We start from the raw sequence: 115,343 nt of genomic DNA on the forward strand, positions 1-115,343 counted from the left end.
TAACCTGGCTTGGGAACTGGCATGTGCCTCTGACAAAGACGCGCCGACCGTGTGTCTGATCGATCTGGACCTGCAATACGGGACTGTTTCCACCTATCTGGATCTGCCGCGACGCGAGACCGTGTTTGAAATGCTGTCGGACACCGATGCGATGGACAGCGAAGTATTCTCGCAAGCCCTTCAAACATATGAAGAAAAGCTTCAGGTTTTAACCGCACCCTCCGATATGGTGCCACTGGACTTGATCACTCCGGAAGACATTCAGCGCGTGATCGACATGGCGCGCGCGCATTTCGACTATGTCATTGTCGACATGCCAAAAACGCTGGTCCTGTGGTCGGAAACAGTTTTGCAGGCCGCCCATGTGTATTTCGCCCTGATCGAGTTGGACATGCGGTCCGCCCAGAATGCCCTGCGCCTGAAACGTGCATTGCAGGCTGAGGAACTGCCATTCAACAAGCTGCGTTTTGCGTTGAACCGAGCGCCGAAATTTACCGATCTGAACGGGAAAAGCCGCGTGAAACGCATGGGGGAAAGTCTTGGAATCTCCATCGACCTGCTGCTGCCTGATGGTGGCAAACCGGTCATGCAAAGTGGGGATCATGGTCTGCCTCTGGCAAATGCGGCCGCCAAGAACCCGTTGCGCCGCGAAATCGCAAAGCTGGCGAAATCGCTCCACAGCCTCGGCAGCAGTGCCGAAGAAGCTGCGTAACATCATCCCAAAGGGGGGATAAGCCGTGTTTTCAAGATACAAAAAGCAACCCGCAGCGCAGCCCGTCAAAACGCCGGCACAACCGGCTGAAACAGAGGCGTCTTCTGCACAGGCGACACCTGTCGCGACCGCGGTGGCACGCAAACCCGTGAAAAAGATTACAGGTGAGGTCACAAGTTCAGACAAAGACCGAAAACGCAAGGAGCGGCTGGGTGAGATCAAGATCGAACTGCACCGCGAACTGCTGGAGAACCTGAACCTGGCCGCGCTAGAAAACGCAGGCGAAGCCGAGTTGCGCACTGAAATCAGTGCTATCGCCAGCGAAGTTCTGGAAACAAGAAACATTGTTCTGAACCGCGAAGACCGGTCCCAACTGAACAAGGAACTGTATGACGAGGTAACGGGTCTCGGCCCGCTCGAGGCGCTGCTTCAGGACGATTCGGTCAACGATATTCTGGTGAATGGTCCACAACAGATTTTTGTGGAACGTGCCGGCAAGCTGGAACTCAGCGACATTACCTTTAAAGATGAAAAGCACCTGATGCGGATCATCGACAAGATCGTGTCCGCCGTGGGCCGCCGCGTCGATGAATCCAACCCGTATGTTGACGCCCGTCTGGCCGATGGATCGCGTTTCAATGCCATGGTGCCTCCGATCGCGGTGGACGGATCGCTTGTTTCCATTCGTAAATTCAAGAAAGACAAGCTGGGCATTGATGATCTGGTCAATTTCGGTGCGTTCACCGAAGAAATGGCCGCGTATTTGCAGGCCGCCGTGTCCACCCGACTGAATATCATCGTTTCCGGGGGTACGGGTTCGGGTAAAACAACCACGCTCAACGCCTTGTCCAGCTTCATCGACGATGCCGAGCGGATCCTGACCATCGAGGACACGGCGGAACTTCAACTGCAACAGACGCATGTGGGTCGGATGGAAAGCCGCCCGCCCAACGTGGAAGGCAAAGGTGAAGTCAGCCCGCGCGACTGTCTGAAAAACGCCCTGCGTATGCGTCCTGACCGCATCATCGTGGGTGAGACACGCGGCGCCGAGGTCATCGACATGTTGCAGGCCATGAACACCGGTCACGACGGATCGATGACCACGATTCACGCCAACTCGGCCCGTGACGGCATTTCACGTCTGGAAAACATGATCGCGATGGCCGGGATCGAAATGCCGATCAAGGCGGTCCGCAGTCAGATCGCCTCGGCTGTGAACCTGATCGTGCAGGCCAGCCGCCTACAGGACGGTTCACGCCGGATGACCTCGATCACCGAGATCACCGGGATGGAAGGAGACGTGATTTCCATGCAGGAAATCTTTCGTTTTCAACGCGTTGGCCTGACACCAGACAACAAGATCATCGGGCATTTCACCGCCACTGGCGTCCGCAGCCACTATTCGGAACGGTTCCGTCTGTGGGGCTTTGACTTGCCAGCGTCCATCTACGACCCAACCACAATGTAGGAGAACCGGGTATGCAATTGCCTATGGAGGCGATCATTTATGTCGCCATCTTTGTGGGGGTTCTTGCCTTGGTCGAGGGCATCTATCTTGTCGCCTTCGGCAAGTCCATCAGCCTGAACAGCCGGGTCAACCGACGCCTGGATATGCTGGAAAAGGGTGCCGGACGCGAACAGGTGCTGGAGCAGCTGCGCAAAGAGATGCAGCAGCATATGAAATCGCAGAGCATTCCTCTGTACTCACTTCTTGCTGACAAGGCGCAAAAGGCTGCAATCGCGTTCTCTCCACGTCAATTGATTATGATCATGGGTCTGGTATCAGCCATGGCCTTTGTCGGTTTGAGCATTGGCACCGCTACGGACACGGCACTTCGTATCGTTGTTTCCATCGCAATCGGCATCGGCGGCGTTTACGCCTGGGTCAACCACAAGGCCAAGAAACGCATGGGTATGATTGAAGAACAACTGCCCGATGCGGTTGAGCTGATGGTTCGATCTCTGCGTGTTGGCAATCCATTTGTGTCGACGATTCAGGTGGTTGCAAACGAAGTTCAGGATCCGCTGGGAACCGAATTTGGCGTTATCGCTGATGAATGTGCCTATGGTCGCGATGTGGGCGAGGCGCTGAAGGACATGGCTGAACGATTGGACATGCAGGATATGCGCTTTCTTGCCGTAGCCGTGGGTATTCAGCAGCAATCCGGCGGCAACCTTGCCGAAATTCTGGCCGGATTGGCAAAGGTGATCCGCGCTCGTTTTCGCCTGTTCCGTCGCGTCAAGGCGATTACGGCCGAGGCACAATGGTCCGGCAAGTTCCTGTCCGGGTTTCCCGTTGCCTGTCTGATTTTCATCCTGGTCAAAGACCCGGGCTATTACGACGAGGTGCTGGATCACCCATGGTTTATTCCCGCGTGTTTTGTTGTCGCCATCTTGCTGACATTGAACCTGATCGTCATGAAAATCATCACCAACATCAAGGTCTGAGGGCAGCACAATGGAATTCCTGACCAGCATCAATGACCTGTTAACCCAGCACCTGGGCGAATTCGGCCCTCTTATCATTGTCGGCGTACTTGGCCTGCTTATGGTTCTGGTCGCTGTCACGCTGATGATGAAGCAGCCGGAAGACCCGCTGAAGAAACTGCAAAGATCGAATGCGGCTCCTCCCAAGCAGAAAAAAGGGAAGAAAGAGCAGCTTCGAAACTCAAGCCGAAACGAGCAGCTTGAGAAGTTTGCTACATTCCTTGAGCCCAAAAACGAAGAAGAATACTCGGCCGTCGAGCTGAAGCTGCGCCAAGCGGGCTACAGGTCGAAGGATTCGGTTCGGTTCTTCCACTTTGCGCAGTTTTCCTTGGGTATCCTTGGTATTTTCATTGGTGTTCTGCTGGTCACGGTCTTTTCCGGCGGCCAGGAATTTACCGGAACACAGATGATGATCCGAGTGCTTGTCCCCGGTGCGATTGGCTATTTCGCTCCAAAATACTGGATCACGCGCAGGGTTGAAGAACGGAAGGAAGCAATTACCGCTGGCTTTCCTGATACGCTCGATTTGATGCTGGTCTGTGTCGAGGCCGGCCAATCGCTTGATCAGGCCATCGTTCGCGTTGCCAGCGAAATGAGTGCGTCGTATCCGGATATCGCGCAGGAATTCGAAACTGTCGCGCACGAAATGAAGGCTGGTAAGGACAAGGACACCGTCCTGCGTGATTTCGGCGTGCGATGTGGTGTGCAGGATGTGAACTCTTTTGTCACCGTTATGATCCAATCGGCGACATTTGGTACATCGATTGCCGAGGCATTGCGGGTTTACGCCGGCGAGATGCGCGACAAACGCGTGATGCGCGCCGAGGAGGCCGCGAACAAGTTGCCGACCAAGATGACTCTTGTCACAATGATGCTGACGGTCCCACCGCTGCTGATTATTCTGGTTGGCCCGTCGGCGAATGTTATTTCGAGTTTTGGACGCTAGGTCGGATAGAACCATATGAAAGCTGAATTCAGGTGCTTCCCTTCCGGGTTTCGCCGAATGCTCCGGGCCACCATGGTTTTTGCCATGGTGGCTTCTTGCACAGAAGGCCTGTCATCCAACGGATTGGATGCACCGGGAATTGACGCCAAGGGTCAGGCAGAGGACAACATCGAGGTCGGAAACAGATTGATGGCCGCCGGAGAATACGAACTGGCGCTTGATACCTTTACCCGGGCCGCGCTTGAACAGGGTATGACGCCCCAGGTCCTAACCTCTCTGGGTACCGCAAATGTGGGGCTACGCCGCTTGGGACAGGCCGAAAAACTGCTGCGCAGAGCCGTCGAAGACGACACGGACTGGCCGGTGGCCTGGAACAATCTCGGTGTCCTACTGATGGAAAAACAGGAATACCCCGAGGCCGCGCAAGTGTTTCAGCGGGCCTATGCGCTGGACAATGGCGAAAGTGACGCAATCCGGGACAATCTGCGCTTAGCGCTCGCAAAAATGGAAAATCCTGTTAATAATACCCCACAAGAACAACAAGAATACACACTGGAGCAGCTTGGCGACGGGCAATTCACGCTACGCAAGATCCAGTAATTGAGGCGAGAGCAGTAAAGGACGCAAAAAATGCGCCAGCAATTCTTGATTCCGACTGTTGTTATCAGTGGTCTGATCCTTTCGGCCTGTGCAAAGGAAACCGAAGAGGAAAAGGTTGAACGAACGTTTCAGGAAGTGAACGTCATTGACGAAACAAACCTGAACGATGTGCTTCTGAGCGCCGCAGATCCAAACGAGGCGGTGACCTATTTCCATGGTGCGGCACTCAAGAACCCGGACCGGATCGATCTTCAGCGCGGACTGGCAATTTCTTTGGGCCGCGCCAAACGCACGACCGAGGCCGTGACCGCATGGAAGCGCGTCACAACGATGAAGGGCACGAACGCCGCGGACAAGGTTGAATACGCGGACGCCTTGGTCCGAAACGGCGACTGGTCGCAGGCCAAAACGGTTCTGGATTCGGTTCCCCCCACCTTTGAAACCTTCAAACGGTATCGCCTCGAGGCAGTCGTCGCGGATTCCCGGAAAGAGTGGAAACGCGCGGATCATTTCTATGAAACCGCTGTCGGGCTGACGACACGTCCGGGCAGTGTGATGAACAACTGGGGATATTCCAAACTGACCCGCGGCGAATATGCCGAAGCCGAGCGGTTGTTCTCGGAAGCGATCCGTCAGGACAATTCGCTGTTTACCGCCAAGAACAACCTGGTTTTGGCCCGATCGGCGCAAGGCAACTACAGCCTGCCAGTCGTGCCGATGACTCAGGTCGAGCGGGCGCGTCTGCTCAACACGATGGGTATTTCGGCAGTCAAACAGGGCGACATAACCACCGCCAAGAACCTGTTCCGCGAAGCCATTTCAACCCACCCGCAGCATTTCGACGAGGCGGTCCGCTCGCTTCGGGCGCTTGAAGGGGCCTGACACATGCAAATACCCGCAGTGGCAGCGGCCTGGTTTCTGCCGTTTGTGCTGCCGATCTGCTTTTACGTGGCCTTCACGGATATGCGTGAGATGCGGATCAAGAACCATGCAGTCCTTGCGCTGACGCTGGTTTACATCGTGATAGGTCTGATCGCCATTCCACCCTGGTCTACAGGCAGCCTCGGCGGCAATCTGGGGCCGGTCACCGTGTCTATGCCGATCTATTTCTGGCAATTGCTGCATATTGTCGTGGTTTTGGTTATTGGCATCTTCCTGAATGCCGCAGGCACCATGGGCGCTGGCGATGCCAAATTTCTGGCCGCCGCTTCGGCGTTTGTCTGGCTGGGCGATCTGAGAATTATGCTGATGATCCTGACCGCCTGTGTTCTGGCTGCCGTGGTCACTCATCGTTTGGCCAAAATCACAAGGCTGCGCACGATCGCGCCGCATTGGGAAAGCTGGAGCCGGGGCAAGCAGTTTCCGATGGGTTTCGCCTTGGGCGGATCATTGGCCATGTACCTGATTTTGGGTACTGTTCTCGGATCGTAAACTATCATCAGCGCGCCTTGTCGCTGCCTTTGTCCCGCCACAAAGCTGGTTCATTTTTCTTCAAGACGCCCTTTTTCGGGTTCTTGGCGTGACAAATTGATGGATGAGCACCGCGCATGAATATGCAGAATTCCTCTGTTATGGCCCCCCCTGCCCCCAAGGGTTTGGGCGAAATGAAGCTTCCGCTTGTAATGATGCGGGACATCCTTCTGAAGACGGTTTTTCGCAAAAACGCGAGCACGGTATCAGAAGTGGCCGAAGCGATCTGTCTGCCTGGTTCGGTAACTCAGGAACTGGTCGATATCGCGCGCGATCAGAAACTGCTTGAAGCGACCGGGACACTGAACGCCAATAGCGGCAATGAGATGGGGTATCAGCTGACCGATGCAGGCAAGGCCCGTGCGCTGGATGCGCTGAGCCAATCCGAATACTTCGGCGCAATGCCGGTGCCGCTGGATGTCTATCGCGAGCAGGTCAAACGCCAGTCGATCCGAAATATTCAAGTCACGCGAGAGCAACTGGTTGGCGCAATGGGTCATCTCGTTCTGCCCGACAGCCTGCTGGACCATCTGGGCCCGGCGGTTAGCGCGGGCCGGTCGATTCTGATGTACGGTCCTCCGGGCAACGGTAAATCCTCGATCTCGAACGGCATCCGGGATGCGTTGGGTGATAACGTCTATGTGCCCTACGCTATCGAATATGCGGGTCAGGTGATCACGGTCTATGACCCGATCGTGCACACGGCCATCGAACAGGAGCCGGACGACCCCAACAGCCTGCGCCGTCGCAAGCGGTTCGATTCTCGCTATGTTCAGTGTGAACGCCCCACCGTCGTAACCGGTGGCGAGCTCTCGCTCAGCATGTTGGATCTGGTCTACAACCCGACCGCACGAACCTATCAGGCCCCGTTGCAGCTGAAATCCACCGGAGGCATCTTCATCGTGGACGACCTTGGCCGTCAGGCCGAACCGCCGCAGGCGCTGGTCAACCGATGGATCGTCCCGCTTGAAGAAAACAAGGATATCCTCGGCCTTCAATCGGGTGAAAAGTTCGAAGTTCCGTTTGACACGCTGGTCATCTTCTCGACCAACTTCCACCCGAACGAGATCTTCGACCAGGCCGCCTTGCGTCGGATCTTCTTCAAGATCAAAATCGACGGTCCGAACCAGGAGAACTTCCTGAAAATCTTTGCCATGGTGGCCCGCAAACGTGGAATGCCGCTGGACGAGGCGGCACTGGTGCACCTGTTGAAGGTCAAGTACCCGACCATCAACAATATTTATGCCAACTACCAACCGATCTTCCTGATCGACCAGATGATCTCGATCTGCGAGTTCGAAGGCATCCCTTATCAGATGAGCCCGGAGCTGATTGACCGTGCCTGGGCCAACATGTTCGTAAAAGACGAGAAAATCGTTAAATAACGCCGTGCCAATCCCTCCTCCGGGCGGGTAATCTGCAACCATGACGCAGATTCCCGCTCGGATTGGTACGTGGTTCTCCTCCAAAGGCTGGTCCATCCACCCACATCAGAAAGAGATGTTCGACCGGGCGAAGCAGCCGGCAACCTTGCTGATCGCCCCAACGGGTGGCGGCAAGACCATGGCCGGATTTCTGCCTTCCCTGTCCGAGCTGGCCGACGGTGGCCACAACGGTTTGCATACGCTCTATGTCTCGCCGCTCAAGGCGCTGGCGGCGGATATCAAACGTAACCTGCGCACCCCGGTGGATGAGATCGGCCTGCCCATCCGGATCGAAGATCGCACCGGTGACACCTCGGCCACGCAGAAAAAACGCCAAAGGGCCGATCCGCCCCATATCCTGCTGACCACACCGGAAAGTCTGGCACTGCTGACCTCGTACGAAGATGCGCCGCGCATGTTCGATGGGGTACAGCGGATCATCGTCGACGAAGTCCACGCGTTGGCGGAAAGCAAGCGCGGCGATCAGCTGATGCTGGCCCTGGCACGCCTTCAGCGCCTCAACCCGGGTCTACGTCGTGTAGGCCTGTCAGCCACAGTCGAAGACCCCGCGGCAATTGCCGGCTTTCTGGCGCGCCACCCGGACCCCTGCCGGATTGTGCAGGCCGATCCCGGCCCGGACCCAGACATCCAGATGTTGGAAACAACGGAAATGCCGCCCTGGTCCGGCGGAGGCGCGGCCTATTCGATTCCGGCTGTGCTGGACCAGATCCGGCGGCACAAGACCACGCTGATCTTTCACAACACCCGCGCGCAGGCCGAGATCTACTTTCACAATCTGTGGCTGGCGAATGACGACGGCCTGCCCATCGGTATCCATCACGGCAGCCTCGACCGGCAGCAACGCGAGCGGGTCGAGGCCGCGATGGTGCGTGGCGAATTGCGCGCCATCGTCTGCACCGGCAGCCTCGATCTGGGCATTGATTGGGGCGATGTCGATTTGGTGATTCAGATCGGTGCGCCCAAGAACGTCAAGCGGCTGGTGCAAAGGATTGGTCGGGCCAACCACCGCTACAACGCGCCTTCCAAGGCGCTGCTGGTTCCTGCGAACCGTTTTGAGGTTGTCGAATGCGTCGCTGCGCTCGAGGCTGCCAAAGCCCATGAACTGGACGGAGAACCCCGAGGCCCCGGCCCCCGCGATGTGTTGTGCCAGCACATTCTGATTGCGGCCTGTGCCGGGCCCTTTGACGCTGATGATCTATATGCCGAGATGACATCCGCCGGACCTTACGCACAGTTGACCCGACCGGAATTTGACGCCTGTCTGGATTTCTGTGCCACCGGCGGCTACGCCTTGCGCGCCTATGATCGATGGCAAAGGTTGCAGAAGCGTGCCGACGGGCAATGGCAATTGCGCGATCCTCGCGCAGCGTCGCGTATTCGCATGAATCTGGGCACGATTCAGGACACGGATACACTCAAAGTTCGCCTTAAACGCAGCCGTGGCGGTAAACCGTTGGGCGAAGTCGAGGAAGCCTTTGCTGCTTCGCTGACCCCCGGCGATACCTTCCTGATCGGCGGACAGATCGTACGGTATGAAGGTCTGCGCGAAATGGTGGTCGAAGTCAGCCGTCGCGCCGATCGCAAACCAAAGATCGCGACCTTCTCGGGCACGAAATTTGCGACCTCAACGCGACTCAGCGACCGCATTCTGCGCATGTTCGCCCAAACTGACTGGCCGCACCTGCCTTCCCATACGGCTGATTGGCTGGACTTGCAGCGCCAAATGTCCCGCCTGCCTCAACGCGATCGTCTGCTGATCGAAAGCTTTCCAAGCGACGGGCGAGAGCATCTGTGCGTGTACGGATTCGCCGGCCGCAACGCGCAACAAACACTTGGGCTGCTGTTGACCAAGCGGATGGAGGATACCGGTTTGGCGCCGCTGGGGTTTGTCGCCACAGACTATGCCACGCTGATTTGGGGTTTGGATGCGGTCACTGACCCACGCCCTTTGTTTCAACCCGAAGCGCTGCGTGACGGGCTGGACACATGGCTGGCAGGCAACGCAGTCATGAAGCGTACCTTTCGCGCGTCGGCCACGATTGCCGGTCTGATCGAACGCAACATGGCCGGGCAACGGAAAACCGGGCGGCAAGCCACGTTTTCGTCGGATATTCTCTATGACACTTTGCTGAAATATGATCCCGATCATCTGTTGATGCAGATCACCCGCGAAGAAGCCATGCGCGGGTTGGTTGACTTCGGTCGGATCGAGGCAATGCTGGCGCGCATCGGCGACCGCGTCGACCTGCTGCGTCTAGACCGCGTTTCCCCACTGGCCGCGCCGCTGTTTCTTGAGGTCGGAAAGGTGCCTGTCAAAGGGGCCGCCGAAGAAAGGCTGCTTGCAGAAGAAAGCGCACGCCTGCTGGAAGCCGCCGGGTTGGACCAGCTTTGAGCCCCTTGCGCAAGATGTGGAATCAGGTCAAGAACGTATCATGAACGTGTGCAAGTTTTCCTTTGCAGGCCAGCAACTCGATGCGTTGCCGTCTGGCGCATTATGGTGGCCGGCGCGGCGACTGCTCTGTGTTTCGGACCTGCATCTGGGAAAATCCGAACGTATGGCCCGTCGGCGCGGGGCTACGCTGCCGCCTTATGACAGTCGCGAAACGCTTGACCGGCTGGCCCGCGATCTGGAACACACCAACGCCGAAACCGTCATCTGCCTAGGTGACAGCTTTGACGATCTCGAAGCGGCCCAAGCCTTGCCCGACGCAGAAGGGTTGAGGATTGCGACTTTGCAGGCCGGGCGCCAATGGATATGGATCGAAGGCAATCACGATCCCGGCCCGATCGAGATGGGGGGCTCTCATCTGGTCGAATGGCAGTGCGGCCCTCTCGTCTTTCGTCACATCGCCCAGGATCGGCCGCAAGGTGAAATTTCAGGCCATTTTCATCCGAAAGCACAGATTCGGACGAAAGGCAGGCACATTTCACGACCTGCCTTTCTGCTGGACAGAAATCGGCTGATCCTGCCTGCCTACGGAACTTACACCGGGGGGTTGCGCAGTTCGGATCGGGCACTTTCCGATCTTTTGGGCGCGGACGCCATGGCCATTCTGACCGGCCAGCAACCGCAGATGATCCCAATGCCGCGTTGAGTTCAGATCAACCCGTCTTCTTCCAACTTCGGTTTGTACTTGCGGCTTACTGGAACCAGATCGCCGTTCATCAAGCGCAAAAAAGTTTTGCCCCCCGATTTTTCAACCCCAACGATTGATGCGTCCACCACCCAATGTGAACGGTGCGAACAGTGTCCGGGAACCGGCTCCATCTCGGCAATTGCGTCCGTAAAGCGCGAGCGGACCGTGAACGTGCCTTCCGAAGTGACAATATCCACATTGTGATCCCTGACCGTCAAACGATGGATTTGACCATGGAAGTCAGGCGGCAGACGCCTGATCAGACGCGGCCTCTCGGTTTCAGGTGTCGAGGCCATCAATGGGTTCAGATCATTGCGTTGCACAAGAACCAAACCCGTTGCAAACAGGACCCCATATACCGCGACGGTCTGGGCGCCTGGTGCCATGTGACCTCCGCAGGTGAACAGGATCCATGCCAACATCCAAAGGGACGGCGTGAACAGAACCAGGATCAGTGCCGCGAATGCCAGATCACGGACGGGAACATTCAACAGAACGGGGTTTTTTTGCATCAAGTTGCGCGCCAACCCGGTGACTGTCAGGGCAAGAACCATCACCCCGGTCCAGAAAAGAAGACGCAAACCGAAGCTCAGATCCGCGACCAGAAACGGAGGAAACGCGTAAGCAAGCAATGGAAGAAAGACAAGGCCCGCCGTCACTCGCTGTGGGGTACAAGCATTCCGAACAGTGTTAATCCCAGACGTCATACCGCTTTTGCGCATGACTTAATTAAATTCAACCTTAGCACGACAAGCACTGAAGCACCTTACCTGTAACCAACTGGGAATACAGGGATATCACGATTTTCTAAGCTGTCAAACCCATTCAGGGCAAATTGACTGGAGCGTCCGATGATTGTCCCGCGGGGTCATGCACAACCGAGGAGTGTGCCGGGCCGACATGATCGACCCGACCAGATTACCTTACGCCGTCAAACCTTCTGGTTCCGGCAGAGCGTTGGCGCGGCAGCACGCAGTCAAAGTGTTGGCCAACAGGCATGCAATGGTCATCGGACCTACCCCCCCCGGAACCGGAGTGATGGCGCCAGCACGCTGGGACGCGCTGGCATAGTCCACGTCACCGACCAGCTTGTTCTTTCCGTCGCGTTCGATGCGGTTGATGCCTACGTCGATCACGGTCGCGCCTTCCTTGATCCAGTCCCCCGGAACCATCTCCGGACGCCCCACGGCAGCCACGACGATATCGGCACGGCGCACGACATCCGGCAGATCCTTGGTGCGCGAATGCGCGATGGTCACGGTGCAGCTATCGCCCAGCAGCAGCTGCGCCATCGGTTTGCCCACAATGTTCGAGCGACCGATCACAACGGCGTCCATGCCGGAAAGCGAGCCGTGGTGGTCACGCAGCATCATCAGGCAGCCCAGCGGGGTGCAGGGCACCATCGATTTCTGACCGGTGCCCAGCAGGCCCACGTTCGAAATGTGGAAACCATCCACATCTTTGGCCGGGTCGATCGAGTTGATCACCAGATCCTCGTTCAGGTGTTTGGGCAGCGGCAACTGGACCAGAATGCCATGCACGGCCGGGTCGTTGTTCAGCTTGTCGATCAGCGCCAACAGATCTTCTTCCGACGTCGCGGCGTCCAGTTTGTGCTCGTATGAATTCATGCCGACTTCAACGGTCATTTTGCCCTTCGACCGGACATAGACCTGGCTGGCTGGGTCTTCGCCCACAAGAACCACGGCCAGGCCGGGGGTGATGCCGCTTTCTTCTTTCAGCTTTGCGACCTGATCGGCAACTTGACCGCGCACTTTTGCGGCAAAGGCCTTACCGTCGATAACCTGAGCTACCATACTTCGATCCCTTCTTTCAAAAAACGGATCGGGCGCACAGAACGCCCGGTCAGTCAGTCGGTGCCAATCACGCGCTCTTCGCGTGCAATCGACCAGTCAATCAATATGCGCCACAGCTTCTCGGCCAGATCCGGGTCCATCCCCAGCGCGTCCGAGCTTGCACGCACGCGTTGCACCACCTCTTCGACGCGTTCCGGGATACGGGCCGGAAGGCCCTCGCCCGGCTTCAGCTGCGATGCGCGGTCAATATACGTCGCGCGCGTCACCAACATTTCGATCAGTTGGCGATCCAGCTTGTCGATCTCAGCCCGCAGCTCCTGCATCGTGTTGCAGTTCTGAGGCGGTGTCAGAGTGGGCATCGTCATCTCCTCATGGCCCGGGAATGAATCCCCGGACCACGAGATGTCCTATTCGGCGGCTTAGAACAAGCCCTCGATCTCACCTGCGTCATTGAGGCAGATGGTTTCGGCAGCCGGTTTGCGCGGCAGGCCCGGCATGGTCATGATCTCACCGCAGACGACCACGATGAAGCCCGCGCCCGCGCTCAGGCGTACCTCGCGCACCGGAACCGAATGGCCCGTGGGTGCACCGCGCAGCGATGGGTCGGTCGAGAAGGAATACTGCGTCTTGGCCATGCAGACCGGCAGGTTGCCATATCCGGCTTCTTCCCATTCACGCAGCTGGTTGCGGATCTTGTTGTCAGCCAGAACCTCGTCAGCGCGGTAGATGCGCTTGGCGATGGTTTCGATCTTCTCGAACAGAGGCATATCGTCGGGGTAGATCGGTGCGAAGTTCGCGGTGCCACCTTCGACGATTTCGACGACTTTCTCGGCCAAAGGCGCAGACCCTTCGGAACCCAGCTCCCAGTGACGCGACAGAACCGCCTCGACGCCGTGCTCGCCGCAATAGTCTTTCACGGCCTGAACTTCGGCATCGGTATCGGTGACAAAGTGGTTGATGGCGACGACAACCGGCACGCCAAACGACTTCACGTTCTCGATGTGACGGCCCAGGTTGGCACAGCCTGATTTGACGGCCTCAACGTTTTCCGCACCCAGATCGGCTTTGGCAACGCCGCCGTTCATCTTCATCGCGCGCACGGTCGCAACCAGAACAACCGCCGACGGGGCAATGCCCGCCTTGCGGCATTTGATGTTCATGAACTTCTCGGCACCCAGATCCGCACCGAAACCGGCTTCGGTCACGACATAGTCAGCGACTTTCAGAGCGGTCTTGGTCGCGATGACCGAGTTACAGCCATGCGCGATGTTCGCGAACGGGCCGCCGTGGACGAAGGCCGGGTTGTTTTCCAGCGTTTGCACCAGGTTCGGCTGCATCGCGTCCTTCAGCAGAACTGTCATTGCGCCTTCGGCCTTGATGTCACGGCAGTAGACCGGTGTCTTGTCGCGGCGATAAGCAACGATGATGTCGCCCAGACGCTTTTCCAGGTCCTTCAGGTCGTTTGCCAGACAGAGGATCGCCATAACCTCGGACGCCACGGTGATGTCAAAACCTGCTTCACGCGGGAAGCCGTTCGATACACCACCCAGGCTGGCGGTGATCTGACGCAGGGCACGGTCGTTCATGTCGACCACACGGCGCCATGCGACGCGGCGGGTGTCGATTTCCTGCTCGTTGCCCCAATAGATGTGGTTGTCGATCATCGCCGACAGCAGCGAGTGGGCCGAAGTGATGGCGTGGAAGTCACCGGTGAAGTGCAGGTTCATCTCTTCCATCGGAACGACCTGCGCATAACCGCCACCCGCGGCGCCGCCCTTCATGCCGAAGTTCGGGCCAAGCGAGGCTTCGCGGATACAGATCATCGCGTTTTTGCCGATGCGGTTGAGGCCGTCACCCAGACCCACTGTGGTCGTGGTCTTGCCCTCACCTGCCGGGGTCGGGTTGATTGCAGTCACCAGGATCAGCTTGCCGTCTTCGCGGTCCTGAACCGAGTTGATGAAGTTCTGGCTGACCTTCGCCTTGTCATGGCCGTAAGGCAGCAGATCCGCAGAGTCGATGCCGATCTTGGCACCGATTTCCTGAATCGGCTTTTTGTTCGCTTCGCGGGCGATTTCGATATCGGATTTGTAGCTCATTGGCCGGGGTCCTTGATTGAATACCGTGCAAAACCGACGCGGGGCGTCGGCGCTGTGCATTCCATACCCTTGTGTACAATCCCGATAGCCATGGATTCCGACATTCTGGCGTCGCGAAGCGTCGTAAGTTCGTTTCAGGGGTTTCTAATCGGAAACAAGCCCGTTTTCACAAGCCCAGGCAGGTTGATCAGGAACAAACAGTTTCAGCCGGTCCCCCAGTTGAATGCGCCCCGGACGTTCGACCCATCCGGTGATGCCCCGACGCCCGGCCGCCGCAGGTTTGAAAGTTGCGCCATGCCCCGGTTGATCCGCTTCGATCTCGCGCCCCGGCAGAACACAAGGGGCGTTTTCCATGTCCACCGTTATTGTCGCCCCCCTCGTTGCCTGAAGACGTGAAGACGGGGGGATATGTGAGAAATCCGGGATTCCGCGCAGCACAATGGAAGCCCCAAGATAGGACGGATCAAGCTGATCCAACCCTATGTCCTGCGCAATTTGCTGCAACTCCTCCTCGGACAAAATTGAAAGCTGACGCACGTTGCGAATTTCAGTGCCTTTCGGGTAAAGGTTCGAGACCCTGACACAGGACGCCCGATTGAGGCCTTCGTGGCGCTCACCCTTCACGCCGTCAAAACCCAGATCCAGCGTGTCAACAGCCTTGGCCCGCAAGGAGGTTCCCGCAGGGACATGGCCAAGCCAGACTGCTTCGGCGGCAAACTCGGTTTCACGCAAAAATGGCATAGCCTTCCCTTTTCGCTCTTTTTCTTGCGTGCATATTGCCCGGCAAAACACCGATGAAAAGAAAAAAGACCCGGACTATGCGCCGGGTCTTTTTTGACTATGCGGTGGGTTCAGGCTCCATCCCGCCATCGGGCGGAGATTTCTTGGCCTTTGTCTTGGGAATGGCCGTGACACTGGGCGCGCTGCCTTCATCCGGCTTGTCGCCTTCATCATCATCCTCGCTGGGTGATTCACCATTCATGACACGCTTGATCTCATCACCCGTCAGGGTTTCGTATTCAAGCAGGCCCTGCGCTAGGCGTTCCCATTCTTCGCGCTGTTCGGTCAGAATCTGGTGCGCGCGCTCATAACCCTGCTGGATAAGGCGTTTCACCTCTTCTTCGATCAGCTCTTTCGTATGGGCCGACACCGAGAACCCTGCGGTGTTGCCCTGATAGCCTTCGTGCGCCTCGGCATAGTCGATGTTACCGACCTTGTCCGACATGCCCCAGCGCATCACCATGGCACGCGCCAACTGGCTGGCCTGCATGATGTCCCCGGCCGGGCCGTTCGAAACATGGTCTTCACCGTATTTGATAACCTCAGCGGCTTTGCCGGCCATGGTCATGGCCAGCTTTTGCTCACACTCATCACGGTGGTAGTTCAGGCGATCCATTTCAGGCAGCGAAACCACCATACCCAGCGCACCACCGCGCGGAATGATCGTGGCTTTGTAGACAGGATCGCACAACGGCAGGGTCAGGCCGACAACGGCATGGCCCGCCTCGTGATAGGCGGTTTTTTCCTTCTGGTCCTGGGTCAGCACCATCGAGCGGCGCTCAGCCCCCATCATCACCTTATCCTTGGCGTTCTCAAAATCTTCCATAGTGACAAAGCGGCGACCCACGCGGGCGGCCATCAGCGCAGCTTCGTTCACGAGGTTTGCCAGATCAGCCCCCGAGAAGCCCGGCGTGCCGCGTGCAATGATGCGCAGATCGACATCGGGGCCCAGAGGCGTCTTGCGCGCGTGCACGCCCAGAATTTTCTCACGGCCTTTGATGTCGGGGTTACCAACGGTCACGTTGCGGTCAAAACGGCCCGGACGCAGCAGCGCGGGATCCAGAACATCTTTGCGGTTGGTGGCCGCCAGAATGATCACGCCTTCGTTGGCCTCAAACCCGTCCATCTCAACCAGCAACTGGTTGAGGGTCTGTTCGCGTTCGTCGTTACCACCGCCGTAACCGGCGCCACGATGGCGGCCCACGGCGTCGATCTCGTCGATGAACACGATGCAAGGCGCGTTCTTCTTGGCCTGTTCAAACATGTCGCGGACACGGGATGCACCGACGCCGACGAACATCTCGACGAAGTCGGACCCCGAAATGGTGAAGAACGGAACGCCTGCCTCACCCGCGATGGCGCGGGCCAGCAATGTTTTACCAGTACCCGGAGGACCGACCAGCAGCGCGCCTTTCGGGATCTTGCCGCCAAGGCGGCTGAACTTCTGTGGATTTCGCAGGAATTCAACGATCTCTTCCAGTTCTTCCTTGGCCTCGTCGATGCCCGCCACGTCGTCAAATGTGACGCGGCCATGCTTTTCGGTCAGCATCTTGGCCTTCGACTTGCCAAAGCCCATAGCACCGCCTTTGCCGCCGCCCTGCATCCGGTTCATGAAATAGACCCAGACACCGATCAACAGCAGGAACGGCAAGAGCGTGATCAGGAAAGACTGGAAGCCCGATTGCTGTTGCTTGACCGCCTGAACCGGGATGTTCTCATCGATCAACAGCTTGGTGACCTCGGCGTCGCCGGGTTTGATCGTGACGTAAGTCGCACCGCTTTCGGTCGTATAGCGGATCTGTTCGCCGTCCAGCGTTACGTTCTTGACTTCACCGCTTTGCACGGCGCCGACGAAATCGGAATAAGTTCTTTCATTGCTCTGAAGCGTTCCGCCCGGTCCACTGAACAGATTGAACAGTGCAAGGATCAGCAGGAACAGAACGACCCAAAACGCGATATTGCGAGCGTTGCCCAAGGAAATTCTCCCAAAAGTTCCGGCAGGTGAGGAGCTGCCAAGTTACCTCTTAAAATAGAGAGGATTGTGGTATGTTCAATGCGATAAAAAAGATGCGTGGAACTCGGGCCATTCCGGCGTCGTGTCCGCGCGCCATCCATTCGCGAATCCCGCAAGCGGAGCGGCCAGCACCGCGCCCCCCTTCCAGACCGCGGGCGTCGCGCTCAAGGCCAACCTGGGCCGGCCTGTTTCGCGCCACTCGGGCACCTGTCGCAGCCCGTCTTCACCCAGAGCGCGGATCTCGGCACCGGAAATTTCGGGACCGGTCAAGACCCATTTGCCATCCCAAACTTCGTCAGGTGCTGAAACCCGAGCCTCCACGGCCTTGAATTCCCTGCAAATCCAAACACTCATCCCGTCCGGGACCAACAGGCAACCGCTGAGCGACCCTGCCCGCCCGTCGGTTATGGCCTTCATGGCCTGCTCGACCGCCGCCTGACGCGGGGGATATCCCTGCCCTGCGATCCAGCCAAGGCATCCAAGCAACACGCGGCGTCGGATTTCCTTGGGCAATGCGGCGAAACCGGCCCTGTCCACCTTCACGTCGCTTTGTTCGACCTGGGCGACATTCCGTGCGGATTCCTGCGCAAACACACCCAGGGCTGCATGGGCCTGCGCCAGATTTTCGGCCACTCGCGACAATGAAAGCGCGTCAATTCCCAGTGGTGCGAGGCCGGACATGGCCTCTCGTGCCTTGATCCGGTCGAAACGAGGGTCCTGATTCGACGGGTCTTCGACCCATGTTGCGCCGATACCGGTCAGGTAGGTTCTCAGATCCTTGCGTGTGATCCCCAGCATTGGCCGCAGCAATGTCACACCTTCCCGTTGCCGGTTTGCCGACATGCCGGACAGTCCCGTGACACCTGATGAACGACCCAGTCGCATCAGCAACGTTTCCGCCTGATCATCCGCCGTATGCCCCAACACGATGGCGTCGATTCCGCGCTGTTGCGCCCAATCGGCAAGCAGGCTGTAACGCGCCTTGCGCGCCTCGTCCTGAACATTGCCCGATCCGTCCCAACCCGCCCAATGCAAAATGTCATGCGGCAGCCCCAAAGCAGCGGCCTGGCGCGACACTGTCACGGCCTCCTGCGCTGCGTCGGGGCGCAAGCCGTGATCGACCGTGGCCACAAAAAGGGCAATCTCTTCGTTTTGGGCGACTTGATGCAATAGATGCATCAACGCGACGGAATCCCCACCGCCCGAGACCGCCACGCCCAGTTTAGGCGGAATCCTTTGGGGAAGCCGGGCGCGAAGCTCTGCAAGCAGGTTTTCGCTGTGACGGTTCAAGAACACCCCAGCGCAGACATCTCTTGCGTCGCATCCGCAAACGCCGGTGCGGATGGAAAGCGCACGCCAACTTCATTGAGCGTGATGCAGGCCTGATCGGTCTGCCCCAGACGCCCCAGCGCCGCGCCCAGCTCGAACAGGGCCTCGGGGGCAAATGCTCCTTCGGAATCTCCGGTAAAGCTTGCCAAGAACGCCCGTGCCGCTTCGCGGGTGTCGCCAAGGCCTTCAAGCGCATGACCCCGTTTCAGATTCGCTTCGGGCGCCAAAGGGCTGCCGGGATAGTTCGTATCAAACTGCGCAAACAAATCAGCCGCAGTCTGGTAATCCCCATCGGCCAGTGCTTGCGATGCCGCGTCGAAATCCGCCCGCTCGCCCACGGCCAGTTCACCCTGATCGGTTTGGGATGGCGTGGCAGGCGTGATGACGGCCGTACCTACATCTGTGCCCTCTCCGCCCAGTGTGCTGGTCGGTTCGCCTGAAATCTCGCAGTTTGCCTCAAGCTCGCACAGGCGGAACTCCAGATCTCCGATGCGATTGGTGCCGTCCGAGACAATGTTCTGCACACGCTGGTTCAGCTGCTCGGTCTGTCGGGTCAGGCGTTGCAGTTCCGCTTCAATGGCATCAACCCGTTCGAGGACCGAACTGCCGGACAAGTTTGGAGCTGGCGATCCTGTGGTGGAAAACTCGCGCTTCAGACGCTGAATTTCCACATGCAGCACCGTCAGCTCCTGACGTATGTCGGCCAGGGTTTGCTGATCCTGTGCCTGTGCAACACCGGCTGTCGCCATGACCGCCGCCAATACCCATCCTGCCATACGCATTGTCTTACCCCAGTGTTGATCCGGTCAGCACAGTCACTGCGCGGCGGTTCTTGGAATAGCATTCCTCAACGCTGCAAATCTCGATTGGGCGCTCCTTGCCGTAGCTGACGGTTTTGAGACGGTTGCCAGCAACACCACGCGAAATCAGATACTCACGAGCGGCATTTGCGCGACGCGCACCCAGCGCAAGGTTATACTCGCGCGTACCCTGCTCGTCCGCGTGCCCTTCGATCGTGGCAACAAAATCCGGATTGGCCAGAAGCCAGTCCGCTTGCCCTTGCAAAACGGTCTGCGCCTGTGGTGTCAGGGTGGACTGGTCCACGGCGAACAGAACACGATCCCCGACGGTCTGCTGGAAATACGCAGGCGAACGCGGGTCACTGGGCGAGCCCGGTACGATTGCGCCTGTGCCGCCGGCACCGCTGCCGCCCAAGGCGGATGGGTCATTGTTCGTACAGGCGGCGATCACACTCAGCGCGCCCAACGCCAGGACTTTGCTCAATACATTCATTTCAAGTGCCTCGTGTTTTGATTGTTGCCGCCTGTCTACCACAGGGACGATTCGTTGTGAACTTTGCTGCGATCAATTCTGTAGTGGGCCCCATGACGGATCACTGCCGCCATCCGGTGTTCGCACCGGGCGCAAGTTGCGGCCCGAGATGTCCACCGAATACAGCGAGGCCCGGCCGCTGGCACCCTGCGTTTCACGGGTGAACATGATGACGCGGCCATTGGGCGACCAGGTTGGGCCTTCATCCAGAAACGAGGCGGTCAACAAGCGTTCCTCTGATCCGTCCGTGCGCATCACCCCGATGTGGAAGCGGCCCTGGTTTTGCTTGGTAAAGGCAATCAGATCGCCGCGCGGCGACCATACCGGCGTGCCATAACGACCCGAGCCAAAGCTGATCCGCGTGGCCTCTCCGCCATTCGCGGGCATCACGTAAAGCTGCGGTGTACCCGAACGGTCGCTTTCAAACACGATCCGGCTGCCATCCGGCGAATAGCTGGGGGCTGTTTCTATCGCCGGCGTGTTGGTCAGACGAGTGCTTTGCCCCGACGCTAGATCCATTTTCCACAGGTCCGTGTTTCCGCCCTGAATCAAGGAATACACGATCGACCGGCCATCCGGCGAAAAGCGGGGCGAAAAGCTCATGGTTCCGTCCTGCGTCTTCAGTTCCTGCCGTTTGACGCGGCCCACATCCAGAACATAGATGCGCGGGCTTCCGCTTTCATAGCTGGTGTACAGCAACCGATCGCCATTGGGTGAAAAGCGCGGCGCCAGAACGATTGCGGCACTGTCGGTCATGTACTGCACGTTCGCGCCATCATAATCCATGATCGCCAGACGTTTCAGGCGTTGGTTTTTCGGTCCACTTTCCGAAACAAAGGCCACGCGGCTGTCAAAGTATCCGCCCTCGCCTGTAATCCGGCTGTACACCTGATCGGCCACTTTGTGGGCCATACGCCGCCAGCCCTCGGTGGTGCCTGCCAATTGCAGCCCATTGCCCAATTCCTGACCCGAAAACACATCCCAGACCCGGAATCGAACCGTGAGGTTCTTGCCCGAAACATTGACTGCACCCGTGATCAGCGCATCAGCATTGATCGCTTTCCAATCGGCGAACTGAACCGGAGCCTCAAAGCTGCTGACCCGACTGATGAAGGCATCTGATGATATCTCGCGGAACAACCCGGTTCCTGTCAGATCAGCCGCCACCACGCGCGAGATGTCCTGTGCATATTGCGCCGCTGACGGGCCATCGGGGACAAAGTTCGGCACCGCAAAGGGCAAGGGTTCGATAATGCCCTGGTCCAACTCCAATCGCAGGGGACCGTTCTGTGCAAGAACCGGCGTAGACATCAGCGTCAGGCCGACAAAGAGGCTGGTCAGAAGTTTCATCATTTGATCCGCATCCTCTCGGGATTGAATGTAATCTCAACATCCTGCCAATGAGCGTATTTGTCAGCAGGCAAGTCATATCCTCTGGCCCCGCAGCGCAAAATCGCGCGCCGGGCGGCTTGATAGGCCTGATTGGCCGCGCCAGCAGACCCGCCAGAACTGTCCAGCATCCGAATGCTGCCATCCACAACCGTACCATCACGGTTTAGCGAAAAAGCCACAACGACCACAGTACTCAGTGCATCCGTAGACAAAGAGCCCACATTCCAGCACTTGGACACGGCCAATCGCATCGCGTCCTTCTCGCCGCTGGTCAGCGGTGGGCCGGATGGCTGGGTTCCACTGCCCAAGGCTTCGGCCAGAGCGTCATTGATCGCGGCCTCGTCGGCTTGCGCGTCAGGTTCAGGTGCCGCCTCGGGCGTCTCTGCCACAACGGGTTCGGGCGGTGGGCTTGGGCGGTTCGGACGCACCCGCGGTCGCGGTGACGTAAGCGGAGACTGCTCTTTGGTTTCCTCTGCCTCGGTCACGATCTCGGGGGCCGCTTCTTCCGGCGCGGTCTGATCCTGTTGTTCCTGCTGAACCTCGGCTCCTTCGTCCAAAGACACCGGCGGCGTTTCGAAATCATCGGGTTTTGCCTCGGGCGGTGGCGGCGCTATGGCCTCGGGGGCAACACGATCGGACGGGCGCGGCTGCGCCTCGGGTCCCGGAGGCACCGGCTGTGCGACAGGTTCGACCTCGGGCTCTGTCAGTACCGGCAGCTCATCCGGCACGTCCGGTTCCGGCGGTGCTTCGACGATAACAGGAGCAGGCTCGGGTTCGGGTTCGGCAGGCACGACGGGTTCAGGGCGAGACTGTTCCTCGACCACAGGTTCTGGCGGCGTGCTATCAGCCTGTGGTTCGGGCGGTTGTTGCAATGCCACCGGCACCTCTGGGATCTCAGGCGCATCCCGCTGGGCCGTCATGGCCGCGAATTGTTCAGCGGTGATCACGGACACATCCTGTACGGCCATCGGCAAAGGCTCGGACCGGAAGGTACCGCCGAAAAGCGCCACTCCGATCAGGCTGACATGCGCAATCGCCGAAATCTTGGTGCCGGTATCCACCGTGCGCCCTCACTCTCCACCTTCGTCCAGCGTCGGCCCGCCCGTATCGGTCACAAGCCCAACGTTGGAAAACCCGCCCGCGTTCAGCGCGCCCATGACCTGCATGACCTGCGCGTAAGGAATCGCGCCATCGGCGCGCAGGAAAACCCGGTCACTGCTCCGCTCTGCGGCGATGGCCCGCAGCTTGCCGATCAGTTCCTCGCGCAACACGTCTGTTGTCTGGATCTGCACACGTCCATCTGCCGTCAGGGTCACGGTCAAAGGTTCTTCATTGTCACCGGGCAAAGCACTGGCGGCGGTCTTGGGCAGATCTACCGGAACACCGACGGTCAGCAATGGCGCGGCCACCATGAAGATGATCAGCAAAACCAGCATGACATCCACAAACGGGGTCACGTTGATCTCGGCCATGGGTTGCGCGCGTCCGCGACGCCGACCGCGTCTGCGCCCGTTTCCACCCGAGGATTGCTGAACCGCCGCGCCCATTGTCAGCTGTCCAACTGACGCGACAGGATGGTCGCGAACTCGTCGGCAAAGGCCTCATAGCCGCCCACGATGCGGTCACAGTCTGCACTGAGCTTGTTGTAGAAAATAACCGCCGGGATCGCGGCCAGAAGGCCCAGCCCCGTTGCCAATAGTGCCTCGGCAATACCCGGGGCCACGACCGCCAGATTGGTATTCTGTTGTTCGGCGATTTCGATAAAGGCATTCATGATGCCCCAGACGGTACCAAACAGGCCGATGAACGGCGCAGTCGATCCAACCGTGGCCAGGATGGGCAGACCTTTCTGCAAGGTCTCGGCCTCTTTCGCTATGGCCACATCCATGGACCTGTCTATCCGCGCGGTCGCTCCGGCAATCAATCCGCCATCATTTCGGTGCGACCTGCGCCATTCGATCATTCCGGCAGCAAAAATCTTTTCAGAACTGCCATCCGGCTGGGTTCCGATCTGCTCGAACAGCTCGTCCAAAGGGTTGCCGGACCAGAAGCTCTCGTCAAATGCCTGCGCCTCGCGACGAGCCGCGCGATAATTGATCAGCTTCTGAATGATGATGCCCCAGGACCAGATGGATGCACCGATCAGCATCAACATCACCAATTTGACGATAAAGGTCGCGCGGGCATACAGCCCCCACATGGAGAAATCGATCTCCTGCGCCAGCGCCAGCGTTTCAGCTTCCATGAACCTGCTCTTTGTTTTTGCCTGACGGCCGTTTGTTTGGCCTTGTTTTGCCAAACGCTAACGCAGTTGGGGCTGAAATGCCAACATAACCACCCCTGACCCGCAAATTGTTACATCAATGCGCGAATCTCTGCCGGAAGCCGGATCGGCCTGCCGTCCTTGTTGATACACACCGCAGTGACCGAGGCGCGAAAAATCTCGGTCTCGCCGCGCCGGACCAGCTGCGCCATGGTCAGCCGCACACCCGAGATTTCCGTGACTTCGGTTTCGACGATCAGTTCGTCATCGAACCTGGCAGGCGAAAGGTAATCGGCCTCGACCCGCCGCACGACCCAAACAATGCCCTCTTCCCGCATCGCGTTTTGGTCATTGCCCAGATTGCGCACCCAATCCGAACGCGCACGTTCGATATACCGCAGATAGTTCGCGTGATAGACAACGCCGCCCATGTCGGTGTCTTCATAATATACGCGAACCGGATAGGTATGCTTCATTGCAGCGGCTCCAACCGGGCAAACAACCTGAGCGCATGAGACGCATCCTGCGCCGAACCCGGCAAAACCGGATCGTAAGCAGCCCGAATCAACGCAGCAATATCGGGGCGCAGGATCGTCGTTTCGCCCGCCACGGCCAGCGGAGATTGCGTCCGAAACGCAGTATCGGACCAAAGCAGGATGGTCTGCACCACCTGGCTCAGCGCCAGCGTTTCCGCCGGTACCTTAGACAACTGCTTGTCCATGCGCAGAAAAACAAAAGCCGCACGGATCGCGCCATCTTCCTCGAACCGGAAAATGCGATACTGGTTTGCATCCGCTTCAACCAAGCGCCCGACCAATGGTGCCAGATCGGGGATCAGACGATCAAGATCCGGCACGTCCAGCAGCTCTTGCCAATCCCGGAAGAAGAAGACCATGAAGTTGGCACCAAGTTCGGGGTCGGTTTCGGCCATTTTGTGACCGGCCAAGGTGACAACCGCCTCGAAGGCGCCCTTCACAGTGGACAGCGTTTCATCTTCAACACCAAACACAATCGGCACGATGGGTCGTCCCCAGCGGGCAAACAGAAACTCACCGCTTTCGCGCGTGAACAGCGCCTCAATCTCTTCCGGTGTCACGATCAGGCCTTCATCTTTTCGAAAATACTCTCGCCGAAGGCATAAAATCTCCAAGCGCAAGCTTCAACCGAACAGATCGCTCTGCGGTTTGGGTGCAGCCATGCCCAGATGCGTCCAGGCCTTTTGCGCCAACATCCGCCCACGCGGTGTTCGCTGGATCAACCCCTGCTGCAACAGAAAGGGCTCGATCACTTCTTCCAGCGAGTCCCGGCTTTCAGACAGGGCGGCTGACATCGTTTCGATCCCGACAGGACCACCACCGTAATTCTCGGCGATCAGTTTCAGATACCGGCGGTCCGCACCATCCAGCCCCAAATGGTCCACACCCAGCCGCGTCAAGGCTCCGTCAGCCAGTTCGCGGGTGATCCGCCCATCTCCTTCGACAATGGCGAAATCCACCACCCGCCGCAGCAGACGTCCGGCGATGCGCGGTGTTCCGCGCGACCTGCGCGCAATCTCGCGCGCGCCCTCATCATCCGCCGGAGCGCCGAGTTTCCGCGCATTTCGGGTGACGATCTCATGCAATTCGTCCACGGTGTAGAACTGCAACCGGGTCGGAATACCAAACCGGTCGCGCAAAGGTGTGGTCAGCAAACCCATGCGCGTCGTGGCCCCAACAAGCGTGAAGGGTTGCAACTCGATCCGAACCGTTCGCGCGGCGGGCCCCTCGCCGATCACCAGATCAAGCTCGAAATCCTCCATCGCGGGATAAAGCACCTCTTCCACCGCCGGGTTCAGGCGGTGGATTTCGTCGATGAACAAGACATCACGCGCTTCGAGATTGGTCAGGATCGCAGCCAGATCACCCGCTTTCGCCAGAACCGGCCCGGACGTCATGCGAAAATTCACCCCCAGTTCACGCGCCATGATCTGCGCCAGCGTCGTCTTGCCCAACCCCGGAGGGCCATGGAACAACGTGTGATCCATCGCCTCGCCCCGCTGGCGGGCGGATTGGATGAAGATGCGCAGATTGGCGCGTGCCTCGGCCTGACCGATGAACTCATCCAAGCCCTGCGGGCGCAATGCACGGTCGTTGTCCTCGGGCAATGGATCGGGGCGCACGGTGGGATCAGCGTCTACCATTCATTCAGCCTTTCGGAGCCAGCAATTGCAGGGCGGCACGGATCAAACCCGCTTCGTCTGCATCCGGGTTGTTGGCGGCCGCCTCGGCAACCGCGGCTGCTGCATCCGACGGCCCATAACCCAGATTGGACAAGGCAGACAGCGCACCCGCTGATGCCGCAGCGACCCCAGAGGCTGGTTTTGGCGTCCGCTTCGGAGCAGGTGCTGCCTCGACAGGCTCTACAACTTCGATCGAAGGGCCATCCATCGCATCAATCACCGTGCCACCCATGGCCATCACGCCCGGCGCCTTGTCCTTGAGGTCCAGGACGATCCGCTGCGCCGTTTTCGGCCCCACACCTTTCGCCGCCTTGACCGCCGCCCAATCTCCCAGTGCGATTGCGCGGCTGACACCGTCCGGCCCCAGCGCGCTGAGGATCGCCAGAGAGACTTTCGCTCCGACCCCCTGAACCGAGCACAAAAGCCGGTGCCATTCCTTCTCGACCAGCGAAAGAAAGCCATAAAGCTGCATCAGGTCTTCGCGCACGACCATGTCCGTGTAGATCGAAACCGCCTCGCCCACGCCCGGCAGTGCCGCCATGGTCCGGTCAGAGCAATAGACGATGTATCCCACACCCCGCACATCGATCAGCACGTGATCTGCTGCGCGATAGTCCAGCCTTCCGGTGAGTTTTCCGATCATGCCCGTACCTCTTTCACACGCGCCTGTTGGGTCTTGCCGTAATAGGCATGGCAAATCGCAATCGCCAGAGCATCTGCTGCATCCGCGCCCTTGGGCTGACATCCGGGCAATTGCAGTTTGACCATGTGCAGCACCTGCTCCTTTTCCGCGTGCCCGACACCCACGACCGTTTTCTTGACCCGGTTCGGGGCGTATTCCCCCACCGGCAATCCGGCCTGTGCCAGCGTCAGCAACGCCACGCCTCGCGCCTGACCCAGTTTGAGCGTGCCGGCACCATCCTTGTTCACAAAGGTCTGTTCGATGGCCGCCTGGTCCGGTTGGTGATCGGCGATGACTTCGACAATCTGGTTGTGGAGAGACAACAGCCGCTCACCCAGATCATCCCCATCCGACTTGCACAAACCGTTGGCCACGTGGCTCAGGCGGCTGCCATTTGATTCGATGACGCCCCACCCCAGGGTTCTAAGCCCCGGATCAATGCCCAGAATTCGCATGTTTTGCCTCGGCCTGCTCGGGTTCTGTGATCTTTTTTCAACGCCTAGCACGAAGCGTGAACATTTTCCAAGCGAATTGACCCAAGGCCTGAAAACGACACACTTGTCCTATAGGCGACTCAACACGCCATTTGCGACTTCAAAAAGTCCGAATTCGACACTTTTGTGAACGCGTTTTCACCAATTATTTAAGGGGATTACAGCCTTTTCAAGCATTGCATGAAACGCATAGGACACATGCAAAAACTGAACTTGTGCGGGCGATTTGGCGGCACTAGATGCCGGGCAGATCGCAAGACTGCAAAGTGAACACCAACCAGAAGGAAACAGGATATGGCTGCACTGGACACCACCCGCTTCGCCTCCACTGGCTCGTTCGGCCTCGTTGGCCGTATCGGCGCATTTTTCGTATCGGCCGTGAACGCCGCCGTCGAATGGAATGACGCCCGCGTTACCCGCAACGCGCTGACCGGTCTAAGCGATCGTGAACTGGAAGATATCGGCCTGTGCCGTGGCGACATCGACGCCATCGCCCAAGGTCGCCGGTAATACCGACCACCACTCGCATACGCCCCTTCCTCCTCCCTAGAGGGGCAAACAGAAACACCGCGCGCCCTGGGCACGCGGTGTTTTTTTTCGAAAACTGACTCAGAACTGAGATTCAGTATAAAATCTTGTTGAGTTGCACGGCAATCGCCTGCGACACCGGGTCGATCTGCATCACCCAAGCACCTGCTTTTTCGACCGATGTGCCTTCGTTCAAACTGTCGATCCGATATTGGTATCCGGTCGGGCCAAGGCTGGACAGAAGAAACGCCTTGAACGCCACAACACTCAGAAGCGTAAGCAACAGCACCCTGGCCGGCACTGCCGAGCTTACCCGCTGCGGCTTCATGACGACCAGGCCATCCTTGCGCATCGTCGCGCGATAGCCACGGCTCATCTTTTGATGTTTTTTGTTCAGGCGATTAACGCGCTGAGTGAACTCCAGTTGTTTACCCGTCATGGCAGCCTCCAAAAACCGCCCCCCTCGACTTCAGTCAGAAAACGGTAAAAAGAGATTACGACAAAAACGTGGCAAAATTCCACAAAACTCCTGCAAATGGCCTAGTTTGCGCCCTGTTTCATTAAGATTAGGGTCGTCCATTCACCAATCTCATCCCTATGGGTAAGATTGAATTCATTTTGAGAATAAACGGACACCACATCATCGGCCTGTTCGTTGAGGATCCCCGACAGGATTGCATACCCTCCGGGACGCAGATTCGCCGCGATTTCCGGCGAGAGGGCGACCAGAGGACCTTTGAGAATATTGGCAAAGATCAAGTCATAGGGCGCGTGCGCCCTGAGATCGGGATGGTCGAAACCCGCGGCTTCCACGCACCGTACGGCACCGGACATCCCGTTCGCCTTGAGGTTGGCTTCGGCCACGTCAATAGCCACTTCATCAATGTCGCTGGCAATAATGTCGCCGTCCCAAATCCGGGCTGCGGCCATGGCCAGAACGGCGGTGCCGCAGCCGATATCCGCCACTTTCGTCGCGGTGAACCCCTCGTCCAGCAATCTGTCAAAGGCCTTGAGGCACCCCAACGTCGTACCATGGTGGCCGGTGCCAAAGGCCATTGCGGCCTCGATCAGCAATGGAATGCGGCCCTCGGGCAGCTTGTCGGCATCATGGCTTCCATAGACAAAGAAACGGCCCGCCTCGACGGGCGCAAGCTCGCGCCGGACATGCGCAACCCAGTCGGTTTCCGGCAGCTCTGAAACAACAAACGGTTTGGCCTCGAACGCCGCTGCCAGAACCGCCAGCGCGGTCTCGTCGGGGGCTTCGGTGAAATATCCGCCGACCTCCCACAGGCCGGATCCGTCTTCGACTTCGAACACACCAACGCCGGTTGGCTCTGGCTCCAGACGTTCCATCGCCTCGCCCAGACCTTCGGCGGCCTTCTTACCTGTCAGCGTCGTCAGTGCGGTGAATGTGGGCATTGGGGCCTCCTGTCTCGATTGACACCGCGCCTAGGACGCCGCGCCGTCAAGGTCAAGCGCCGAGACCTATTCCGCAGGGGCCGGAGCGTATTTGGTCAGGATGGTCTCGTTGCCGGGCTCGGGGTGACGCGGGATCAACAGGGACAACAGCAGCGAAACGATCGCCATCGCCGCGGCCAGGCCAAACACAGCGCCTGGCGACACGACCCAAAGCAGGCCAAGCAAAGCGGGCAAAAACACCGCCGCAATATGATTTATAGTAAAGGCCACCGCAGCGGTCGGCGCGATATCAGCAGGGTCGGCGATTTTCTGGAAATAGGTTTTCAACGCCAATGCCAGCGCAAACAGCACGTGGTCGATCACATAAAGGATTGCCGCAAGCAGAACGCCCCAGCCGAACCAATAGATGCCGCCATAGGCTGCGAACACGATGGCCAGGCCGGTATATTCGAATATCAGCGTGCGCCGCTCTCCGAACTTTGCCACTGCCCTTCCCAGCAATGGGGCGGCCATCATGTTGATCATCAGATTGATCAGATAAAGGCTGGTGAGCTCATGCACTTCAAAGCCGAATTTCTCGACCATCATGAACCCGGCAAAGACGACAAATATCTGCCGCCGCGCGCCTGCCATGAACTGCAATGCATAATACAACCAATACCGGCGACGCAGGATCAGCTTCTTGGTCTGCGGCGTGGGCGCATCGAATTGCGGATAGGCGAACAGACAGAACAGTGCCAACGCAGCCGTAACTCCACCCGACGCCATAAATACAAAGTTGTAGGACAGATCAAAGCGATCCCAGGTCAGTACGATCAGCCCATACACCACCATGGTCGCCGCCGATCCCATCGCAACCAGCCATCCCAGCACCTGCGGAGCACGATCCTTGGGCAGCCACTGCAATTGAAGCGACTGGTTCACGGTCTCGTAGTAATGGAACCCGATCGAGCTGAACAAGGTCACAAACAGCAACCCGCCCAGGCTGGGGAACCACGCGGTCACCGCCGTTGCGACGCCAAGCATCATCAGAGAGATCATCGCCAGCACCTGCTCGCGAATGAAAATGATGACGGCAATCACGCCAACCGCCAGAAACCCCGGAATCTCGCGCACTGTATGCAGCAGACCGATATCCGCGCCATCAAAATTCGCCACCTCAATAACAAAGTTGTTCAGCAGCGCGCTCCATGCGTTGAACGCAATGGGCATGGTCAGCGCCATCATGAACAACAGCGTGGTGGGGCGGCGCCAGAACGGCAGGCTCTGCGCCTCGGTAAGGGGCATGGGTTTCAGCATGAGAGTCCTCTACGCCCATTTCACCGCTTTGGCGAGAGGGAAGCGGTCTGCGCACATTCACCCTGCACGGATGCAGAGGTCAATAAAAACTTTGTGGGTCGATATCGACGGTCAGGCGGATATCGCCCTTCAGGCGCAACGGGGCGATCCAGCGGGCAATGGCATCTTGAATCGGCGCCCCTTTGGGGGCTTTCACCAACAAGCGCACTCTGTGGCGGCCGCGTATACGCGCTATGGGTGCCGGCGCGGGGCCAAAGACCTGAGCACCGATGGCGCGCAGGGGCGCATCGTTGCGGGCCATTGCATTGCCGATATCGAAGACCGGCCCGACCTCAGGGCCCGACAACACGATCCCGGCCATGCGACCATAGGGCGGCACGCCTGCCGCCTGTCGACCCGCTGCCTCGGCTTTCCAGAACCCTTCCTCATCACCCGACAGGATGGCACGGATCACCGGGTGTTCCGGTTGAAAGGTCTGCAAAAGCGCCTGCCCCGGCTTGTCCGCCCGTCCCGCGCGCCCAGCCACTTGGCGCATCAATTGAAACGTACGCTCGGCCGCGCGCAGATCCGCACCGTGCAGGGAAAGATCAGCGTCAATCACACCGACCAATGTAAGCTTGGGAAAGTTGTGCCCTTTGGCCACCAACTGCGTACCGATGATGATGTCGGCATCCCCGGCGGCGATCTCTTCTATCTTGGCTTTCAATGCCCGGGCTGAACCAAAAAGATCGGAACTCAGCATCGCGATTTTCGCCTCGGGGAAAGTCGCCTCGGCTTCTTCCGCCAGCCGTTCGATCCCCGGCCCGACCGGGGCCAGCTTGCCCTCTACGCCGCAGGAGGGGCAGGCTTCGGGCATCGGCTTGGTTTCGCCGCATTGGTGGCACATCAATCGCTTGAGAAACCGGTGCTCGACCATGCGTGCGTCGCACTGATCACAGGCGATCTGCTCGCCACAGGCCCGGCACAACGTGACCGGCGCATAGCCACGGCGGTTGATGAACAACAGCGATTGTTCACCTTTTTCGATCCGCTGCTGTACCGCTTGCCGCAAAGACGGAGAAACCCACGTTCCGGGCGGCATCTGCTCGACCCGCATGTCGATGGGCTTCATCTCGGGCAATACCGCCGCTCCGAAGCGCGAGGTCAGGTCAAGCCTTTCGTACTTGCCCGCCTCGGCATTGGCCCAACTTTCCAGCGAAGGTGTCGCACTGGCCAGAATCACCCGCGCGCCACAGATCGCCGAGCGCAGAACCGCCATGTCGCGAGCGCTGTAGTGCACGCCGTCTTCCTGTTTGTAGGACGTGTCGTGTTCTTCATCGACCACAACAAGCCCCAGATCGCGAAATGGCAGAAACAGCGCCGACCGGGCGCCCACGACCAGTTGCGCATTGCCCTGCCCAACCATCCGCCAGACCCGCCGCCGTTCCGTCATGGTTGCGCCGGAATGCCATTCCGCCGGGCGCGCACCGAACCGCGCCTCGACCCGGGTCAGAAACTCTGCGGTCAGGGCAATCTCGGGCAGCAGGACCAAGGCCTGCCGCCCCATGCGCAACGCCTCGGCCACAGCCTCCAAATAGACCTCGGTCTTACCGGAACCGGTAACGCCTTTCAGCAGCGTGGTGCCGTAATCGCCGGTCCGCTGCCCGGCCTGAAGCCGTTCGACCGCCGCTGCCTGATCCGCTGTCAGGTCTTTCCCGGGAAGGTCCGGATCAAGATGAGGATAAGGCAAGTCGCGCGGGCTGTCTTCTTCGCGCACGGCGCCTTGTTGGACCAACCCTTTGACAACGGATGACGTTACACCCGCCTGCTCGGCGAGTTCCTTCAAGGTAAAAGCCAGCCCGCCATAGTCGCACAATACCCCCAGAACCCGGGCCCGGGCATCTGTCATTCGGTCTGGTTGACCTTCACCCAACCGATAGACCTTGCGCATCGAGGGCGGATCACCCAAGCCCGGTGCCCGCGTGGCCAGACGCAGCATCGCGGGCATGGGTGTCAGAGTGTAATCGGCGACCTTTTCCAGAAACACCCGCATCTCTTCACGCATCGGTGCAACGTCAAGAACCCGGATCACCGAGCGCGCCTTGCTCAGGTCAAAGCCGCCCTGCCCCGGCCCCCAAACCACTCCCAGCACCTTGCGCGGGCCCAAAGGAACCTCGACAAAAGCGCCCAGAACGCACCCACCTTCGGGCGCCTTGTAATCCAGCGTCCGGTCCAGCGGCTGCGTTGTAAGCACCGCAACCAGCTCTCCTTGGTCGAAAAATCCGTTAGCGCTCACGGCATATCCTTCGCAGGGGGTTCCAGCAGGGGTCTCTTTGAGGTAAAGCCATCCGCGACCAAGGCCAACCCATCAAAGGACTGCCCTCATGAAATTCTTCGTAGACACCGCCGAGATCGACGCCATTGCCGAACTGAACGATCTGGGCATGGTGGACGGCGTAACCACCAACCCTTCGCTGATCCTGAAATCAGGTCGCGACATTCTGGAAGTGACCAAAGAGATATGTGATCTGGTCGATGGCCCGGTATCGGCCGAGGTTGTCGCCACCGAAGCTGACGACATGATCGCCGAAGGCCGCAAACTGGCCAAGATCGCGCCGAATATCGCCGTCAAAGTGCCGCTGACATGGGCCGGCTTGAAAACCTGCAAGACGCTCAGCGACGAAGGCCAGATGGTCAACGTGACGCTCTGCTTCTCGACCAATCAGGCGATTCTGGCTGCAAAAGCCGGCGCGACATTCATCTCGCCTTTCATCGGACGGCTTGACGATATCAACCTCGACGGCATGGATCTGATCGCAGACATTCGTCAGGTCTATGACAACTACGGGTTCGAGACCGAAATCCTTGCCGCATCGATCCGTACCGTCAACCACGTGACCGACAGCGCCCGCATCGGGGCCGATGTGATCACCGCACCGCCTTCCGTGATCAAGAAACTGGCCGACCATCCGTTGACGGACAAAGGTCTGGAAACCTTCCTCGCGGACTGGGCCAAAACCGGTCAGAATATCCTCTGATCCCAGACCCGACCGCGCGGTGCCGAAAGGCGCCGCGCCCGGCCCAACGGCCAAATGCCTGATCTGTGATCAGGCATGGCGGGCGGGAGCCCCTTGCCACAGCATGCAAGGAAATCCACCCTTGCGTGCATTTTTTCCAAGGCAAATCCGGTCCGGCATGTTATAAGCCGCGACAACAAAAAAAGACCGGACGGGACATGAGCAGCACCCCCAAACTCGAGGATAACCTCCGCGCGGCGATTCTGGCCGAGCCGGATGTCGTACTGGACGACAAAGACCTGATGCAGGCGCTTGTCGCTGCCAACGAGCAAGCGCGCGGCGACAACGTGATTGACCTGCGCGGCATTGCGATGCAACGGCTCGAGGCCCGGCTGGATCGGCTGGAAGACACCCACCGTTCCGTCATCGCTGCGGCCTATGAAAACCTCGCGGGCACCAATCAGGTCCACCGCGCCATTCTGCGATTGCTGGAACCTGTCGAGTTCGAAGATTTCCTGCGCGCGCTGGGCGCCGATGTGGCGGACATCCTGCGCGTCGACAGCGTTACGCTGGTTCTGGAAACAACCGTGGTTCAGAACGATCCCGCAATCGACACGTTGGGCGGGGTCCTGACGATCGCGGAACCCGGTTTCATCGACCGGTACCTGACCATTGATCGCGGCGGTCCTGCGCGGGATGTGATCTTGCGGGAAATCCATCAGCCGAGTCGGCGTATTTTCGGGTCACAGGCCGATCAGCTTCGTTCCGAGGCCTGCCTGAAGCTGGACCTCGGGGCCGGTCGCCTGCCTGGCATGATCGTCATGGCCGCCCGCGACCCGCGGCATTTCACACCGCAGTTGGGCACCGATCTTCTGGCCTTTTTTGCCGGCGTGTTCGAACGCTCGATGCGCCACTGGTTGTCGTGAGCCTGATCTCGCCTGCCTGCCGCGACGCGCTTCAGCATTGGCTGGACGGCCTGAGCGCACTGGCCGGACGATCCGAGAATACGCTAAACGCCTATCGTGGCGACGTCGTCGAGTTTCTGACGTTCATGACCCTGCATCACGCCGAACGGCATGGCCTGAAGGCGCTGGAACGGATCACAGTGTCGGATATGCGCGCCTGGATGGCGGATCAGCGCGGCGCGGACGTCAGCGCGCGGTCTTTGGCGCGCAAACTGTCGGCGGTCAAAAGCTTCTACCGTTGGCTGGCAGAGCGTGAGGGGTTCGAGCCCACCGCCGTTCTGTCCACCCGCGCGCCGAAATTCACCAAGAAACTGCCCCGGCCACTGGCCGAAGATGCAGCCCGCGCCATGATCGATACGGTGGAACTGCAATCCACATCCGACTGGGTCGCGGCGCGCGACGTCGCGGTTGTGACGCTGCTGTACGGATGCGGCCTGCGCATATCCGAGGCGCTGTCCCTGACCGGAGCGGACGTGCCTTTGCCCGCCACGCTGCGCATCGTCGGGAAAGGCGACAAAGAACGGGTCGTACCGGTTCTTCCTGCCGCTCGCGAAGCGGTCGACAGATACCTGAAGTTATGCCCCCATCCACAAGCACAGGACAAAGCCCTATTTCGAGGTGTCCGTGGCGGGCCATTGAACCCACGTGCAATCCAAGGGGTTATGGCCAAGGCGCGTATGCAATTGGGGTTGCCCTCAACCGCAACACCCCACGCGATGCGGCACAGCTTTGCCACCCACCTGCTGTCAGCCGGAGGCGACCTGCGTGCCATCCAAGAGCTTCTTGGCCACGCCTCCTTGTCGACGACGCAGGCCTATACGGCAGTGGACACTGCGCGGTTGATGGAGGTCTACAACCGGGCGCATCCCAAAGCCTGACGTGCACATGACTCGAAAACCCGGGCTTTTGGTTTGCATCTCGGACGCGCATCAGTCATGACGCTCGCATGACACTCAGATTCAAAGCTCTTTCCGTTCATCTCTTTACAGCAACAGGCGCTGTTTTTGCCATGCTGGCCATGCTGGCTGCCGTTGAAGAGAAATGGAGCCTTATGTATCTTTGGCTTGTCGTGTCTTTCATTGTAGACGGTATAGATGGCCCGCTGGCGCGACATTATCACGTCAAGCACAACGCGCCCGAGTTCGACGGCGTTCTGCTGGATCTGATCATCGATTACCTGACCTATGTGTTCATTCCGGCTTTTGCCCTGTTCAAATCGGGGCTGATGGACGGCTGGACCGGATGGTTCGCGATCATCGTCATCACATTTGCCAGCGCGATGTATTTCGCGGATACACGCATGAAGACCAAGGACAATTCCTTTTCCGGTTTTCCCGGGTGCTGGAACATGTTCGTGATCGTGATCTTCGCACTGGAACCGAATTTCTGGATCATCCTGCTGCTGGTCACGCTGCTGTCGCTGGCCATGTTTCTGCCGCTGAAATTCGTTCATCCCGTGCGTACCGAGCGCTGGCGCAGCCTGACTTTGCCGATGGCGCTGGCATGGACGTTCTTCGCGGGTTGGGCCGCATGGGTCGATTTTCACCCGGAAAGCTGGGCCCATTGGGGGCTGGTCATCACCAGCCTGTACCTGACCTTCGCAGGCATCGCCCAACAGGTTGTTCCGCAGCGCCGCGCCTGACGCAGCGCTGCCCATCCCGTTTTACAGAACGTCCTGCACCTCGAATTCGGTGCCGTTATGGGTAAAGACGTCGCCCTTTTGCAGACCTGCCATCGCCAGATATATCGGGCTTTGGGTTGAAATGCCCATATAGGTCTTGCCATCCACTTCAAACCGCGTTGTTGAAACACACACAACAAATCTGCGGTTGTTGAACTTGATCACAGCTCCTGGCCTGACCGTGTCGGCAAGGCTGAAATCGGTATTTTCGATGACGTCAATCTTTGCATGATGCGCATGGACCGGGGCATCAAAGGCAGCCGCCAGATCGGCGTTTTCCCGCGATGCGGCAATGTCATCCTTGTCGTGACCTTCCCGGTCGTCCAACTGGGCATCTTTCAAAAACGCATCGTAATGCGCCTGCGCCGTTGCAAGCTCTTGCGCTTCAAGCGACATCAACCGGTCGATAATGGCCTTCTTGCGGGCTGCACGGTCTTGTTCAGTGGTCATGCAATGCGGTCCTTCAAATTCAGCAACTGTTACAAGTTGTGTCTGCAAAAAGCGGATTGCAACCGAATTTCGACGCTCAGATCAAAAGACCTGCCGCCCGCTCATGCCGCAACAGGGCAACTTTCGTCTCAACACCACCGTCGCCCGAAAAACCTCCCAGGCCATTTGCGGCCAGAACCCGGTGGCAGGGAATGATCACGGGAATGGGGTTTGATCCGCAGGCTTGGCCAACCGGCTGGGCGGGCTGCCCCAGTTCTTTGGCGATATCGCCATAGGTGCGCGTTTCTCCAAGCGGGATGGCATAGATCAGGTCACAGACCTGCTTTTGAAACTCTGATCCGTCAATGCGATACGGCAGATCGAAACGGTCAAGCCGCCCTTGATCATAGGCCCCCAACTGGGCGGCGGCTTCGCGCAGTAGCGTAGTCGGCTCACCCTCGTCCCTGCCGTTCCAGACAAGCCGTGTAAGGGCCCCGTCTGTTTCTTCAACACCAAGTCGTCCGAACTGAGTTTCAACGGAAATCATCGCCATGGACCGACGGTTTCAGATCAAAGCGCCAAGCACAAGCGCGGGAATGTGCAAGACCGCGCAAAACGTCATTTTTGGGCATTGGCGCCATTCGTGATACGCTCCTGCCGTTACTTAAAGAGATTTTGGAGAACGCAATGGGTCGACATTTGATCCTCACGGTACATGGAATCGGTGAACAAAAACCCGGCGAAACCGTCGATCAGGTCGTTGGCGCAGCAACAACTTGGCTGGATGGAAACCCCAGACCACCGATCGAAGTCGAACGCGGCATGATCGAACTGGCCGAATCCACCTTCGACGGAAATCCAAGAAATGCAGAGCTGTTCGAAGTCAATCTGCGCACGGTGACTGACCCGGCTGTTCCTCAGGACAAGGCCCTGTTTGCCGAGGTTTATTGGGCTGATCGCTCTCCGGCCCCGAAAGGAGCGATCAAAACCGTGCTGGACCTGATTTGGGTCGTTCTGGCGTTGGGATATCTGGCGATGGACAATGTCGAGCAAACCCACATCCGCAAAGGCGTTGCCTCGGACCAGCCCAATGGCAGGAATACACTGGCGGCACAGCTGGTACATCTTTTCACATGGATCTTCTTCGGTGCAGTTGCGACGCTGAACGTCTTTTTGTTGATCGGTGCCGCGGCGGTCATGACCGACCGGATACCTGCCTCGGTTTTCCAAAACCCTGCCCTGTTGTTCTGGCTTCTGTTCGGGCTGTACGCCGGCGGGGCCATTGTCGGGCTGGGGCAAAGCCGATCTGCGCCGACCTATCTCAGGCGGGTCTTCTGGCGTGGAATGCTCGCAATGGGAACAGCACTGACTCTGTGCTTGGTCATAGGACCACTGGGCCTGAAATTGTGGACATGCGTCCCTTCCGACACGGGAAATTGCCCGCCGGCCCTGGAGCAATTCGTGGCGTTTCAGGTTTTTCTGCTGTCCATTTTCTGGGCCACTCTTATCTTCCTGACACTCATTCTTTACGCGTTGTCCGCCTGGAGGTTGCAGATCAATGACACGCTTTCAGAGCACAGGCGGCTATACCCCAGCATCTGCGCAGGCATGCTGGTTTTCTGGATGTTCTTCATTTCCGGCCTCTGGTTGACCATAGAACAATTGCTGGAAACTGTTACAGGCCTGTCCGGCGGTCAGCTGCAACGTCTTTTTGAAAGCAATTTGAACGAGTCCATCGAAACACTCAGCGTGGCCTTTGTGGCCATCGTTCTGTTGGGGTTCGTTGGCGTCGGGCTTTTTGCAGGCCGCAAGACGTACAAGGCCAACCTTCACACCCGCAGCGGTCTGATCAGCCGGGCGATTGTAAACCGACTGGCGCAGGGGGTTTTTCTGTTTGGGACAATCGTGCTGGTTCTGGTCACGATCCGAGAGATCGCGGCCAACCAGAATTTCGAGGCCGCATGCAACGTGGGCATAGGTGAAACCAACCTGATCTCCTGGGCTTTGGACAGGTTGGCCTGTTCGCAGGGCGAAATCGGCCTGATCGTTCTTGGTGCAACTGCGTTGATGTACCGGTTTTCTGATTTTGTTTCCGCCGGGCTGGGCGTGGCACGGGATATCGTCACCTACGCCATTCGCGACAAGTGCTATCTGGGAAAAGACCTGGAAACGCGGCAACGCAACTATCCGGATCGCAAGGCGATAGACGAACGTTTCTATCGCACGTTGTACTATGTTCTCGATATCTTTCCAGCGGATCATATTACGGTGATATCCCATTCGCAGGGCACCGTGATTGCCACGCAGATGCTTGCTGACCCACGCGTCCAGAGACGCATCGGCGGGCGGACCCTGACACTCATCACGATGGGCTCTCCGGTCACCCATATCTATCAGCGCTATTTTCCCGAGATGTTCACCATCATGGCCAGTCAGTTGAACGCCGCGTGGTTCAACATCTTCCGGCAGGACGATTTTGTCGGAACCGAGATCGAGGGTGGGCTCATTTTTGCAAATCGAAACATCCCGGTCGATCCCGGCGGGCACACCGGTTACTTTACGGACTATCAGGTTTGGAAAGCCCTGTCAGATCCTGCCATTGGCTTTGATCTGTTCAATCCAACACCGCAATCTGTGCAGACATAGCCCAAAATGCCCCCCGACTGACTTCGGGGGGCGCGTTGATTTATCCCAGCGCCTCATTGCAGCGCCCGCAGACGCCCGCGTGGGTGTGGCGGCCCACATCAGGCAAGATTTTCCAGCAACGCTGACATTTCTCGCCTTCTGCTTTTTCGAACACGACGGCAACGCCTTCGATTTCCGGCACACGGAACGCCTCGGCCGGGGCGGGATCGCCGGTCACGGTCAGGCCCGATGTGATGCACATGTCGTCCACGTCGAACGTGGCCAGCAGATCGCGGGTATCGCCATCCTCGACATGCACGATCGGTGCCGCCTCGAGGCTGGAGCCGATCGCCTTGTCCTGACGCTGAACCTCCAGCGCGGCAGTCACGGCCCGGCGCACTCGGCGCACCTTGGCCATGTTGGCCTCAAGCTCGGCATCGCGCCAATCGGCGGGTGTGTCCGGAAAGTCCACCAGATGGACCGAACTGTCGTCGCCCGGGAACCGCTCCAGCCAGACCTCTTCCATGGTGAAGACCAGAACCGGGGCCAGCCAGGTGGTCAGGCGATGGAACAGGATGTCCAACACGGTGCGCGCAGAACGGCGACGCAGGTTGTCGCCGTCGCAGTACAGCGCATCCTTGCGGACGTCGAAATAGAAAGAAGACAGGTCAACTGTCGCAAAGTTGAACACTGCGCTGAATACACCCTGGAAGTCGAACGCAGCATAGCCCTTGCGGACCTGCTCATCCAGCTCCGCCAGACGGCTCAGCACCCAGCGTTCCAGACGCGGCATATCCGCAGGGTCCACCCGGTCGGCCTCGGTGAAGTCGGCCAATGAGCCCAGCATGAACCGCATGGTGTTGCGCAGACGGCGATAGCTGTCGGCGGTGCCTTTCAGAATCTCCGGCCCGATCCGCTGATCGGCGGTATAGTCGGTCTGCGCCACCCACAGGCGCAGGATATCGGCGCCGTATTGCTTGACGACCTCTTCCGGCACGATGGTGTTGCCCAGCGACTTGGACATCTTGTTGCCCTTGGCATCCAGCGTGAAACCATGGGTTACTACATTGCGATAGGGCGCGCGGCCCTTGGTGCCGCAAGCTTGCAGCATGGACGAATGGAACCAGCCGCGGTGCTGATCAGTGCCTTCCATGTAGACATCGGCGATGCCATCCTCGGTCCCGTCCTCGCGATCGCGCAGAACAAACGCGTGGGTTGAACCCGAGTCGAACCACACATCCAGTACGTCAAAGACCTGTTCGTAGTCGTCCGGGTTGGCGATTCCGTCGAGGATCTTTTCCTTGAAACCGTCGGTGTACCAAACATCCGCACCGTCCTTCTCGAACGCCGCCTTGATGCGGGCGTTGAGTTCGGCGTTGCGCAGCAGGTAATCCGCGTCGGTGGGCAGAGCGCCCTTCTTGGTGAAGCAGGTCAGCGGCACACCCCATGCACGCTGGCGCGACAGAACCCAATCCGGGCGCGCTTCGATCATCGAATACAGGCGGTTGCGGCCGGACTGCGGCGTCCACTTCACCAGCTCGTCAATCGACCGCAGGGCACGTTCGCGGATGGTGTCGCCCATCTCGCCCATACCGTCATCCAGCTTGCGGTCGACGGATGCGAACCACTGCGGCGTGTTGCGATAGATGATCGGCGCCTTCGAGCGCCACGAATGCGGATAGCTGTGCTTGATCTTGCCGCGCGCCAGCAGACCGCCGACCTCGGCCAGCTTGTCGATGACGGCCTTGTTTGCGTCACCCTCGCCGCCCTTGCGGGACAGGATGTATTTGCCGCCAAAGAACGGCAGATCGGCACGGAACGAGCCATCGTCCATCACGTTATAGGTGATGACCTGTTCCAGCATGCCCAGATCACGGTACAGCTCGAATTCCTCCATCCCGTGCGAGGGCGCGCAGTGGACGAAACCGGTGCCTTCGGTATCGGTCACGAAGTCAGCGGCGCGGAAATCGCGGATGTCGTCCCATTCGCCATTGCCGCCTTCGGCCCCGGCCAGCGGGTGAAGCAGCTGCACGCTCTCCAATTCGTCGGCGGTCACGTCGCGCACACGGGTCCATTGATCGTCGTTCAGACGGGCACGGCCCAGAACGTCAGCGGCCAGATTGTCGGCCAGCAGGAACTTGTCGCCTACCTTGGCCCAGCATTCCTCGGGCGTGCCGGTAACTTCGTAGAGACCGTAGGAAATGTCCTTGCCATAGACGACGGCCTTGTTCGACGGCATGGTCCACGGCGTCGTCGTCCAGATTACCACATAGGCATCATCAAGATCGCCCGCATTCACGACCTTGAACTTCACCCAGATGGTGAAGCTTTCCTTGTCGTGATACTCGACCTCGGCCTCGGCCAGGGCCGTCTTTTCGATGGGCGACCACATGACAGGCTTCGAGCCCTGATAGAGCGTGCCGTTCATCAGGAACTTCATGAATTCGTCCGCAATCACCGCCTCGGCGTGATAATCCATGGTGATGTAGGGATCGGCCCAGTTGCCGGTGATGCCCAGACGCTTGAACTCTTCGCGCTGGATGTCGATCCAGCCCTCGGCGAACTTGCGGCATTCCTGACGGAAGTCGACGATGTTCACCTCGTCCTTGTTCTTGCCCTTCTTGCGGTACTGTTCCTCGATCTTCCATTCGATCGGCAGGCCGTGGCAGTCCCAGCCGGGGACGTATCGCGCATCAAAGCCCATCATCTGATGGGATCGCACGATCATGTCTTTGATGGTCTTGTTAAGGGCGTGGCCGATATGCAGATGCCCATTTGCATAAGGAGGGCCATCGTGCAGGGTAAAGGGCGTGCGGCCCTCTTTCTCGCGCAGGCGGTCATAGACACCGATGGTCTCCCACCGTTCCAGCCATGCGGGTTCGCGCTTGGGCAGGCCGGCGCGCATGGGGAAATCGGTTTTGGGCAGGTTCAGCGTGTCTTTGTAATCAGGTGTCTGGATCGTGTCGGCGCACATTTGGGGCGTCCTTTGGATGATCTGGTCGTCTATTGGATCGAAGCGGTCGGTGCGAAGTCTCAAACACCTTTGCCCGGCGTCTCAGGAGGTCAGAGCGCCGGGGATATAATTCGAATAATGATGGCCATCCGGTCATGCATGGCGCGCTTATATGACGCCTGCACCTAATGGTCCAGAGGTTCTGCCCGCTGCGGCGAATGGCGCAGTTTTGCCCACCGGTTCAGCCACGCAAGACCGGCCAGCGCAAGGCCCAGCGCCAACAGCGAAAACACCCGGATCAGGCCGCCCAGACCGGCGATGTCGATCAGGAAGACCTTGGCCACCGCCAGCCCGATCACCGCCAGCCCTGCCTTGCGCATCAGGTCGGATCGGCGGGCAAGAGATTGATAGAACAGAGCGGCCCCGATCAGCAGCAGCACCAAAGTGTAGGTATACAGTTCCGGCTGGGTGACGCCGTTGCCTTCATACATCCCCGCCGCGCCCTGCCAGACGTGACGGATCGTCAAACCCAACCAAACTGCGGCCAACGTCCCTGCAACGGCAAAGCTTGCTTGCATGATCGGTTTCGGCATTTCCCGGATCCTCCAGGCCGATCCGCCGATGGCCAATGCGGGCAACAGATAGGCAACGGCCAGCGTATTCAAAACCGGCGGCCCAAGCACCGGATCGGCATTCGGATCAAACAAGGGGTTCTGGTCCGCCAATGCCAGCAACAGATAGAAAAGGCCATGACCCGCAAAGAACATAGCAAGCAGGTATCGCAGGTAGTTCAGTTTGCCACCCAGCCCGAACCTCTGCACCTGCGCGAACGCAAGCAAAAGCCAGATGACGGCCAACAGACCCAGGCCCCAATGGCTGTTGTCAGCGCCGCCCTCGCCGAAGCCTTCAAGCCAACGCAGAAGCAGCAAGGAAAGCAGGATACCCGATGTCGCCCAGGCCGCACTTTCCAGCAGCAGCGCCGCCAGTGGGCGCTTCAACGGACGCAAAAGCCACCAGCCCCCGACAAATCCCAATGTGGCCACGCCATAGACCATCGCCATCTCGGACACCGGAGCGGAATTGGCCCAGTCCAGCCCGGGATCAAGCACCAAACGCACCGTGACGGTAAAGACACCGGCCCAGATGAACCAGCTCATCGGCGGCAGGATGAACCTGCGGTCCAACGCGGCCGCAACAACAACGCTGGCGACCAAAGCAACCGTAAGCGCCGCCGAGCTGAGCACGATGACGCAGGCAAAGACCAGACACGACAGCATGGACAGGGTGGCCAGTGCCGCCCGCATCCGGTCATCGCCGTCAACGCGGGCAAAGCGTTCAGCCAGAACCACCATCAACACAGCCAGCGCAATCGCGTGGAGCGCCCAAGGATAAGCCCCGATCACCGAAGCCGGATGCCAGCCTATTTCCAGCGCGATGGCCAGCACAGGGGCAAAAAGCGCGGCTCCTCCGGCCCAGACGGCGCGATACTGGCTTGCCTTGAATGACCGCCACGCCATCAGGGCCGACATCAAACCTCCCAAAGCGACCAGCACAGTGACCACCATCGGATAATCGGCCTCGGGCGTTTCCGCGTAAGTGCCCGCAAACCTGTCCAGAACCGCGCCATTCTCAAGCCCGTGAGAGGCGACAAAGACCACCAAACCAGCCGCAGGCAGGACGGTCAGGTCCCGAAGGGCCGGTGCATCCTTGGCCCAGAGGAGCAGCGCCAGAACAAGGGCAGACAACAGGCTGGCGCCCAACCAGAATTCGGCTTCCGTATCCGCCCAATGCCAGGCCAGGATCACCGTACTTGCCGCGACGGCCCCGGCTGCCAGTCGAGTTGGGAATTCCGCCCAGGGGCGGGCCTTTGGGCGGCGGATCATCTCAGTCAGCATGGGGCCCGCGTGATTTGGCCAAATGCGCCGCACCGGAATGGCGGTTGCCAAAAGCGCCAGCACCGTTGCCGCGATCAGGTATCCCGATTCCGTACTCGGCGCGCCCATCACCAGAAGCAGGTTCGCCGCATAGGCCCCGAACAGCGTCAGGACCGAGATCCATGCCCAGCGCCGTACCGTGTCGATACCCAACCCCAAGACGGCGACCAGCAGGAAATACGCGTAAAGCCACGACGGATCATCGGACGCGCCCCCGACCAGGAAAGGCGCCGCGAAGGCACCGATCAGACCGACCGCAGCCAGCAGCGGACCGTGGAACCACCCCAGAACGAGGCCCACCAGCGCGACAACGACCATCCCTGCCAGTGCCGTTTCGGCACCGATCAGGTTGTACAGCTGGCGCGCGGACAGGATGGCCCCGAACAAAGTGACAAGCCCGGCACCGGAAAAGACCGAGGGCAGATAGGCGGTTGCCACCGCTTCGTCATCACCGAACTTGCGGAGCAGGATTTCTCCTCCGAGGATCAGAATCGTGCCGAATCCCAGGGCTGCGACAACACGGGCCGCCGGTGGCAGCAATCCGTTTTCGACGCCGTATTGCACAAGGAAAATACCGGCCAGCGCCAGAGACAGGGCCGAAACCACATAAAACCAGTTCTCGCGCAGCCACGCGCCCAAAGCCGCAAACCTGTCATGGCGAAACACGACAGCCGGAGAAGAAACCTCTGCATCCTGAGCGTCGGCACTGTTTTCTTCCTGCCGTTTTGGAGCCGACCAGGGTGCCGGCCTGCGCGGCTTTTCTTCGGCAGCAGGTTGCGGTGCAGGCGTTTCCTGTTCCGGTTGCGGCAGGACGGTCGCATCGCCTGAGGCCAAGGCGTCGATTTGCGCTTCCAGCTGCTCTACCCGGCGACGCAATCGGGAATGCCCGACCAAAAGAGCGATCAATGTCACAGGGATGGCCAGAACTATCAGGCCAACAAGAACAAGCAGCGATTCCAACCGAGTCTCCGATCCTTTTGGAATTCAGGCTATCTTGAGCCGTCCGAAAGTGACAGTCAGGAAAGCTGTGATCCGATCTAAAGCACCGAAATCGCCGGACGCGCGATCGTCGGCCTGAAAAGGTCCGGGGTCTGCGGTAAGACCTACCGCAACAACCGTCATCCCAGCGCCGCAAGATTCATGGGTGGAACAGGGACCCGACGAGATACGCGATCAGCGCGGCCAGCCCGCCGATCAAAAACGTCTCGATCCCCGACCGCCACCAGGGGGCCAGTGACCACCGGCTTTTGAGCGCGCCAATCGCAAAAAAGACAGCCATGGTCATCCAGGCCGAGATCGCAAACGCGTTCGGCACGGACGCCAGAAACGGCAGCAATGGGATCATCCCCGCCACCAGAAACGCGAAGAAGGTGGCCACAGCCGCTTTCATTGGATGCGGGTCGACACTGCCCAGACCATATTCACCTTCGATCATCAGGTTGATCCAGTTTTCGGTACTCGAGGTGATCTCTGCCGTGGCATCGATCAGAATGTCGCCAGACAGCCCTTTTTGCGCAAGGATCTCTCGCACTTCTTCGCGCTCACCATCCGGGTACAACGCAATGTGGCGTTCCTCGACCGCGCGGATGCGGCGAATGTTGTCCAGCTCGGCCTTGGTGCCCGAATAATTGCCCGCCGCCATCGAAAACCCGTCAGCCAGAACATTCGCCAGGCCAAGCGCCACGATAACGAAAGGGGAAAGACCTGCCCCTGCAACGCCTGCTACAATGGCAAATGTGGTGACGGACCCGTCGATGCCGCCATAGACGACATCGCGCAACACGCCGCGGCCGGGCGGCGCGTTGATCCGTTCGGCGATTTCCTGCGGGCTGTGACCGTGATCCGTCATGGCTGGCTCCTTTGACACATTCAGTGTGCCGAAGCGCAGGCCGGGGCGCCTTGCTTTGGATCAACCCTTGGAAAACAGGCCCTGCAAGGCGCGCTTGATGATGCCCCGCGTCGAAGGTTTGTGCCTGTCCGAGAAGGGCAACGGGCGGCACACCTCCATCGCGGCCACACCCACACGAGCGCTGAGGGCCCCGTTGACCAGACCCTCGCCGAACCGGCGTGACAGTTTGCTCAGAACGGAACCGCCCAGGACGGGCTCCAGCAGATCATCGCCGACTGCAACCGCCCCTGTCGCCACCAGATGCACAAATACACTGCGGGTCAGACGCCAGCCGCCCAACGTACCCGCGCGCCCGCCATAGATTTCGGCAACCCGGCGGATCATCCGCAATGACGCGGCCAGCGCGGTTATCACATCCGCAAGCGCCAATGGCACCAATGCGGTCACGGTTGCAACTTGCCGGGCCGCGGCCTCGACCTCGCGGCTGGCGGCTTCGTCCAGAGGCGCCAACAGCTCAACTTCGGCAAGTTCCAGCAAAGCTGACGCATCGAACTGATCCGTCATCCGCTCGGCCAATCGTTCGCGGCCCCAGCGCGTGTCTTCCCGGCCTTTGTAGAATGCGATGATACGATTGGTGACTGCGCGGGCCTGAGCCAGATCGTCCTCAGCCAACGCGGCATCTGCGGCCCGGCGCAGGCCATCCACACGGGACAATCGCCCCAATGCGGCCAGTTCACGGATTGCGATCATAAGCGCCACAAGAACCAGAGCGGCGATCAATCCGGTTACGATCCAACCCAAAAAAGGCGTTCGCGCCACCAGCGAAGTTGCAAAATCCCACGCGGCCACCGATACGGCCGCCCCGATCACCGCCAGAGCAAGCCCCCAGAACCAGCGTGCCAGAGCCGATGGTCTGCGCGCCGCCAGCCGCGCCGCGCCTTGCATCGCCTGCCCTTGTGGTTGCGCGATGTCCGGCACCGGCGGGGCCTTGGCGACATCGGCAGGGGGCTCATCCGTTTCAAGATCGATCAAAACCGGGCCTTTAGCCATTGATCACATCCTCGCTGCGCCAGACAAACCGTATGTCCGGCAGGTTTTCATCATTGTCCGCCCCATCGCTGCGGGCCACCTCGGCAAAGCCGTTACGTTCATAAAACCGGCACGCTCGGGCATTGTTCTGAAACGCGTACAAGCTCAGCTCTGAGCGGGCCGATTTGGCGTGATCCAGCAATTGCCGGCCAATCCCGCGGCCCCGAACCGAAGCATCCAGATAAAGCGAATGGATTTCACGACCGTCGAGCGCCAAAAAACCAATAACGCCGGCCTCGGTTTCGGCCACGGTCACCCATTCCAGATCAATCATTCGACCACAGAAAGCGATCGTCTCGGCGCAGCTGTGCAATTCAGGCATCCAGTCGTTTTCCAAGGCGAAACCGTGCAGAATCGACCCGATGGTGCCCGCATCCGTCGGGCGTGCGCGGCGCAGAATCGTCGTCACAACCGATCTCCGATCAAGAACTGTGCCGCCCTGTCCAGCCGGATATGCGGCGGGCCATCACCGGGTTTCAGCGACAGTTTCGCCGGGGCAAAGGCCATGAAACCGTAATCTTCGCCCAACCACGCATCGGCCCCGTTGCGGGCCGGACCCAACAGATGCGCTGGATCCTCGGGCAATTCTCCCGGGTAGAAGGCGGCCTGTTTGCCGCTCTCCAACAGGGTACCCCGAACGCATGGCAAGTCTGTCCCGTCGTGGTGGCGCAGTTCTTCGGTCGTGGCACGCAGCGAAGCCAGAGACAGGGCCTCGGTCCGGGCTCCGGCGAAATTCGCCCGATCACGCGCCTCGCGCGTCAACGCCCCGATAATCGCGGTCAGGCGGGGGTGCTGCATGTGGTGTAGGTGGTCCGCTTTTGTCGCCGCAAAAAGGATGCGTTCAACCTTTTTGCCCAGCAGCAATTGGCTGAGCCACGCGTTTCGGCCGGGGCGAAAGGCCGACAGGATATCAGCCATGGCGCGGCGCATATCCTCGACCGCCTGAGGACCTTTGTGAATAGCGCCCAGCGCATCGACCAAAACCACCTGCCGGTCGATGCGCGAGAAATGATCGCGAAAAAACGGTTTCACGACCTGGGCTTTATAGGCCTCGTATCGCCGTTCCATCTCGCGTTGAAGCGTTCTGCGCCGCGACGGGCCAGACACCACCAACGGCGCAAAGGTCAGAACCGGAGATCCGGCCAAGTCCCCCGGCAGCATGAACCGCCCGGGGGTACAGTCGTAATACCCCGCGTCACGCGCCTGATTGAGATAGGTCGTGAACGACGATGCCAGCGCCTGCGCGGTCGGCTCGTCATGCGCGCCGGACGGGTCTGCGGCATGGGCCTGCCCCAAATACTCGGCGGCCTCCGAGCGGGCCTCGATACGTTCCAGTGTTTCCCGAGACCAGTCTGCATAAGACCTGTCCAGCAGGGCCAGATCCAAAAGCCATTCGCCGGGGTAATCGACGATGTCCAGATGAACGGTGCGCGGCCCCTGCAAGCCGGCAAGCAAGCCGGCTGGGCGGGCTTTGAAGGACAGGCGCAGCTCTGACACCGCGCGCGTGCTGTCCGGCCAGTGCGGTGTCGGACCCGTTAGGGCGGACAGGTGCGTTTCATAATCGAACCGGGGCACGGTGTCATCCGGCTGCGGTTGCAGATAGGCGGCATTGATCCGACCTTCCTGCTGCGCAACCAGCCCGGTCATGCGCCCCCGATCCAGCAGGTTCGCCACCAGCGAGGTGATGAAAACCGTCTTGCCCGACCGCGCCAACCCGGTGACACCCAGGCGGATGACAGGCTCAAAAAACGTCTCGGAGACGCTGTCGCCGATGGTTTCGACGCCGCGCACAAGACTGTCTGCCAGTGATGAGATGACCAATCCGTCGCCCCGCAATTATCGTTTCACCCAAGATAGGTAGAGGGTACCGCACATACCAGCGCTTTCGCCCCCTTGCCCGTTCCCGCGCCGCGCTGTACCAGCGGCACATGCCCAGATACGCGTTGAAAGTCGAATACCAGGGGGAACCGTTTGCCGGATGGCAGCGGCAAAAGGATCAGCCGTCGGTACAAGGTGCCATCGAAGAGGCCCTGTCCCGTATCCAGCCGGGTGCGCATACGATTGCAGCCGCGGGGCGCACCGACGCCGGCGTTCACGCGTTGGGTCAGGTTGCTCATTGCGACATGGCCAAGGAATGGGACCCGTTCCGCCTGTCCGAGGCGCTGAACTATCACCTCAAACCGCAGCCGGTGGCGATCGTGGACGCCGTGCGCGTGACCGACGATTGGCACGCGCGGTTTTCGGCGGTCGAACGGCAATACCTGTTCCGCATCCTGATGAGGCGCGCGCCTGCAACCCATGACAAAGGGCAGGTTTGGCAGATCAATCATCCGCTGGATGTCGAGGCCATGCAGGAAGCGGCGAACATGCTGCTGGGTCGCCATGATTTCACGACCTTCAGGTCGTCGATTTGCCAGGCGGCCAGCCCGGTCAAAACTCTGGATGAGTTGCGGGTTGAACAGGTTCAGGGCTTTTCCGGCCCCGAAGTTCATTTCCACGTAAGGGCTCGGTCATTTCTGCACAATCAGGTGCGCAGTTTCGTCGGAACGCTGGAACGTGTGGGCGCCGGAGCGTGGACCCCGGAAGAGGTGCGCGAGGCGCTGGAAGCTGCCGACCGTGCGGCCTGCGGTCCAGTGTGCCCGCCGCAGGGGCTGTATCTGGCGCGGGTCGGGTATCCGGAACCGGTTTTCGACTGACCTAAATCGCACGCAGCAGCAAACCACTTGCGATCACGGCAATGATCAGCCCGGCCACCAGTTCGATGGTTGGGGCCAGCACCGACGCGAACCGCGTGGCTGAGGCAGAGGCCAGCAGACCTCCGCGAAGGCCAAAGGACGTCCATCCCACCAATGTCGTCACCAGCGCCGTGCCCAATGCCATGGCAAAAGCCCCGGCGATACCGACCATCGCGATGCCCATCTGCCACGTCAGAATCAGCACGAACAAAGCCCCTGTGCACGGTCGTGCCGCGATGCCCGCAATCAGTATCAAGGCCTCGCGCAGTGAACCCACATTTGCAACTTCCTGCGCGGTCGGGCCATGGCGGTGGCCGCAATCTGAACAGACTTCTCCATCGTGGTGAGGGTGATGCGAGTGATCATTTTCCTGATGATGGTGCTCATGGGGCGGCGCGGTTCGTCTCTTTGCAAAACTGCGCAAGGACCGGACCACCAGCCAAAGACCGATAAGCGCGATCGCTCCGTAGCTGATCGGAGCCATGACCTGTTCCGTCGTTCCAACAAGGCTTTCACGGGACATCTGGAACACCAGCACCCCGGCATAGACCAAGACGACGGCCGTCACTGCCTGCCCCAAGCTGGACAATACACTGATCGCCGACAACCGCCAGAAAGCGACGCGCCGACCCAAACCGTAACCCCCGATCAGGACCTTTCCGTGGCCGGGGCCGATGGCATGAAAGAACCCGTAGGCGAAACAGACTGTCAGCAGCGTTGCCACCGCCTCGGGTTGCTCGGCACGCGCGGCACGCAAGGATCGGGCGATCTGGTTCTGGAATTCTCGTTGCTCCCCCGCAGCCCAGGCCGCAAGACTGTCAAAGCCTCCGCTGCCCCAAAACCAGAGCAGCAATGCAATCGCCAGGCCGACAGGCAGGATCAGGTAGCGGGACATGAAACGCGGATCTCGGTGGCAAAACGTTCACCGACCAGAGGGATGTCATTTTCCTCGAGGTCATAGTCGGCGTCCAGGGTCAGCAGAAAGGCCTGCATCTGGGCCAGTTCGCCGTCGATATCCGGGTCAAACCGGTCAATCTGGCACGCGGCGGGGCCCGTCACGGTCACGGGCCGCGTCACCTCGTAGGCGGTATAAAACGTCTCATCAAACGCTTTCGCTGACAGCGCCGTGGCTGCGACGGAACCGGCCACCACCGCCCTGAGATGCGTGGTGACAACACGCCCGTCTTCAACTGTCGCCTGCGCCTCCATCGGGCCCGACAGCGCGACGGGGTTTCCGTCTGCGGTAACGACAAGATCGCCGTTATATCCTTCCACCCACTGCGTATCGAACCCGGTCAGGAACCGTTCTTCGCTTTCCGTCAGAACGCCGTCAGCATCCTGATCCAGCTTCATGTCTTCCAGAACCAGCAACGAGTAGAATTCGTCATACGCCCAGGTCACGCGAACATGGGTCAGTTGACCAGCGTCATCCACGATGAACTCCAGCCCGGTATCAATGAAGACATGCGGGTGGGCGTTGGCCTGCATCGGCAAACAAAGGATCATAGTGGTTATAAGGTAACGCATAGGCGCAAGATAGGTCTCCGTCCGCGTGGCGGCAACGACATTTTCAATCCCGATGCGAAATCCGGCCCACCATCAGGTCGGCGGAAACAGAACCAGTGTTTGCAGCGCTGTGCCCACCGGACCTTGTGTATCAAAGAGGACGGACTGAGACATGCCGATGCCGGAAGGCTGCCAATGCGAAATCGATTTTGAGGCCAGCCAATCCGAAACCGGTTCACGGTGGATATGCACGGTCAGGTCCGTATTCATGAACCCCATTTCCGTGGTCGGCGCATTCCATGAGATACCGTTTCCACAATCCGCCAACGGACACAGGGCCTGTATGGGCGATTGATCCTCGCCCTGCAAAAGCTGCGGAGTACGCATCCAAATCGTTTTGGGTCCGGCGCCCTGTTTTCCCCCTGCGGGATAGCGAATATCGCTGTAATGGGCAAAGCCTGGCAGGTCGTGGCGAATTTCACCTATCGGAAAAGGGCCATCGACAACGTCCTCTATTTTCGGCGCATCCATTTCGACATTCGGCACCTGCCCCAGATCGCGCCGCAACAGGTGCATGGTTGTGGCCGTGGCGCACAACGTATCGTCGAGATCGTGCACCGTGACCCGCGTAGTCCCGAGCGTCTTTGTGTGGCGCGTGGTTTCTGCCGCAACGCGAAGCCCGGCCAGCGGGAGCGGCCTCAGCAAATCGACAGTCAGTCGGGTCAGCATCTTCTCGGGGCCGATTTCGGTTTCAGCGGCCCGTACGATCAAGCCGCTGACCGGCCCCGCGTGGCAATGTGCGGCAGACCAAGGCCCGCGCGCGGCATCGTTGCCAACAAACGCCCCGTCCTTGCGCTGATGAAAATAGGTCGTGTTGGTAAAGTCGAGCGCTTCGGCCATGTGATCCTCAGGTCTGTTCTTGCGCAAATCGTTTCCGTTTGTCTGTGCCCGGGCGTTCAAACACTTTCCCCGTTCCGACTTTGGGGGCGAATTTGTTTGACACGCCGGCCTTGCGATCAGTTTCGCCATCACCGCCAGGGACACATGCGTCATCCATCCGAGTGACCTCGACCCCGGTCATATCAGCAACGTCTTGCAGATGATCATGAATTTGCACGGCCAGGCTGAATGTCATGTTTTCGGAAATGTCCCTCTGAAGCACCGGGTCCGGGCTATACTTTTGCCGCAAGGATGGCTTAACTGCCCGGGCCCTGTCCACCGCAGTGACGGGACGTCACCACATCAAACATATGCAGGAGCCGCACATGGCGTTGTTGATCGAAACCGGGCTGTCCAACTGGATAAGTGATGACGAAATTGCCCGCAGTTTACAGGCGGTGTTGCCGGATGCGGATATCCGCACTGCCGAAACGCTGGGCAATCCGGATGACATAACGATGCTGGCCGTGGTTGACATGCAACGTGACCACCCGACGCGACTGCCGAACCTGAAACTGGTTCAAAAGCTGGGCGCAGGGGTCGAGACCATTGTCAGCCATCCCGGTCTGCCCGGTCATGTTCGCATCGCCCGCCTGAAGCCTGACGCCCCGGCACAGGGCATTGCCGAGTGGTTTCTGGCCTATATCCTGCGCGCTCAGCGACACATGGCGTTTCACGAAGCGGCTCAAACCCGCGCCGAGTGGTCCCCGCGCGCACCGGTTTTTACGCCGGACACCGTGGTCGGTGTTCTGGGTCTTGGCCACATCGGCGCCCGCACCGCGCGGATGCTGCACGCCGTGGGTTTTCAGGTGATGGGCTGGAGCCGTACGCCAAAAGCCATTGAAGGCGTAACTTGCATCCATGGGCAGGACGCGTTGCCCGCGCTTCTTGGCCAATGTGACCACGTTTGCGCCATCCTGCCCTCGACCCCTCAGACCGCTGGCCTGTTTGATGCCCGGATGCTGGCGGCGATGAAACCCGGCAGTCAGTTGCTGAACGCCGGGCGCGGAAATCTGATTGATGAGGACGCCCTCATCGCGGCACTGGACGCAGGGGTTCCGGGGCATGCCGTTTTGGACGTCACCTCGCGGGAACCTTTGCCACAAGACAGCCCGCTATGGCGCCACCCCGGCGTAACGATCACACCACATGTTTCAGGCTGGCATCTGGGCGACGCGTTGTCGGATGTGGCCGAAAACTTCCGACGCCTCAGTTCCGGCGCGGCCTTGCTGCATGAAGTCGATCGTGATCAGGGCTACTGAATTCCGAGCTGATGATCAGGGCGTAAGGATCCAATTGCCGTTGCCGTCATTGCAGCGGCGGGTTCGGATTTCCCTGCTCTGATCACCGCCTTCCGGCTGAATCACATGCTGAAGACCAACGCAATTTCCCTGTACCGACCGCACCCGGATCGTCCCTTTGGAACCCGTGTCGTCATTCTTCCATGACCGTTCCTGGCCCACGGAAGGCGTACCGCTGGTCAAAAGCGCGTTCGAGGCTGCGTTGACCACTTCGAAATCTGCCGGAGATAACCCCATCTCGGCTATGATTCGGGACAGGGGCTTGGCCTCGACCACAGTGCTCATCAATAAAATGCCGCATGCGGCTATAGCGGTAAAAAATGGGGCATTCATGGCGGCCTCGCAGAGCTGAAATCATTTGTGGTCAAGGTTACACCCCTAACTCGGCAGGGCCAAGCCCCTGAGGCGAACCTTCGAAACACCCCGGACAGTCCTGTCTGCGAGACTTCTGTTCGCAAGCCCGCAACGCGGGCCCTCCGGGGTGGTTCAGGCATTGGCGGCACAGGGGCTGCAACCGACATTTGCCATTGCCCACAGCTCGCCGGTAACACCTGTCCGACGGGGTGGCGTCGCAAATTTCTGACCTTGGGGCTTCACAGGCGGGCCGGAATTTGCTGAAATCCAAGTAAATTCTGATTTTGAGCACTGGAGATTGTTCCATGAAACTACGCCCTGCCCTGCTGGCCGTCGCAGCACTCGCTTCATCCGCGGCCCTTTTTGCATCCCCCATCTCGGCCAAGGAAGAAACCAAATCCGTGTTCGTCATGAGCCGCACCTGGGCGGTGACGCAGGTTTCCGATGCGCCGGTTGTCTATCGCGCCACGCGTGACAACAACAACCTCAACCCGTTCGGTCCGCCACCGCGCCTGCGCACCGTTCAGGCCATTGCCGCGATTCAGCAGGCAACTGGGTGCAAGCCGATCGTGGCCAGCATGTATCAGAACATCTCGGGCCAGTTTTTCTCGCAGGTCAGCTGCAACTGACACAGCGTCAGATCAGGCATTGAGGTCGCCCGACCGGCCTGCCATAGCTTGCGCATGAAACTCGCAATAAACGGATTCGGCCGTATTGGCCGTACGATCCTGCGGCAGGTTCTGGCCCTGCCGGAAGGGTCAGATATCGAGCTGGTGCTGATCAATGACATCGCGCCGCTGGACACCTGTGCTTACCTGTTCAAATACGACAGCACGTTTGGTCCCTACTCCGGCGATGTGTCCGCAGGGAACGCCGCGCTGATCGTGGATGGGCACTCGATTCCCATGACCCACAGCGATGATCTGTCCCGCGTTGATCTGTCGGGCGTTGACGTCATGCTGGATTGCACGGGTATCGCCCGCAGTTCGGACGTTGCACGACGCGGTTTGTCTGCGGGCGCAGGCAAAGTGCTGATCTCGGGCCCCTCCCCCGCTGCTGATGTCACCATCGTTCTGGGTGCGAACGAAGACCAGTTGGGCAGCGCCCGGATTGTGTCAAACGCATCCTGCACCACCAATGGGCTAGTGCCACTGGTCAAGGTCATAGACGAGATCGGCGGCGTCGCATCGGGGCACATGACCACCATCCACTGCTATACCAACAGCCAACCCATGGTCGACGCGCCGCGTGGCGACCTTGCCCGTTCTCGGGCTGGGGCGCTGTCGATGGTTCCAACCACATCGAGCGCGATGCACCTTATCGATGTCGTCCTTCCGCATCTGGCCGGGCGTATCTCGGGCGCGGCTGTCCGCGTTCCAACGGCAAGTGTGTCAGCCGTGGACCTCGTGGTCACATTGCAGCGTTGCATGAGCGCAGAGATCTTCGATCGAGCCCTGAAGCAGGCCGTTGCTGTATCCCCTGTGCTTGGCTGGACGGATTTGCCGCTGGTCTCGTCCGACCTGCGATCCCGCCCTGAATCGCTGGTAGTTGCCGGGCCCGAGACCCGTATGGTGGGTGAAAACCAGATCAGGGTCTTTGGTTGGTACGACAACGAATGGGGCTTCTCGGCGCGAATGCTGGACGTCGCCCGCCTTATGGCAGCCGAATAGCCGGGCGGCAACCTCAACACAATTTGGCCGAAAAAATTCTCGTCTCATGTATAATTCCTTTCCCCATCCGCTTTCAGATGCTCTAACCTGAATTCAAAGGGCCGTGCACGACACGGACAAGAGAACTGGAATTGGGACAGTTGGGGCAATTCATGCAAAGGAGCAAACGGCAATGCCGTCTGGGGCGCTGGCTGATGGCAACAGTTGTGACTTTGGCCCCAAGCACGCTGGCGGCGCTGGAAACCTCACTTTCGGCCCCCGGCGCATCGAAAGAACTGGTTGAACGCCTTAAGCAGACATCCTCGGTAACCACTGCTGAGGAACGCGGCCTCGACACCCCGCTTGAAATCCTCTCGGCAGCTTTGTCGGATTACCGTACGATCGTGCAAATCCTGTACGACGAAGGGTATTTCAGCCCGGTCGTCAGCATCAAGCTTGATGGACAGGAGGCGGCCGAGTTGAGTTCTCTCACGGTGCCTTCACAAATAAACCGTGCTGCGATTACCGTTGAAACCGGGCCAAGCTTCAAATTCGGCACCGCCACTGTTCAGCCCCTGGCCCCTGAAACCGAACTGCCCGAGGATTTTGCCCCCGGGAAACTGGCGACGACCGGTGCCATTCAACAGGCCTCCTCGGCCGGTGTTCAGGGTTGGAGGGACGCGGGTCACGCAAAAGCCGGAATTGCGGGTCAGACAATCATCGCGCGCCACGCCCAAGCCCGTCTGGATGCCCAGATCGACCTTAATCCCGGGCGCAGGCTGACATTTGGCAAGATGTTCATCAAGGGCAATTCAGATGTGCGCCACAGATCCATCGAAAAGATCGCCGGGTTTCCAAGCGGAGAGGTCTATTCCCCTGAGAAAATCCAGAAGGTGGGAACACGGTTGCGCCGGACCGGCACGTTCAACGTGGTCTCGTTGCAGGAACGAGAGACCCCAAACCCCGATGGCACACTGGATTTCGACGCCACGTTCGAAGACCTGCCCAAACGTCGGTTGACCTTTGGTGTCGAACTGGCCTCTCGCGATGGTGTGGATGTGACCGCGACGTGGACCCATCGCAATATGTTCAGGCGCGCAGAACGTCTGCGCTTCGAAGTGGCGGTTCGAAATATTGGCGGTGCAGAGGATATTGATGGCCGGATCGGATTGCGTCTGGATCAACCTGACCGGCTTGGCCCTGATGACAACACCTTCTGGAGCGCCCTGCTGGAACGCCGCAACACGGAAAACTATAACGTAACGGTGGCTTCGCTGGCCTATGGTGCGCGCCGCACATTTTCCGACAACTTGTATGCCGAGGCATCCGCCGGGTTTCAGCTGTCAGACGCCGACGACGCATATGGCACTGGTCGCAAGTTCAGGTATTTCATCCTGCCCTTCCGATCTGAATGGGACCAACGCGACAGCAAAGTCAGCGCCACACGCGGATTCTATCTGGACTCGCAAGTCATGCCCTTTGTCGGAATATCCGGTACGGATACAGGCCTCCGCCTTTTCTTTGATGGGCGGGCCTATACAAGCCTGGGGACAGGGGGGCGGATCGTTTTGGCCGGTCGCGCGCAGCTGGGATCCGTGATTGGCCCACCTGCCGATGGCGTCACGCCTGACTTTCTGTTCTTCTCGGGCGGCGCAGGAACCGTTCGCGGGCAACCCTATGAAAGCCTTGGCATTCCGGTCGGGACCGGCATCGCGGGCGGCAAGTCATTCATTGGCTTGTCCGGCGAGATCCGTGGCAAGGTTACTGACAGCCTGTCGCTGGTCGGGTTTTATGACTACGGTGTCGTCGATACATCTTCCTTTGTCGGCAGCGGCGCGCAAGAAGATCACTCGGGCGCCGGTATTGGCGTAAGATATGATCTGGGCGGGTTTGGCCCCTTGCGTCTTGATCTGGCCTATCCTGTCAGCGGTCCCACCGGGGACGGGCTACAGTTCTATATCGGGATAGGACAGGCATTTTGAGACGGTACCTTTCATACCCTCTGCTGATCGGCGCGCTGGCAATCGTGCCTGTGGCCGGACATTCGCAGGAGGACGAAGGCGGCAGTATGATCGAGCGGTTCCTGCAGGATACCCTGTCGGGCGACGATCAGAACGTCACCGTCAAAGGTCTGCAAGGTGCACTGAGTTCACGTGCCACGATTGCCGAGATCACCGTTGCCGATGACGAAGGGGTCTGGCTGACCATAAAGGACGCCGAACTTGACTGGAACCGGCTGGCTTTGATCCGTGGGCGGTTCTCGGTCAATGCCCTGACGGCGCAAGAGATCGACGTTGCCCGCGCGCCTGGCACCACCACCAAAGACACGCCGCCGCCAACCGCAGAGGCAAAAGGCTTCCAACTGCCTGAACTGCCTGTTGCCATCGAAATCGGTGAAATTCGCATCGACGAGCTGGCTTTGGGCGAGCCCCTGATCGGAGTGGCCGCAGAACTGGCGGTTAGTGGCAACCTGTCACTGGCCGACGGGACGCTGGACACCAACCTTGATATCACCCGGCTGGACCGGGCAGGTGATGAAATCAAATTGACAGCGGGCTTTCAGAATTCAAACAGCCAGATCGATCTTGACCTTCAGGTGACAGAGGCAGCCGGCGGCCTGATCTCGACCGCTCTTAAAATGCCCAACACCCCGCCTATCGCGCTGACAGCGGAAGGATCCGGACCCGTGACCGATTTTACGGCCGATATCGGCCTCAGCAGCGATGGTCAGCCTCGGGTGACAGGGCAGGTTCGGTTACGCTCGGCCCCGACTGCCGCGGCCAGCGCAGAAGAGGGCATTGCGTTTACTGCCGATCTCGGTGGTGATTTGACACCTTTTGTCGCCGAAGAAATGGATACGTTTTTCGGCGCCAAAACACAGCTTTATGTGGATGGGCGAACCCAACCTGAAGGTGCGCTGGAAATTGACGAGCTTGAGTTTTCGTCACAAGCACTGAACCTGAAAGGCCAGTTACAGTTGGCGGCAGGTGGGCGATTGCAACTCGCGGCCCTGCAAGGACGCATAACGCCACCGGAGGGTGAAAGGGTAACTCTTCCAGCCTCGGGCGGTGACACGTCTGTTGGAGCAGCACAGATTTCGGCGCTGTACGACGAAAAAAACGGCAATCATTGGGACTTGAGTCTGACAGCAGATGCCGTGCAGGCCGAGCAGGTTGAATTGGAGCGCGCGCAAATTACTGCTCACGGGACCCTGGAACAGGGCGCAGTGCTAAAAATCAATGGCAACCTGCAGGCCGCGTTGGACGGTATTAGTCTGGCGGACGAGGCCCTGAGTGCAGCAATAGGCGACCTCGTCACACTGGATGGCACTTTCGAATATGGCGGTGACCAATCCCTGAACCTGACCGGTCTCGAACTGGTTGGTGCGGATTACGAATTGGGCGTCGACGCATTGGTCAGCGGCCTGTCCACCGGTCTGGCCGTCGACGGCACCGCTACTTTGGAAGCCACGGATCTGTCTCGGTTTTCAGAACTGGCCCAACTGGAGCTGGGAGGCCAGGTCTCGGCCCGTCTAAACGGTCAAGGCTCACCACTGGAAGGCAGTTTCGACGGCACACTGGAGGTCGAAGGAACAGACCTCTCGACCGGGCGTGATGACATCGATCCGGTGATAAAGGGCAATACAACAATAACGCTCGACGCCAGGCGCGGCGCAGATGGCGTAACCATCCGAGATTTCACCCTGATCGGTGATACCTTGCGCGCCCAGGCCGACGGCACGGTAACGACCCCTGATGGCAACGTGACGATTGATGGTCAGGCGACGGTCAATTCCCGGGACCTGTCCGTGTTTTCCGGCCTTGCCAAACGCGAACTCGGAGGTGCAGTGCAAGCGAAACTGAACGGAAAAGGAACTGTTCAGACGCTGGAGTTTGACGGCACGGCCAGCGTATCGGGCCGGGATATCAAAACCGGTCTGGCCGAGATCGACCCGCTTTTGGTCGGTCGCAACGAGATCACGTTCGACGGTGCGCTGAGTCAGGAACAGATTGTGATCCGCGACGCATCGGTGAACGGTTCAGCCCTGACCGCCAAGGCCTCTGTTACCATAGACGATCCAAGGAAAGCCCTTGCCATTGACGGGCAGGTCAATGTGAACATCCCGGACCTGTCACCGTTTTCCAGCCTTGCAAAACGCGATCTGGCAGGGGCGATCCGAGCGGATGTTGCCGGCAAGGGCGCAGTCGGCAGCAAAGCGTTCGACGTAAAAGGCAATTTGGCGGCGGACGATATCCAAACCGGGATCGACGCCGTTGACGACCTGATCCAGGGGCGAACGAACCTGACCGTGGACGCGATGAACAACGATGAAGGCCTGGATATCCGTACGTTCCAACTGATTGGAACCGCCCTTTCGGCGAATGCATCGGGCAAGCTGAACCGAGACGCCGGCGGTTTGGACTTTTCCGCCAAACTGGATGACCTTGCCCGTCTGTCGCAAACTTTGTCCGGACCGCTGAACCTGAGCGGGAACGTCGCTCCGACCGGCTCTGGACTGGAAGGCACTGCTCGCCTGGACGGGCCTGACAGCTCTTACGCCAGCCTTCAAGGAACGGTCGGCCAGAATGGCTCGGCTGATGTGGATTTTGACGCCAAACTGAACCGGATCGAGCGGTTCGTTCCCGAATTTCCCGGCACTGTGGCAGCAAAGGGAACGGCCAAACTCGATAACGGTGTCTGGACGATTGACGCCAAGGCGCAAGGGCCTGCCGACATAGACACCACGTTGGCCGGCACTTTTGATGAAACCAGCAGTCAGGCGGATCTGAAGGCACAGGGCGGCATCAACCTTGGGATCGCGAATGTCTTCATCACACCCAACAAGATCGACGGGTCGGCGCGCTTCGATCTGGCACTCAAAGGTGCTCCGGCGCTGGCGTCGCTGAGCGGTTCAGTCACCACTTCGGGCACATCCCTTGCAATTCCGGGTGCTGGTCAGACCATTACCGGGATCAGTGGTCAGGTGGATCTGGCGCAAAGTCGCGCAAACATTACACTGAATGGCGGAGTTCGGGCGGGCGGCAACTTTACCGTCAACGGGCCTGTTGACCTGACCCCTCCGTTCAACGCCCAGATTACCACCACCCTGAACAACCTAGTGCTGACAGACCGGTTGCTGTATGAAACCACCCTGAACGGTCAGATTGCCATGACCGGGGCGTTGGCCGGAAACAGTTCGTTGGCCGGTCAGATCACGTTTGACGAAACCAACATCAACCTTGCCGCCGCGTCCGGCGCGGTAGGCGCGGCACCTATCCCGGACATCCAGCACATCAACGAAAGTCGCGCCGGTTTCGTCACGCGAGAGCGGGCCGGATTGGTCGTGACCGAAGGATCGGAGAAAAGCGCATCCCGTATTGCGCTGGATATCAGCCTGCTTGCACCCAAGGCGGTTTTCGTCAGAGGGCGTGGTGTGAACGCAGAACTGGGGGGTCGAATTTTCATCGGCGGCACCACTGCCTCTGTCGTTCCGTCCGGTCAGATCGAACTGATCCGAGGGAATTTCGACATTCTGGGCCGCAGATTGGCACTGACCAAGGGGATCGTCACGTTGCAGGGCGATCTGACCCCGTATATCGAGTTCGAATCTTCAGCCAGTACGTCTGACGGCACCGCGACGATCGAAATTGCCGGCCCGCTGGATTCACCTGAGGTCAATGTGTTTTCCGACCCCGAACGTCCGGCCGAAGAAGCGCTGGCAATGTTGCTGTTCGGGAACCGGTTTTCAGAAATCTCGCCTTTCCTGATCGCGCAAATGGCAGCATCACTGGCGCAGCTTAGCGGTGCAGGAGGGGATGCAACCAAAGGTCTCCGCGACTCCACCGGAGTCGACACAGTCGACATCGGAGCTTCGGAAAGCGGCGCGGGCCGTTTGGGCGCGGGCGCGTACCTGGGTGAAAACCTCTATACGGACTTCACCGTGAACACCGAAGGTGACACCGAAGTGAACCTGAACCTCGATGTCACGGACAATTTCACGGTGCGCGGTACGGTCGATGGCCGAGGAGAGACGGGCGTGGGTGTGTTCTTCGAACGTGACTACTGACCAACTGTCAAAAAAGAAACCGAGTTGAGCCATCCGTTCATGTCGCCCAAGCAGGTGACGGGTGTTCAAATTGCTTTGTCGACGCCAGATTCCGATTTCTTTGGTGGTCGCGATGCAATCGCCAGCGCGGGAAATTGCGTGGTGCCGCGACCAAATGAAAACCCAGCGAATTGCCGGGGCAAGTCAGATGGGGCAATCGTTTGAACGACAGCGCGGCAAAGAAAAAAGCGGCCCCCTTCCAGAGGCCGCCTTTGTTCAGTCTGGCCGCGATCTTATTCCGCTGCCATCGCATCCTCGATCTTTTCGACACGAATGGCCGAGAATTTGAACTCGGGTATCTTGCCGTAGGGGTCGATGGCCGAGTTCGTCAGGATGTTCGCCGCCGCTTCGACATAGGCAAACGGGATGAACACCATGTCTTCGGCAATGGCCCGGTCGGCGCGCACCATGATTTCAATCGAACCACGACGCGTGGTCAGGCGGATCATTTCGCCCGGATCAATCCCCATCAGCTTCAGCGTGCGCGGGTTCATCGAGCAATTGGCCTCTGGCTCGACCGCGTCAAGAACCTTTGCCCGGCGGGTCATTGAACCGGTATGCCAATGTTCCAGCTGACGGCCGGTGGTGGCAATCATCGGGTATTCATCATCGGGCGCCTCATCAGGCGGGATGACATTGGCCGGAGTGAACCTTGCTTTGCCACCCGCGCGGGGGAAACCATCGCCGAACACAATAGACTGGCCGGGATCGGTTTCGCTGAGCGACGGATAGGTGATCGTCTCGTTTTCCAGCCGTTCCCACGTGATATTGTCAAGCGACTCCATGGTCAGTTTCATCTCGGCAAAGACCTCGGACACATCGGAGTAGTCCCAGTTCAGCCCGATGCGCTGCGCCAGTTCGACCGTGATCTTCCAATCCTCGCGCGCCTCACCCGGAGGCGCCACGGCCGGACGGACACGTTGCACCTGACGGTTGGTGTTCGAAACCGTGCCGTTCTTTTCATACAGCGCCGAGGCCGGCAGAATGATGTCGGCATAGTTCGCGGTTTCGGTCAGGAAGATGTCCTGCACGATCATCAGGTCCAGCTTGGCCAGGGCCTCACGTGCGTGGCCAACATCCGGGTCGGACATAGCCGGGTTTTCGCCCTGAATGTACATGCCCTTGATGTTGCCCGCATAGGCTTGGTCAATGATCTCGGTGACGGTCAGACCCTTCTCGTTCGAGAAATCATCCGATTTCCAGATATTGGTGAACTGCGCGCGAATGCCGTCATCCGTCACCGTCTTGTAGTCCGGCAGGAACATCGGGATCAGGCCGGCGTCTGATGCACCCTGCACGTTGTTCTGGCCCCGCAGAGGGTGCAGACCCGCGCCGGGTTTGCCGACATTCCCGGTCATCAATGCCAGCGAGATCAGGCAGCGCGAATTGTCGGTGCCGTGGATATGCTGGCTGACGCCCATGCCCCAAAAGATCAGACCCGCCTTGGCATTGGCAAAGGTGCGCGCAACGCGACGCAGCTGATCCGGTTCGATGCCGCAGATCGGCGCCATCGCCTCGGGCGTGAACTGGCGCAGGTGCTCTTTCTCGGCCTCCCAGTTCTCGGTCCAGCGGTGGATGTACTGGCTGTCATACAGTTCTTCCTCGACGATCACGTTCATGATCGCGTTCAGCATCGAGACATCGGCACCTGGCCGGAATTGCAGCATTTCGTCTGCAAATTTGCGCATGCCGACGCCGCGCGGGTCCATCACGATCAGCTTGCCGCCGCGCTTGGCGAACTGCTTGAAATAGGTCGCCGCGACGGGGTGGTTCTCGATCGGGTTGGCGCCGATGATGATCGCCACATCAGCGTTCTCGATCTCGTTGAAGGTCGCCGTCACCGCGCCCGAGCCCACGTTCTCGATCAGAGCGGCCACAGACGACGCATGGCACAGACGGGTGCAGTGGTCGACATTGTTGTGTTTGAAACCCTGACGGATGAACTTCTGGAACAGATAGGCCTCTTCGTTGGTGCATTTGGCCGAGCCAAAGCCCGCAACGCTGCGCGGGTCTTGGTCGCGCAGGGCCATCAGTCTGGTGGCCGCCAGATCCATCGCTTCTTCCCAGGTCGCTTCGCGGAAATGGGTCGACAGGTTGCCGGGATCAACGTTCAGACCTTTTGCCGGTGCATCCTCGCGCCGGATCAGCGGTTTGGTCAGGCGATGCGGGTGGTGGATATAGTCGAACCCGAACCGGCCCTTGACGCACAGACGGCCTTCGTTGGCGGGGCCGTTGATGCCCTCGACATATTTGACCTTGCCGTCCTTGACCTTGAGGCTGACCTTGCAGCCCACCCCGCAGAAGGGGCAGACGCTTTCGGTTTCGGAATCGTAATCCTTGCTGTCGCCGTGCTGCTGGTCGTCCAGCACGGTGGCGGGCATCAGAGCGCCGGTCGGGCAGGCCTGAACACATTCACCGCAGGCCACGCAGGTCGACTCGCCCATTGGGTCGTTCTGGTCGAACACCACCTGCGCGGTATGCCCGCGCCCGGCCATGCCGATCACGTCATTGACCTGCACGTCGCGGCAGGCGCGGACGCAGAGGTTGCAGTTGATGCAGGCATCCAGATTGACCCGCATCGCCACATGGCTGTCATCCAGCAACGGGATTTTCTCGGGCTCTTTCGCCGGAAAGCGGCTGTCGCTGACATCGTTCAGCTTGGCCATATCCCAGAAGTGGCTCGATTTGTCGTGCGCTTCCGCGGGCTGGTCGGCCACCAGCAGCTCCATGACCATGGCGCGCGATTTCTCGGCGCGGTCGGTGTCGGTTTTCACCACTATCCCGTCAGCCGCCGGACGGATGCACGAGGCGACCAGCGTACGCTCGCCCTCGACCTCGACCATGCAGGCGCGGCAGTTGCCATCGGGTTTGTAGCCCGGCGCCGGTTTGTGACACAGATGCGGGATCACCAGTCCACGGCCATTGGCCGCTTCCCAGATGGTGGTGCCTTCGGGCACGGTGACGTCATCGCCGTTCAGGTTGAAGGTGACGGTCTTGTTTGGGCTTGCATCAAGCATGGCTCTGTCTCCCTCAGATTTCTTCAGCGAAGTGTTTCATGACCAGACGGATCGGGTTCGGGGCCGCCTGCCCCAGACCGCAGATCGAGGCGTCGCCCATCACCTGGCACAGATCTTCCAGCAGATCGGCGTCCCACTTCTCGGCCTGCATCAGATTCACCGCCTTTTCGCAGCCCGCCCGGCAGGGGGTGCACTGGCCACAGCTTTCGTCCTCGAAGAACCGCAGCATGTTCAGCGCCGCATCGCGGGCCGTGTCCTGATCGGACAGAACCACAACCGCAGCAGACCCGATGAAGGTGCCCAGCGGCTGTAGTGTGTCAAAATCGAGCGGGACGTCGTCAATGCTGGAGGGGAGAAGACCTGACGACGGCCCGCCCGGTTGATACGCCTTGAACACATGACCTTCGGCCATGCCCCCGGCGGCATCAATCACGTCAAGAATGGTCGACCCTGCCGGCAGCAGGTAGACGCCGGGTTTCGCCACCCGGCCCGAGACCGAATAGCTGCGCAGCCCCTTGCGGCCATTCTTTTCAACCGAATTGAGGATCTCCGGACCTTCCCGGCAGATTTTGGACACCCAGTAGAGCGTTTCCACGTTGTGCACCAGCGTCGGGCGGCCGAATACGCCGACCTGCGCCACGAAGGGCGGGCGGTGACGCGGCAGGCCCTTTTTGCCCTCGATCGACTCGATCATCGCGGATTCTTCTCCGCAGATGTAAGCGCCCGCGCCGCGGCGCAGGTCGATATAGCCTTTCTCGACGATCCCGGCCTGTTCCAAAGCCGCGATCTCGCGCCGCAGGATTTCCAGAACGCCTGGATATTCGTCGCGCATGTAGATGAAGCAGGTCTTGGCCTGAACCGCCCAGGCAGCGATCAGCATACCTTCGAGGAAAACATGCGGCGTGCGTTCCAGATAGTAGCGATCCTTGAAGGTGCCCGGCTCGCCCTCGTCCCCGTTCACGGCCAGGTAACGCTGGCCGTCGTTCATGCGGACAAAGCCCCATTTCTTGCCCGACGGGAAACCTGCGCCGCCCAAACCGCGCAGGCCCGAGGCCAGAACCTGTTCCTGAACCGCTTCCCAGTCGCCGCCTTCGCGCAGTTCCTTCAGTTTGGCGTAACCGCCGTTCTCGACATAGGTCGCGAAGGTTTCATAGGCGGGCAGATGGGCGTGGGTGTCCCCGGCGGCAATGGCGGCCTGCACCTTTTCAGGGGTCGCATGGTCGATGTGGTTGTGCCCGATTTCCAGCACCGGCGCCGTGTCGCAGCGCCCCATGCAGGGCGCGCGCAGAACGCGCACTTCGGACGGGTCCAGCCCATCCTCCAACGCTTTTTTCAACTGCTGGGCGCCAGCCATTTCGCAGGACAGGGAATCACAGACGCGAATGGTCAGCGCGGGGGGCGGCGTTTCACCTTCTTTCACCACGTCGAAATGGGCATAGAAAGTCGCGGTCTCGTAAATTTCGGCCTGGCCGATCCGCATCTCGACGGCCAGCGCGGCGATGTGGTCGGCGCTGATATGGCCGTGCGTGTCCTGAATCAGGTGCAGAAACTCGATCAGCAGGTCGCGGCGGCGTGGGCGGTCGCCCAGCAGGCGCGCAATTTCGGCCTGTGCTTCATCCGTAAACTGTCGGCCCTTGGGCGTGTGCCGCCCTTTGCCTTTACCTGACTTCCAGACGCCCTTGGGTGCGCCTGATGGCTTGGTGTCTAATGGTGCCATGATGCCCTCCGATTCAGGCCCCGTGTCTCATCAGGCAAGCATATCGTCAAATCGCTTTTTGCAATCGCACGATAACGACATCTTATCACCGTAAAGACGTCACCACGGCGCGCAGTGCCTGCACCGTTGGCAGTTCAGGGTCTCGGCTGAGGGTGGCCAGACAAATGGGTTTGCTGACAATCGGATCGACCAGCGGCAGCACCTTTGTCCCCTGCAACTCGCCCAAGGCCCGAATAAGGACACGTGGCACAACCGTAGCAGCCAGCCCCTCGCGCGCCATCACCATCGACGCGGTAAACCCGCTGGTTTCGGCGACCACGTCCGGGTGCAGCCCCTGTTCGGCAAAGATACGATCCAGAATACGCCGGTTTTGCATCTGCGGCTCGAGCAGGCTCAGCGGAAATTCAGCCACGCGCGCCCAAGGCAAGGGGCCGGTTTCGTCCGTCATGTGTGACGGAACCAACAGAACATAGGTTTCCTCGTACAAAGGTTGCACCTGTCGCAGATCAGTCCCGATGCTGTCGCCATATGTTATCCCGGCGTCCAGACTTCCTTCGTCCAGCCGGTGTTGAATGGCGGTGGCAGACATGGTTTCGATGCGGGTAACGATGCGAGGATGGGCTTGCCGAAAGCGTTTGGTAAGACGCCCAGTAAAGGCGATGGCCGTCGGTATCACGCCAAGGATCAGCGTGCCGGTGATCTCGCCCCTGGTGGCCAGCACCTGCTGTTCCAGTGCTTTGGTGTCATCGAGAATACGCCGCGCCCGTTGGACGATCATCTCGCCCTCTTCGGTCAGGCCCTGAAACCGGTTGGCGCGGCGGACGATGGACACGCCCAGCCGATCCTCGAGGTTGCGGATGCGCATGGAAAAGGCGGGCTGCGAAATCCCACACTCTTCGGCGGCCTTGGCGAAATGGCGGTGCCGCGCCAACGCGCTGAGCAGTTGCAGGTCGCGGATTTCGATCATGATTCAAATTTCCAACATCAGGCCAAAGACCACTCTAACTGCATTACCGCACAGAGAAAGCACCGTCTTTCAGCGCGGGCGCGTCGGAAACTGGTGCTTTGTCGTATAAGATTGCCCACCATTAATGGGGGCTGGGAACAAGAAGGCGAGGTACCGCATGACCGCTGTAGACGTATTTCAAAAACTGTTTGACGCGTATGTTGGATGCTACCGATCCCGAAACGCAGCTGGGTGCGCATCGTTTTTCGCCAAAGACGCAGAGCTATACTCACCTTTTGGTCCCGCAGCCAAAGGACGAACGGCCATTGAAACAATACACGCGGAATGGCTGGAGGAAGGTGGCGAGGACAAAGTCATCGAAGTCGTGCAGGCTGGCATAGACGGCCAAATCGGCTGGTGCCTTGCGACTTTCCGCGAAGGAACGACAGATGACGGCACATCTCTCAACGTTTTGTACAGACAGCCGGACGGCGGGTGGCTGATTCGACAATGCAGCTTGAACGAAACGCCCTGATGTCGGCACAGGGCAAATGGCGTCAGGTGTTGAACAGGAAATGCATCACGTCGCCATCCTTGACGATATAGCTTTTCCCCTCGGCCCGCATCTTGCCTGCCTCTTTCGCCCCCTGCTCGCCGTTGCAGGCGATGAAGTCGTCATAGGCGATGGTCTCGGCGCGGATGAATCCCTTTTCGAAATCACCATGAATGACACCAGCCGCCTGCGGTGCAGCGGTGCCGGTGCGGATGGTCCAGGCGCGGGCCTCTTTCGGGCCGACCGTAAAATAGGTTTCCAGTTTCAGCAGGTCGTACCCGGCACGGATCAGACGGTCGAGGCCGGGCTCTTCCAGACCCATTTCCTCAAGGAACATCTGTGCCTCGTCCGCTTCAAGCAGGCTGATCTCTTCTTCGATCTTGGCGCTGATGATGACGTGAGAGTTGCCTTGGGCGGCAGCCATCTCGGCAACTTTCGCCGAGTATTCGTTGCCTTCAGCGGCCTCTTCCTCGGACACGTTGCAAACATAAAGAACCGGCTTGGTGGTCAGCAGCTGCAACATCTTCCAGGCCTTGGCATCCTCGTCCGAAACCTCGACCAACCGTGCAGGTTTGCCGCTCTCCAGTATCTTTTGCGCTTCGGCAAGCAGGCGGTCCTGCTGTTGGGCCTCTTTGTCATTGCCTTTCAGCTTGCGCACCAGGTTGGCACGGCGCTTTTCGATGCTTTCCAGATCGGCCAGCATCAGCTCGGTCTCGATGGTCTCGGCGTCGGCCACTGGATCGATGCGGCCTTCTACATGGGTCACGTCGCCATCTTCGAAACAGCGCAGGACATGGGCGATGGCATCGACCTCGCGAATATTTGCCAGAAACTGGTTCCCCAGCCCCTCGCCTTTCGAGGCCCCCTTCACCAGACCGGCGATATCCACGAATGTCATGCGCGTCGGGATGATCTGTTTTGACGACGCGATTGCGGCCAACTTGTCGAGCCGCTCATCCGGCACGGCCACATCGCCGACATTGGGCTCAATCGTGCAGAACGGGAAGTTCGCGGCTTGCGCGGCAGCGGTTTTGGTCAACGCATTGAACAGGGTCGACTTGCCCACATTCGGCAGACCCACGATTCCCATCTTAAAGCCCATAACGGCCTCCTGCATAGAATACGAACGCAGCTTCTATGCAGGTCCGCATCAATGCGCAAGTGATTGCCGGGCGACTTTGTTTGAGTCCCTTCGGCCACATCACGAAATTGTTCTCAAATCGTGTTCTTGTCGGTCCTGAAAAACGAAGGGTAGGATGAACAATTAACATAGCGCGACCAAATTAAATGGCAGAATATAATGGAAAAACTACTTCTTGCAGCCGTACTGACGGTCTCTACATTTGCTACAGCCCATGCTCAGACGGTAGTTTTTGGTGCCGGGTATTCAGATTTTTCCGAGGCGACGTCCGAAGATCAGGCACTGATCGCTCTCGAGTACCATCACTCTCCTTTTCACCAGGCAACTCGGTTCAGTGCTGGCTGGGGTGCTGCGTTTTCTGTGGACGAAGACGGGGATACGCATATCGGTGTGGGGCTGGTCGGGCTGTATTCTCTGGGTGAGCGCTGGTTCGTCGAAGGCAGTGTCATGCCAGGGTACTTCAATGCCAGCAACGACCAGAACGACCTGGGCGGAGACTTTCAGATCCGCAGCCTTTTGGGTCTTGGATATAACCTGAACAACGGCAACAGAATGTCAGTTGCGATCACGCACAAATCGAACGCCAGCACCAATGATGAGAACCCTGGTGTAAACGCGGTTCTGCTGCGGTACCATCTGGGCTTCTGAGCTATTCCTGCGTTGGCGGGATTGATTTTCGGTCAAAGTTTCTGCACACGGGTCCAAACCCGATTGCAAGGACATCCGATGACCCGTATCGACGCCAAGTTTGCCGCCCTGAAAGCCGAAGGAAAGAAGGCTTTTGTTGCCTATGTGATGGCAGGGGACCCAGACTATGACACCTCGCTCGACTTGGTCAAAGGCCTGCCCGGCGCGGGTGTGGACATCATCGAACTTGGTTTGCCTTTCACTGATCCGATGGCGGATGGCCCCACAATTCAGGCGGCGGGCCAACGCGCGCTGGACGGCGGGATGACGTTGCAGCGCACATTGGATCTGGCGCGCGCGTTCAGGGAAACAGATGACACGACACCAATTGTCCTGATGGGGTACTACAACCCGATTTACAGCCGGGGTGTCGAGGCTTTTCTGGCCGATGCCAAAGATGCCGGTATTGACGGGCTGATCGTTGTCGATCTGCCGCCCGAGGAAGACGAAGAGCTTTGCCTGCCTGCGCAGGCGGCCGGGCTGAACTTCATTCGTCTTGCAACACCTACCACGGATGACCAGCGCCTGCCGCGCGTTCTGCAAAACACCTCGGGCTTCGTGTATTACGTCTCAATCACTGGCATCACCGGCGCGGCCGAGGCGCAGGCAACGGATGTGGCCCCCGAGGTTGCCCGCATCAAGGCCGCGACCGAGTTGCCGGTGATCGTGGGCTTTGGCATCAATACGCCCGAGAAATCCCGCAATATCGCGTCCGTGGCAGATGGTGCCGTAGTCGGATCGGCGATCGTCAGCCAGATCGGTGCAGGCAAACCGGTCGACGAAGTGCTGGATTTTGTGAAGTCCCTGTCGGATGGCGCCCATAGCGCCTGATCCGGCAGATAAAACAACACACTAAAAAGCCTGCCGCAGACTGTTCTGGGGCAGGCTTTTTTGACAGCCCGCCGCCGGGCCAGATCATTGCAGGCTTTGACATGCATTGGTAAGGAAAACGAACCAGTAAGTTCGGAGGTCTAAGTCATGCCTGTGATAACCAATATTGAAGACCTCAGGCGCATTTACGAGCGTCGCGTGCCGCGGATGTTCTACGACTACGCTGAAAGCGGCAGTTGGACGGAACAGACATTCCGCGAAAACAGTTCCGATTTTGAAAAGATCCGCCTGCGTCAGCGGGTTGCCGTTGATATGTCCGGGCGTTCGACTGCCTCTGAAATGATCGGCCAGAAGGTGTCAATGCCGGTCGCGTTGGCCCCGGTCGGGTTGACGGGGATGCAGCATGCGGACGGAGAGATGAAGGCCGCCAAAGCCGCAGAGGATTTTGGTGTTCCCTTTACCCTTTCCACAATGTCGATCAACTCGATCGAAGACGTGGCCGAGCACACCGACAAGCCGTTCTGGTTTCAGCTCTACACGATGAAGGACGCTGACTATGTCAGCCGTCTGATCCAGCGGGCCAAGGACGCCGGGTGTTCGGCGCTGGTGATTACGTTGGATCTGCAGATTCTGGGCCAACGGCACAAAGACCTGAAGAACGGCCTGTCCGCACCCCCCAAGCTGACCGCGAAGACCATCGCGAACCTGATGACCAAATGGGCCTGGGGCATTGAAATGCTGCGGGCCAAGCGGCGCGAGTTCGGCAATATAGTGGGACATGTGCAAGGTATCTCGGACGCGTCTTCACTGGGGGCCTGGACCGCTGAACAGTTCGACCCCACCCTCGACTGGAGTAAAGTCGAAAAACTGATGGAACAGTGGGGCGGAAAGGTGATCCTGAAAGGGATACTCGACGCGGAAGATGCCAAAATGGCTGCCAAGCTGGGAGCGGATGCCATTGTCGTGTCGAACCATGGCGGGCGTCAGCTGGATGGTGCGCTCAGCTCGATCCGGGTATTGCCCGAAATCATGGACGCTGTCGGCAATGATGTCGAAGTGCACCTGGACAGTGGTATCCGCTCGGGTCAGGACGTGCTCAAGGCATTGGCGCTGGGGGCCAGGGGGACGTATATCGGACGCGCATTCGTTTATGGGCTGGGCGCCATGGGCCAGAGAGGCGTCACCACCGCGCTGGAAGTGATCCAGAAGGAACTTGACACAACAATGGCGCTGTGCGGTGAAAAAACCGTTAGCGCACTGGGGGCGCAAAATCTTCTGGTACCAGAAGATTTTGGTGGTCGCTGGCAAGGCTGAGCCCGCGGGAGATTTGGGGCTCTGCCCCCGCCGCCCGTTCCGGGCGTCTCCCCCGGGATATTTGTGGCCAGATGAAGCAGCGGGCCCTTCACTGATCTGGCGAAGAACACTTCGGAGCGCGCGGCTGAGCCCCACAAAAGGGCAAGCTGTGAATTACCCCTTTCCAAACCGGATGAATCGAGATAAGGACGCGGCTTCACGCGGGTATACAGCCTTGGAGGATACCCGCCCTAACATTGGAGAATTATCATGGCTGGAGAGATTCCTGATCTCGTAGCTCTGGAACGGACGGGGACAGGCAAGGGCGCCGCTCGCAAAACTCGCCGCGAAGGCATGGTTCCGGGCGTAGTGTTTGGCGGCGACAAAGATCCGCTGCCGATTCAGATTCCGTTCAACGAACTGTTCAAGCGCCTGAAGGCCGGTCGCTTCAAGTCGACCCTGTGGAACCTGAAAGTCGAAGGCCATGAAGACGTTCGCGTCATCTGCCGCGACGTTCAGCGTGATGTCGTCAAAGACCTGCCGACCCACTTGGACCTGATGCGCCTGCGCCGGACCACCAAGATCGCGCTGTACATTCCGGTTGAATTCATCAACGAAGATGAAGCCCCCGGCATCAAGAAGGGCGGCGTGCTGACCGTTGTCCGCCCGGAAGTCGAGCTGTTGTGCACCGCAGGTGACATTCCTGAGAAGATCACCGTCGATGTGGCCGGAATGAACATCAACGACGTCGTCACCATTTCGTCGGTTGAACTGCCCAAAGGCACCAAGCCGACCATCGACCGCGACTTCGTGATCGCAAACGTCTCGGCACCGACCGGTCTGTCGACAAGCGACGACGAAGAAGGTGAAGAAGCCGAAGTTGCAGTCGACGAAGTCGAAGTCGTCGGCAAAGAAGAAGAATAAATCCGGATCAAACGTCAGGATTTTGAAACGGGGTTCTGACGAGCCCCGTTTTTTTATGGCCAAGACGCGCGGCGCTGGCTGGATTTCCATGGCAATTCCGGGCATCACATAGCCTCGAGGCTACAGAGGCGGAGCTTGGTCATGAAACTCTTTGTCGGATTGGGAAACCCAGGGCAGAAATACGTCCGAAACCGGCACAACATCGGGTTCATGGCTGTGGAGCGGATTGCGGAAGATCATGGGTTTGGCCCATGGAAATCCAAGTTTCAGGGCGAAATCTCGGAAGGGCGGTTAGGGTCTGAAAAAATCCTTTTGCTGAAACCGCAGACCTTCATGAACCGGTCCGGTCAATCCGTGGGTGAAGCGATGCGTTTCTACAAGCTCGAGTCCACAGATGTTGTCGTGTTCCATGACGAGTTGGACCTCGCCCCGGGCAAAGTGCGGGTAAAGGCGGGCGGCGGACACGCTGGGCATAATGGTCTGCGCTCGATCCACGACCATATAGGCGCAGCATATGACCGTGTCCGGCTTGGGATCGGACATCCGGGCCGCAAGGAAATGGTCTCGGCTTATGTTCTGAGCGACTTTGCGAAATCCGAGAGTGACTGGCTGGACGACGTTCTTCGGGGTGTTTCGGACGGCGCGCCCCATTTGGCCCGGGATGATGGTGGAAAATTCATGAACGCGGTGGCCCTGCGCACTGCTCCGCCCCGGTCGTCCAAGACGGCCGCTCCAAAAGCTGAAACCGCATCTAAGGCACCTCCGAAGCCACCGGCCGACGAACGGTCGGCCATGCAGAAACTGTTGGACAAGTTCAAATAACGCCCCGCCCTCTTTCCGTTACGTCGGCGTTGCGAAAGAGGGATGTCCGCGTTCCAATACACGCAAACAAGGGAGGCTATGCGATGCGGTCCATACTGAAGTGGGTTCTGCGCATTGCGCTGGCGCTGGCTTTGGCCGCCGCTGCCGTTGGGCTTTGGAAACGCGAAGAGTTACAGCGCCTGATGGCGGTGAACTCTCTGTTTGCCGAGGACAAGATCGTTCACAACTTTTCGCATATGGATGAAGCCTTTCTGACCGTGGATCTGCCGCGTGGAAACGCCCCGACATGGGAATTGCCCTACGGCGAAGGTTTCGATCTTCCGGAAGGCACCGACACTTGGATCAATGAACGCTCGGTCACTTCTTTGCTCATTATGCAGAACGGCAAGATCCGGTTCGAGGAATACTATCTGGGCACCGGTCCCGATGATCGCCGGATTTCGTGGTCAGTGGCAAAAAGTTATCTGTCGGCGCTTTTCGGCATTCTCCTGCAAGAGGGCGCAATCGATTCATTGGATGATCCCGTCGTCAAATACGCCCCCAAACTTGCAGGCAGCGCATATGACAGGGCGACAATTCGGAACGTTCTGAACATGGCCAGCGGCGTCACGTTTGACGAAGATTATCTGGACCCGAAATCTGACATCAACAGGATGGGCCGTGTGATTGCCCTGGGCGGTGAACTGGACGATTTCGCGGCCTCATTGCAGGACAGTTTCGCGCCCCCCGGTGAAACCTGGCAATACGTTTCCATAGACACGCATGTATTGGGCATGGTGATACGCGGGGCGACCGGTCGCAGTGTCGCGGATCTTTTGACGGAGAAAATCCTTCAGCCCCTGGGCCTTGAGCGGGACGGGTATTATGTCACTGACGGCGCCGGTGTCGCATTTGTTCTGGGCGGATTGAATTTCACGACACGTGACTTTGCGCGGTTCGGGCAAATGATCCTGCAAGATGGGGAATTGAACGGCCGGCATGTGGTGCCCGCCGACTGGATATTCGAGGCAACTCAACCCAGCGCCCCGACCGCTCAGGGGAAGATTGGATATGGGTACCAGTGGTGGATCCCGCGCGGCGCCCATGAGGGAGAGTTTCTGGCCCGGGGCGTGTATGGGCAATACATCTATTTCAACCAACCTCGCGGCGTTCTGATTGTGTCTACCGGCGCTGATCGGAAATTCCGCGACACTGGCGTAAACGACCAGAATATCGAAATGTTCCGCAAGATCGCAGAAAGCCTGTAAGGTGTGTTCATGCAGAAACAAGACAGTATCAATGTACTCGGCGGCGTTCTGGCGCCCTGCTCACGCGATCCTCTGACCGGGTTCTTTCGGGATGGTGCGTGCAATACCTGCCCCGAGGATCAGGGCAGCCATACCGTTTGTGCCGTGATGACGGCCGAGTTTCTGGCATTCTCGAAATACGTCGGCAATGATCTGAGCACGGCTCGGCCCGAATTCGATTTCCCGGGTCTCAAGCCCGGTGACAGCTGGTGTCTGTGTGCCGGCCGGTTCCTACAGGCCCATGACGAAGGATGCGCGCCAAAGGTTCACCTGGAGGCGACCCATCAACGCGCGCTCGAGATTGTGCCGCTTGATATCTTGCTTCAGAACAAAGCGAATGCCTGAAAGCCATTGCGCCCGGGGCGAGACCTGATCCGCGATCCAGTTTCGCCCCAAGGTCAGAATGCCATTTGCCAGATCAGGCTGATGCTGTAGTTTTCGAAACCGCTTTCACCAATGCCATCGTAGAACACGTTTGCTGCAAGCAAGCTGTTGTTTTCCAGCCGGTAGTCCAGGCCCAGATCCGCGCGGGCACGGGCGGTATCGCCAATCGGTGTCACGCCCGGGGCGGTCCCGGTACCCGAAGTCGTGCTCCAAATCCCAGAAAGCCCACCCGTCAGCATCATCTCTCCTCGTGACACTTGCAACGGGTGACTGAAATCGACACCCAACCGTGCCGTCGTCAAACTGAAATCCTGCTGTGGAATCAGATTGCCCAGGCTGTCGGTATAAGCTTTCTGATCGTCGCTGGCATAACTTACGTCCAGCAAAGGCATCAATGTCAGGGCGCCACGCTTTATCTCACCGGTTACGCGCGACTGGACCAGCCAACGGTCACTGTCGAAACTGTCCTCGTAGGTGCCAAACGGAGAGATGTTGTTGTCGGCCTGACCATAAAGAACGCGCCCTTCAAGAAACACCGAATGATTGGGCAATTTTGCCACCACATAAGGACCAACCAGCCAGCCCGTACCGTCCACGCTGGCCGGGCCGTTTTCCGTTTCGGCATAGTCGAACTGAAGCATGGCACCGATCAACAGGTTCGAATTGATCTGGCGATGAGCCCCGACAACTGCCAGTGCATAGGAGTTGTCAAAATCATCCTGCGAACTCCAGTTGCCGGTCACACTGAACCAGAAAGGCCGCGCCGGATCACTGGCGAAATTCAGATACCCCGAGCCCTGCGTGACCGAAGCGTCCAGTATACCCGACCCCGAACCTTGCAGAAACTGGGTCAGTTTCGGCTGGTTCGTCACAAGGCTGTTGGCCCGGGCGTTCTGGAACGCCTGAATCTGACGTTGAGCATTTGTCACGGCCTGAAGCGTGCTGACCCTGTTTGACTCAAGGTTCAGATTCCCAGCCGCGTCCGAGAACACCCCTGCCGGAATGAAAAGCTCGATGGTGCCGTTGTTCTGGGGCGTCAAAGTGGCGACATAGCTGGTGCCGGACCCGGTCAGAGTGGCCGTTGCATTGGTGACGGACAGGTCGCCCACGGTGAAATCGGTGCTTGGTTCGCTCAGGGTAATGGTTGCTTGAAACGTTCCGCTGCCGGTCGGCGTCAAGACCCCGATCGTTGCAGTTGGCTGTGTTGTATCCACCAGAACGCGCGTGTTCACGATTTGAGTGTTCGTTACACCGGACAACGCGATCTCATAGCGATAAAGCGGCCCACCGACGGTTTCACGCGCGGTAAACGTAATCCCCATGTACCCGTCTGCCGCATATGTGGAATCCGCGCCATCCTGACTGAGAATGGTTGCGCCGATATAGCCAAGGGAAGCAAGGCCGGCGGGCGTGATCGCACTCTGGTTCAAAATGCCGTTGTTGAAATAGAAACTGCCGCCGGGAACCTGCCCCGATCCCCCCAGAGAAACAAAGGCCGTTCCGGTAAATGGGATGTTGTTGAAAAAGATGCTTCCCCCGTTCGGCGTCGGAACTGAGGTTATGATGAAGCCGCCACCAAGGGCCGCACCCTCTTTCGCGCTTCCGATCATGAGTGCTGAAATCAGAAAACAGAGGCACGACAGCCTCGAAATAACGGACCTGACCATTTTACCTCCTACAACACCGCGAGGGCGCTAAACACCAGGGCGCCCGGGCAAAGATACTGTGCCCCGAACCACGTCATCCATTGTCCCATCCATTGCAGAGACGTCCCCTGAACCGGCGGCAACTACGCCAGTTATCCAATAGTTAATTCAATTTGGAGACACTGTATAGAATTGGAAGCAACTCAACTTTGGCGTGCGGGCCACATGGCCATGCACAAACCGCAGGGCAAAAGTGAAAAATGCCCGGAAAACACTTCGGACCCCGGTGTTTTCAGGGTGTCTTCTCGGCGAAAGGTCACAACAAGCCGGGACTTTGCAAGTCATTTGCTCAAGATATGCCGGATACAGTTCCGCGGCTTTGACGGGATATTCGCAACAATCTCGGGCAGAGGTCGCAACTGGCAGTTGTCGGGAAACAAATGCAGGCACAATGATCCAGGTTTCACAGCAGCCGGCGATTCCTCGGGCTTTTGTGTTGTCCTTACATGCGCATTGGCGGCGGCCCTTTTTGCAGGGCAACCTGATTTCGGCGGACATGTCACATGTAGGACTATCCCGCCTGTCCTGCCTTGGAAGTATTGCTTTCAGGTCTGCTTGAGCCATCGACCCCAAGACAGAGCAACCGGGACATGCCGCCCCGGTTCACACTCAGTCCGCCGTACGGCCTTCGGTGTCTGACATATCGAAGTTCAGATATTTGGCCACGGTCTGAACGTCCTTGTCTCCGCGGCCGCACATGTTCATGCAGATCAGGTGATCCTTGGGCAATTCCGGTGCGATCTTCATCACATGGGCCAAAGCGTGGCTTGGTTCCAGCGCCGGGATGATCCCCTCGGTTGCGCAGCACAGCTGGAACGCCTCGAGCGCTTCTTTGTCGGTGATCGAGACGTAATTCGCGCGTCCAATTTCGTGCAGCCAGGAGTGCTCGGGCCCGATGCCAGGATAGTCCAGCCCGGCCGAGATCGAATAGCCTTCAAGAATCTGGCCATCGTCATCCTGCAACAGATAAGTCCGGTTGCCGTGCAGCACGCCCGGCCGTCCGCCGGTCAGCGAAGCGCAATGCTCCATTTTCTCGTTCACACCTTTTCCGCCCGCCTCGACGCCTATGATGTTGACGTCCTTGTCGTCGAGGAAGGGATAGAACAGACCCATCGCATTCGAACCGCCGCCGATTGCCGCGATGATCGTATCCGGCAAACGGCCTTCAGCCTTCATCATCTGCTCTTTCGCTTCCTTGCCGATGATCGACTGGAAATCGCGGACCATTGCCGGATAGGGGTGCGGTCCAGCCACGGTGCCGATGCAATAGAACGTGTCGCGCACATTAGTCACCCAGTCGCGCAGCGCGTCATTCATCGCATCCTTGAGCGTCCCACGACCCGAGGTCACAGGGATCACCTCGGCCCCCAGAAGACGCATGCGGAATACGTTCGGAGCTTGCCGCTGTACGTCGTGCGCCCCCATATAGACAATGCATTTCAAGCCAAACTTGGCACATACGGTGGCGGTGGCTACGCCGTGCTGCCCTGCCCCGGTTTCAGCAATGATCCGGGTCTTGCCCATACGCCGCGCCAGAATGATCTGACCCAGCACGTTGTTGATCTTGTGCGCGCCGGTGTGGTTCAGCTCGTCACGCTTCAGATAGATCTTGGCACCCCCCAGATGCTCGGTCAGGCGTTCCGCAAAGTACAGCGGCGAAGGACGACCCACATAGTTTGCCCACAGGTCATCCATTTCGGCCCAGAACGTCGGATCATCTTTGGCCTTGTTGTATTCCTCTTCCAGCGACAGGATCAGCGGCATCAGAGTTTCACTGACAAAACGCCCGCCGAAGATGCCGAAACGTCCCTGTTCGTCAGGGCCGGACATGAAGGAATTGAAAAGATCGTTGGCCATGGGTGTCTCCCTCGTCGTATCTGTTGTTCATAGGTGGTGGCAGCGGGATTTGCCATGGGCAAAACGCATCATTCCACAACCTGCGTGTTTTGACGCCAGACCTGAATCGCCTGTTCCGGCGAGGGCACACCAATGCACGGAAAATGATGAAACCTGTTCACATCCGCCAAACGATCGGCCGCCAACACGGCACGCCTGTGGGGGCCGGATTGGGAAAATGTCAGCATTGCTTCAATGTCTTGCCAGACACTGAATGAAAAATAGATGCCATCCTGCCTGAACAAGTCAGCGTGCAGGCACAATGGGTCCCCTTGCGCCTGCCGACAGGCCTGTCCCGCGCGCCAGAAAAACTCCGGCGCATGGTACCAGTGTTTCAAGGAAACGCCCCCGATTGCTGCGAGCATGCTCCATCCCTCCGTTTCGAGGGATACGCAACAAGATCTTTTTCAGATCACCTGAGAGCCGATGCAAAGTCGCGGATCAGGGCCGCATCTTTCACGCCCGGCGCGCTTTCGACACCGGATGACACATCCACCTGCCGGGCACCTGTCATCCGGACAGCTTCGGCAACGTTCAGGGGTGTCAGGCCACCGGCCAGCATCCAGGGTCGCCGCCAGTATTTCCGTCCGGCCAACAGCCGCCAGTCAAAAGCCAACCCGTTGCCGCCCGGCAATTCAGCCTCTCTGGGCGGTTTCGCATCGATCAGCAGTTGATCGGCCACCTCCGAGTAAAGATCGATGGCCGCCAGATCCTCGGCCTCGGCCACTCCTATGGCTTTCATCACCGGCAAACCAAATCGCTCGCGAATTTCGGAAACCCGTTCGGGCAATTCCTTGCCATGCAGTTGAAGCATATCAAGCGGTACAGTCGAAACGATGCCGTCCAATTCTTCGTCAGTGGCATTCACCACCAAAGCCACCTTGGCAACGCCAACTGGGACCAGATGCGCCAGTTCTGCGGCCTGCGAAACATCCAGATTGCGTGGCGATTTCGGAAAGAAAACGAACCCAACATAGCCTGCCCCGGCGTCTGCCGCAGCGCGCACGTGATCCGGTGCGGTCAGACCGCAGATTTTGAACCGAACATCAGGCATATCGGTCAGGCTCAGCTCGCCTCATCCAGAATGGCAAGCACGTCGTCCTTGCCTTCGTTTTGCTTTTTCTTGAGTTTCTTGACTTCGCGCTCAAGCTTGCGCACTTCGGTTTTCTTCACTGTCGCGTCGCGGCGGTGCTTGTGTTCCCGCAGCCATTCCCACAGGAAACCAATAACCAATCCTGCTGCAACACCCCCTAAAACCACCAGAAACAGCGGCAGTGACGCGCTGAGGTTAAAACCCAGAAGCTCGGCCAGAGCATCCGGCATCAGTTTCAGTTCAACGGACTGAACATTGGCAAGAGACACGGAAATCAGGATGATCCCGAGAGCCGCCAGAAAAGCATATCGAAGGTAACGCATCATGGTGTCAGGCTTTACCGTTCAATCGATCCCTGAGCAACTTGCCAGTTTTGAAAAACGGTACACATTTTTCTTCGACCTGCACTGTCTCGCCCGTGCGCGGGTTGCGCCCAACACGTGCATCGCGTTTTTTCACGGAAAAGGCACCAAAGCCCCGTAGTTCGACACGGTCACCGCGCGCCATGGCGTCTGTGACTTCTTCGAATACGGTGTTCACGATCCGCTCGACATCACGCTGATAGAGATGCGGGTTTTCGTCAGCGATTTTCTGAATCAATTCTGAACGGATCATGCGTGATACCCTCCCAGGCAGCCGGTGTGACAGGTCTACTGTTTTGACAGTATAGGAAAAAACCCGGAAGGGGGGAACGGATACTCTGAGTTTTGAGGCTTTATTTTGCCACATTCTCGCGCGAAATTTTATCTGTCAGGCCAATTTCCACACTTAATGCGCGATCAATCCCCTTATTAACCCTGCGGTTCGGAACATATTGATTCGCAACAAAAACGGCCCCACACTGTCGTGCGGGGCCGAAATTCATGCTTGGGATACTACCTTGGCTCAGTCGCCGGATTTCAACGCTGCACCCAGGATATCGCCCAGCGATGCGCCCGAATCGGAAGAACCGTACTGTTCCACGGCCTCTTTCTCTTCGGCGATCTCGCGCGCCTTGATCGACAGGCCCAGACGACGGGTCTTGCTGTCGACGTTGGTGACGCGGACGTCGACCTTGTCACCGACCGAGAAACGCTCGGGGCGCTGTTCGGCACGATCACGCGACAGATCCGAACGACGGATGAACGACTTCATGCCTTCGTATTCGACCTCGATGCCGCCATCTTCGATCGCGGTGACTTCGACAGTGATGACCGAGCCACGCTTCACGCCGCCCACGGCTTCGGCGAACTTGTCACCGCCCAGGGCTTTGATCGACAGCGAGATACGCTCTTTTTCGACGTCAACTTCCGAGACAACCGCCTGAACGACATCGCCCTTGCGGTAGTTCTGGATCGCATCCTCGCCACGCTCGTCCCAGGACAGGTCGGACAGGTGAACCATGCCGTCGATGTCGCCTTCGAGGCCGATGAACAGACCGAATTCGGTGATGTTCTTGACTTCGCCTTCGACCTCGGTGCCCTCGGGGTGGGTTTCTGCAAACACTTCCCACGGGTTGCGCTGAGTCTGCTTCAGGCCCAGAGACACGCGACGCTTGGCGCCGTCGATTTCCAGAACCATGACGTCGACTTCCTGGCTGGTCGAAACGATCTTGCCGGGGTGGACGTTTTTCTTGGTCCAGGACATCTCGGAGACGTGTACCAGACCTTCGACACCGGCTTCCAGCTCGACGAACGCGCCGTAGTCGGTGATGTTGGTAACGCGACCCTGATGGACCGAGCCCAGCGGGTACTTGGCAGCAACCAGATCCCACGGATCTTCCTGCAACTGCTTCATGCCCAGGCTGATGCGGTGGGTCTCTTTATTGATCTTGATGACCTGAACCTTGATGGTTTCGCCGATCGTCAGGATCTCGGACGGGTGGTTCACACGGCGCCATGCCATGTCGGTGACGTGCAGCAGGCCGTCAACGCCGCCCAGGTCAACGAATGCACCGTATTCGGTGATGTTCTTGACAACACCCTCGACGGTCTGACCTTCGGACAGGTTGCCGATGACTTCGGCACGCTGTTCGGCACGCGATTCTTCCAGGATGGCGCGGCGCGAAACAACGATGTTGCCACGGCGGCGGTCCATTTTCAGAATCTGGAACGGCTGCTTCAGACCCATCAGCGGGCCGGCGTCGCGCACGGGGCGAACGTCAACCTGCGAGCCGGGCAGGAACGCAACTGCGCCACCCAGATCGACGGTGAAACCACCTTTGACGCGACCAAAGATTGCACCTTCGACACGCTGGTCGTCGGCATATGCTTTTTCCAGACGGTCCCATGCCTCTTCACGGCGGGCCATCTCGCGCGAGATGACGGCTTCGCCGCGGGCGTTTTCTGCGGCACGCAGGTAAACTTCGACCTCGTCACCAACAGCGATTTCAGGGGCTTCGCCGGGATTTGCGAATTCTTTCAGATCAACGCGGCCTTCCATTTTGTAGCCTACGTCGATGATGGCTTGGCCGGCTTCGATCGCCAGAACCTTGCCTTTGACAACAGACCCCTCTTCGGGCGTGTCCATTTCGAAGCTTTCATTCAGGAGGGCTTCGAATTCCTCCATGGATGCGTTAGCCATGTGGCGTTGTTTTCCTTTACAATACGTTTTTGCTGGCCGAGCGGTTGTCTCCGCCGGTCTTGTTTCATGATGTCTTCAGGCGTGATCCGGTGCGCCCCTGAGCAAACAAACACAAAGGGCCGAGGTAACCCGGCCCTGCTCAGAAACGTCATCCGGACGTTGACCGCCCTTGTATCGACAGCGCGCGTATAGGCGGATTCCCCGGTGTGCGCAAGGGCAAAGCCCATATTTTCAAGGTTTGGCGGCTCTGCGCCCAGGCGCGTTGCCGGTTTTGAAGGTCCAAACCCCGGCATCGCGCCGCAGCATGGCCTGTTCAATTGCGTCCAGTCGCATCAACGCTGCGGAAGGGTTGCGCGCGCCTCCGGCCCGGTTCCAGATTTTTTGCGCAGAAACGGGGCTCCACGGCAAGCTTGCCGAGGCCAACCACTGGCGCAGCCCTGACGGCAGAGAGTCGTAGACCTGCATAGGCGCCGCCTGTCGTCTCCGACGTTTGAGGGTGCTCCGCAAATTCCGGCCCCTTGTTTGCCCTTGTTTCTTGTGTTGTTGCAATACGGTCGCCCTTCGCAATATGTATGTAATTACATTACATAACAACAAGGCAGACGGAAGCAAAAAAGACGGGGAATTTGCGCCCCGCCTTTCCTGCAACCATTCCCCGCGCGACGGGCAGGAAGCAGTCAGAACAGTTGCAGATCCTTTTTGCCGCTTTGGATTTCAGCAAAGTTCGGCATGTTTTCGATGACAACAGGGGCTGGCGCCGTACCGGGCATCGCCACTGTCGGCTTCATTGCCGCCGCCATTCCAAAGGCAGGTTGATCAAGTTCCCCCCGGATATCGCGCAACAGTGTTTTGTGATCCGGCATGGATTTAACGATCTTCGCCAGATCCATTTTCGCGTTCTTCATACCCTGGAACCAAATCGGTTTCTTCAACGGTCGAAGACGATCACGGATGCCTGAACCATAGCCCGTATCATAAACCTGTTTGCCCAAAAGAACGGTCTGATAAACGCGGCTGTCAAACAAAGTGGCAAACTCGATATCGTGATCCATCGGCAGGCGATACTGCCACAAGTCAAGATTTTCGGCCAACCGATCCGGTATCTTCATCTCGGTGCGCGCATCGATCCAGTATTGGTCATCGGTACGGTTGCCCAACCGATAGTGCAAACAGATGAATTCCAGAACCTCATTATAGAGCTTGTCCATCTGTCGATTGTATCTGTCCCTCAGCGAAGGCTCGATGTCTCGCGTGGGCAAATGCTCGGCGAACCAGCGTATCGCATGGTCAATCATGTGGATCGCCGTGCTTTCCAGCGGTTCAATGAACCCGCCGGACAGGCCTATGGCCACGCAATTCTTGACCCAGGCATTGCGCACGCGACCGACGCGCATCGGGATCACGCGCGGTGTCAAACCTTTGCCGCTGTCACCCAGCCACTCAAGGTATTCGTCCGCCGCCTGGTCATCCGTGCGGTGTGCCGACGAATAGACATATCCTGTGCCCACACGGTTAAAAAGCGGCACGCGCCACGTCCAACCCGCGCCCAAGGCAGTGGATCTGGTGGCGCTTTCGATCTTGTCAGGATCCGGATGCTCGATCTGCAACGCCATGGCCCGATCATTGGGCAGGTAGTCAGAGTAATCCAAAAATGGCTCACCAAGTGCCTTGTTGATGATCAGCCCACGAAACCCGGTGCAATCCACGACCATCTCAATGTCATGGCGGCCTTTTGCTTCGAGCATGAGATGACTGACATTGCCCTGTTCATCCAGCTCGACCGTTTGCACCTCATCCCGGATATGCTCCACTCCGCGCTTCGTGCAGACCCTGGTCAGCATGCCTGCAAACTTTACGGCATCCAGATGATAGGCATAACCAAACCGTTGTTCGAATTCAGGCTGCCCCAACTGACGCGCGCCCTTGCACAAACGGGCCAGATCATCATGGGGCGATATGGACTGCGTGAAATCCCTGTCGCCATTGCCGAAGCGCAGGAAATACTCGGCGGCCTCCAGCCCCTCAAGCATCTGGCCGTGCGCAAAGGGGTTCATGTAATCGATGCGATTGCCCTTGGCGTCATTGTTCCAGTTGCAGAACTTCACACCCAGCTTGAAGGACGCGTTGGTCTCGCGAAAGAAACTCCGCTCTGAAATGCCCGCCTGACGCAGCGTGACAGGCATCCGCGGAACCGTGGCCTCACCCACCCCGACGGTCGAGATGTTCGGGCTTTCGATCAGGCAGATTTGCGGTCGATCCTTGGGCGCTGACGTGCGGGAAAACACCATGTCCAGGATCAGCGCGGTCATCCATCCAGCCGTACCGCCACCCACGATGGTGATTTTGTTCAAACGATTGTTCATGTAGTTTTGTCCCTGTTGGCTTGGGAATTTTTTGCTGCGCCCCTGTTTTTTTTGCGGGTTGTGTCGCAGCTTTCCCTTTTCGCTGGGAAGAAATTATAACAGCTTTCCTGAATCCATCTAGGGTCTATGACGCACCGGCCTGAAGGCCCGGCCGCGCAACGTCGGGCAACCAGCAGGCGTCACGCCAGTCCCATATTCACGGTGAAGGTCAGATCTCTTCGCCTTTCTTCAGCAGTTCCTCAATCAGCCTGCGTTGCAGATCGGTGCTGTCGCCGCCTCCGAACTCTGCCGCACCACCGGAATACAGGGTGCCATATGTCCTGGCGATGTTCACAGTCTGGGCCAGCCCCGAGATCAACTGGTCTTTTTCCAACACGGACAACGGGTGGATAAACGCAGCCCACAAGGTGCCATTGGCAATCGCATAGCGGGCATCCAGCGTGCTGTCGAAATTGGCCTGCATCATTCGGATCAAGTCTTCCTCCGACAGCGCCGCGGCGCTGCGGATCGGGACCATGGCCCGCATCCGATCCGCATTGGTGTCGGTGATGACCAAGACCTGCACCCCTGCAATCGTCAATTGAAACCCGGGGCCGCTCGGCTCTGCTTCGGGATTAAGCGCAAAAAGAATGTTGCCCAGCCGTTCATACGTCATGGGCGGCTCGGCTTCGGGTGCGCTTTGCACGGGCTCTTGCGCGGCAAGGCTTCGGGCAATGAAAACAAGAATGAGGGCTAATCGGATCATGATGGCACTCCTGCGGGCATTCTTTCAGCATAGGTACGCAAACCCACACTGACCAAACAAAGCTTGGTGAACGCGCCTTCTGGTCATTCAGATACTTGTACGATCTGCAATATCTGATGGCCTATCTGCGATTACACGTCCAACTTTCATCCCCTAACTATGTTTCACCGGTCGACGATCCGATCGACCCGAACCCAGAACCAAGAGGAAACGTGTAATGAAAACTATCGTCTTCACCGCCCTGGCGGCCGCCATCGCCCTGTCCACTCCGGCTTTTGCCGCGGACGAAATCAACGTGTCCAACGGCATCTCGGCCGCAGGTGCCCCGCTTGCCGCACATGGGGTCGATCTGGTTGCTTTGGTCAATGATGGCAACCCGGTCGAAGGCTTCGCCACCCACTCGGCGACCTATGACGGCGCATCCTATTACTTTACCACCGCCGCCAACCTCGAGGCGTTCGAGGCGAACCCCGAGGCCTACCTGCCGCAGCATGGTGGGTTCTGTTCATTCGGCGTATCGGTCGGCAAGAAGTTCGACGGAGACCCGGATCAGTACCTGGTCGCAGATGGAAAACTGTACCTGTTCCTGAACGCCGAAACCCGCGCGGCCTTCCTGAAGGACGTTGCCGCCACCGCAAAAACGGCGGACGAACAGTGGGCAAACATCAGGAGCGTCGCCGTAGGCGAGCTGTAAACTCCGCACCTGCCTGCGACGTCAGCGCGTCGCGGGCAGTTTTGCGCTTATGATTTCAAGCGCTTTGGCCAATGCAGCCTCGATACTGAGGTCTGTTGTGTCCAGTTGCACTGCATCCTCAGCCGGCTTCATCGGCGCAGCGCTGCGCTCTGCGTCGCGGGCATCCCGCTCTTTGACATCTGCCAGAACCTGTTCGCGCGTCACGTCAGCACCTTTTGCACTAAGCTCCAGAAACCGGCGTTCGGCTCGCACCTCCGGGCTGGCCGTTACAAACAGCTTCACCTCGGCATTGGGACAAATCACCGTCCCGATGTCGCGCCCGTCCAAGACGGCCCCGCCCGACCTTCGGGCAAAGGCGCGCTGAAAATCCACCAAGGCGGCGCGAACCTCGGGGATCACCGCCACTTTGGATGCGGCCTGCGCGATTTCAGCCGTGCGCAGATCACCCTGCTCAAGCTCTTCGGCGGTCAGGGCCTGCGCTGCTTCAAGCGCGCCAAACCCTTTAAGAGTGCGCCGCCCAACGGCGCGATACAGCAAGCCGGTGTCCAGATGCGCGAACCCGAAATGCGCCGCAACGGCCTTGGAGATCGTGCCCTTGCCCGCAGCCGCAGGTCCGTCAATGGCGACAGTGAAGCTCACCTGCGCTCTACCTTTGCGCCAAGCGACGCCATCAACGGTTCAAAAATCGGGAAGGATGTCGCGATCGGGCCACCGTCATCCACGCTTACCGGGTTCTGCGCGCCCATGCCCATCACCATGAAGGACATGGCAATGCGGTGATCCAGGAAGCTTTCGCACGTCCCGCCACCCGGAACCTTGCCGATACCCAACCCTTCGACCGACCACCAGTCGTCACCCTCGTTGACCGTGACGCCGTTGGCGCGCAGACCACGCGCCATGGCGTCGATGCGGTCGCTTTCCTTCACCCGGAGTTCCTTCACCCCGCCCATCATCGTGGTGCCCGTGGCGTTTGCGGCAACCACGGACAAAACGGGGTATTCGTCGATCATCGAGGCCGCGCGTTCAGGCGGTACGTCAATACCCTTCATGTCTGGCGAGTATTTCGCGCGCAGATCGGCAACCGGCTCGCCGCCCTCTTCGCGCTCGTTTTCATAGGTCAGGTCGGCGCCCATCTCGCACAGCGTCGTGAACAGCCCCGCGCGCGTGGGGTTCAGGCCGATACCCGGCACCAGAACGTCGGAACCGGGCGTGATCAGCGCCGCGCAAACCGGGAAGGCCGCGCTGGACGGGTCGCGTGGAACGGCGATGACTTGCGGCTTCAATTCCGGGCGCCCCGTCAAAGTGATGACCCGGCCTTCATCAGTGTCTTCCACGGTAATTTCGGCACCGAAACCGGACAACATCCGCTCGGAATGATCGCGGGTTGCCTCTTTCTCGATAACCACGGTTTTACCGGGGGCATTCAGCCCCGCCAGCAGGACGGCGGATTTCACCTGGGCCGAGGGCACCGGAACTTCGTACCGGACCGGAGTCGGGTCCGCCGCACCAACGATCGTCATGGGCAAACGCCCCCCCGAGCGGCCCACGGCCTGCGCCCCAAACAACGCAAGCGGATCCGTTACCCGCGCCATGGGCCGCTTGTTCAGGCTGGCATCGCCGGTAAAGGTTGCCGTAATCGGCGAGGTCGCCATGGCACCCATGATCAGCCGGACTCCGGTGCCGGAATTGCCGCAGTCAATCACCTGATCCGGTTCGGCAAACCCGCCGACGCCCACGCCATGCACGGTCCATTCGCCGCCGCCGTGATTTGTGACTTCTGCCCCGAAGGCCCGCATTGCCTTTGCGGTATCCAGAACGTCCTCACCTTCGAGCAATCCCGAGATCCTGGTCTCGCCCACAGCCATCGCGCCAAGGATCAGTGACCGGTGCGAAATCGACTTGTCGCCCGGCACCTCTGCCGTGCCGGTCAGCGGGCCGCAGGGATGCGAAGTCATCGGGATGGGCGTTCCGTGTCCGGACATGGGGGCTCCTTTTGCGCTATCAGTGCTCCAGCCGATTAGCGAATTGGCACCGTTTGGTCCAGCGGCAATCAGCCTTTGCGGCGGAAGGTCAGGTAATGGGGCGTGCGACCTTCACGCAAGGCTTTCTGCTCGTAGCGTGTGGAAATCCAGTCGTCCCACGGCTCGCGCCAATCTGCGGGGCGCTCGGCCAGCCACTCGAACCCGGCGCGGGGGACTTCCTCGAGAGTCTGCCGCACATAGTCGGGGATGTCCGTGGCGACTCGGAAGATCGACCCGGGCTTCAAGACCTTTGCCAAGGGTTCAAGATGTTCCGGCGTCACGAAACGGCGACGATGATGCCGGGTTTTGGGCCACGGGTCAGGATACAGAAGGAAGGCGCGCGATATACTGGCCTCTGGCAGCACGTCGAACAGGTCTCGGGCATCGCCGGGATGCACGGCAAGGTTATCAACCCCCGCCTGCCGAATTTTACCCAGCAGCATGGCAACGCCGTTGATATAGGGCTCGGCCCCGATGATGCCGATGTCGGGGTTGCTTTGCGCCTGGTGAACCAGGTGTTCGCCACCGCCAAAGCCGACTTCCAGCCAGACCGGCTTGCCGCCGAACAACGCGTTCAGGTCCAACGGCCTGCGTTCGGGGTTTGTGTCCCAATCCACCGCACCGGGCGACAAAGCCGCCAGATCTTCGTTCAGATAGGTCTTTTGGCTGGGCTTCAGGGTCTTGCCCTTGAAGCGGCCATAGAAGTTTCTGCGCGGGCGTTGTGGGGTCTCGGTGCTCATGGCGGTCGCCATACTGCGCGCCAGAGAACGTTGCAAGGCCACGCGGTACGCACAAGGAAAAAGCGCGCCCTGAAAGGCGCGCTTTGTGTTGTTCAGATCAGACTGCGGCTTTCAACGCATCGACCAGATCGGTGCGCTCCCAGCTGAAACCACCATCATCGCTCGGCTGGCGACCAAAGTGGCCGTAAGCAGCTGTGCGCTGATAGATCGGTTTGTTCAGTTGCAGATGCTGGCGAATGCCGCGCGGTGTCAGATCCATGACCTCACCCACAGCTTTTTCGATAACCGCATCCGCCAATTGGCCGGTTCCATGGGTGTCGGCGTAGATCGACAGCGGCTTGGACACGCCAATCGCATAGCTCAGCTGAATCGTGCAGCGTTCGGCCATGCCCGCCGCCACGACGTTTTTGGCCAGATAGCGTGCTGCGTATGCTGCCGAGCGGTCAACCTTGGTCGGGTCTTTGCCCGAGAACGCGCCGCCGCCATGAGGGGCCGCGCCGCCATAGGTGTCCACGATGATCTTGCGCCCGGTCAGGCCCGCGTCACCATCCGGTCCGCCGATAACGAATTTGCCGGTCGGGTTGACGTGCCATTCGGTTTCGGCCGACAGCCAGCCGTCAGGCAGGGTTTCGCGGATATAAGGCTCGACGATGGCGCGGATATCATCCGAAGACAACGCTTCATCCAGATGCTGCGTAGACAGAACGATCGAGCTGACGCCGACCGGCTTGCCGTCGCGATAAACGACTGACAGCTGCGACTTTGCGTCGGGGCCCAAAGCAGGTTCGGTACCATTCTTGCGTACTTCCGCCAGTCGCCGCAGGATAGCATGCGAATACTGGATCGGTGCGGGCATCAGCGCCGGAGTTTCAGTCGTGGCATAACCGAACATGATGCCCTGGTCGCCGGCACCCTCGTCCTTGTCATCCGCAGCGTCAACGCCCTGAGCGATATGGGCGGATTGTTCGTGCAGCAGGTTGGTTACTTCGACGGTTTCGTGGTGAAACTTGTCCTGCTCGTAACCGATGTCTTTGACACAGTCGCGGGCGATCTGTTCGATGCGACCCATGTAATCGTGCAGCTTGTCTTGATCAGACAGACCTACTTCGCCACCGATCACAACCCGGTTGGTCGTGGCGAAAGTTTCGCAGGCCACACGGGCTTCTGGTTCTTCATTGAGAAATGCATCAAGGACAGCATCCGAGATGCGGTCACAGACCTTGTCGGGATGCCCTTCGGAAACGGATTCCGAAGTAAATGTATAGTTCTGTCGGGACATAAATGCGCTCCATTAGGGGTTTCTCCGCCACGCCAGGAAGCCGTTGTGACAGATCACAGACGCATACGCTCGCTTAAAGATGGGGTCAATCTTAAATTATTTAGTCAGGCGACGGATGTTGAACCACGCCAATGCAGCAAGAAACAATAGCAGTCCAAGAACAGGGCTGTCCCCGATGCGGGAATAAACTGTTGGCTGATGTGGCTGCGGCAGGATGGCATCCACGTATCCCGCCTTGCCCAGCGCCAATGAGGCCGTGACCTGACCCAATGGGTCAATCATGGCCGATATGCCGGTATTGGCCGAACGGATCATCGGCAGACCCTGTTCAATTGCCCTCATCCGGGCCTGTGCCAGATGCTGAAACGGTCCCGAACGCATTCCGAACCACGCGTCATTTGTGATCTGCAACAGAAAGTCCGCCCGACCCGCCGCCCCGTTCACATCCTGCGGGAACACGGCTTCGTAACAGATCAGAGGCAGCGCCCTTCCCAATTTGCCAAGGCCCAAGAGCTCGGGCCCCGGCCCTGCGCTGAATCCATGCCCCGTTGTGGCCGCCATCCCATAAATCCCAAAACGGCCCATCAACTCGCCAAAAGGCACATATTCTCCAAACGGGGCCAGATGGTGTTTGTCATACAGACCGCCCTGCTGCCCGGCTTCATCCAGATAGACCATCGAGTTGAAAATCCTCGGGCCGTCTCCGCGCTGGATCCCCAAAACCACGGGCGTACCCTGAGCGGCATCCGCAATGGCCGTCAAATACGGTTGCGCGCTGCCCAGCCAGGCTGGAACTGCGGTCTCGGGCCAGACGATCAGGTCCGGTCTGGGCAAAGCGGCGGAATATTCAATCTGACGGGCAAAAAACATGGGCATATATGCCGGGTCCCACTTTTGGTGCTGCGGGGCGTTGGGTTGAACAACACGAACTGTGTGCGGACCTTCCTGCACTATTGGCCGCATCGACGCATAGCCAACTGCCAGCGCCGCCGCCGCAGCTGCAAATCCCAGTGGACGGAGCAGTGCCCGCAAGCGTCTTTCCTGAACCAGTGCCGCCCCTATCGGAAACGCCACGGCAAATGTGAGCGCATTCAGGCCATACGGCCCTACCAGAGACAGCACTTGCGCCACGGGCGTATTCACCCAGATTTGCGCCACTCCGCCCCAGGGGAATCCGGTCAGTACGTATCCCCGTGCCAGTTCAGCCAGCGACAGCGTTGCGATCAGCAAAACGCTTTGCTGCATGGCGGTCGCGCCAACATGCCGCGCCAGTCGAAACGCAACCGCCCAGAACAGGGCGAGCCCGCCGGCCATAAACACCAGCGCAAACGGTGCCATCCAGGCGTGGCGCTCTGCATCCACCTGGAAGGGCTCGATGATCCAGCTGAGCGCATGGGCAAAATAGCCGGTGGCGAAGAACCAGCCGATCCACCCCGCGCGAGCACGGGTTTCACTGCCAAGGAACACCGGAACGATCAAAACCAGTGCAACAACCGTAGCGCCCCAATACCCATATGGTGCCTGGCCAAAAGCGCCGAAGGCGCCCAGCGCGGCGGCGGCAAACACTCTCAACGATAACGGCCAGCCCCGGACAGGCGTCATGCAGCGACGTCCGGCAGCATGACGCGCAACCGTTTGATGCGTCGCGGGTCGGCTTCGATCACTTCGAATTCCGGTCCTTCCGGATGGATCACGACCTCACCCCGTGCCGGAACACGCCCGGACAGCATGAACACCAGCCCCCCCAGCGTGTCGATGTCTTCTTCATCCACATCCTCGTGGCTGGTCAGGGATCTGCCGATCTCGGCTTCGAAGTCCTCAAGCGGCACACGTGCCTGCACAACGTAACAGCCCGGCTTTTCCTGCACCCAAAGCTGATCTTCGTCTGCATCGTGTTCGTCCGCGATCTCACCCACGACCTGCTCGATCAAGTCTTCGATCGTCAGCAGCCCGTCGACGCCGCCATATTCATCAATCACCAACGCCATATGGCGACGTTCGGTCTGCATCTTGGTCAGCAGGACACCGATCGGCATTGAAGGCGGTACGAACAAAAGCGTGCGCAACATGGATTTCAGGTCAAACTTGTCCGCGCCGCCGTTGAAACCATGGGTCAGTGCGAAATCCTTGAGGTGAACAAAGCCCAACGGCGTATCCAGCGTTCCTTCATAGACCGGGATTCTGGACAACCCACTGTCCCGGAACACGTCGGCCAGTTCATCCTTGGTGATGGTGGAAGGAACCGCGATGATCTCGGCCGTGGGAATGGCCACGTCTTCGACGCGCATCCTGCGCAGGTTCATCATCCCGTGAGGCCGAGCGGCCGCTGCGCTCTGCCCATTCATCCCCGGGTTTTGCTGAGTCTCATGACCCGAAAACGCGTCGAAAATGCGGGAAATAAACCCGCTTTTCTCTTCTGTATCATTGCCGCTGTCCTGAGGTTGCGCGCTTTGCGCCGCCCTAGAACTGCCGTCTGTTTCGCCCATTACCTTGTTCCAACTGATCGGGTCACATGACCCACCTTATACCTTATATGGGTCATCGATACCCAATTTGCCAAGTATCTCGACCTCAATCCCTTCCATCAAAGCGGCATCGGGGTCACGAATGTGATCATATCCCAGCAAATGCAACGTTCCGTGAACAAGCAAATGGATGACGTGATCATCAATGTCCTTGCCCGCCTCATCCGCCTCACGCGCGCAGGTGTCGAAGGAAATCGCAATATCGCCCAAAGGAATTTCACCGGTGAAATCCGGCTTTGGCGGATGGGGCGCTTGCCCGGCTTCGTCCGGGGCCAAATCTTCTACCGGCCAGCTCAGAACATTGGTGGCGGCTGGTTTGCCGCGAAACTCGGCGTTCAGCTCCGAAATGCGCGCATCATCGCATCCCAGAACGCTGATCTCGCAAAGCTCAGGGTCCAGTTCCGCATGGGACAGGACGGCGGATATCGCTTGCCGCGACAAAGCTTCAAGCCCTTGCCACCGGTCGTCTTCGACAGTGAGTTCCAGATTCATCTTATCGCACAACAGCCTTGTGAATGAGCCGTGCAATCAACTGGTTTCGCGGCCCGCATCCGCCTCATACGCTTCGATGATCGCGGCCACAAGCGGGTGGCGAACCACGTCCTTGGACGTGAAATAGTTGAAACTGATGTTGGGGATCGTTTTCAACAGTCTTTCGGCATCCTGCAAACCCGACTGAACGCCGCGTGGCAAATCCACCTGAGACCTGTCGCCGGTGATTACCATGCGGCTGCCTTCGCCCAGACGAGTCAGGAACATCTTCATCTGCATGGTCGTGGCGTTCTGTGCCTCGTCCAGCACCACAAAAGCATTGGCCAACGTGCGTCCACGCATGAACGCCAGCGGCGCTATTTCGATTCGCTTTTCCTCAATCAGCTTGGCCAGCTGCTTGCCGGGCAGAAAATCATTCAGCGCGTCGTACAGCGGCTGCATGTAGGGATCGACCTTGTCCTTCATGTCACCGGGCAGATAGCCCAGTTTTTCACCCGCCTCGACCGCCGGGCGGCTGAGGATGATTCGATCCACATGCCCGCCAATGAACATCGACACGCCCACGGCGACAGCCAGATAGGTTTTCCCCGTGCCAGCAGGCCCGATGCCAAATGCAAGCTCATTTTGAAACAGTGACTGCACATAAGCCTTCTGGGCGTCCGTGCGCGGTTCCACCAGTTTCTTGCGGGTTTTGATCTCGACTGAACCGCCCTTGAACATTTCCAGCTGGTCGCCATCGCGGCTGCCGGTCCCCTGTTCCGAACCACCCATCCGCAGCTCTCGGTCCACGTCCGCAGACTCGACCTCGCGCCCGCCTTCCAATCGCGTGTAAAGCGATTGAAGCACCTCAATAGCCTGCTTCTGGGCGTCTTCATCGCCCATCACGACAAGCTGGTTGCCGCGGCGTACGATCTGGACGGAAAGCTTGCTTTCGATGTCGGTCAGATTGCGGTCGTATTCGCCGCACAGGTCAATCAACAATCGGTTGTCGGGAAACTCTAAAAACGCCTCGCGTTGGGGCATTTCGTCTTGCGGTGGGGTCAGGGCACCGATGGCCAATCCGTTCTCCTGTCTTGGCGGTTCACCCCGAGCGTAGACAACAAATCTCGGTGGGCGCAAGCCACAGTTTCAAAAATAAGCCCACAGATGACAAAAGCGCCGATCATACAAAAGAAAAAAGCCTGTCAGACGCGCATCAGAACGTATAGTTCAGCCCGAATCTCAAGCCGCCGTATTTCGGTGTGGACTTTGTGGAAAAGCCCGAACCGAATTGAACGTCTTCGGATTTGAACTGGACGTATTCGTATTCGCCGGTGACCGACCAATTGTCTGTCAGCTTGTGTTCGGCACCGATGCTTGCGGTATATCCGCCCCGCCGATCCGATGCCGAAAAGCTCTGTACTGTAGCTCCGGATGTGATGTTGTTGGTTGTTTCAACATCGCCCCACAGGTAACCGACGCTGAAAAAGTACAGAACCCGACCGTTTCGGCTTGTCAGGCCGCTTCGATATTTGAGGGACAAAACGTCAGATATCTCTGCCCCACCCTCAACGTTCGAACCGCCGATCTGGGCCCTGACACTGTCGTCCAAGGATCCAAAATCATATCCCACTTCAAAACCATAGACGAAATCACGCCCCCACCTTGAAGGCAGAACACCACGCCAACCACCACGAAAGCCGCCGTATGCGCCGGATACGTTCAGGTCGCCAATATCAAACAGCCCGGCGGGCGTTCTCAGACCAAATCGATCGTCCCAGCCAGAGGCGTAGCCGCCAGCAATCCCCAGATAAAATGCACTGACGTCACTGCTGAACTTTTTGGGGCTGATAACGACAGGATCGGTTGTCGTGCCCTTCAGGTCTCCGGCAATCGTCGCGCTGGCAAAAAAAGTGACAACCGAGGCCAAAGGCAAGGTTTTCACTAGGCTCAGGGTCCTGAAGCTGTTCAAGATTGGCACTCGTACCTCCATCACTCCGATCTCGGGATCGGCGAATAATCGTTTTTTTGACGCAAAAACGGCGCCTGAAAAAACATGGCTCCTCTCGGAGCATAGTTCCAAGCAATAAATCAAGGGTAAATTTTGGAAACAAACACCAACTATGGTGGCTGAACGGCGGAAACTCACCGACTCAGAGCAATTCACCCGCCAAAGAGTTGGCGCCCGAGTCGGTGATCCGGACCTCTTTCAGATCACCAACGGCAATCCCGGTGCCCTTCACATGCACCGAATGCAGATACTCGGATTTTCCGACCATCTGGCCCGGCAGACGGCCCGGCTTTTCAAACAAAACGCGGACTGTACGACCGACCATACCGTCCTGAATTTCCCTTTGGTGCCGCGTGATAAGGGCCTGAAGGCGCTGCAACCGATCATCCGCAGCAGCCGGATCAACCTGAGCCCGCTCGGCCGCCGGTGTTCCCGGGCGTGTGGAATACTTGAAGGAATAGGCGTAGCCGTATTTGACCTCTTCAACCAAATCCAACGTTGCCTGAAAATCCTCTTCGGTTTCTTCGGGGAAGCCGACGATGAAATCCCCTGACATCACGATATCCGGGCGCGCCGCACGAATGCGCTCGATCAGGCGCAGATAGCTTTCTGCCGTGTGGCTGCGATTCATTCGCTTGAGGATACGGTCCGAGCCCGATTGAACCGGCAGGTGCAGATACGGCATCAGTTTCTCACAGCTGCCATGTGCCTCGATCAGGTCGTCGGCCATGTCATTGGGGTGCGACGTGGTGAAACGAATACGTTCCAGCCCGTCAACCTTGTTCAGTTCCCAGATCAGCCCGGCCAGGGTCATGTCTCCGTCGGGGCCGGCCCCGTGATAGGCGTTCACGTTCTGGCCCAGCAGCGTGATCTCGCGCACGCCGCGTTCAACCAGATCATGGGCTTCGCGGATGATGCGATCCGCAGGGCGGCTGACTTCGGCCCCACGCGTATAAGGCACCACGCAGAAGGCGCAGAACTTGTCGCACCCTTCCTGAACGGTCAGAAACGCCGTCGGGCCGCGTTTGGCCTTGGGACGGTTTTTCAGTTTTTCGAACTTGTCTTCCTCGGGGAAATCGGTGTCCAGCGCCTTTTCGCCCGCACGGGTCCTGGCCTCCATCTCGGGCAGACGGTGATAGCTTTGCGGCCCGACGACCAGATCGACCAGCGGCTGGCGGCGCATGATTTCTTCACCTTCGGCCTGCGCAACACAGCCTGCCACACCGATTTTCAGGTCAGGCTTTTCGGCCTTCAGACCCTTGAAGCGACCGAGTTCCGAATACACTTTCTCAGCCGCTTTTTCGCGGATGTGACAGGTGTTCAGCAGAATCATGTCGGCATCGTCAGGCGTTTTGGTTTCGACATAGCCCTGCCCGCCCAGCGCCTCGGACATGCGTTCACTGTCGTAGACGTTCATCTGACAGCCATAAGTCTTGATAAACAGCTTCTTCGGTTCGGACATGGGACGGGCCTTTGCATTCGCTGGATCGGCGTCATCTATACGCTTCGAACGCCGCTTGCAATGCGGGCGCAATTACCCGAATTTGGCAGGACTTTCCAGCAAGGCCGGACCAAAAAGCACCCGATGACGTACGATTCCCTCGACCATTTCCTGAAATCGGGACAGGCCGCACTGTCCAAAGGCCCCGTAGCATTGATTTTTGCCGAGGACGACGTGGAGCTGGCCAGCACGCTGCACCATCATCTGAGGCTGGGTTTCAAATCCGTCATCGTCTTTGCCCCGGACGAGTTTCACCTGGCAGAGGACCTGTCGGCCAAGGTGCATCGGGTCAATTTGAAATGTGTTCCCCGGCTGGTCGTGTTCGAAACCATAAACAGGATCATTCAGGCCGCACCCGGCATCTGGATGTATTATTGCTACAACGCCGAATACCTGTTCTTTCCCTACTGCGAAACGCGCAGCGTGGGCGAGATGCTTGTCTTTCATGGTGAAGAGCGTCGCAATGCGATGCTCAGCTATGTCATTGACCTGTACGCCGAGGACCTGACCGCACATCCCAATGGCGTGGCCCCCGATCAGGCCATGTTCGACAGCGTTGGGTATTATGCCCATACCCGCCACGACCCAAGCGGCCAACCGCTGGACCGTCAGATGGATCTTTCCGGCGGGTTGCGATGGCGGTTCGAAGACCACATTCCCTACGAACGTCGCAGAATCGACCGCATCGCATTGTTCAAAGCGCAAAAAAACTTGGTGCTGAGACCCGATCACACCTTCAACGAACCGGAATACAATACCTATTCCTGCCCCTGGCATCACAACCTGACGGCCGCCATTTGTTCCTTCCGTGCCGCAAAGGCGCTGAAATCCAATGCAGGGTCAACCTTTGACATCCGAAGCTTTCGCTGGCGCAACTCGGTGCCGTTTGAATGGCAGTCCCGCCAGCTGCTGGATCTCGGGCTGATCGAATCAGGCCAGTGGTTCTGAGCCGGCCTGACGCTGCAACAAGATCGGAAACCAATCCTCGCGCAGGCGCTGTCCCGGCGTCATGTCATGACCGGGAAACGGGGGCGAGGTTCGGCCGGGGCGCTCTACATACCGGGCATCGTCGCCCACCAGCCGCAGTGAAAAGGCGCGGCGACGGCTGTCCGACTGATTTCCGCGCGCGCCGTGCAGCGTGCGATAGTTGAAAGCGACGGCATCGCCGGGCTCCATCTCGAATTCGACGATCTTCATACCTTCGGCATCCGGATCCGGCACGGGGATGTACTGACCTTCATCCGGGAAAAAGCCGTCCTCGGAAACCCATCGGGTCGGCAGAACTTCTTTCTCCCATCGGTGCGACCCGGCGACACACCGCAGCGTCGCCTGCCTGACCGGATCAAGCGGAGACCAGAAGCTGATCGTTTGCTGACCCTCGACGAAATAATATGGGCCGTCCTGATGCCACGGTGTCGCCATCGACGTACCGGGTTCCTTGACCAGCACGTGATCGTGAAACATCTGAACGCGTCTCGATTGCATCAGATCCGCGGCAACCTCAGCTGCGGGAGACGTCTCGATCACGTCGCGGAACTGCGGAATCCGGGTCCAATTGCAGTAATCATCAAAGAAACGACCTGTTTCACCCGCCTTCTTGTTTTCCGAGGCATAGGGACCGGGATCGGCCATATTCGCGGCCACACCATCGCGCAGTTGTTCCACGTGATCCGCAAACAGCCCTTTGACCAGTACGACGCCGTCGAACTGATAAGTGTCGATCATCTGCTGAGAAACAAGAGGGTGTGGCATCGGAAGCTCCTGAAGTTTTTTTGTTTTTGCCCGGAAAAATGTATTCTGTTCAAATCATATCTTTCGAAGTTATTATTAAGCTCATGTTATATATTTCGCTGCGCCAATATGAATATGTCTGTGCAGTCGGGCGTCACGGCAGTTTGTCGGCGGCAGCCCAGCATCTCAATGTTTCGCAACCGGCCTTGTCCAATGCGCTGACGCGCGTTGAAGCCCATTTGGGGTATCCGCTGTTCGTTCGCCGCCGAGGCGCAGCCATGGCACTGACACCTCAGGGACGTACGTTCATAGACCAGGCCGAGGTCTTGCTGAAAAATGCTGCGCGAATCGAAACGTCCGATACCTCCGCGCCGGGCACCTCCAGGCTGCGATTGGGCTGCTTTACGGACCTGGCCCCCTTCCTTTTGGCCCCTGCCCTGCAACTTCTCCGCGACAGGTTCACCGATATCAACCTTACATATGTGGCCGGGTCCTTCGAAGGGCTGCTGAATGGATTGATGGATGGCCAGATTGACATCGCAATCACATACGACCTGACCATGGATGCGGGGTTCGCCCGTACAAAGCTGTTCGACAGCAGACCGAAGGTGTTGATGTCCCCGGATCACCCATTGGCAACCACTGCGGAAGTCACCCTTGCAGCGCTGGAAGGTTATCCCCTGATTCTGTCTTCGGAAGGTTTGTCCGCCCAACACATTCTCGGCCTGTTCCGGCAAAACGGGCTGCGCCCTACCGTCGCGCACCGGGCGGCATCCCTTGAGATTCAACGCAGCCTTGCCGCCCATGGTGAGGGAATCGGGATCAGCTATGCCAGCCCACCCAGCAGCTTCAGTTATGACAACAAGCATCTGGTCAGCGTACCGATTGCCAATCCGGAAACAGCAGAATCCGTCGTTCTGGCACGGCACGGAACGGGACCCTCTGACACGGTCATAGAAAAGGCCGAACGTGTTTTGGTGGCCGGGCTGGCAGGCGTTTAAGGTCTTTTACTTCTTGCGCAAGCGAATGACGACATCGACAGACGCGATTTCGACACCTTCCGGCGCCTCGGGAAGGCGCTGAATGACCAGCTGATCCGACGGCGCATCACTTAGCCTTGCGTCGTCTTCCCAATAAAAATGGGGGTGATCATGCGTGTTCGTGTCGAAATAGCTTTTCGATCCGTCCACTGTGATTTCTTGCAGCACACCGGCATCGCAAAAAGCGCGCAGAGTGTTGTAGACCGTTGCCAGAGACACCGCATCCCCGTTCGCCTTTGCCGATTCAAAAAGGCTTTCTGCGGTGACATGGCGATGGCGGCCGTCGCCCACCAGAAGCTCGGCCAGCGCCACGCGCTGACGCGTCGGTCGCAAGCCCGCATTCACCAGCCAACCTGTTGCGATTTCGCGGCTCTGAGGTGTCATTGATCCGATACCCGTTATTGCTGCCTTTATATATAGGGGCGCATCACCGGCAATTACAAATGAAATTCATTCGCAAGATAAGAACCAACACAACATGATGTGGCGCGCCGCTCTTGCAGGACCTTGCAAACGGGTGTTAGACGAAGCCAGATGTAAAGACAGACCCCCGGCAGGAAAGGTGGCAGAATGGCCCAGTTCCCTAGCAGTTTTGACAAAGATGATCTGCTGAAATGCGCTCGCGGTGAGTTATTTGGCCCCGGCAACGCACAATTGCCCGCCCCACCGATGCTGATGATGGACCGGATCACCGACATCTCTGCCGATGGTGGTCTGCACGGCAAGGGCCATGTGCTGGCCGAATTCGACATCACACCCGACCTTTGGTTTTTTGAGTGCCACTTTCCGGGCAACCCGATCATGCCGGGCTGTCTGGGGCTGGACGGGCTTTGGCAACTGACCGGTTTCAACCTTGGCTGGCGTGGATGGCAGGGGCGCGGCATGGCCGTTGGCGTCGGCGAAGTAAAGCTAACCGGCATGGTGCGCCCGGACCGCAAGATGCTGACGTACAAAATCGATTTCAAAAAAGCGATTCAAACGCGCCGCCTGACAATGGGTGTGGCGGATGGCATTGTCGAAGCCGATGGCGAGATGATTTATGATGTCAAGGACATGAAGGTCGTTCTATCCGAGGCCTGAGCCCGAACGGTCTGAAACAAGGAGTGCGCACATGCGTCGAGTAGTCGTCACCGGTCTGGGGGTTGTGTCCTCGATCGGGAACAATGCCGAAGAGGTTCTGACCTCGCTCAAAGCAGGTAAATCCGGGATCGTGGCCAGCGAACAGATGGTGGAACATGGTTTTCGCAGCCAGATCGCGGGAACGCTCAAGATCGACGTGGCCCAGCATGTGGACAAGCGTACATTGCGCTTCATGGGTCCCGGGGCCGCCTATGCACATATCGCCATGAGCCAGGCGATTGCCGATTCCGGGCTGACCGAAGACCAGATCGTCAATCCACGCACCGGACTGGTTGCGGGCTCTGGCGGACCTTCGACCAGCGCGATGCTGACGGCGCATCAGACCGTTCTTAAGACGGGCGCGACCAAGCGGATCGGGCCGTTTGCCGTGCCGAAATGCATGTGCTCGACGATCTCGGCCAACCTGGCGACCGCGTTCAAGATCAAGGGCATCAACTATTCGATCACGTCGGCCTGCTCGACCTCGCTGCATTGCATCGGCAACGCGGCCGAACAGATCATGCTTGGCAAGCAGGACGTCATGTTCGCCGGCGGCGGAGAAGAACTGGACTGGACGCTTTCCTGCCTGTTCGACGCAATGGGCGCGATGTCGTCGAAGTATAATGACACACCCGATAAAGCCTCGCGCGCGTTCGACGAAAACCGCGATGGTTTCGTGATTTCGGGCGGCGGTGGAATCGTTGTTTTGGAAGAGCTGGACCACGCGCTGGCCCGCGGCGCCAAGATTTATGCTGAAGTTACGGGTTATGCCGCAACTTCAGACGGCCACGACATGGTGGCCCCTTCAGGTGAGGGCGGCGAGCGCGCGATGAGACTTGCTCTGAGTACCCTGCCCGAGGGGCGCAAGGTCGGCTATATCAATGCCCACGGCACCTCGACCCCCGTCGGCGATGTGGGAGAGGTAGAGGCGGTGCGCCGCATCTTTGGCGAAGGCAACGTACCCCCCATCTCCTCGACCAAGTCGATGACAGGCCACGCTCAGGGCGCGGCGGGCGCGCTTGAAACTATTTTCTGCCTGCTGATGCTGGAAAATGATTTCATTACACCATCGATCAATGTCGACACGCTTGCCGAAGGCATTCAGCCCGGTGAAATTGCAACTCAAGTGGTTGAAAACGCAGGACTGGACAGTGTCATGACCAACAGCTTCGGCTTTGGCGGCACAAACGGGTCCATGGTTCTTTCAAAGTATAACGGGTGAAAGTAATGTCGGATCTCCTCAAAGGTAAACGCGGCCTGATCATGGGCGTGGCCAATGACCGCTCGATTGCGTGGGGCATTGCCAAGGCCATGCACGAGGCTGGCGCCGAACTGGCATTCACCTATCAGGGCGAGGCATTCGGAAAACGGCTGGAGCCGTTGGCTCAGAGCCTGGGCAGCGATTTCATGGTCGATGCGGATGTCACCGACGACGAGTCGCTGGATCGCGCTTTTGGCGAGCTGGCCGAACGTTGGCCCACCATAGATTTCCTGGTCCATGCTATCGCCTATTCGGATAAGTCCGAGTTGACAGGTCGGTTCCTGAATACCACACGGGCGAATTTCAAGCATTCGATGGATGTTTCGGCCTATTCCTTCATCGAGGTCGCGCGCCGCGCCTATCCGTTGATGAAAGACAATGGCGGTTCCCTGCTGACCCTGACTTATCAGGGTTCCAACCGGGTTGTGCCCAACTACAACGTGATGGGTGTCGCAAAGGCTGCGCTGGAATCGGCAACGCGCTATCTGGCCAACGATCTTGGCCCCGATGGCATCCGCGTGAATGCGATTTCCCCGGGGCCGATGAGAACCCTTGCCGGTGCAGCCATCGGCGGCGCACGCAAGACCTACAAATTCTGCGATCAGAATGCACCGATGCGCTCTAACGCCACACTTGAAGCTGTCGGCGGAACGGCTGTGTACCTGACGTCAGATGCCGGTGCCTGCACGACGGGTGAGATCATCCGCGTTGACGGTGGTTTCCACGTTCTGGGCATGCCTCAACCCGAATCCATGTGACCATATCTTTCCCTGCCGCTGCCCAGATTTTACCATCATTAAGCGGCAGGTAATCGATATGAGCAAACTTGACCAAATCATTGCAAATAATGCACGCGTGACGCAAAGCAGGCGAAAGCCCGGCTTTCTCAGCCAACGGGCCAGGGTGCTATTGCTTACGTTGACTTCGCTGCTGCTGGTATTTGTCTTCTTTACGCAGCCACAGGTGCGGGCCGCGATTCACACTCTGATAGGGTGAGATCCGGGCCGGACACCCGGCCCGATCCATGTCTCAGTTGACTGAAACGACTTCGATCTCGAAAACCAGATCCTGCCCTGCCAGCGGATGATTTGCATCCAGGGTAACAGTGGCTTCGTTTGAATCCACAACCGTTACAGGCACGGCCTGACCTTCTGGCGTTTGCATCTGCAACTGTGTCCCGGGATCCAGGGGGATGTCGTCTGGAATGCCTTCACGGGGAATTTCCTGACGCATCGCAGGGTTGATCGGGCCGTAGGCGTCGGTGCAGGCAATCTCGACCCGCGTCTTGTCCCCGGTGGACAGGCCCGGCATGGCACGGTCCAGACCGGGGATGATCTGGCCCGACCCGACCACGAATTCCAACGGATCCCGCCCGTCCGAGCTGTCAAAGACTTTGCCGTCCAGCAACGTCCCGGTGTAGTGGATGCGAACCGTGTCGCCTTGTTTGATTTCGGTCATCGTGGCCTCCGGCCGTTCCAAGGGGTTGAGCGGCCAACCCTATAGGTTGACACAATGTTGTAAACCCTCGGCTCTTTCACCCCCTGCGCCGATGTGCAAACCTGCGCGCAATCTAAGGAGGACCATATGCCGATCACGACCTGTGTGTTCGACGCCTACGGAACATTGTTCGATGTTGCCGCGGCTGCTCGACAGGCGGCAGACGAGCCGGGTTTCGAAGCCCTGAAAGACAAATGGACCAAAGTTGCGGGGCATTGGCGTCTGAAACAACTGCAATACACGTGGCTGCGCGCCGTGGCGGATGCGCATGCGGATTTCTGGGACGTCACCCAGGACGGGCTGGATTGGGCTCTGGAGGCCGCAGGCCTGCAAGGCAACCCGGAACTGCGACAACGTCTGCTTGATCTCTATTGGGAATTGCTGGCCTATCCCGAAGTTCCGGCCATGCTGAAAGCCCTCAAGGATGGTGGGCTGCAAACGGCGATCCTGTCCAACGGGTCGCCCCCCATGCTGGACGGAGCCGTAAAGTCCGCCGGAATCGGCGATGTATTGGATGATGTTCTGTCGGTCGAAAGCGTCGGCATCTTCAAACCCCACGCCCGTGTCTATGATCTGGTGCAAGACAGGTTTGGCTGCGCACGCGATGAGGTCTTGTTCGTCAGTTCGAACGGCTGGGACGCTGCCGGGGCAAGCGGTTACGGTTTTGTGACCGCATGGGTCAATCGAATTGGTGAACCCATGGATCGCCTACCCTGGACACCTGCACATGTGCTGTCCGATCTGACCTCGATTCCCAAGCTTGCCGGTCTCTGATGTCAGAATTCATGACAACGGACGGCAGGCGCATCTACTTCGAAGAGACCGGCACCGGCACGCCGCTTTTGTGTCTGGCCGGTCTGACCCGAAACAGCCGCGACTTTTCGTTTTTTGCGCCACATGCCTCGGGCCTGCGCATGATCGCCATGGATTACAGGGGGCGCGGGCGTTCGGAATACGACGCCGATTTCATGAACTACAATATTTTCCGCGAATCCCATGACGCGATTGAGCTGCTCGATCATCTGGGGATCGCCAAAGCAGTCATTCTGGGAACATCGCGCGGCGGGCTGATCGCCATGGCGCTGGCCGCAAGCCACCCCGAACGTCTGGCCGCCGTAATTCTGAATGACGTGGGGCCAGTTATCGAGCCGTCAGGTATCGCCAAGATCATGGCCTACGTGGGGGCCCAGCCCACGGCCAAAACCTATGATGAAGCCGCCGCCGCATTGAAACACGTAATGGAGCCGCAATTTCCCGGTGTTCCACTGGAAACCTGGCGCAAACAGGCAGAATTTCAGTATGAAATGCACGAAGACGGGCTGAAGCTGCGATATGATCCTGCCCTGCGCAAGGCGCTTCTTGAACAAGCTGCAAGCGGGGCAGCCCCTGATCTATGGGTGTTCTTCGAAGCCTTGCGCGGCAGTCCCACCGGTGTGATCCGGGGCGCGAATTCCGATGTTCTGGGCGCGGACACTCTGGCCGAGATGCGGCACCGACACCCGGACCTGATCTCGGTCGAGGTACCGGATCGCGGGCATGTTCCGTTCCTGAACGAACCCCAATCACTGGACCTGATACAGAAGGTATTGAAGAACGCCGCATGAGCACATTTGAGATGATCGAAGCCGCCGCAGAGCGGCTGAAAGGACACGTTCGCGAAACGCCGATCCTGTCGTCGCCCTTTCTCGACACGCTTGCGGGCCGCCGGATTTGGGTCAAACCGGAATGCCTGCAACATACCGGCAGTTTCAAGTTTCGCGGCGCGTGGTCGGCCATTTCGGCGCTGGATGAGGGCATTCGCCAGCGCGGCGTGATCGCATATTCATCAGGCAACCATGCGCAAGGCGTTGCGATGGCCGCGTCGAAGCACGGGATTGCCTCGGTCATTGTCATGCCGTCGGACGCGCCGCAACTCAAGATCGACAATACTCGCGCGCTGGGCGGCGAAGTCGTTTTGTACGATCGTGCGAATGAAAAACGAGAGGAAATAGGCGAGGCCATCGCTGCCGAACGTGGTCTGACCCTGATCCGCCCCTATGACGAACCGCAGGTCATCGCGGGGCAAGGCACAACCGGGCTGGAAATCGCCAGGCAGGCAGCGGAAATTGGGGTTTCGCAGGCGGATGTTCTGATCTGTTGCGGCGGCGGAGGTTTGACCTCGGGCATTGCGCTGGCGCTAGAGAAAAACGCGCCAAATTTGCGGGCGCGCGCCTGCGAGCCGGAAGGGTTCGACGACGTCAAACGATCCTTGGCGTCAGGTCGCATTCAACACAACAATGCGGCGTCGGGTAACATATGCGATGCGATCCTGACACCGCAGCCCGGCGATATCACCTTTCCGATCCTTCATCGTCTTTGCGGCCCCGGACTCTCTGTCACCGAAGACGAGGCATTGCAGGCGATGGCATATGCCTTTCTGCGCCTCAAAATCGTGTTGGAACCCGGCGGCGCCGTAGCCCTGGCCGCGGCCCTTTTCCGGGGCGACGAGATCGAAGGCGACGACGTGATCGTCGTCACATCGGGCGGGAATGTCGATCCTGGAATATTTGCTAAGGCGTTGGAATTCCTGACCTGACATGGGTGCGAAAGCTGTGCAAATTGCATCAGGACCGCATGACGACAAGGACCTTTGTCATGATGATCGCTGATCTGGGCGACGTGAAACTGAATTATCGCATCGACGGCCCCACGGACGGTGCACCCATTGTGTTTGCCAATTCCCTGGGAACCGACCTGCATCTTTGGGATGCGGTGCTGCCATACATGCCCGACGGGCTGCGCATCATCCGGTATGACAAGCGTGGGCACGGGCAATCCTCGGTGCCCCCTGCACCTTATTCGATGGGCGCTTTGGTGCGGGATGCCGAGGCGCTGCTGGATCACCTTCAGGTTCGCGATTGCGTCTTTTTCGGCCTCTCGATTGGCGGAATGATCGCGCAGGGGCTGGCGGTCAAACGCATGGACCAGATTCGTGCGCTGGTGCTGTCGAACACCGCTGCCAAGATCGCCACGCCTTCGATCTGGCAAGAGCGTATTCAGGCGGTGCGAAAGGGCGGGATCGAGGCTCTGGCCGATGCCACGATGGAGCGTTGGTTCTCGCGCGAATTCCGCCGCGCCCAAAACCACCTGCCCTGGCGCGATATGATGGTCAACCAACCAGTCGAAGGGTATCTGGGCTGCTGTGCCGCCATTGCCGGTACCGACTTTTATACCCCCACAAGCGGCCTGCGCCTGCCCACGCTTGGGATTGCGGGCAGCGAAGACGGATCGACCCCGCCCGATCTGGTGCGGGAAACGATTGATCTTGTTCCCGGATCCCGATTTCGGCTGATCCGCCGCGCCGGACATTTGCCTTGCGTTGAGAAACCCGCGGAATACGCAGAAATCCTGACCGGATTTCTGACCGAGATCGGACATGTCTGAAGGAGAATGACAATGACGTCCTTCCTGTTGGTCCATGGCTCGTGTCACGGCGCCTGGTGCTGGCGCGACCTGATCCCCGCTTTGGAAGCCCTGGGCCATACCGCCCGCGCCATCGACATGCCCAGCCATGGTGCAGACCCCACGCCGGTGGCCGACGTCACGCTGGACAGTTGCCGCGATGCCATTTTGAACGCCTGTACACCCGATACGATCGTCGTCGGCCATTCCTGGGCCGGCTTTCCGATCAGCGCAGCGGCCGAGGCGCGCCCGGATGCGATGCGCGCCTTGATTTACCTGTGTGCCTATGTCCCTCGGGATGGTCTTTCGATGGCGGAAATGCGCAGGCGCGGGCCGCGGCAAACCATTGCGCACGCAGTGGAAAAATCTGCGGACGGGCTTTCCTATACCGTGTCCGTGGATGCGATCCCACAGCTGTTTTATCACGATTGCCCGGACGACATCCTGCCATACGCATACGCGCGCCTGTGTCCGCAAGCCATCCTGCCACAAGAAACACCGCTGCCTATCGGCCCACGCTTTGCCAAGGTCCCCAAGGCCTATATCCGAACAACCGACGACCACACGATACCGACCGAGTACCAGGCAGACATGAGCGCCTGCGTCCCCGAAAATCTTCGACGTACAATCGACAGCTCGCATTCGCCGTTTTTTTCACATCCGCAGGAATTGGCTGAGCTTCTGTCCGAACTAGCGGGCAAACTCTAGCAACCTGCCGCAACGACATTGGGTGTCCGGCGGAACTGTCTCTTTCCTCATTCGTCGGGCATGACTAGGGTGCCGCTCACAACTCATTTGTTCAGGTCCCATGCGTCTGCCGTTTTTCTTCATCCTCGGCATCGTCATGATCGATGCTATGGGCATTGGTCTTGTGATGCCGATCATGCCGCAACTGATTGTCGAGGTTCAGGGCGGCACCCTGGCCAATGCCGCGATCTGGGGCGGTGTGCTGAGCACAGCCTTTGCCGCGATGCAATTCATCTTCGGCCCCATTCTGGGAAACCTTTCCGATGCTTACGGGCGCAGAACGGTATTGCTGGTGTCCTTGTTCGTCATGGCGCTGGACTACGTCGTCATGGCCATGGCGGGCAGCATCTGGCTTTTGCTGGTCGGACGTATCGTCGGCGGCATCACGGCGGCCACCCATTCGACAGCGGCGGCTTTCATGGCCGATGTGTCCGCCCCAAAAGACAAGGCCGCAAATTTCGGCCTTCTGGGCGCGGCATTTGGCGTGGGGTTCGTTCTGGGTCCGGTGATCGGCGGATTGCTAAGCGAATTTGGAACCCGTGCACCATTCTGGGCTGCTGCGGGTTTGGCGGCGTTGACCTTCTGCATCGGATATTTCGTGATGCCCGAAACGGTGACCGATGAAAACAGGCGTGCCTTCAACCTGCGACGCGCGAACCCGGTGAACTCGCTTCGCGCCATAGCATCATTGCCCGGCATCCGGCCGATGCTGTGGGTCTATTTCCTGTATTCGGTTTCAATCTACGTCTATCCGGCCATCTGGTCCTATTTCACGACCGAGCGCTTCGGTTGGTCCGCGCAGATGATCGGCCTGTCGCTTGGAATCTATGGTATCGGCATGGCCGTCGTGCAAGGCGGTCTGATCCGCCCGGCCATCCGGCTTTTGGGCGAGCGGGCAACAATCATCTATGGCATGATCTTTGAAATCATGAGCTTCGCCATTCTGGCCTTTCTGACCAACGGCCTGATCGCACTGCTTCTCATTCCGATTACGGCCATTGGGGCGGTCATCACACCCGCCCTTCAGGCGATGATGTCACGGGCCACACCAGATTCGCAGCAAGGCGAATTGCAAGGTGTCCTGACTGCGTTGCATGCGCTTTCGATGGTGATCTCACCGTTGGTGATGACCAGCGTATTCGCGCAGTTCATTCGACCTGACACCCCGCTCTACCTGCCCGGCGCCCCTTTTCTGCTGGCACTCTTGTTGATGCTGGCAGGGTTCCTTCTGTTTAGACGGTCCCGGTCTGTCGTAGCGTAACAACGACACGCAAATGGCGGTTTCTGCCTTGCGAGCCGCCTTTTCCCGCGCCACCGTGAACCCAACGGGAGTGAGGGACAACATGCAAAAAATCAAAGCCGCAGTCTGCCGGGCATTTGGCGAGCCACTGGTGATCGAAGACGTTCATCTGGCACCCCCCGGCACGGGCGAGGTCGAGGTGACACTGGATGCCGTGGCCATCTGCCATTCGGACATTTCCTATGCCGAAGGCGCATGGGGAGGGTTCCTGCCAGCCGTTTACGGGCACGAAGCCGCAGGCGTGATCACCGCAGTCGGAGAGGCGGCCGGGGATTTCAAGGTCGGCGACCCTGTGGTGGTGACCCTGATCCGCGCCTGCGGGTCTTGCCCTGCTTGCGCGGGCGGGCAACCGACAATTTGCGAAACACCCTACGACACTGTCAAAGGTCCGTTGAAAACAGGCGATGGCGGCCCGCTCGAACAGGCGATGGCATGCGGGGCCTTTGCCGAAAAGGTCGTGGTAAGCCACCGCCAGATCGTCAAAATCCCGGATGACCTGCCCAAGGAACTGGCCAGCCTGCTGTCCTGCGGTGTGATCACCGGGGTCGGCGCTGCGGTGAATGCGGCAGGCGTGCGCCCCGGTCAGGACGTGGTGGTCATTGGGGCGGGCGGTGTAGGCCTGAACGCAATTCAAGGCGCGCGGATTGCAGGCGCCCGGCGGATCGTGGCCGTGGACATGACCGAAGAAAAGCTTGAGATCGCCAAAGAGTTCGGCGCAACCCACGGCGTCCTTGCCAGCTTGGATCAACCTTGGAAAGCCGCATACAGGGCGCTGGGGGGGCGCGGCGCCGATGCCGTTCTGATCACTGTCGGCGCGGTTCCCGCTTATGATCAGGCTCCGCGTTATCTTGGGCGCGGCGGCAAGGCGATCATGATCGGGATGCCACATTCCGGTGACATGGCCAGCTATGAACCTGTTGTATTGGCAGCCCTGGGCCAGGGTGTCGTCGGGTCGAAAATGGGCGACGTGGTCATTCAGCGCGACATACCCTGGATGGTGGACCTGTATAAGCAAGGGCGGTTGAAACTGGACGAGCTGATCTCGGGCCGCTGGTCTCTGGATCAGATCAACGAGGCCATCGCCGACACCAAAACCGGATCGGCCAAGCGAAATGTGATCCTGTTCGACAGGACCTGACCCACCGAAAGGATTTGGGATGAAACTTCAGGATCTAGACGTCATCGTCACCGCCCCGCCCGCACCTGGCTGGGGAGGGCGATACTGGATACTTGTCAAAGTGACGACCGATACCGGCATCACGGGATGGGGTGAATGTTATGCCTCGTCCGTAGGCCCCGAAGCGATGCGTCATGTCATTCAGGACGTGTTCGACCGGCATATGTTGGGAGAAAACCCCGAAAACATTGAACTCATGTTCCGCCGCGCCTATTCCAGCGGCTTTACGCAGCGCCCGGACCTGACGGTGATGGGCGCATTCTCGGGGTTGGAAATCGCCTGCTGGGACATTCTGGGCAAAGATCGCGACAGGCCGGTGCATGCGCTGCTGGGCGGCAGGATGAATGACCGGATCCGGGCCTATACTTACCTTTACCCCCTGCCCCAGCACAACCTGAACGATTTCTGGACCTCTGCCGAACAGGCCGGTGAAACGGCGGCGGAAATGGTAAGCCGTGGCTACACCGCCGTGAAATTCGACCCCGCAGGCCCCTATACCATCCGCGGCGGGCACATGCCCGCGATGCGCGACATTTCCATGTCCGTCGCCTTCTGCAAGGCGATCCGCGAGGCCGTGGGGGACAGGGCCGATCTGCTGTTCGGTACCCATGGCCAGTTCAACACAGCCGGTGCAATTCGCCTGGGGCAGGCGTTGGAACCATACCAACCCCTGTGGTTCGAAGAACCTACGCCGCCGGACAATATCGAAGACATGGCCCGCGTCGCGCGCAATGTACGCATTCCGGTTGCAACCGGAGAGCGGATGACCACAAAGGCCGAATTCGGAGCCGTCCTGCGCGCCGGAGCCGCCGAAATCCTGCAACCGGCCCTGGGACGCGCAGGCGGAATCTGGGAGATGAAGAAAGTCGCGGCCTTGGCCGAGATCTTCAACGCGCAGATGGCTCCGCACCTGTATGCCGGTCCGGTGGAATGGGCCGCCAATATTCATCTGGCGGCGTCCATTCCCAACCTGCTGCTTCTGGAAACCATCGAAACACCTTTCCACGATCAACTGATCAAGGGCTCGATCCGGGTCGAGAATGGTTTTGTCGCCGCCCCGGATGCTCCGGGCCTTGGGATCGATGTCGATGAAGACCTGGCCCGCGCGCACCCATATGACGGAGACGGTTTGCATCTGCAAATGCAGGAAGACCCATGCGATTACGTTGAAGGCAACGCTTTTCAAGGGGGCGCCCCGGCAACCGAGGGGTGACAATATCAATGGCCTTGATGCATATTGGCAGCACAAACGCGATATGACGGTCAGAAAGTGGCACTTAACGAAACCGAACCTCAGGAACACCCAACAGACGCTCTGCCGGACATGAAAGACAATGCTGCACGCGCGGCTGCATTTCTTAAAACACTGGCGCACGAGGGGCGTCTGATGATCTTGTGCCATCTTGGTGGTGGTGAAAAATCCGTTGGCCAACTTGAAGAGCTGCTTCAGCTGCGGCAGGCCGCAGTCAGCCAGATGCTGGCGCGCCTGCGCGAGGAAGAGTTGGTCTCGACGCGTCGGGAAGGCAAAACGATCTATTATTCATTGCGCGACGGCGCCACGGAAAAAGTGATCCGTCTGCTTTATGATTTGTTCTGCAACACGGACTGCTGATCGCTAATTGGACACATAGCCGGCGATCACCTGCAACAGCTTGAATGCGGTCGCCGCGTCGTTTTCCACAACGGCAAGGAATTCTTCTTCACCGATCCGCAAGCAGGAAAGCTTGGTTTCCGCCACCATGCTCAGCGCACGCGGTTCTTTTCTGATCAGGCCCAACTCTCCGACCAAAGCACCAGGCCCGACTTTGGTGATCAATTGGTCAGGCCCCTGTTCTTGCGGCAGGTACAGACCTGCTTCGCCCTCCAGCACCACATAGGCACCGTCGGTGGGTTGGTCATCTTTCAAGAACACCACCTGCCCTGGCTCGGCATCAAACCAGCGCGCACCAAAGGCCAGCAGGCGCAGCTGCCGCCGATCCAGGCCCGAAAACAACGGGGTTTGTTCCAGAGCGCGCAGTTTCCGCGTCAAATCCGCCGATGCTGCACTGTCTTCCTCCACCTCCACAGGCCCTCCGTCCGAGACCACACGACCTTGCCGGATTTCCACATACATGTCGAATGCACCGGGGTTTTCGAACTGATCATTCAGATAGACAACAGTGGTGTCCGGCAGCAGTTCACGAAGCCGTTTATAGACCGCCACCTGCGTTTTCATGTCGTAGCTGGCCAGCGCATTTTCCAGAATCAGGATGTCAGGTTTCTTGATCGTCGCACGGGTAAAGGCCAAGGGTTCGGCAAATACCGCCGGAAGATTCTGACCGCCCAAAGCAACCTGCACATCATAGATCAGCTCTGTGACCAATGGGCGCGCGCCGTTTTCAGCCAGCACATCGACAATCACCTTGCGGGCTTCGTCCGAACGGGAACCGCCAATCTGGCTGACTTTACCGAACAGCGCGTTTTCCATGACCGTCAATCCGGGCGCAAAGACGTTCGGATCCAATGGGACGAAGACGTCTTGCAAACGCTCCATCAGTTTCTCGGAATGGCTGTGCCGGAGTTCGAGGATGCGATCCTTCAGTTCATCCGTGAACGCAGGTCCGATCTGTTCGGCAGAGATCACAAATGGCACCGCCAACATGTTGGCAAGCTGTTCGTCATCCAGCCCGTCCGAACCTTCTTTGCGGGTCTGGTCCACCAGATCCACTGCAATTTCATAGGTTTTTGCATCAAGACCAAGCTTTTGGAACAACGGGTGGTCGGTTCCATCGATCCCGAAGATCTGGCGCAGCATGTCGATCACATCGCGTGTCAACGCGATCAATGTCTCGTCCAGCCCCAGTTCACGCAACTGTCCAAGAAAGACCTTTTGCTGCGCAAGCAAAGCTTGTGTCACAGGTACACGTGGCGTTGCGAACAGCAGATTTTCAGCCACAGGCAGGGCTGCGTTATAGGTATTCCGGTCGAAGACAAGCGCCTGTTGTTCCAGCCCGGCATCCCGAACGGCCTGCTGCACGACCGGGCGCAGCTCGATCAGCTTCTTTGCCAGTTCACAATGCTTGGCCGCATCGAAACTTTGTTCGGCGCCCCGTTGGAACAGCGCCGCGCCAAACCGCATTCCATCAATCAACTGCAACCACCAGGCACGCAGTTCTGCGGCGTCCTGAAAGCCGGCCAGAGTTGGGTCCAGCCATTCCGCCCGGAACGGATCGGCACTGTTGCCCGCCCTCAGAGTTTCAAGAAAATCCGGATCGTCCGACGGGTCAGTCAGCGGTTTGAACCGCATCGGCATCATCACGTTGTCGCCCAGCGTACCCTGAAACATGACGGGGCGTGATGTGACATACCCGATACGCGCGGCGACAACCGCCTGATGCAACTCGGCCAGTTTCAGATCTCCGATCCGAACCTGGCCAGCACTTGGACGTATTTCCCGTGTCAGCAATTCGCCGATGGCGCGTCGATCTTCCTCGCTGGGGGCGGCGATCCCAATTGTCTTTCCGGCAGGAAAACTGAGGTCCAGATCATCGAGCACCTGATTGCCATCCATGTCACGCACCGAAACGTGGTCCAGCACGATGTTGCCGTTCAGGTGCGGCCACTCGGTAGGTTCACCTTTGAACAAGGTTTCATCATGCATTCCGGCCGGGGCAAAACGGTCAAGAACCACATCCCAGCGCAGCGACATGTCCTGGGTCTGGTTGTAATAGGTCAGCAGTTCCTTCCAAGGTGAGCTGAGATCCTTGTACGCAGCCAATGCGGCAACCAGCGCCCCCAGTGAAACCGAGCCCTGAAGCACCAACAGACCACCAACCAGATAGAACATGAACGGTGTAAGCTGCGAGATGAAGTTGTTCAGGAATTTCATGAAAAACTTCTTTTGATAGATCTCGAAACGGATGCCGAACAGGCGTCCCAATTGCTCTGAGATCATCGACCGGCGAAAACGCCAGCCGCCATTGGTCCGCAGGGTGGACGCGCCCGCTGCGTTCTCGCCGATCTGCGCCGCCAGAACCCGAACCTCCTGAATGCGTTTTTTGTTCAGCAGGTTGATCTGGCGTTGCAGCTTGGGGATCAACCAGGCCTGCAAGGGTATCAGCGCCACCGCGGCCAGCCCGAACCAGACACTTTGCAGGAACAGGAAGGAAAGTATGGTGATCATTTGGCCGGCCTGAAGAACCGGCTGGCTGATCGCATCGCCCATCAGGCCGCCCATCGGCTCGCTTTCGGCGGTGATCATTGACACCATTTCACCTTGGCTTACACGCTCGAAATAGGGTTGAGGAAAGCGCAACGCCCGGCTGATCAACTGATAGCGAAAGCGCCGCAGCATCCGTTCACTCAGCACGCCCTTCATGGTGTTGATGCGCATTTTCATCAGGCCGTGGCACAGCACGGCCGCCAGAAAGGCAAAGCACAGAACGACCAGAAAATTGGTCTGCGACATGGTATAGCCCCAGATCGTCACCTCAGAAGTGGACGACCCGATCGCGTCATTGATTATTCGTTTTGGCAACTCAAGTGTGAGGTACAGCAAAGGAAACAGCGTCGCCGTCACGGCCAGCAGGATCAGCTGTTCGCGCTTGGAGTATTTCCAGATAAAGCGGAAAATTGTGCGTTCTATGGAACCTGCCCCTGCTGCTGACCTTCGACGTGGATTAAACGCAATGCATGCAATTTCAACAGCATGAATCAAATATCATCCAGACAGGATAAGCAAATTTTTCCCTTTTGGAAAATTTCTTGACCGAATGTGAACTAGTTCATTTACGCGTGCCCGTTTTATTGCCTAATGTTGGCGGCAGAACGATATCGGGAGGGTTCTTTTGACTGCCAGTATTGGCGCAGTGTTTCTTATGCTTTGTCTTTTGTTGATCAAGCATATGTTCGCTGACTACTACCTCCAGACACCGAAGATGCTTTCCGGTCGGGGTGAGTATTTTCACTTGGGACGCGCGCAACATGCCGCTGTGCATGTTGTGGGTTCTGTCGTCGTTTTTTTGGTGTTCGGCGCGCCGTTGTCTTTTATTCTGATTGTCGGGGCGCTGGAATGGTTCATCCATTTCAATATCGATTTCATCAAGGCCAGCTATTCAGACAAAAAGCGACTTGAGCCAACGCAACCCGCTTTTTGGCGCGCCGCAGGTTTGGATCAGTTGATGCACAACCTAACTTATGTTGCGATGGTTTGGGCCTGGGTTACCTTCGCCGCCGCTTGACGGTGTCAGGCCGCGTTCTCCGATACGGCATGCCG

General features: G+C 58.8%; 110 protein-coding genes and 1 riboswitch (2 of these 111 only partly in view). Of the genes, 46 read left to right on the plus strand and 64 right to left on the minus strand.

All coding sequences use genetic code 11. The features are described from left to right. From ACR0E2_RS15720 to pdeM, 10 genes are all read left to right on the plus strand, one after another. Window positions 1-712: the 3' portion of a CpaE/TadZ family protein gene (locus ACR0E2_RS15720; RefSeq protein WP_152457246.1), read on the plus strand. It extends 524 nt beyond the left edge of the window; the window shows 712 of its 1,236 coding nt (coding positions 525-1,236); the start codon falls outside the window, past its left edge; its stop codon occupies window positions 710-712. 25 nt (window positions 713-737) lie between these two features. Next, on the plus strand, window positions 738-2,180 hold the full coding sequence (locus tag ACR0E2_RS15725) for a TadA family conjugal transfer-associated ATPase (protein ID WP_480447055.1): 1,443 nt from the start codon (window positions 738-740) through the stop codon (window positions 2,178-2,180). Window positions 2,181-2,191: 11 nt separating this feature from the next. Further along, window positions 2,192-3,160 (plus strand): type II secretion system F family protein, encoded by a 969-nt coding sequence (locus ACR0E2_RS15730; protein WP_152457244.1) that lies wholly within the window; start codon window positions 2,192-2,194, stop codon window positions 3,158-3,160. A gap of 10 nt (window positions 3,161-3,170) precedes the next feature. After that, window positions 3,171-4,145: a type II secretion system F family protein gene (locus tag ACR0E2_RS15735; RefSeq protein WP_171170844.1), complete on the plus strand. Its 975-nt coding sequence runs from the start codon at window positions 3,171-3,173 to the stop codon at window positions 4,143-4,145. A 57-nt stretch (window positions 4,146-4,202) separates the two neighbouring features. After that, window positions 4,203-4,745 (plus strand): tetratricopeptide repeat protein, encoded by a 543-nt coding sequence (locus tag ACR0E2_RS15740; RefSeq protein WP_480447056.1) that lies wholly within the window; start codon window positions 4,203-4,205, stop codon window positions 4,743-4,745. Between the two features lie 30 nt (window positions 4,746-4,775). Then, entirely contained in the window at window positions 4,776-5,627 is an 852-nt protein-coding gene (locus ACR0E2_RS15745; RefSeq protein WP_171170846.1) for a tetratricopeptide repeat protein, read from the plus strand. Window positions 5,628-5,630: 3 nt separating this feature from the next. Continuing rightward, on the plus strand, window positions 5,631-6,176 hold the full coding sequence (locus tag ACR0E2_RS15750) for a prepilin peptidase (protein ID WP_480447057.1): 546 nt from the start codon (window positions 5,631-5,633) through the stop codon (window positions 6,174-6,176). A 116-nt stretch (window positions 6,177-6,292) separates the two neighbouring features. Beyond that, on the plus strand, window positions 6,293-7,600 hold the full coding sequence (locus tag ACR0E2_RS15755; RefSeq protein ID WP_171641241.1) for an ATPase: 1,308 nt from the start codon (window positions 6,293-6,295) through the stop codon (window positions 7,598-7,600). Window positions 7,601-7,640: 40 nt separating this feature from the next. Continuing rightward, window positions 7,641-10,052 (plus strand): ligase-associated DNA damage response DEXH box helicase, encoded by a 2,412-nt coding sequence (locus ACR0E2_RS15760; RefSeq protein ID WP_480447058.1) that lies wholly within the window; start codon window positions 7,641-7,643, stop codon window positions 10,050-10,052. Between the two features lie 40 nt (window positions 10,053-10,092). Then, window positions 10,093-10,755, plus strand: coding sequence for a ligase-associated DNA damage response endonuclease PdeM (pdeM, locus tag ACR0E2_RS15765; RefSeq protein ID WP_480447059.1), 663 nt, complete (start codon window positions 10,093-10,095; stop codon window positions 10,753-10,755). Between the two features lie 2 nt (window positions 10,756-10,757). On the opposite strand, the gene ACR0E2_RS15770 is transcribed toward pdeM, so the two are convergent. The 18 genes from ACR0E2_RS15770 to ruvC all read right to left on the minus strand — a co-directional run bounded on the left by ACR0E2_RS15770 (window position 10,758) and on the right by ruvC (window position 27,172). After that, window positions 10,758-11,504: a LytTR family DNA-binding domain-containing protein gene (locus tag ACR0E2_RS15770; RefSeq protein ID WP_480447060.1), complete on the minus strand. Its 747-nt coding sequence runs from the start codon at window positions 11,502-11,504 to the stop codon at window positions 10,758-10,760. Between the two features lie 216 nt (window positions 11,505-11,720). Next, the gene (gene folD / locus ACR0E2_RS15775; protein WP_171229589.1) at window positions 11,721-12,611 is read right to left on the minus strand and encodes a bifunctional methylenetetrahydrofolate dehydrogenase/methenyltetrahydrofolate cyclohydrolase FolD; all 891 of its coding nucleotides are present in this window, start codon (window positions 12,609-12,611) and stop codon (window positions 11,721-11,723) included. 53 nt (window positions 12,612-12,664) lie between these two features. Next, window positions 12,665-12,970, minus strand: coding sequence for a chorismate mutase (locus tag ACR0E2_RS15780; RefSeq protein ID WP_171117503.1), 306 nt, complete (start codon window positions 12,968-12,970; stop codon window positions 12,665-12,667). 60 nt (window positions 12,971-13,030) lie between these two features. Continuing rightward, window positions 13,031-14,707: a formate--tetrahydrofolate ligase gene (locus tag ACR0E2_RS15785; RefSeq protein WP_171170859.1), complete on the minus strand. Its 1,677-nt coding sequence runs from the start codon at window positions 14,705-14,707 to the stop codon at window positions 13,031-13,033. 144 nt (window positions 14,708-14,851) lie between these two features. After that, complete coding sequence (locus ACR0E2_RS15790; protein WP_480447061.1) at window positions 14,852-15,448, minus strand: MOSC domain-containing protein; 597 nt, start codon at window positions 15,446-15,448, stop codon at window positions 14,852-14,854. Window positions 15,449-15,545: 97 nt separating this feature from the next. After that, a complete protein-coding gene (gene ftsH, locus ACR0E2_RS15795) occupies window positions 15,546-17,462 on the minus strand; it encodes an ATP-dependent zinc metalloprotease FtsH (protein WP_171117497.1) in 1,917 nt (638 codons plus the stop codon). A 75-nt stretch (window positions 17,463-17,537) separates the two neighbouring features. Continuing rightward, window positions 17,538-18,797 (minus strand): tRNA lysidine(34) synthetase TilS, encoded by a 1,260-nt coding sequence (tilS, locus tag ACR0E2_RS15800; protein ID WP_480447062.1) that lies wholly within the window; start codon window positions 18,795-18,797, stop codon window positions 17,538-17,540. Then, window positions 18,788-19,612: a tol-pal system protein YbgF gene (gene ybgF / locus ACR0E2_RS15805; RefSeq protein ID WP_480447063.1), complete on the minus strand. Its 825-nt coding sequence runs from the start codon at window positions 19,610-19,612 to the stop codon at window positions 18,788-18,790. The genes tilS and ybgF overlap by 10 nt, the downstream gene beginning before the upstream one ends. Window positions 19,613-19,616: 4 nt before the next feature. Beyond that, window positions 19,617-20,123, minus strand: a complete 507-nt coding sequence (gene pal, locus ACR0E2_RS15810) for a peptidoglycan-associated lipoprotein Pal (RefSeq protein WP_152457229.1) — start codon at window positions 20,121-20,123, stop codon at window positions 19,617-19,619. 72 nt (window positions 20,124-20,195) lie between these two features. Beyond that, entirely contained in the window at window positions 20,196-21,515 is a 1,320-nt protein-coding gene (gene tolB, locus ACR0E2_RS15815; protein ID WP_480447064.1) for a Tol-Pal system beta propeller repeat protein TolB, read from the minus strand. Beyond that, the gene (locus ACR0E2_RS15820) at window positions 21,512-22,615 is read right to left on the minus strand and encodes an energy transducer TonB (protein ID WP_171229584.1); all 1,104 of its coding nucleotides are present in this window, start codon (window positions 22,613-22,615) and stop codon (window positions 21,512-21,514) included. Before ACR0E2_RS15820 ends, tolB begins: the two co-directional genes overlap by 4 nt. Before the next feature lie 9 nt (window positions 22,616-22,624). Beyond that, window positions 22,625-23,101: a protein TolR gene (gene tolR / locus ACR0E2_RS15825; protein WP_152457226.1), complete on the minus strand. Its 477-nt coding sequence runs from the start codon at window positions 23,099-23,101 to the stop codon at window positions 22,625-22,627. Window positions 23,102-23,103: 2 nt separating this feature from the next. Continuing rightward, a complete protein-coding gene (gene tolQ, locus ACR0E2_RS15830) occupies window positions 23,104-23,799 on the minus strand; it encodes a protein TolQ (protein WP_152457225.1) in 696 nt (231 codons plus the stop codon). A 110-nt stretch (window positions 23,800-23,909) separates the two neighbouring features. Then, window positions 23,910-24,293, minus strand: coding sequence for a tol-pal system-associated acyl-CoA thioesterase (gene ybgC / locus ACR0E2_RS15835; protein ID WP_171205628.1), 384 nt, complete (start codon window positions 24,291-24,293; stop codon window positions 23,910-23,912). After that, window positions 24,290-24,913, minus strand: coding sequence for a hypothetical protein (locus tag ACR0E2_RS15840; RefSeq protein WP_171229706.1), 624 nt, complete (start codon window positions 24,911-24,913; stop codon window positions 24,290-24,292). The genes ybgC and ACR0E2_RS15840 overlap by 4 nt, the downstream gene beginning before the upstream one ends. A 63-nt stretch (window positions 24,914-24,976) precedes the next feature. Beyond that, complete coding sequence (ruvB, locus tag ACR0E2_RS15845; protein ID WP_224857538.1) at window positions 24,977-25,996, minus strand: Holliday junction branch migration DNA helicase RuvB; 1,020 nt, start codon at window positions 25,994-25,996, stop codon at window positions 24,977-24,979. Window positions 25,997-26,000: 4 nt separating this feature from the next. Continuing rightward, window positions 26,001-26,678: a Holliday junction branch migration protein RuvA gene (gene ruvA, locus ACR0E2_RS15850; RefSeq protein ID WP_480447065.1), complete on the minus strand. Its 678-nt coding sequence runs from the start codon at window positions 26,676-26,678 to the stop codon at window positions 26,001-26,003. Further along, complete coding sequence (ruvC, locus tag ACR0E2_RS15855; protein WP_171117483.1) at window positions 26,675-27,172, minus strand: crossover junction endodeoxyribonuclease RuvC; 498 nt, start codon at window positions 27,170-27,172, stop codon at window positions 26,675-26,677. The genes ruvA and ruvC overlap by 4 nt, the downstream gene beginning before the upstream one ends. A gap of 333 nt (window positions 27,173-27,505) precedes the next feature. Between ruvC and ACR0E2_RS15860 the strand changes: the two genes are divergently transcribed. Continuing rightward, the gene (locus ACR0E2_RS15860; RefSeq protein WP_170344966.1) at window positions 27,506-27,721 is read left to right on the plus strand and encodes a DUF1127 domain-containing protein; all 216 of its coding nucleotides are present in this window, start codon (window positions 27,506-27,508) and stop codon (window positions 27,719-27,721) included. Between the two features lie 112 nt (window positions 27,722-27,833). On the opposite strand, the gene ACR0E2_RS15865 is transcribed toward ACR0E2_RS15860, so the two are convergent. From ACR0E2_RS15865 to ACR0E2_RS15880, 4 genes are all read right to left on the minus strand, one after another. After that, the gene (locus ACR0E2_RS15865; protein ID WP_224857539.1) at window positions 27,834-28,190 is read right to left on the minus strand and encodes a hypothetical protein; all 357 of its coding nucleotides are present in this window, start codon (window positions 28,188-28,190) and stop codon (window positions 27,834-27,836) included. Window positions 28,191-28,279: 89 nt separating this feature from the next. Further along, entirely contained in the window at window positions 28,280-29,158 is an 879-nt protein-coding gene (locus ACR0E2_RS15870; protein ID WP_480447066.1) for a 50S ribosomal protein L11 methyltransferase, read from the minus strand. A 66-nt stretch (window positions 29,159-29,224) separates the two neighbouring features. Then, entirely contained in the window at window positions 29,225-30,457 is a 1,233-nt protein-coding gene (locus ACR0E2_RS15875) for an MFS transporter (RefSeq protein WP_480447067.1), read from the minus strand. Between the two features lie 79 nt (window positions 30,458-30,536). Then, window positions 30,537-32,732 carry a primosomal protein N' gene (locus tag ACR0E2_RS15880; protein WP_480447068.1) on the minus strand — a complete coding sequence of 732 codons (2,196 nt, stop codon included), beginning with the start codon at window positions 32,730-32,732 and terminating at the stop codon, window positions 30,537-30,539. A gap of 88 nt (window positions 32,733-32,820) precedes the next feature. Between ACR0E2_RS15880 and fsa the strand changes: the two genes are divergently transcribed. From fsa to ACR0E2_RS15900, 4 genes are all read left to right on the plus strand, one after another. After that, window positions 32,821-33,474: a fructose-6-phosphate aldolase gene (gene fsa / locus ACR0E2_RS15885; RefSeq protein ID WP_480447069.1), complete on the plus strand. Its 654-nt coding sequence runs from the start codon at window positions 32,821-32,823 to the stop codon at window positions 33,472-33,474. A 197-nt stretch (window positions 33,475-33,671) separates the two neighbouring features. Next, window positions 33,672-34,379 carry a DUF484 family protein gene (locus ACR0E2_RS15890; RefSeq protein ID WP_480447071.1) on the plus strand — a complete coding sequence of 236 codons (708 nt, stop codon included), beginning with the start codon at window positions 33,672-33,674 and terminating at the stop codon, window positions 34,377-34,379. Beyond that, a complete protein-coding gene (locus tag ACR0E2_RS15895) occupies window positions 34,376-35,296 on the plus strand; it encodes a tyrosine recombinase XerC (RefSeq protein ID WP_480447072.1) in 921 nt (306 codons plus the stop codon). The genes ACR0E2_RS15890 and ACR0E2_RS15895 overlap by 4 nt, the downstream gene beginning before the upstream one ends. A 68-nt stretch (window positions 35,297-35,364) precedes the next feature. Beyond that, the gene (locus ACR0E2_RS15900) at window positions 35,365-36,060 is read left to right on the plus strand and encodes a CDP-alcohol phosphatidyltransferase family protein (RefSeq protein WP_152457212.1); all 696 of its coding nucleotides are present in this window, start codon (window positions 35,365-35,367) and stop codon (window positions 36,058-36,060) included. Between the two features lie 21 nt (window positions 36,061-36,081). On the opposite strand, the gene ACR0E2_RS15905 is transcribed toward ACR0E2_RS15900, so the two are convergent. Together ACR0E2_RS15905 and ACR0E2_RS15910 are read right to left on the minus strand one after the other, a co-directional pair. Beyond that, entirely contained in the window at window positions 36,082-36,549 is a 468-nt protein-coding gene (locus ACR0E2_RS15905) for a hypothetical protein (RefSeq protein WP_152457211.1), read from the minus strand. Window positions 36,550-36,625: 76 nt separating this feature from the next. After that, window positions 36,626-37,081, minus strand: coding sequence for a methylated-DNA--[protein]-cysteine S-methyltransferase (locus ACR0E2_RS15910; RefSeq protein WP_480447073.1), 456 nt, complete (start codon window positions 37,079-37,081; stop codon window positions 36,626-36,628). A 134-nt stretch (window positions 37,082-37,215) separates the two neighbouring features. On the opposite strand from ACR0E2_RS15910, the gene ACR0E2_RS15915 reads away from it, so the two are divergent. Continuing rightward, window positions 37,216-39,174 (plus strand): lipase family protein, encoded by a 1,959-nt coding sequence (locus tag ACR0E2_RS15915; RefSeq protein WP_480447074.1) that lies wholly within the window; start codon window positions 37,216-37,218, stop codon window positions 39,172-39,174. Window positions 39,175-39,214: 40 nt separating this feature from the next. Here ACR0E2_RS15915 and ileS read toward each other — a convergent pair whose 3' ends face one another. The 6 genes from ileS to ACR0E2_RS15945 all read right to left on the minus strand — a co-directional run bounded on the left by ileS (window position 39,215) and on the right by ACR0E2_RS15945 (window position 48,799). Beyond that, window positions 39,215-42,127: an isoleucine--tRNA ligase gene (ileS, locus tag ACR0E2_RS15920; RefSeq protein WP_480447075.1), complete on the minus strand. Its 2,913-nt coding sequence runs from the start codon at window positions 42,125-42,127 to the stop codon at window positions 39,215-39,217. A gap of 164 nt (window positions 42,128-42,291) precedes the next feature. Next, window positions 42,292-45,000, minus strand: coding sequence for a DUF2339 domain-containing protein (locus ACR0E2_RS15925; RefSeq protein WP_480447076.1), 2,709 nt, complete (start codon window positions 44,998-45,000; stop codon window positions 42,292-42,294). Window positions 45,001-45,178: 178 nt separating this feature from the next. Further along, on the minus strand, window positions 45,179-45,889 hold the full coding sequence (locus tag ACR0E2_RS15930; RefSeq protein ID WP_152457206.1) for a VIT1/CCC1 transporter family protein: 711 nt from the start codon (window positions 45,887-45,889) through the stop codon (window positions 45,179-45,181). 60 nt (window positions 45,890-45,949) lie between these two features. After that, window positions 45,950-46,939 carry a YcjF family protein gene (locus ACR0E2_RS15935; protein WP_480447077.1) on the minus strand — a complete coding sequence of 330 codons (990 nt, stop codon included), beginning with the start codon at window positions 46,937-46,939 and terminating at the stop codon, window positions 45,950-45,952. Continuing rightward, window positions 46,932-47,387 (minus strand): N-acetyltransferase family protein, encoded by a 456-nt coding sequence (locus ACR0E2_RS15940; RefSeq protein WP_480447078.1) that lies wholly within the window; start codon window positions 47,385-47,387, stop codon window positions 46,932-46,934. The genes ACR0E2_RS15935 and ACR0E2_RS15940 overlap by 8 nt, the downstream gene beginning before the upstream one ends. Then, a complete protein-coding gene (locus ACR0E2_RS15945; RefSeq protein ID WP_480447079.1) occupies window positions 47,384-48,799 on the minus strand; it encodes a YcjX family GTP-binding protein in 1,416 nt (471 codons plus the stop codon). The genes ACR0E2_RS15940 and ACR0E2_RS15945 overlap by 4 nt, the downstream gene beginning before the upstream one ends. A 107-nt stretch (window positions 48,800-48,906) precedes the next feature. Here ACR0E2_RS15945 and truA point away from each other — a divergent pair, with 107 nt between their 5' ends. Then, the gene (gene truA / locus ACR0E2_RS15950; RefSeq protein WP_171726677.1) at window positions 48,907-49,674 is read left to right on the plus strand and encodes a tRNA pseudouridine(38-40) synthase TruA; all 768 of its coding nucleotides are present in this window, start codon (window positions 48,907-48,909) and stop codon (window positions 49,672-49,674) included. Between the two features lies 1 nt (window position 49,675). Here the strand turns inward: truA and ACR0E2_RS15955 are convergent, their stop codons facing one another. The 4 genes from ACR0E2_RS15955 to ACR0E2_RS15970 form a co-directional block, all read right to left on the minus strand. After that, on the minus strand, window positions 49,676-50,608 hold the full coding sequence (locus tag ACR0E2_RS15955; protein ID WP_480447080.1) for a nickel/cobalt transporter: 933 nt from the start codon (window positions 50,606-50,608) through the stop codon (window positions 49,676-49,678). Continuing rightward, window positions 50,593-51,219, minus strand: coding sequence for a DUF1007 family protein (locus ACR0E2_RS15960; RefSeq protein ID WP_480447081.1), 627 nt, complete (start codon window positions 51,217-51,219; stop codon window positions 50,593-50,595). Before ACR0E2_RS15960 ends, ACR0E2_RS15955 begins: the two co-directional genes overlap by 16 nt. 93 nt (window positions 51,220-51,312) lie before the next feature. Beyond that, the gene (locus ACR0E2_RS15965; protein ID WP_480447082.1) at window positions 51,313-52,119 is read right to left on the minus strand and encodes a thioesterase family protein; all 807 of its coding nucleotides are present in this window, start codon (window positions 52,117-52,119) and stop codon (window positions 51,313-51,315) included. Between the two features lie 7 nt (window positions 52,120-52,126). Next, window positions 52,127-52,354 carry a hypothetical protein gene (locus ACR0E2_RS15970; RefSeq protein ID WP_480447084.1) on the minus strand — a complete coding sequence of 76 codons (228 nt, stop codon included), beginning with the start codon at window positions 52,352-52,354 and terminating at the stop codon, window positions 52,127-52,129. Window positions 52,355-52,484: 130 nt separating this feature from the next. On the opposite strand from ACR0E2_RS15970, the gene ACR0E2_RS15975 reads away from it, so the two are divergent. After that, the gene (locus ACR0E2_RS15975) at window positions 52,485-53,420 is read left to right on the plus strand and encodes a 2-hydroxyacid dehydrogenase (RefSeq protein ID WP_480447085.1); all 936 of its coding nucleotides are present in this window, start codon (window positions 52,485-52,487) and stop codon (window positions 53,418-53,420) included. A 15-nt stretch (window positions 53,421-53,435) separates the two neighbouring features. Here the strand turns inward: ACR0E2_RS15975 and ACR0E2_RS15980 are convergent, their stop codons facing one another. Then, window positions 53,436-53,792 (minus strand): hypothetical protein, encoded by a 357-nt coding sequence (locus tag ACR0E2_RS15980; RefSeq protein ID WP_171229565.1) that lies wholly within the window; start codon window positions 53,790-53,792, stop codon window positions 53,436-53,438. Window positions 53,793-54,118: 326 nt separating this feature from the next. On the opposite strand from ACR0E2_RS15980, the gene ACR0E2_RS15985 reads away from it, so the two are divergent. The 4 genes from ACR0E2_RS15985 (at window position 54,119) to ACR0E2_RS16000 (ending at window position 61,529) form a co-directional block, all read left to right on the plus strand. After that, window positions 54,119-54,442: a hypothetical protein gene (locus tag ACR0E2_RS15985; protein ID WP_170344942.1), complete on the plus strand. Its 324-nt coding sequence runs from the start codon at window positions 54,119-54,121 to the stop codon at window positions 54,440-54,442. Window positions 54,443-54,496: 54 nt separating this feature from the next. After that, complete coding sequence (locus ACR0E2_RS15990) at window positions 54,497-55,483, plus strand: type I glyceraldehyde-3-phosphate dehydrogenase (protein WP_480447086.1); 987 nt, start codon at window positions 54,497-54,499, stop codon at window positions 55,481-55,483. A gap of 194 nt (window positions 55,484-55,677) precedes the next feature. After that, complete coding sequence (locus tag ACR0E2_RS15995) at window positions 55,678-57,444, plus strand: autotransporter assembly complex protein TamA (RefSeq protein WP_480447087.1); 1,767 nt, start codon at window positions 55,678-55,680, stop codon at window positions 57,442-57,444. Continuing rightward, window positions 57,441-61,529: a translocation/assembly module TamB domain-containing protein gene (locus tag ACR0E2_RS16000; RefSeq protein ID WP_480447088.1), complete on the plus strand. Its 4,089-nt coding sequence runs from the start codon at window positions 57,441-57,443 to the stop codon at window positions 61,527-61,529. Before ACR0E2_RS15995 ends, ACR0E2_RS16000 begins: the two co-directional genes overlap by 4 nt. A gap of 272 nt (window positions 61,530-61,801) precedes the next feature. Here ACR0E2_RS16000 and fdhF read toward each other — a convergent pair whose 3' ends face one another. The 3 genes from fdhF to ACR0E2_RS16015 form a co-directional block, all read right to left on the minus strand. Continuing rightward, entirely contained in the window at window positions 61,802-64,585 is a 2,784-nt protein-coding gene (gene fdhF, locus ACR0E2_RS16005; RefSeq protein ID WP_480447089.1) for a formate dehydrogenase subunit alpha, read from the minus strand. Between the two features lie 13 nt (window positions 64,586-64,598). Beyond that, the gene (locus ACR0E2_RS16010) at window positions 64,599-66,302 is read right to left on the minus strand and encodes an NAD(P)H-dependent oxidoreductase subunit E (protein WP_480447090.1); all 1,704 of its coding nucleotides are present in this window, start codon (window positions 66,300-66,302) and stop codon (window positions 64,599-64,601) included. Between the two features lie 85 nt (window positions 66,303-66,387). Further along, complete coding sequence (locus ACR0E2_RS16015) at window positions 66,388-67,269, minus strand: LysR family transcriptional regulator (RefSeq protein ID WP_152457190.1); 882 nt, start codon at window positions 67,267-67,269, stop codon at window positions 66,388-66,390. A 157-nt stretch (window positions 67,270-67,426) separates the two neighbouring features. Here ACR0E2_RS16015 and ACR0E2_RS16020 point away from each other — a divergent pair, with 157 nt between their 5' ends. Further along, window positions 67,427-67,783, plus strand: a complete 357-nt coding sequence (locus tag ACR0E2_RS16020; RefSeq protein WP_171205608.1) for a YybH family protein — start codon at window positions 67,427-67,429, stop codon at window positions 67,781-67,783. 22 nt (window positions 67,784-67,805) lie between these two features. Here the strand turns inward: ACR0E2_RS16020 and ychF are convergent, their stop codons facing one another. Further along, window positions 67,806-68,903, minus strand: coding sequence for a redox-regulated ATPase YchF (gene ychF, locus ACR0E2_RS16025; protein WP_171205607.1), 1,098 nt, complete (start codon window positions 68,901-68,903; stop codon window positions 67,806-67,808). A 198-nt stretch (window positions 68,904-69,101) separates the two neighbouring features. On the opposite strand from ychF, the gene ACR0E2_RS16030 reads away from it, so the two are divergent. The 7 genes from ACR0E2_RS16030 to ACR0E2_RS16060 all read left to right on the plus strand — a co-directional run bounded on the left by ACR0E2_RS16030 (window position 69,102) and on the right by ACR0E2_RS16060 (window position 75,130). After that, window positions 69,102-69,590, plus strand: coding sequence for an acyloxyacyl hydrolase (locus tag ACR0E2_RS16030; RefSeq protein WP_480447092.1), 489 nt, complete (start codon window positions 69,102-69,104; stop codon window positions 69,588-69,590). A 78-nt stretch (window positions 69,591-69,668) separates the two neighbouring features. Continuing rightward, window positions 69,669-70,460, plus strand: a complete 792-nt coding sequence (gene trpA / locus ACR0E2_RS16035; RefSeq protein WP_480447093.1) for a tryptophan synthase subunit alpha — start codon at window positions 69,669-69,671, stop codon at window positions 70,458-70,460. Window positions 70,461-70,607: 147 nt separating this feature from the next. Beyond that, window positions 70,608-71,774 carry an alpha-hydroxy acid oxidase gene (locus ACR0E2_RS16040; protein ID WP_480447094.1) on the plus strand — a complete coding sequence of 389 codons (1,167 nt, stop codon included), beginning with the start codon at window positions 70,608-70,610 and terminating at the stop codon, window positions 71,772-71,774. A gap of 249 nt (window positions 71,775-72,023) precedes the next feature. Next, the gene (locus ACR0E2_RS16045; RefSeq protein ID WP_152457184.1) at window positions 72,024-72,677 is read left to right on the plus strand and encodes a 50S ribosomal protein L25/general stress protein Ctc; all 654 of its coding nucleotides are present in this window, start codon (window positions 72,024-72,026) and stop codon (window positions 72,675-72,677) included. Window positions 72,678-72,818: 141 nt separating this feature from the next. Then, window positions 72,819-73,499 carry an aminoacyl-tRNA hydrolase gene (gene pth, locus ACR0E2_RS16050; protein ID WP_480447095.1) on the plus strand — a complete coding sequence of 227 codons (681 nt, stop codon included), beginning with the start codon at window positions 72,819-72,821 and terminating at the stop codon, window positions 73,497-73,499. Between the two features lie 83 nt (window positions 73,500-73,582). Further along, complete coding sequence (locus ACR0E2_RS16055) at window positions 73,583-74,746, plus strand: serine hydrolase domain-containing protein (RefSeq protein ID WP_480447096.1); 1,164 nt, start codon at window positions 73,583-73,585, stop codon at window positions 74,744-74,746. A gap of 9 nt (window positions 74,747-74,755) precedes the next feature. Beyond that, the gene (locus ACR0E2_RS16060) at window positions 74,756-75,130 is read left to right on the plus strand and encodes a DUF2237 family protein (protein ID WP_171117420.1); all 375 of its coding nucleotides are present in this window, start codon (window positions 74,756-74,758) and stop codon (window positions 75,128-75,130) included. Window positions 75,131-75,183: 53 nt separating this feature from the next. On the opposite strand, the gene ACR0E2_RS16065 is transcribed toward ACR0E2_RS16060, so the two are convergent. The 10 genes from ACR0E2_RS16065 to ACR0E2_RS16110 all read right to left on the minus strand — a co-directional run bounded on the left by ACR0E2_RS16065 (window position 75,184) and on the right by ACR0E2_RS16110 (window position 85,534). Continuing rightward, the gene (locus tag ACR0E2_RS16065; RefSeq protein ID WP_480447097.1) at window positions 75,184-76,779 is read right to left on the minus strand and encodes an Ig-like domain-containing protein; all 1,596 of its coding nucleotides are present in this window, start codon (window positions 76,777-76,779) and stop codon (window positions 75,184-75,186) included. 705 nt (window positions 76,780-77,484) lie between these two features. Continuing rightward, entirely contained in the window at window positions 77,485-78,732 is a 1,248-nt protein-coding gene (trpB, locus tag ACR0E2_RS16070) for a tryptophan synthase subunit beta (protein WP_171170912.1), read from the minus strand. Between the two features lie 68 nt (window positions 78,733-78,800). Beyond that, complete coding sequence (locus tag ACR0E2_RS16075; RefSeq protein WP_171170914.1) at window positions 78,801-78,959, minus strand: hypothetical protein; 159 nt, start codon at window positions 78,957-78,959, stop codon at window positions 78,801-78,803. A 224-nt stretch (window positions 78,960-79,183) separates the two neighbouring features. After that, entirely contained in the window at window positions 79,184-79,825 is a 642-nt protein-coding gene (locus ACR0E2_RS16080; RefSeq protein WP_480447098.1) for a phosphoribosylanthranilate isomerase, read from the minus strand. Between the two features lie 11 nt (window positions 79,826-79,836). Next, window positions 79,837-80,187 (minus strand): lipopolysaccharide assembly protein LapA domain-containing protein, encoded by a 351-nt coding sequence (locus tag ACR0E2_RS16085; protein ID WP_171117412.1) that lies wholly within the window; start codon window positions 80,185-80,187, stop codon window positions 79,837-79,839. 7 nt (window positions 80,188-80,194) lie between these two features. Next, window positions 80,195-80,479, minus strand: coding sequence for an integration host factor subunit beta (gene ihfB / locus ACR0E2_RS16090; RefSeq protein WP_050603110.1), 285 nt, complete (start codon window positions 80,477-80,479; stop codon window positions 80,195-80,197). A 270-nt stretch (window positions 80,480-80,749) separates the two neighbouring features. Then, window positions 80,750-82,426, minus strand: a complete 1,677-nt coding sequence (gene rpsA, locus ACR0E2_RS16095) for a 30S ribosomal protein S1 (protein WP_068337749.1) — start codon at window positions 82,424-82,426, stop codon at window positions 80,750-80,752. 231 nt (window positions 82,427-82,657) lie between these two features. Further along, the gene (locus ACR0E2_RS16100; RefSeq protein ID WP_480447099.1) at window positions 82,658-83,074 is read right to left on the minus strand and encodes a DUF6525 family protein; all 417 of its coding nucleotides are present in this window, start codon (window positions 83,072-83,074) and stop codon (window positions 82,658-82,660) included. A 29-nt stretch (window positions 83,075-83,103) separates the two neighbouring features. Further along, a complete protein-coding gene (locus tag ACR0E2_RS16105) occupies window positions 83,104-84,789 on the minus strand; it encodes a tryptophan halogenase family protein (protein ID WP_152457174.1) in 1,686 nt (561 codons plus the stop codon). Between the two features lie 208 nt (window positions 84,790-84,997). Further along, window positions 84,998-85,534, minus strand: a complete 537-nt coding sequence (locus ACR0E2_RS16110; RefSeq protein ID WP_480447100.1) for a hypothetical protein — start codon at window positions 85,532-85,534, stop codon at window positions 84,998-85,000. A 217-nt stretch (window positions 85,535-85,751) separates the two neighbouring features. Between ACR0E2_RS16110 and ACR0E2_RS16115 the strand changes: the two genes are divergently transcribed. Next, window positions 85,752-86,228 carry a YHS domain-containing (seleno)protein gene (locus ACR0E2_RS16115; protein WP_480447101.1) on the plus strand — a complete coding sequence of 159 codons (477 nt, stop codon included), beginning with the start codon at window positions 85,752-85,754 and terminating at the stop codon, window positions 86,226-86,228. A gap of 21 nt (window positions 86,229-86,249) precedes the next feature. On the opposite strand, the gene cmk is transcribed toward ACR0E2_RS16115, so the two are convergent. From cmk to miaB, 10 genes are all read right to left on the minus strand, one after another. Further along, window positions 86,250-86,867: a (d)CMP kinase gene (cmk, locus tag ACR0E2_RS16120; RefSeq protein ID WP_480447102.1), complete on the minus strand. Its 618-nt coding sequence runs from the start codon at window positions 86,865-86,867 to the stop codon at window positions 86,250-86,252. After that, complete coding sequence (gene aroA / locus ACR0E2_RS16125; RefSeq protein WP_480447103.1) at window positions 86,864-88,210, minus strand: 3-phosphoshikimate 1-carboxyvinyltransferase; 1,347 nt, start codon at window positions 88,208-88,210, stop codon at window positions 86,864-86,866. Before aroA ends, cmk begins: the two co-directional genes overlap by 4 nt. Before the next feature lie 68 nt (window positions 88,211-88,278). After that, window positions 88,279-88,989, minus strand: coding sequence for a tRNA (guanosine(46)-N7)-methyltransferase TrmB (gene trmB / locus ACR0E2_RS16130; protein WP_480447104.1), 711 nt, complete (start codon window positions 88,987-88,989; stop codon window positions 88,279-88,281). Between the two features lie 97 nt (window positions 88,990-89,086). After that, complete coding sequence (gene metK / locus ACR0E2_RS16135; protein WP_152457168.1) at window positions 89,087-90,268, minus strand: methionine adenosyltransferase; 1,182 nt, start codon at window positions 90,266-90,268, stop codon at window positions 89,087-89,089. 5 nt (window positions 90,269-90,273) lie between these two features. Continuing rightward, a riboswitch (SAM-SAH riboswitch) is annotated at window positions 90,274-90,323 on the minus strand. A 41-nt stretch (window positions 90,324-90,364) separates the two neighbouring features. Next, a complete protein-coding gene (gene lnt / locus ACR0E2_RS16140) occupies window positions 90,365-91,870 on the minus strand; it encodes an apolipoprotein N-acyltransferase (protein WP_480447105.1) in 1,506 nt (501 codons plus the stop codon). Then, window positions 91,867-92,754: a hemolysin family protein gene (locus ACR0E2_RS16145; RefSeq protein ID WP_152457166.1), complete on the minus strand. Its 888-nt coding sequence runs from the start codon at window positions 92,752-92,754 to the stop codon at window positions 91,867-91,869. Before ACR0E2_RS16145 ends, lnt begins: the two co-directional genes overlap by 4 nt. Before the next feature lie 36 nt (window positions 92,755-92,790). Then, the gene (gene ybeY / locus ACR0E2_RS16150) at window positions 92,791-93,285 is read right to left on the minus strand and encodes an rRNA maturation RNase YbeY (protein ID WP_171641343.1); all 495 of its coding nucleotides are present in this window, start codon (window positions 93,283-93,285) and stop codon (window positions 92,791-92,793) included. 36 nt (window positions 93,286-93,321) lie between these two features. Then, complete coding sequence (locus tag ACR0E2_RS16155) at window positions 93,322-94,344, minus strand: PhoH family protein (RefSeq protein ID WP_480447106.1); 1,023 nt, start codon at window positions 94,342-94,344, stop codon at window positions 93,322-93,324. A 136-nt stretch (window positions 94,345-94,480) separates the two neighbouring features. Beyond that, a complete protein-coding gene (locus tag ACR0E2_RS16160; protein ID WP_480447107.1) occupies window positions 94,481-95,209 on the minus strand; it encodes an outer membrane protein in 729 nt (242 codons plus the stop codon). A gap of 208 nt (window positions 95,210-95,417) precedes the next feature. Then, a complete protein-coding gene (miaB, locus tag ACR0E2_RS16165) occupies window positions 95,418-96,737 on the minus strand; it encodes a tRNA (N6-isopentenyl adenosine(37)-C2)-methylthiotransferase MiaB (RefSeq protein WP_171726655.1) in 1,320 nt (439 codons plus the stop codon). 123 nt (window positions 96,738-96,860) lie between these two features. Between miaB and ACR0E2_RS16170 the strand changes: the two genes are divergently transcribed. Further along, window positions 96,861-97,724 carry a hypothetical protein gene (locus tag ACR0E2_RS16170; RefSeq protein WP_480447108.1) on the plus strand — a complete coding sequence of 288 codons (864 nt, stop codon included), beginning with the start codon at window positions 96,861-96,863 and terminating at the stop codon, window positions 97,722-97,724. Here the strand turns inward: ACR0E2_RS16170 and ACR0E2_RS16175 are convergent. Further along, on the minus strand, window positions 97,707-98,528 hold the full coding sequence (locus ACR0E2_RS16175) for a phytanoyl-CoA dioxygenase family protein (protein WP_480447109.1): 822 nt from the start codon (window positions 98,526-98,528) through the stop codon (window positions 97,707-97,709). The two genes, ACR0E2_RS16170 and ACR0E2_RS16175, sit on opposite strands and share 18 nt — an antisense overlap. A gap of 83 nt (window positions 98,529-98,611) precedes the next feature. On the opposite strand from ACR0E2_RS16175, the gene ACR0E2_RS16180 reads away from it, so the two are divergent. Continuing rightward, the gene (locus ACR0E2_RS16180; RefSeq protein ID WP_480447110.1) at window positions 98,612-99,508 is read left to right on the plus strand and encodes a LysR family transcriptional regulator; all 897 of its coding nucleotides are present in this window, start codon (window positions 98,612-98,614) and stop codon (window positions 99,506-99,508) included. A 6-nt stretch (window positions 99,509-99,514) separates the two neighbouring features. On the opposite strand, the gene irrA is transcribed toward ACR0E2_RS16180, so the two are convergent. Then, the gene (gene irrA, locus ACR0E2_RS16185) at window positions 99,515-99,931 is read right to left on the minus strand and encodes an iron response transcriptional regulator IrrA (RefSeq protein ID WP_170344907.1); all 417 of its coding nucleotides are present in this window, start codon (window positions 99,929-99,931) and stop codon (window positions 99,515-99,517) included. A gap of 186 nt (window positions 99,932-100,117) precedes the next feature. Here irrA and fabA point away from each other — a divergent pair, with 186 nt between their 5' ends. Genes fabA through ACR0E2_RS16200 form a run of 3 tightly spaced genes read left to right on the plus strand, consistent with a single transcriptional unit; the run spans window position 100,118 to window position 102,685 of the window. After that, window positions 100,118-100,627, plus strand: coding sequence for a bifunctional 3-hydroxydecanoyl-ACP dehydratase/trans-2-decenoyl-ACP isomerase (gene fabA, locus ACR0E2_RS16190; RefSeq protein WP_152457158.1), 510 nt, complete (start codon window positions 100,118-100,120; stop codon window positions 100,625-100,627). A 31-nt stretch (window positions 100,628-100,658) separates the two neighbouring features. Further along, window positions 100,659-101,888, plus strand: a complete 1,230-nt coding sequence (fabB, locus tag ACR0E2_RS16195) for a beta-ketoacyl-ACP synthase I (protein ID WP_480447111.1) — start codon at window positions 100,659-100,661, stop codon at window positions 101,886-101,888. Between the two features lie 5 nt (window positions 101,889-101,893). Continuing rightward, window positions 101,894-102,685 carry an enoyl-ACP reductase FabI gene (locus tag ACR0E2_RS16200; protein WP_171170948.1) on the plus strand — a complete coding sequence of 264 codons (792 nt, stop codon included), beginning with the start codon at window positions 101,894-101,896 and terminating at the stop codon, window positions 102,683-102,685. A gap of 271 nt (window positions 102,686-102,956) precedes the next feature. Here the strand turns inward: ACR0E2_RS16200 and ACR0E2_RS16205 are convergent, their stop codons facing one another. After that, entirely contained in the window at window positions 102,957-103,385 is a 429-nt protein-coding gene (locus tag ACR0E2_RS16205; RefSeq protein WP_171330048.1) for an FKBP-type peptidyl-prolyl cis-trans isomerase, read from the minus strand. Window positions 103,386-103,511: 126 nt separating this feature from the next. On the opposite strand from ACR0E2_RS16205, the gene ACR0E2_RS16210 reads away from it, so the two are divergent. The 9 genes from ACR0E2_RS16210 (at window position 103,512) to ACR0E2_RS16250 (ending at window position 111,701) form a co-directional block, all read left to right on the plus strand. After that, window positions 103,512-104,198, plus strand: a complete 687-nt coding sequence (locus ACR0E2_RS16210; RefSeq protein ID WP_480447112.1) for a haloacid dehalogenase type II — start codon at window positions 103,512-103,514, stop codon at window positions 104,196-104,198. Then, window positions 104,198-105,028, plus strand: coding sequence for an alpha/beta fold hydrolase (locus tag ACR0E2_RS16215; RefSeq protein ID WP_480447113.1), 831 nt, complete (start codon window positions 104,198-104,200; stop codon window positions 105,026-105,028). Before ACR0E2_RS16210 ends, ACR0E2_RS16215 begins: the two co-directional genes overlap by 1 nt. Beyond that, the gene (locus ACR0E2_RS16220; protein ID WP_480447114.1) at window positions 105,025-105,999 is read left to right on the plus strand and encodes a threonine ammonia-lyase; all 975 of its coding nucleotides are present in this window, start codon (window positions 105,025-105,027) and stop codon (window positions 105,997-105,999) included. Before ACR0E2_RS16215 ends, ACR0E2_RS16220 begins: the two co-directional genes overlap by 4 nt. Before the next feature lie 59 nt (window positions 106,000-106,058). Continuing rightward, window positions 106,059-106,847, plus strand: coding sequence for a 3-oxoadipate enol-lactonase (pcaD, locus tag ACR0E2_RS16225; protein ID WP_480447146.1), 789 nt, complete (start codon window positions 106,059-106,061; stop codon window positions 106,845-106,847). A gap of 12 nt (window positions 106,848-106,859) precedes the next feature. Further along, entirely contained in the window at window positions 106,860-107,573 is a 714-nt protein-coding gene (locus tag ACR0E2_RS16230; protein ID WP_480447115.1) for an alpha/beta fold hydrolase, read from the plus strand. A gap of 100 nt (window positions 107,574-107,673) precedes the next feature. Then, a complete protein-coding gene (locus tag ACR0E2_RS16235; protein ID WP_480447116.1) occupies window positions 107,674-108,873 on the plus strand; it encodes a TCR/Tet family MFS transporter in 1,200 nt (399 codons plus the stop codon). A gap of 82 nt (window positions 108,874-108,955) precedes the next feature. Further along, entirely contained in the window at window positions 108,956-110,050 is a 1,095-nt protein-coding gene (locus tag ACR0E2_RS16240) for a Zn-dependent alcohol dehydrogenase (RefSeq protein WP_152457148.1), read from the plus strand. A gap of 19 nt (window positions 110,051-110,069) precedes the next feature. Continuing rightward, the gene (locus ACR0E2_RS16245; RefSeq protein ID WP_480447117.1) at window positions 110,070-111,302 is read left to right on the plus strand and encodes a mandelate racemase/muconate lactonizing enzyme family protein; all 1,233 of its coding nucleotides are present in this window, start codon (window positions 110,070-110,072) and stop codon (window positions 111,300-111,302) included. Between the two features lie 111 nt (window positions 111,303-111,413). Next, window positions 111,414-111,701, plus strand: coding sequence for an ArsR/SmtB family transcription factor (locus ACR0E2_RS16250; RefSeq protein WP_170345119.1), 288 nt, complete (start codon window positions 111,414-111,416; stop codon window positions 111,699-111,701). Between the two features lie 3 nt (window positions 111,702-111,704). Here the strand turns inward: ACR0E2_RS16250 and ACR0E2_RS16255 are convergent, their stop codons facing one another. After that, the gene (locus tag ACR0E2_RS16255) at window positions 111,705-114,701 is read right to left on the minus strand and encodes a cyclic nucleotide-binding domain-containing protein (RefSeq protein WP_480447147.1); all 2,997 of its coding nucleotides are present in this window, start codon (window positions 114,699-114,701) and stop codon (window positions 111,705-111,707) included. 244 nt (window positions 114,702-114,945) lie between these two features. Here ACR0E2_RS16255 and ACR0E2_RS16260 point away from each other — a divergent pair, with 244 nt between their 5' ends. Next, a complete protein-coding gene (locus ACR0E2_RS16260; RefSeq protein WP_371419740.1) occupies window positions 114,946-115,308 on the plus strand; it encodes a DUF3307 domain-containing protein in 363 nt (120 codons plus the stop codon). Window positions 115,309-115,313: 5 nt separating this feature from the next. On the opposite strand, the gene ACR0E2_RS16265 is transcribed toward ACR0E2_RS16260, so the two are convergent. Beyond that, window positions 115,314-115,343, minus strand: the final stretch of a protein-coding gene (locus ACR0E2_RS16265) for a hypothetical protein (protein ID WP_480447118.1). Its footprint extends 702 nt past the window's final position; the window shows 30 of its 732 coding nt (coding positions 703-732); its start codon lies beyond the right edge, outside the window; its stop codon occupies window positions 115,314-115,316.

The organism is Ruegeria sp. A4 (genome assembly GCF_056543025.1).

Coding starts and splice junctions, on each gene's coding strand:
- ACR0E2_RS15730 (WP_152457244.1), top strand. CDS start 2,192: ATGCAATTGCCTATGGAGGCGATCATTTATGTCGCCATCTTTGTGGGG.
- ACR0E2_RS15735 (WP_171170844.1), top strand. CDS start 3,171: ATGGAATTCCTGACCAGCATCAATGACCTGTTAACCCAGCACCTGGGC.
- ACR0E2_RS15740 (WP_480447056.1), top strand. CDS start 4,203: ATGCTCCGGGCCACCATGGTTTTTGCCATGGTGGCTTCTTGCACAGAA.
- ACR0E2_RS15745 (WP_171170846.1), top strand. CDS start 4,776: ATGCGCCAGCAATTCTTGATTCCGACTGTTGTTATCAGTGGTCTGATC.
- ACR0E2_RS15750 (WP_480447057.1), top strand. CDS start 5,631: ATGCAAATACCCGCAGTGGCAGCGGCCTGGTTTCTGCCGTTTGTGCTG.
- ACR0E2_RS15755 (WP_171641241.1), top strand. CDS start 6,293: ATGAATATGCAGAATTCCTCTGTTATGGCCCCCCCTGCCCCCAAGGGT.
- ACR0E2_RS15760 (WP_480447058.1), top strand. CDS start 7,641: ATGACGCAGATTCCCGCTCGGATTGGTACGTGGTTCTCCTCCAAAGGC.
- pdeM (WP_480447059.1), top strand. CDS start 10,093: ATGAACGTGTGCAAGTTTTCCTTTGCAGGCCAGCAACTCGATGCGTTG.
- ACR0E2_RS15770 (WP_480447060.1), bottom strand. CDS start 11,504: ATGACGTCTGGGATTAACACTGTTCGGAATGCTTGTACCCCACAGCGA.
- folD (WP_171229589.1), bottom strand. CDS start 12,611: ATGGTAGCTCAGGTTATCGACGGTAAGGCCTTTGCCGCAAAAGTGCGC.
- ACR0E2_RS15780 (WP_171117503.1), bottom strand. CDS start 12,970: ATGCCCACTCTGACACCGCCTCAGAACTGCAACACGATGCAGGAGCTG.
- ACR0E2_RS15785 (WP_171170859.1), bottom strand. CDS start 14,707: ATGAGCTACAAATCCGATATCGAAATCGCCCGCGAAGCGAACAAAAAG.
- ACR0E2_RS15790 (WP_480447061.1), bottom strand. CDS start 15,448: ATGCCATTTTTGCGTGAAACCGAGTTTGCCGCCGAAGCAGTCTGGCTT.
- ybgF (WP_480447063.1), bottom strand. CDS start 19,612: ATGCGTATGGCAGGATGGGTATTGGCGGCGGTCATGGCGACAGCCGGT.
- pal (WP_152457229.1), bottom strand. CDS start 20,123: ATGAATGTATTGAGCAAAGTCCTGGCGTTGGGCGCGCTGAGTGTGATC.
- tolB (WP_480447064.1), bottom strand. CDS start 21,515: ATGATGAAACTTCTGACCAGCCTCTTTGTCGGCCTGACGCTGATGTCT.
- tolR (WP_152457226.1), bottom strand. CDS start 23,101: ATGGGCGCGGCGGTTCAGCAATCCTCGGGTGGAAACGGGCGCAGACGC.
- tolQ (WP_152457225.1), bottom strand. CDS start 23,799: ATGGAAGCTGAAACGCTGGCGCTGGCGCAGGAGATCGATTTCTCCATG.
- ybgC (WP_171205628.1), bottom strand. CDS start 24,293: ATGAAGCATACCTATCCGGTTCGCGTATATTATGAAGACACCGACATG.
- ruvB (WP_224857538.1), bottom strand. CDS start 25,996: ATGGTAGACGCTGATCCCACCGTGCGCCCCGATCCATTGCCCGAGGAC.
- ruvA (WP_480447065.1), bottom strand. CDS start 26,678: ATGATCGGAAAACTCACCGGAAGGCTGGACTATCGCGCAGCAGATCAC.
- ruvC (WP_171117483.1), bottom strand. CDS start 27,172: ATGCGAATTCTGGGCATTGATCCGGGGCTTAGAACCCTGGGGTGGGGC.
- ACR0E2_RS15860 (WP_170344966.1), top strand. CDS start 27,506: ATGGCTGCACTGGACACCACCCGCTTCGCCTCCACTGGCTCGTTCGGC.
- ACR0E2_RS15870 (WP_480447066.1), bottom strand. CDS start 29,158: ATGCCCACATTCACCGCACTGACGACGCTGACAGGTAAGAAGGCCGCC.
- ACR0E2_RS15875 (WP_480447067.1), bottom strand. CDS start 30,457: ATGCTGAAACCCATGCCCCTTACCGAGGCGCAGAGCCTGCCGTTCTGG.
- fsa (WP_480447069.1), top strand. CDS start 32,821: ATGAAATTCTTCGTAGACACCGCCGAGATCGACGCCATTGCCGAACTG.
- ACR0E2_RS15890 (WP_480447071.1), top strand. CDS start 33,672: ATGAGCAGCACCCCCAAACTCGAGGATAACCTCCGCGCGGCGATTCTG.
- ACR0E2_RS15900 (WP_152457212.1), top strand. CDS start 35,365: ATGACACTCAGATTCAAAGCTCTTTCCGTTCATCTCTTTACAGCAACA.
- ACR0E2_RS15905 (WP_152457211.1), bottom strand. CDS start 36,549: ATGACCACTGAACAAGACCGTGCAGCCCGCAAGAAGGCCATTATCGAC.
- ACR0E2_RS15910 (WP_480447073.1), bottom strand. CDS start 37,081: ATGGCGATGATTTCCGTTGAAACTCAGTTCGGACGACTTGGTGTTGAA.
- ACR0E2_RS15915 (WP_480447074.1), top strand. CDS start 37,216: ATGGGTCGACATTTGATCCTCACGGTACATGGAATCGGTGAACAAAAA.
- ileS (WP_480447075.1), bottom strand. CDS start 42,127: ATGTGCGCCGACACGATCCAGACACCTGATTACAAAGACACGCTGAAC.
- ACR0E2_RS15930 (WP_152457206.1), bottom strand. CDS start 45,889: ATGACGGATCACGGTCACAGCCCGCAGGAAATCGCCGAACGGATCAAC.
- ACR0E2_RS15935 (WP_480447077.1), bottom strand. CDS start 46,939: ATGGCTAAAGGCCCGGTTTTGATCGATCTTGAAACGGATGAGCCCCCT.
- truA (WP_171726677.1), top strand. CDS start 48,907: ATGCCCAGATACGCGTTGAAAGTCGAATACCAGGGGGAACCGTTTGCC.
- ACR0E2_RS15955 (WP_480447080.1), bottom strand. CDS start 50,608: ATGTCCCGCTACCTGATCCTGCCTGTCGGCCTGGCGATTGCATTGCTG.
- ACR0E2_RS15960 (WP_480447081.1), bottom strand. CDS start 51,219: ATGATCCTTTGTTTGCCGATGCAGGCCAACGCCCACCCGCATGTCTTC.
- ACR0E2_RS15965 (WP_480447082.1), bottom strand. CDS start 52,119: ATGGCCGAAGCGCTCGACTTTACCAACACGACCTATTTTCATCAGCGC.
- ACR0E2_RS15970 (WP_480447084.1), bottom strand. CDS start 52,354: ATGACATTCAGCCTGGCCGTGCAAATTCATGATCATCTGCAAGACGTT.
- ACR0E2_RS15975 (WP_480447085.1), top strand. CDS start 52,485: ATGGCGTTGTTGATCGAAACCGGGCTGTCCAACTGGATAAGTGATGAC.
- ACR0E2_RS15980 (WP_171229565.1), bottom strand. CDS start 53,792: ATGAATGCCCCATTTTTTACCGCTATAGCCGCATGCGGCATTTTATTG.
- ACR0E2_RS15985 (WP_170344942.1), top strand. CDS start 54,119: ATGAAACTACGCCCTGCCCTGCTGGCCGTCGCAGCACTCGCTTCATCC.
- ACR0E2_RS15990 (WP_480447086.1), top strand. CDS start 54,497: ATGAAACTCGCAATAAACGGATTCGGCCGTATTGGCCGTACGATCCTG.
- ACR0E2_RS15995 (WP_480447087.1), top strand. CDS start 55,678: ATGGCAACAGTTGTGACTTTGGCCCCAAGCACGCTGGCGGCGCTGGAA.
- fdhF (WP_480447089.1), bottom strand. CDS start 64,585: ATGCTTGATGCAAGCCCAAACAAGACCGTCACCTTCAACCTGAACGGC.
- ACR0E2_RS16010 (WP_480447090.1), bottom strand. CDS start 66,302: ATGGCACCATTAGACACCAAGCCATCAGGCGCACCCAAGGGCGTCTGG.
- ACR0E2_RS16015 (WP_152457190.1), bottom strand. CDS start 67,269: ATGATCGAAATCCGCGACCTGCAACTGCTCAGCGCGTTGGCGCGGCAC.
- ACR0E2_RS16020 (WP_171205608.1), top strand. CDS start 67,427: ATGACCGCTGTAGACGTATTTCAAAAACTGTTTGACGCGTATGTTGGA.
- ychF (WP_171205607.1), bottom strand. CDS start 68,903: ATGGGCTTTAAGATGGGAATCGTGGGTCTGCCGAATGTGGGCAAGTCG.
- ACR0E2_RS16030 (WP_480447092.1), top strand. CDS start 69,102: ATGGAAAAACTACTTCTTGCAGCCGTACTGACGGTCTCTACATTTGCT.
- trpA (WP_480447093.1), top strand. CDS start 69,669: ATGACCCGTATCGACGCCAAGTTTGCCGCCCTGAAAGCCGAAGGAAAG.
- ACR0E2_RS16040 (WP_480447094.1), top strand. CDS start 70,608: ATGCCTGTGATAACCAATATTGAAGACCTCAGGCGCATTTACGAGCGT.
- ACR0E2_RS16045 (WP_152457184.1), top strand. CDS start 72,024: ATGGCTGGAGAGATTCCTGATCTCGTAGCTCTGGAACGGACGGGGACA.
- pth (WP_480447095.1), top strand. CDS start 72,819: ATGAAACTCTTTGTCGGATTGGGAAACCCAGGGCAGAAATACGTCCGA.
- ACR0E2_RS16055 (WP_480447096.1), top strand. CDS start 73,583: ATGCGGTCCATACTGAAGTGGGTTCTGCGCATTGCGCTGGCGCTGGCT.
- ACR0E2_RS16060 (WP_171117420.1), top strand. CDS start 74,756: ATGCAGAAACAAGACAGTATCAATGTACTCGGCGGCGTTCTGGCGCCC.
- ACR0E2_RS16065 (WP_480447097.1), bottom strand. CDS start 76,779: ATGATCGGAAGCGCGAAAGAGGGTGCGGCCCTTGGTGGCGGCTTCATC.
- trpB (WP_171170912.1), bottom strand. CDS start 78,732: ATGGCCAACGATCTTTTCAATTCCTTCATGTCCGGCCCTGACGAACAG.
- ACR0E2_RS16075 (WP_171170914.1), bottom strand. CDS start 78,959: ATGCTGACATTTTCCCAATCCGGCCCCCACAGGCGTGCCGTGTTGGCG.
- ACR0E2_RS16080 (WP_480447098.1), bottom strand. CDS start 79,825: ATGCCTGATGTTCGGTTCAAAATCTGCGGTCTGACCGCACCGGATCAC.
- ACR0E2_RS16085 (WP_171117412.1), bottom strand. CDS start 80,187: ATGCGTTACCTTCGATATGCTTTTCTGGCGGCTCTCGGGATCATCCTG.
- ihfB (WP_050603110.1), bottom strand. CDS start 80,479: ATGATCCGTTCAGAATTGATTCAGAAAATCGCTGACGAAAACCCGCAT.
- rpsA (WP_068337749.1), bottom strand. CDS start 82,426: ATGGCTAACGCATCCATGGAGGAATTCGAAGCCCTCCTGAATGAAAGC.
- ACR0E2_RS16105 (WP_152457174.1), bottom strand. CDS start 84,789: ATGAACAATCGTTTGAACAAAATCACCATCGTGGGTGGCGGTACGGCT.
- ACR0E2_RS16110 (WP_480447100.1), bottom strand. CDS start 85,534: ATGATCCGATTAGCCCTCATTCTTGTTTTCATTGCCCGAAGCCTTGCC.
- ACR0E2_RS16115 (WP_480447101.1), top strand. CDS start 85,752: ATGAAAACTATCGTCTTCACCGCCCTGGCGGCCGCCATCGCCCTGTCC.
- aroA (WP_480447103.1), bottom strand. CDS start 88,210: ATGTCCGGACACGGAACGCCCATCCCGATGACTTCGCATCCCTGCGGC.
- trmB (WP_480447104.1), bottom strand. CDS start 88,989: ATGAGCACCGAGACCCCACAACGCCCGCGCAGAAACTTCTATGGCCGC.
- metK (WP_152457168.1), bottom strand. CDS start 90,268: ATGTCCCGACAGAACTATACATTTACTTCGGAATCCGTTTCCGAAGGG.
- lnt (WP_480447105.1), bottom strand. CDS start 91,870: ATGACGCCTGTCCGGGGCTGGCCGTTATCGTTGAGAGTGTTTGCCGCC.
- ACR0E2_RS16145 (WP_152457166.1), bottom strand. CDS start 92,754: ATGGGCGAAACAGACGGCAGTTCTAGGGCGGCGCAAAGCGCGCAACCT.
- ybeY (WP_171641343.1), bottom strand. CDS start 93,285: ATGAATCTGGAACTCACTGTCGAAGACGACCGGTGGCAAGGGCTTGAA.
- miaB (WP_171726655.1), bottom strand. CDS start 96,737: ATGTCCGAACCGAAGAAGCTGTTTATCAAGACTTATGGCTGTCAGATG.
- ACR0E2_RS16170 (WP_480447108.1), top strand. CDS start 96,861: ATGACGTACGATTCCCTCGACCATTTCCTGAAATCGGGACAGGCCGCA.
- ACR0E2_RS16175 (WP_480447109.1), bottom strand. CDS start 98,528: ATGCCACACCCTCTTGTTTCTCAGCAGATGATCGACACTTATCAGTTC.
- ACR0E2_RS16180 (WP_480447110.1), top strand. CDS start 98,612: ATGTTATATATTTCGCTGCGCCAATATGAATATGTCTGTGCAGTCGGG.
- irrA (WP_170344907.1), bottom strand. CDS start 99,931: ATGACACCTCAGAGCCGCGAAATCGCAACAGGTTGGCTGGTGAATGCG.
- fabA (WP_152457158.1), top strand. CDS start 100,118: ATGGCCCAGTTCCCTAGCAGTTTTGACAAAGATGATCTGCTGAAATGC.
- fabB (WP_480447111.1), top strand. CDS start 100,659: ATGCGTCGAGTAGTCGTCACCGGTCTGGGGGTTGTGTCCTCGATCGGG.
- ACR0E2_RS16200 (WP_171170948.1), top strand. CDS start 101,894: ATGTCGGATCTCCTCAAAGGTAAACGCGGCCTGATCATGGGCGTGGCC.
- ACR0E2_RS16205 (WP_171330048.1), bottom strand. CDS start 103,385: ATGACCGAAATCAAACAAGGCGACACGGTTCGCATCCACTACACCGGG.
- ACR0E2_RS16210 (WP_480447112.1), top strand. CDS start 103,512: ATGCCGATCACGACCTGTGTGTTCGACGCCTACGGAACATTGTTCGAT.
- ACR0E2_RS16215 (WP_480447113.1), top strand. CDS start 104,198: ATGTCAGAATTCATGACAACGGACGGCAGGCGCATCTACTTCGAAGAG.
- ACR0E2_RS16220 (WP_480447114.1), top strand. CDS start 105,025: ATGAGCACATTTGAGATGATCGAAGCCGCCGCAGAGCGGCTGAAAGGA.
- pcaD (WP_480447146.1), top strand. CDS start 106,059: ATGATGATCGCTGATCTGGGCGACGTGAAACTGAATTATCGCATCGAC.
- ACR0E2_RS16230 (WP_480447115.1), top strand. CDS start 106,860: ATGACGTCCTTCCTGTTGGTCCATGGCTCGTGTCACGGCGCCTGGTGC.
- ACR0E2_RS16235 (WP_480447116.1), top strand. CDS start 107,674: ATGCGTCTGCCGTTTTTCTTCATCCTCGGCATCGTCATGATCGATGCT.
- ACR0E2_RS16240 (WP_152457148.1), top strand. CDS start 108,956: ATGCAAAAAATCAAAGCCGCAGTCTGCCGGGCATTTGGCGAGCCACTG.
- ACR0E2_RS16245 (WP_480447117.1), top strand. CDS start 110,070: ATGAAACTTCAGGATCTAGACGTCATCGTCACCGCCCCGCCCGCACCT.
- ACR0E2_RS16250 (WP_170345119.1), top strand. CDS start 111,414: ATGAAAGACAATGCTGCACGCGCGGCTGCATTTCTTAAAACACTGGCG.
- ACR0E2_RS16260 (WP_371419740.1), top strand. CDS start 114,946: ATGCTTTGTCTTTTGTTGATCAAGCATATGTTCGCTGACTACTACCTC.